Annotated in this window: 133 protein-coding genes, 4 pseudogenes and 1 riboswitch (2 of these 138 cut by a window edge); of the genes and pseudogenes, 104 read left to right on the top strand and 33 right to left on the bottom strand. The window is 35.6% G+C overall.

Going from position 1 to position 112,375, the window contains the following annotated elements; translation table 11 throughout:
* The 5 genes from metH to MHH42_RS21565 all read left to right on the top strand — a co-directional run.
* A protein-coding gene (metH, locus tag MHH42_RS21585) for a methionine synthase (RefSeq protein WP_000649705.1) crosses the window boundary here: on the top strand, positions 1–1,746 show its 3' portion. Its footprint begins 1,653 nt before the window's first position; only the last 1,746 of its 3,399 coding nucleotides appear in the window; the start codon falls outside the window, past its left edge; it ends in the stop codon at positions 1,744–1,746.
* Between the two features lie 18 nt (positions 1,747–1,764).
* Entirely contained in the window at positions 1,765–2,823 is a 1,059-nt protein-coding gene (locus MHH42_RS21580; RefSeq protein WP_000724784.1) for an undecaprenyldiphospho-muramoylpentapeptide beta-N-acetylglucosaminyltransferase, read from the top strand.
* Between the two features lie 95 nt (positions 2,824–2,918).
* Positions 2,919–3,179, top strand: coding sequence for a DUF3966 domain-containing protein (locus tag MHH42_RS21575; RefSeq protein WP_079996683.1), 261 nt, complete (start codon positions 2,919–2,921; stop codon positions 3,177–3,179).
* 95 nt (positions 3,180–3,274) lie between these two features.
* Complete coding sequence (locus tag MHH42_RS21570) at positions 3,275–3,652, top strand: nucleoside 2-deoxyribosyltransferase (protein ID WP_016109092.1); 378 nt, start codon at positions 3,275–3,277, stop codon at positions 3,650–3,652.
* A 66-nt stretch (positions 3,653–3,718) separates the two neighbouring features.
* Positions 3,719–4,207, top strand: a complete 489-nt coding sequence (locus MHH42_RS21565; protein WP_016109091.1) for a hypothetical protein — start codon at positions 3,719–3,721, stop codon at positions 4,205–4,207.
* Positions 4,208–4,241: 34 nt separating this feature from the next.
* Here MHH42_RS21565 and MHH42_RS21560 read toward each other — a convergent pair whose 3' ends face one another.
* The gene (locus MHH42_RS21560; protein WP_001092833.1) at positions 4,242–4,553 is read right to left on the bottom strand and encodes a hypothetical protein; all 312 of its coding nucleotides are present in this window, start codon (positions 4,551–4,553) and stop codon (positions 4,242–4,244) included.
* A gap of 252 nt (positions 4,554–4,805) precedes the next feature.
* Here MHH42_RS21560 and MHH42_RS21555 point away from each other — a divergent pair, with 252 nt between their 5' ends.
* On the top strand, positions 4,806–5,021 hold the full coding sequence (locus MHH42_RS21555) for a DUF3912 family protein (protein ID WP_001008324.1): 216 nt from the start codon (positions 4,806–4,808) through the stop codon (positions 5,019–5,021).
* A gap of 87 nt (positions 5,022–5,108) precedes the next feature.
* Positions 5,109–5,501: a hypothetical protein gene (locus MHH42_RS21550; RefSeq protein WP_000875408.1), complete on the top strand. Its 393-nt coding sequence runs from the start codon at positions 5,109–5,111 to the stop codon at positions 5,499–5,501.
* 62 nt (positions 5,502–5,563) lie between these two features.
* On the opposite strand, the gene MHH42_RS21545 is transcribed toward MHH42_RS21550, so the two are convergent.
* The 3 genes from MHH42_RS21545 to MHH42_RS21535 all read right to left on the bottom strand — a co-directional run bounded on the left by MHH42_RS21545 (position 5,564) and on the right by MHH42_RS21535 (position 8,128).
* Complete coding sequence (locus MHH42_RS21545) at positions 5,564–6,958, bottom strand: L-cystine transporter (protein WP_001094345.1); 1,395 nt, start codon at positions 6,956–6,958, stop codon at positions 5,564–5,566.
* 106 nt (positions 6,959–7,064) lie between these two features.
* A complete protein-coding gene (locus tag MHH42_RS21540; RefSeq protein WP_000440717.1) occupies positions 7,065–7,307 on the bottom strand; it encodes a DUF2626 domain-containing protein in 243 nt (80 codons plus the stop codon).
* A 125-nt stretch (positions 7,308–7,432) separates the two neighbouring features.
* The gene (locus tag MHH42_RS21535; RefSeq protein ID WP_000434114.1) at positions 7,433–8,128 is read right to left on the bottom strand and encodes a helix-turn-helix transcriptional regulator; all 696 of its coding nucleotides are present in this window, start codon (positions 8,126–8,128) and stop codon (positions 7,433–7,435) included.
* Between the two features lie 204 nt (positions 8,129–8,332).
* Here MHH42_RS21535 and comGA point away from each other — a divergent pair, with 204 nt between their 5' ends.
* The 10 genes from comGA (at position 8,333) to MHH42_RS21485 (ending at position 13,951) form a co-directional block, all read left to right on the top strand.
* Positions 8,333–9,376: a competence type IV pilus ATPase ComGA gene (comGA, locus tag MHH42_RS21530; RefSeq protein WP_001013172.1), complete on the top strand. Its 1,044-nt coding sequence runs from the start codon at positions 8,333–8,335 to the stop codon at positions 9,374–9,376.
* Complete coding sequence (gene comGB, locus MHH42_RS21525) at positions 9,363–10,400, top strand: competence type IV pilus assembly protein ComGB (RefSeq protein WP_016109090.1); 1,038 nt, start codon at positions 9,363–9,365, stop codon at positions 10,398–10,400. The genes comGA and comGB overlap by 14 nt, the downstream gene beginning before the upstream one ends.
* A gap of 11 nt (positions 10,401–10,411) precedes the next feature.
* Positions 10,412–10,711: a competence type IV pilus major pilin ComGC gene (gene comGC, locus MHH42_RS21520; protein WP_001178691.1), complete on the top strand. Its 300-nt coding sequence runs from the start codon at positions 10,412–10,414 to the stop codon at positions 10,709–10,711.
* Positions 10,708–11,163 (top strand): competence type IV pilus minor pilin ComGD, encoded by a 456-nt coding sequence (comGD, locus tag MHH42_RS21515; RefSeq protein WP_000810404.1) that lies wholly within the window; start codon positions 10,708–10,710, stop codon positions 11,161–11,163. The genes comGC and comGD overlap by 4 nt, the downstream gene beginning before the upstream one ends.
* On the top strand, positions 11,156–11,458 hold the full coding sequence (locus MHH42_RS21510; RefSeq protein ID WP_000829525.1) for a hypothetical protein: 303 nt from the start codon (positions 11,156–11,158) through the stop codon (positions 11,456–11,458). The genes comGD and MHH42_RS21510 overlap by 8 nt, the downstream gene beginning before the upstream one ends.
* The gene (gene comGF, locus MHH42_RS21505; protein WP_016109089.1) at positions 11,428–11,901 is read left to right on the top strand and encodes a competence type IV pilus minor pilin ComGF; all 474 of its coding nucleotides are present in this window, start codon (positions 11,428–11,430) and stop codon (positions 11,899–11,901) included. Before MHH42_RS21510 ends, comGF begins: the two co-directional genes overlap by 31 nt.
* The gene (comGG, locus tag MHH42_RS21500; protein ID WP_000743703.1) at positions 11,898–12,269 is read left to right on the top strand and encodes a competence type IV pilus minor pilin ComGG; all 372 of its coding nucleotides are present in this window, start codon (positions 11,898–11,900) and stop codon (positions 12,267–12,269) included. Before comGF ends, comGG begins: the two co-directional genes overlap by 4 nt.
* A 174-nt stretch (positions 12,270–12,443) precedes the next feature.
* Complete coding sequence (locus tag MHH42_RS21495) at positions 12,444–13,094, top strand: 2OG-Fe(II) oxygenase (protein WP_000183875.1); 651 nt, start codon at positions 12,444–12,446, stop codon at positions 13,092–13,094.
* Between the two features lie 120 nt (positions 13,095–13,214).
* Positions 13,215–13,712, top strand: a complete 498-nt coding sequence (locus MHH42_RS21490) for a shikimate kinase (protein WP_000836652.1) — start codon at positions 13,215–13,217, stop codon at positions 13,710–13,712.
* Positions 13,713–13,750: 38 nt separating this feature from the next.
* Positions 13,751–13,951: a YqzE family protein gene (locus MHH42_RS21485; RefSeq protein WP_000106086.1), complete on the top strand. Its 201-nt coding sequence runs from the start codon at positions 13,751–13,753 to the stop codon at positions 13,949–13,951.
* Positions 13,952–14,016: 65 nt separating this feature from the next.
* Here the strand turns inward: MHH42_RS21485 and MHH42_RS21480 are convergent, their stop codons facing one another.
* A complete protein-coding gene (locus MHH42_RS21480; RefSeq protein WP_001073100.1) occupies positions 14,017–14,649 on the bottom strand; it encodes a VC0807 family protein in 633 nt (210 codons plus the stop codon).
* Positions 14,650–14,789: 140 nt separating this feature from the next.
* Positions 14,790–14,906, bottom strand: coding sequence for a GTP pyrophosphokinase (locus MHH42_RS21475; RefSeq protein ID WP_073990725.1), 117 nt, complete (start codon positions 14,904–14,906; stop codon positions 14,790–14,792).
* Positions 14,907–14,978: 72 nt separating this feature from the next.
* Between MHH42_RS21475 and MHH42_RS21470 the strand changes: the two genes are divergently transcribed.
* Together MHH42_RS21470 and MHH42_RS21465 are read left to right on the top strand one after the other, a co-directional pair.
* Positions 14,979–15,206, top strand: coding sequence for a hypothetical protein (locus tag MHH42_RS21470; RefSeq protein WP_000032702.1), 228 nt, complete (start codon positions 14,979–14,981; stop codon positions 15,204–15,206).
* Between the two features lie 97 nt (positions 15,207–15,303).
* Positions 15,304–15,435 carry a hypothetical protein gene (locus tag MHH42_RS21465; RefSeq protein ID WP_000064664.1) on the top strand — a complete coding sequence of 44 codons (132 nt, stop codon included), beginning with the start codon at positions 15,304–15,306 and terminating at the stop codon, positions 15,433–15,435.
* A 50-nt stretch (positions 15,436–15,485) separates the two neighbouring features.
* Here MHH42_RS21465 and MHH42_RS21460 read toward each other — a convergent pair whose 3' ends face one another.
* The gene (locus tag MHH42_RS21460; RefSeq protein WP_001183954.1) at positions 15,486–16,280 is read right to left on the bottom strand and encodes a YqhG family protein; all 795 of its coding nucleotides are present in this window, start codon (positions 16,278–16,280) and stop codon (positions 15,486–15,488) included.
* On the bottom strand, positions 16,267–17,949 hold the full coding sequence (locus MHH42_RS21455) for a DEAD/DEAH box helicase (RefSeq protein ID WP_001100044.1): 1,683 nt from the start codon (positions 17,947–17,949) through the stop codon (positions 16,267–16,269). Before MHH42_RS21455 ends, MHH42_RS21460 begins: the two co-directional genes overlap by 14 nt.
* A gap of 390 nt (positions 17,950–18,339) precedes the next feature.
* Here MHH42_RS21455 and gcvT point away from each other — a divergent pair, with 390 nt between their 5' ends.
* The 11 genes from gcvT (at position 18,340) to MHH42_RS21400 (ending at position 26,920) form a co-directional block, all read left to right on the top strand.
* A complete protein-coding gene (gene gcvT, locus MHH42_RS21450; protein WP_000631761.1) occupies positions 18,340–19,440 on the top strand; it encodes a glycine cleavage system aminomethyltransferase GcvT in 1,101 nt (366 codons plus the stop codon).
* 20 nt (positions 19,441–19,460) lie between these two features.
* A complete protein-coding gene (gcvPA, locus tag MHH42_RS21445; protein WP_000903224.1) occupies positions 19,461–20,804 on the top strand; it encodes an aminomethyl-transferring glycine dehydrogenase subunit 1 in 1,344 nt (447 codons plus the stop codon).
* Positions 20,801–22,276: an aminomethyl-transferring glycine dehydrogenase subunit 2 gene (gene gcvPB / locus MHH42_RS21440; RefSeq protein WP_000795710.1), complete on the top strand. Its 1,476-nt coding sequence runs from the start codon at positions 20,801–20,803 to the stop codon at positions 22,274–22,276. The genes gcvPA and gcvPB overlap by 4 nt, the downstream gene beginning before the upstream one ends.
* A gap of 423 nt (positions 22,277–22,699) precedes the next feature.
* Entirely contained in the window at positions 22,700–22,924 is a 225-nt protein-coding gene (locus MHH42_RS21435; RefSeq protein ID WP_000542262.1) for a DUF3929 domain-containing protein, read from the top strand.
* Positions 22,925–22,994: 70 nt separating this feature from the next.
* Positions 22,995–23,186 (top strand): hypothetical protein, encoded by a 192-nt coding sequence (locus tag MHH42_RS21430; protein ID WP_000535934.1) that lies wholly within the window; start codon positions 22,995–22,997, stop codon positions 23,184–23,186.
* A gap of 116 nt (positions 23,187–23,302) precedes the next feature.
* Complete coding sequence (locus MHH42_RS21425; protein WP_340894069.1) at positions 23,303–23,677, top strand: GntR family transcriptional regulator; 375 nt, start codon at positions 23,303–23,305, stop codon at positions 23,675–23,677.
* Between the two features lie 3 nt (positions 23,678–23,680).
* Complete coding sequence (locus MHH42_RS21420; RefSeq protein WP_000891283.1) at positions 23,681–24,553, top strand: ABC transporter ATP-binding protein; 873 nt, start codon at positions 23,681–23,683, stop codon at positions 24,551–24,553.
* On the top strand, positions 24,534–25,202 hold the full coding sequence (locus MHH42_RS21415; protein WP_001249434.1) for an ABC-2 transporter permease: 669 nt from the start codon (positions 24,534–24,536) through the stop codon (positions 25,200–25,202). Before MHH42_RS21420 ends, MHH42_RS21415 begins: the two co-directional genes overlap by 20 nt.
* A 14-nt stretch (positions 25,203–25,216) precedes the next feature.
* Entirely contained in the window at positions 25,217–25,849 is a 633-nt protein-coding gene (locus tag MHH42_RS21410; RefSeq protein ID WP_001186576.1) for an ABC-2 transporter permease, read from the top strand.
* 32 nt (positions 25,850–25,881) lie between these two features.
* Positions 25,882–26,478 (top strand): ABC-2 transporter permease, encoded by a 597-nt coding sequence (locus MHH42_RS21405; RefSeq protein ID WP_340894773.1) that lies wholly within the window; start codon positions 25,882–25,884, stop codon positions 26,476–26,478.
* Between the two features lie 250 nt (positions 26,479–26,728).
* Complete coding sequence (locus MHH42_RS21400; protein WP_001042435.1) at positions 26,729–26,920, top strand: hypothetical protein; 192 nt, start codon at positions 26,729–26,731, stop codon at positions 26,918–26,920.
* Positions 26,921–26,930: 10 nt separating this feature from the next.
* Here the strand turns inward: MHH42_RS21400 and MHH42_RS21395 are convergent, their stop codons facing one another.
* The 5 genes from MHH42_RS21395 to MHH42_RS21375 form a co-directional block, all read right to left on the bottom strand.
* Entirely contained in the window at positions 26,931–27,188 is a 258-nt protein-coding gene (locus MHH42_RS21395) for a DUF3975 family protein (protein WP_000267969.1), read from the bottom strand.
* A 15-nt stretch (positions 27,189–27,203) separates the two neighbouring features.
* On the bottom strand, positions 27,204–27,518 hold the full coding sequence (locus tag MHH42_RS21390; protein WP_000312621.1) for a DMT family transporter: 315 nt from the start codon (positions 27,516–27,518) through the stop codon (positions 27,204–27,206).
* Position 27,519: 1 nt separating this feature from the next.
* Positions 27,520–27,852, bottom strand: a complete 333-nt coding sequence (locus MHH42_RS21385; protein ID WP_000312340.1) for a DMT family transporter — start codon at positions 27,850–27,852, stop codon at positions 27,520–27,522.
* A 71-nt stretch (positions 27,853–27,923) separates the two neighbouring features.
* Positions 27,924–28,505: a TetR/AcrR family transcriptional regulator gene (locus MHH42_RS21380; protein WP_002005730.1), complete on the bottom strand. Its 582-nt coding sequence runs from the start codon at positions 28,503–28,505 to the stop codon at positions 27,924–27,926.
* Between the two features lie 97 nt (positions 28,506–28,602).
* Positions 28,603–29,580 carry a LacI family DNA-binding transcriptional regulator gene (locus MHH42_RS21375; RefSeq protein WP_340894066.1) on the bottom strand — a complete coding sequence of 326 codons (978 nt, stop codon included), beginning with the start codon at positions 29,578–29,580 and terminating at the stop codon, positions 28,603–28,605.
* Between the two features lie 314 nt (positions 29,581–29,894).
* Between MHH42_RS21375 and MHH42_RS21370 the strand changes: the two genes are divergently transcribed.
* Entirely contained in the window at positions 29,895–30,431 is a 537-nt protein-coding gene (locus MHH42_RS21370) for a hypothetical protein (RefSeq protein ID WP_002048959.1), read from the top strand.
* 35 nt (positions 30,432–30,466) lie between these two features.
* Here the strand turns inward: MHH42_RS21370 and MHH42_RS21365 are convergent, their stop codons facing one another.
* Positions 30,467–30,850, bottom strand: coding sequence for a rhodanese-like domain-containing protein (locus tag MHH42_RS21365; RefSeq protein ID WP_000108653.1), 384 nt, complete (start codon positions 30,848–30,850; stop codon positions 30,467–30,469).
* Between the two features lie 170 nt (positions 30,851–31,020).
* Here MHH42_RS21365 and MHH42_RS21360 point away from each other — a divergent pair, with 170 nt between their 5' ends.
* Complete coding sequence (locus MHH42_RS21360) at positions 31,021–31,857, top strand: lipoate--protein ligase family protein (protein WP_000514090.1); 837 nt, start codon at positions 31,021–31,023, stop codon at positions 31,855–31,857.
* A gap of 28 nt (positions 31,858–31,885) precedes the next feature.
* Here the strand turns inward: MHH42_RS21360 and MHH42_RS21355 are convergent, their stop codons facing one another.
* From MHH42_RS21355 to MHH42_RS21345, 3 genes are all read right to left on the bottom strand, one after another.
* Positions 31,886–32,728 (bottom strand): hypothetical protein, encoded by an 843-nt coding sequence (locus MHH42_RS21355; RefSeq protein WP_000111888.1) that lies wholly within the window; start codon positions 32,726–32,728, stop codon positions 31,886–31,888.
* A gap of 200 nt (positions 32,729–32,928) precedes the next feature.
* A complete protein-coding gene (locus MHH42_RS21350; RefSeq protein WP_141498671.1) occupies positions 32,929–33,600 on the bottom strand; it encodes a DUF1129 family protein in 672 nt (223 codons plus the stop codon).
* 5 nt (positions 33,601–33,605) lie between these two features.
* Complete coding sequence (locus tag MHH42_RS21345; RefSeq protein WP_340894063.1) at positions 33,606–33,923, bottom strand: PadR family transcriptional regulator; 318 nt, start codon at positions 33,921–33,923, stop codon at positions 33,606–33,608.
* 116 nt (positions 33,924–34,039) lie between these two features.
* On the opposite strand from MHH42_RS21345, the gene splB reads away from it, so the two are divergent.
* The 3 genes from splB to MHH42_RS21330 all read left to right on the top strand — a co-directional run bounded on the left by splB (position 34,040) and on the right by MHH42_RS21330 (position 36,354).
* Positions 34,040–35,065 carry a spore photoproduct lyase gene (splB, locus tag MHH42_RS21340; RefSeq protein ID WP_000802126.1) on the top strand — a complete coding sequence of 342 codons (1,026 nt, stop codon included), beginning with the start codon at positions 34,040–34,042 and terminating at the stop codon, positions 35,063–35,065.
* A 144-nt stretch (positions 35,066–35,209) separates the two neighbouring features.
* Entirely contained in the window at positions 35,210–35,638 is a 429-nt protein-coding gene (mntR, locus tag MHH42_RS21335; protein WP_001143071.1) for a transcriptional regulator MntR, read from the top strand.
* 53 nt (positions 35,639–35,691) lie between these two features.
* Positions 35,692–36,354, top strand: coding sequence for an HAD family hydrolase (locus MHH42_RS21330; protein WP_000643926.1), 663 nt, complete (start codon positions 35,692–35,694; stop codon positions 36,352–36,354).
* Here MHH42_RS21330 and MHH42_RS21325 read toward each other — a convergent pair.
* Positions 36,351–36,752 (bottom strand): SA1362 family protein, encoded by a 402-nt coding sequence (locus MHH42_RS21325; RefSeq protein ID WP_001014465.1) that lies wholly within the window; start codon positions 36,750–36,752, stop codon positions 36,351–36,353. The two genes, MHH42_RS21330 and MHH42_RS21325, sit on opposite strands and share 4 nt — an antisense overlap.
* Before the next feature lie 79 nt (positions 36,753–36,831).
* Positions 36,832–37,752: a DUF1385 domain-containing protein gene (locus MHH42_RS21320; RefSeq protein ID WP_000797102.1), complete on the bottom strand. Its 921-nt coding sequence runs from the start codon at positions 37,750–37,752 to the stop codon at positions 36,832–36,834.
* 244 nt (positions 37,753–37,996) lie between these two features.
* Here MHH42_RS21320 and MHH42_RS21315 point away from each other — a divergent pair, with 244 nt between their 5' ends.
* Genes MHH42_RS21315 through efp form a run of 4 tightly spaced genes read left to right on the top strand, consistent with a single transcriptional unit; the run spans position 37,997 to position 40,623 of the window.
* Complete coding sequence (locus MHH42_RS21315; protein ID WP_000076902.1) at positions 37,997–38,485, top strand: YqhR family membrane protein; 489 nt, start codon at positions 37,997–37,999, stop codon at positions 38,483–38,485.
* Between the two features lie 52 nt (positions 38,486–38,537).
* Entirely contained in the window at positions 38,538–38,978 is a 441-nt protein-coding gene (gene aroQ / locus MHH42_RS21310; RefSeq protein WP_000735144.1) for a type II 3-dehydroquinate dehydratase, read from the top strand.
* A gap of 4 nt (positions 38,979–38,982) precedes the next feature.
* A complete protein-coding gene (gene pepQ, locus MHH42_RS21305) occupies positions 38,983–40,044 on the top strand; it encodes a Xaa-Pro dipeptidase (protein WP_070173768.1) in 1,062 nt (353 codons plus the stop codon).
* 21 nt (positions 40,045–40,065) lie between these two features.
* Complete coding sequence (gene efp, locus MHH42_RS21300) at positions 40,066–40,623, top strand: elongation factor P (protein ID WP_000626519.1); 558 nt, start codon at positions 40,066–40,068, stop codon at positions 40,621–40,623.
* A 34-nt stretch (positions 40,624–40,657) separates the two neighbouring features.
* Here efp and MHH42_RS21295 read toward each other — a convergent pair whose 3' ends face one another.
* Positions 40,658–40,978, bottom strand: coding sequence for a hypothetical protein (locus MHH42_RS21295; protein WP_000866179.1), 321 nt, complete (start codon positions 40,976–40,978; stop codon positions 40,658–40,660).
* Positions 40,959–41,537: a GNAT family N-acetyltransferase gene (locus MHH42_RS21290; RefSeq protein ID WP_001164998.1), complete on the bottom strand. Its 579-nt coding sequence runs from the start codon at positions 41,535–41,537 to the stop codon at positions 40,959–40,961. The genes MHH42_RS21295 and MHH42_RS21290 overlap by 20 nt, the downstream gene beginning before the upstream one ends.
* Before the next feature lie 191 nt (positions 41,538–41,728).
* Between MHH42_RS21290 and MHH42_RS21285 the strand changes: the two genes are divergently transcribed.
* Genes MHH42_RS21285 through MHH42_RS21245 form a run of 9 tightly spaced genes read left to right on the top strand, consistent with a single transcriptional unit; the run spans position 41,729 to position 47,268 of the window.
* Positions 41,729–42,010, top strand: coding sequence for a YqhV family protein (locus MHH42_RS21285; protein ID WP_000816054.1), 282 nt, complete (start codon positions 41,729–41,731; stop codon positions 42,008–42,010).
* Between the two features lie 27 nt (positions 42,011–42,037).
* Positions 42,038–42,964, top strand: a complete 927-nt coding sequence (gene spoIIIAA / locus MHH42_RS21280; protein WP_000665879.1) for a stage III sporulation protein AA — start codon at positions 42,038–42,040, stop codon at positions 42,962–42,964.
* On the top strand, positions 42,958–43,473 hold the full coding sequence (gene spoIIIAB, locus MHH42_RS21275) for a stage III sporulation protein SpoIIIAB (protein ID WP_015000953.1): 516 nt from the start codon (positions 42,958–42,960) through the stop codon (positions 43,471–43,473). The genes spoIIIAA and spoIIIAB overlap by 7 nt, the downstream gene beginning before the upstream one ends.
* Before the next feature lie 14 nt (positions 43,474–43,487).
* Positions 43,488–43,691: a stage III sporulation protein AC gene (gene spoIIIAC, locus MHH42_RS21270; RefSeq protein WP_000020914.1), complete on the top strand. Its 204-nt coding sequence runs from the start codon at positions 43,488–43,490 to the stop codon at positions 43,689–43,691.
* Between the two features lie 23 nt (positions 43,692–43,714).
* Positions 43,715–44,098 (top strand): stage III sporulation protein AD, encoded by a 384-nt coding sequence (gene spoIIIAD / locus MHH42_RS21265; RefSeq protein WP_077393170.1) that lies wholly within the window; start codon positions 43,715–43,717, stop codon positions 44,096–44,098.
* Between the two features lie 10 nt (positions 44,099–44,108).
* On the top strand, positions 44,109–45,281 hold the full coding sequence (spoIIIAE, locus tag MHH42_RS21260; protein WP_000944633.1) for a stage III sporulation protein AE: 1,173 nt from the start codon (positions 44,109–44,111) through the stop codon (positions 45,279–45,281).
* Positions 45,282–45,293: 12 nt separating this feature from the next.
* A complete protein-coding gene (spoIIIAF, locus tag MHH42_RS21255; RefSeq protein WP_001161043.1) occupies positions 45,294–45,926 on the top strand; it encodes a stage III sporulation protein AF in 633 nt (210 codons plus the stop codon).
* Positions 45,916–46,578, top strand: coding sequence for a stage III sporulation protein AG (spoIIIAG, locus tag MHH42_RS21250; protein WP_000368888.1), 663 nt, complete (start codon positions 45,916–45,918; stop codon positions 46,576–46,578). Before spoIIIAF ends, spoIIIAG begins: the two co-directional genes overlap by 11 nt.
* Before the next feature lie 15 nt (positions 46,579–46,593).
* The gene (locus tag MHH42_RS21245) at positions 46,594–47,268 is read left to right on the top strand and encodes a SpoIIIAH-like family protein (RefSeq protein ID WP_000914721.1); all 675 of its coding nucleotides are present in this window, start codon (positions 46,594–46,596) and stop codon (positions 47,266–47,268) included.
* A 125-nt stretch (positions 47,269–47,393) separates the two neighbouring features.
* On the opposite strand, the gene MHH42_RS21240 is transcribed toward MHH42_RS21245, so the two are convergent.
* Complete coding sequence (locus MHH42_RS21240) at positions 47,394–47,588, bottom strand: hypothetical protein (RefSeq protein WP_000638007.1); 195 nt, start codon at positions 47,586–47,588, stop codon at positions 47,394–47,396.
* A 470-nt stretch (positions 47,589–48,058) separates the two neighbouring features.
* On the opposite strand from MHH42_RS21240, the gene accB reads away from it, so the two are divergent.
* From accB to MHH42_RS21145, 19 genes and pseudogenes are all read left to right on the top strand, one after another.
* On the top strand, positions 48,059–48,547 hold the full coding sequence (gene accB, locus MHH42_RS21235; protein ID WP_000472855.1) for an acetyl-CoA carboxylase biotin carboxyl carrier protein: 489 nt from the start codon (positions 48,059–48,061) through the stop codon (positions 48,545–48,547).
* Positions 48,548–48,563: 16 nt separating this feature from the next.
* Complete coding sequence (accC, locus tag MHH42_RS21230) at positions 48,564–49,916, top strand: acetyl-CoA carboxylase biotin carboxylase subunit (RefSeq protein WP_000592880.1); 1,353 nt, start codon at positions 48,564–48,566, stop codon at positions 49,914–49,916.
* 22 nt (positions 49,917–49,938) lie between these two features.
* On the top strand, positions 49,939–50,331 hold the full coding sequence (locus MHH42_RS21225) for an Asp23/Gls24 family envelope stress response protein (RefSeq protein WP_000807630.1): 393 nt from the start codon (positions 49,939–49,941) through the stop codon (positions 50,329–50,331).
* Between the two features lie 347 nt (positions 50,332–50,678).
* The gene (gene nusB, locus MHH42_RS21220) at positions 50,679–51,071 is read left to right on the top strand and encodes a N utilization substance protein NusB (RefSeq protein ID WP_070173767.1); all 393 of its coding nucleotides are present in this window, start codon (positions 50,679–50,681) and stop codon (positions 51,069–51,071) included.
* 23 nt (positions 51,072–51,094) lie between these two features.
* Positions 51,095–51,955 carry a bifunctional methylenetetrahydrofolate dehydrogenase/methenyltetrahydrofolate cyclohydrolase FolD gene (gene folD, locus MHH42_RS21215; RefSeq protein WP_000226729.1) on the top strand — a complete coding sequence of 287 codons (861 nt, stop codon included), beginning with the start codon at positions 51,095–51,097 and terminating at the stop codon, positions 51,953–51,955.
* 26 nt (positions 51,956–51,981) lie between these two features.
* Positions 51,982–53,340 (top strand): exodeoxyribonuclease VII large subunit, encoded by a 1,359-nt coding sequence (xseA, locus tag MHH42_RS21210; RefSeq protein WP_016109084.1) that lies wholly within the window; start codon positions 51,982–51,984, stop codon positions 53,338–53,340.
* Complete coding sequence (gene xseB / locus MHH42_RS21205; protein WP_000428977.1) at positions 53,330–53,560, top strand: exodeoxyribonuclease VII small subunit; 231 nt, start codon at positions 53,330–53,332, stop codon at positions 53,558–53,560. The genes xseA and xseB overlap by 11 nt, the downstream gene beginning before the upstream one ends.
* Positions 53,560–54,450: a (2E,6E)-farnesyl diphosphate synthase gene (ispA, locus tag MHH42_RS21200; RefSeq protein WP_000150368.1), complete on the top strand. Its 891-nt coding sequence runs from the start codon at positions 53,560–53,562 to the stop codon at positions 54,448–54,450. Before xseB ends, ispA begins: the two co-directional genes overlap by 1 nt.
* 301 nt (positions 54,451–54,751) lie before the next feature.
* Entirely contained in the window at positions 54,752–56,644 is a 1,893-nt protein-coding gene (dxs, locus tag MHH42_RS21195) for a 1-deoxy-D-xylulose-5-phosphate synthase (protein ID WP_000366442.1), read from the top strand.
* 3 nt (positions 56,645–56,647) lie between these two features.
* A complete protein-coding gene (locus tag MHH42_RS21190) occupies positions 56,648–57,490 on the top strand; it encodes a TlyA family RNA methyltransferase (RefSeq protein ID WP_001274740.1) in 843 nt (280 codons plus the stop codon).
* Between the two features lie 142 nt (positions 57,491–57,632).
* Positions 57,633–58,082: an arginine repressor ArgR gene (gene argR, locus MHH42_RS21185; RefSeq protein ID WP_001032581.1), complete on the top strand. Its 450-nt coding sequence runs from the start codon at positions 57,633–57,635 to the stop codon at positions 58,080–58,082.
* A 261-nt stretch (positions 58,083–58,343) separates the two neighbouring features.
* A complete protein-coding gene (gene recN, locus MHH42_RS21180; RefSeq protein ID WP_000947740.1) occupies positions 58,344–60,083 on the top strand; it encodes a DNA repair protein RecN in 1,740 nt (579 codons plus the stop codon).
* A 118-nt stretch (positions 60,084–60,201) separates the two neighbouring features.
* On the top strand, positions 60,202–61,500 hold the full coding sequence (spoIVB, locus tag MHH42_RS21175) for a SpoIVB peptidase (protein WP_002048975.1): 1,299 nt from the start codon (positions 60,202–60,204) through the stop codon (positions 61,498–61,500).
* Between the two features lie 288 nt (positions 61,501–61,788).
* A complete protein-coding gene (gene spo0A, locus MHH42_RS21170; protein WP_000411416.1) occupies positions 61,789–62,583 on the top strand; it encodes a sporulation transcription factor Spo0A in 795 nt (264 codons plus the stop codon).
* Between the two features lie 166 nt (positions 62,584–62,749).
* Positions 62,750–63,723: pseudogene (locus MHH42_RS21165) on the top strand (tyrosine-type recombinase/integrase).
* A gap of 888 nt (positions 63,724–64,611) precedes the next feature.
* On the top strand, positions 64,612–65,019 hold the full coding sequence (locus MHH42_RS21160) for a GIY-YIG nuclease family protein (RefSeq protein WP_070173766.1): 408 nt from the start codon (positions 64,612–64,614) through the stop codon (positions 65,017–65,019).
* Between the two features lie 444 nt (positions 65,020–65,463).
* Positions 65,464–65,742 carry a helix-turn-helix domain-containing protein gene (locus MHH42_RS21155; protein ID WP_070173881.1) on the top strand — a complete coding sequence of 93 codons (279 nt, stop codon included), beginning with the start codon at positions 65,464–65,466 and terminating at the stop codon, positions 65,740–65,742.
* Positions 65,743–65,773: 31 nt separating this feature from the next.
* Positions 65,774–66,040: a helix-turn-helix domain-containing protein gene (locus MHH42_RS21150; protein ID WP_070173765.1), complete on the top strand. Its 267-nt coding sequence runs from the start codon at positions 65,774–65,776 to the stop codon at positions 66,038–66,040.
* Entirely contained in the window at positions 66,040–66,735 is a 696-nt protein-coding gene (locus MHH42_RS21145) for a hypothetical protein (protein ID WP_070173764.1), read from the top strand. Before MHH42_RS21150 ends, MHH42_RS21145 begins: the two co-directional genes overlap by 1 nt.
* Positions 66,736–67,047: 312 nt before the next feature.
* On the opposite strand, the pseudogene MHH42_RS21140 reads toward MHH42_RS21145, so the two are convergent.
* Positions 67,048–67,185 (bottom strand): annotated as a pseudogene (locus tag MHH42_RS21140) (recombinase family protein); the annotation flags it as partial.
* A 1,094-nt stretch (positions 67,186–68,279) separates the two neighbouring features.
* On the opposite strand from MHH42_RS21140, the gene MHH42_RS21135 reads away from it, so the two are divergent.
* Positions 68,280–68,639 (top strand): hypothetical protein, encoded by a 360-nt coding sequence (locus MHH42_RS21135; RefSeq protein ID WP_070173763.1) that lies wholly within the window; start codon positions 68,280–68,282, stop codon positions 68,637–68,639.
* Between the two features lie 315 nt (positions 68,640–68,954).
* Here the strand turns inward: MHH42_RS21135 and MHH42_RS21130 are convergent, their stop codons facing one another.
* A complete protein-coding gene (locus MHH42_RS21130; RefSeq protein WP_000734398.1) occupies positions 68,955–69,209 on the bottom strand; it encodes a hypothetical protein in 255 nt (84 codons plus the stop codon).
* The gene (locus MHH42_RS21125) at positions 69,209–70,303 is read right to left on the bottom strand and encodes a Rap family tetratricopeptide repeat protein (protein ID WP_070173762.1); all 1,095 of its coding nucleotides are present in this window, start codon (positions 70,301–70,303) and stop codon (positions 69,209–69,211) included. Before MHH42_RS21125 ends, MHH42_RS21130 begins: the two co-directional genes overlap by 1 nt.
* Positions 70,304–70,534: 231 nt before the next feature.
* On the opposite strand from MHH42_RS21125, the gene MHH42_RS21120 reads away from it, so the two are divergent.
* From MHH42_RS21120 to MHH42_RS21075, 9 genes and pseudogenes are all read left to right on the top strand, one after another.
* Complete coding sequence (locus tag MHH42_RS21120) at positions 70,535–72,196, top strand: AHH domain-containing protein (protein WP_070173761.1); 1,662 nt, start codon at positions 70,535–70,537, stop codon at positions 72,194–72,196.
* A 35-nt stretch (positions 72,197–72,231) separates the two neighbouring features.
* Positions 72,232–72,801 carry an imm11 family protein gene (locus MHH42_RS21115; RefSeq protein ID WP_070173760.1) on the top strand — a complete coding sequence of 190 codons (570 nt, stop codon included), beginning with the start codon at positions 72,232–72,234 and terminating at the stop codon, positions 72,799–72,801.
* 216 nt (positions 72,802–73,017) lie between these two features.
* Positions 73,018–73,590, top strand: a complete 573-nt coding sequence (locus tag MHH42_RS21110; protein ID WP_070173759.1) for an imm11 family protein — start codon at positions 73,018–73,020, stop codon at positions 73,588–73,590.
* Positions 73,591–73,731: 141 nt separating this feature from the next.
* Positions 73,732–74,184 carry a YrhA family protein gene (locus MHH42_RS21105; RefSeq protein WP_070173758.1) on the top strand — a complete coding sequence of 151 codons (453 nt, stop codon included), beginning with the start codon at positions 73,732–73,734 and terminating at the stop codon, positions 74,182–74,184.
* Positions 74,185–74,202: 18 nt separating this feature from the next.
* Positions 74,203–74,658 (top strand): annotated as a pseudogene (locus tag MHH42_RS21100) (SMI1/KNR4 family protein).
* 273 nt (positions 74,659–74,931) lie between these two features.
* The gene (locus MHH42_RS21095; protein ID WP_070173757.1) at positions 74,932–75,198 is read left to right on the top strand and encodes a winged helix-turn-helix domain-containing protein; all 267 of its coding nucleotides are present in this window, start codon (positions 74,932–74,934) and stop codon (positions 75,196–75,198) included.
* 302 nt (positions 75,199–75,500) lie between these two features.
* Positions 75,501–75,596, top strand: a pseudogene (locus MHH42_RS21090) (sporulation initiation factor Spo0A C-terminal domain-containing protein); the annotation flags it as partial.
* Positions 75,597–76,497: 901 nt separating this feature from the next.
* A complete protein-coding gene (wsfD, locus tag MHH42_RS21080) occupies positions 76,498–77,916 on the top strand; it encodes a glycan biosynthesis hexose transferase WsfD (protein ID WP_340894045.1) in 1,419 nt (472 codons plus the stop codon).
* A gap of 199 nt (positions 77,917–78,115) precedes the next feature.
* A complete protein-coding gene (locus MHH42_RS21075; protein WP_000395075.1) occupies positions 78,116–79,441 on the top strand; it encodes a glycosyltransferase family 2 protein in 1,326 nt (441 codons plus the stop codon).
* A 228-nt stretch (positions 79,442–79,669) separates the two neighbouring features.
* On the opposite strand, the gene MHH42_RS21070 is transcribed toward MHH42_RS21075, so the two are convergent.
* Positions 79,670–79,816: a YycC family protein gene (locus tag MHH42_RS21070; RefSeq protein ID WP_001247671.1), complete on the bottom strand. Its 147-nt coding sequence runs from the start codon at positions 79,814–79,816 to the stop codon at positions 79,670–79,672.
* A gap of 50 nt (positions 79,817–79,866) precedes the next feature.
* On the opposite strand from MHH42_RS21070, the gene MHH42_RS21065 reads away from it, so the two are divergent.
* Positions 79,867–80,595, top strand: coding sequence for a glycerophosphodiester phosphodiesterase (locus tag MHH42_RS21065; protein ID WP_340894042.1), 729 nt, complete (start codon positions 79,867–79,869; stop codon positions 80,593–80,595).
* 100 nt (positions 80,596–80,695) lie between these two features.
* Here the strand turns inward: MHH42_RS21065 and MHH42_RS21060 are convergent, their stop codons facing one another.
* A complete protein-coding gene (locus MHH42_RS21060; protein WP_340894041.1) occupies positions 80,696–80,929 on the bottom strand; it encodes a DUF2627 domain-containing protein in 234 nt (77 codons plus the stop codon).
* A gap of 137 nt (positions 80,930–81,066) precedes the next feature.
* Between MHH42_RS21060 and MHH42_RS21055 the strand changes: the two genes are divergently transcribed.
* The 19 genes from MHH42_RS21055 to MHH42_RS20965 all read left to right on the top strand — a co-directional run bounded on the left by MHH42_RS21055 (position 81,067) and on the right by MHH42_RS20965 (position 99,723).
* Entirely contained in the window at positions 81,067–83,139 is a 2,073-nt protein-coding gene (locus tag MHH42_RS21055; RefSeq protein ID WP_000811003.1) for a sigma-54 interaction domain-containing protein, read from the top strand.
* A gap of 195 nt (positions 83,140–83,334) precedes the next feature.
* Positions 83,335–84,234: a phosphate butyryltransferase gene (yqiS, locus tag MHH42_RS21050; protein ID WP_000763063.1), complete on the top strand. Its 900-nt coding sequence runs from the start codon at positions 83,335–83,337 to the stop codon at positions 84,232–84,234.
* 34 nt (positions 84,235–84,268) lie between these two features.
* Positions 84,269–85,369 (top strand): leucine dehydrogenase, encoded by a 1,101-nt coding sequence (locus MHH42_RS21045; RefSeq protein ID WP_000171363.1) that lies wholly within the window; start codon positions 84,269–84,271, stop codon positions 85,367–85,369.
* Between the two features lie 87 nt (positions 85,370–85,456).
* Positions 85,457–86,560, top strand: coding sequence for a butyrate kinase (buk, locus tag MHH42_RS21040; protein WP_000056190.1), 1,104 nt, complete (start codon positions 85,457–85,459; stop codon positions 86,558–86,560).
* A 4-nt stretch (positions 86,561–86,564) separates the two neighbouring features.
* Positions 86,565–87,986 (top strand): dihydrolipoyl dehydrogenase, encoded by a 1,422-nt coding sequence (gene lpdA / locus MHH42_RS21035; RefSeq protein ID WP_000090439.1) that lies wholly within the window; start codon positions 86,565–86,567, stop codon positions 87,984–87,986.
* 27 nt (positions 87,987–88,013) lie between these two features.
* A complete protein-coding gene (bfmBAA, locus tag MHH42_RS21030) occupies positions 88,014–89,015 on the top strand; it encodes a 3-methyl-2-oxobutanoate dehydrogenase subunit alpha (protein ID WP_000852549.1) in 1,002 nt (333 codons plus the stop codon).
* 13 nt (positions 89,016–89,028) lie between these two features.
* Positions 89,029–90,012, top strand: a complete 984-nt coding sequence (gene bfmBAB, locus MHH42_RS21025) for a 3-methyl-2-oxobutanoate dehydrogenase subunit beta (protein WP_000290072.1) — start codon at positions 89,029–89,031, stop codon at positions 90,010–90,012.
* 15 nt (positions 90,013–90,027) lie between these two features.
* Positions 90,028–91,341: a dihydrolipoamide acetyltransferase family protein gene (locus MHH42_RS21020; RefSeq protein WP_000257669.1), complete on the top strand. Its 1,314-nt coding sequence runs from the start codon at positions 90,028–90,030 to the stop codon at positions 91,339–91,341.
* 340 nt (positions 91,342–91,681) lie between these two features.
* Positions 91,682–92,860: an FtsW/RodA/SpoVE family cell cycle protein gene (locus MHH42_RS21015; RefSeq protein WP_000831187.1), complete on the top strand. Its 1,179-nt coding sequence runs from the start codon at positions 91,682–91,684 to the stop codon at positions 92,858–92,860.
* Positions 92,861–92,959: 99 nt separating this feature from the next.
* Positions 92,960–93,664: a DUF421 domain-containing protein gene (locus MHH42_RS21010; RefSeq protein ID WP_000550952.1), complete on the top strand. Its 705-nt coding sequence runs from the start codon at positions 92,960–92,962 to the stop codon at positions 93,662–93,664.
* A gap of 70 nt (positions 93,665–93,734) precedes the next feature.
* Positions 93,735–94,199 carry an NUDIX hydrolase gene (locus tag MHH42_RS21005; RefSeq protein ID WP_000542539.1) on the top strand — a complete coding sequence of 155 codons (465 nt, stop codon included), beginning with the start codon at positions 93,735–93,737 and terminating at the stop codon, positions 94,197–94,199.
* Between the two features lie 119 nt (positions 94,200–94,318).
* Positions 94,319–94,726 (top strand): YjdF family protein, encoded by a 408-nt coding sequence (locus MHH42_RS21000; protein ID WP_002044836.1) that lies wholly within the window; start codon positions 94,319–94,321, stop codon positions 94,724–94,726.
* 143 nt (positions 94,727–94,869) lie between these two features.
* Positions 94,870–95,283: a BrxA/BrxB family bacilliredoxin gene (locus tag MHH42_RS20995; RefSeq protein WP_171903030.1), complete on the top strand. Its 414-nt coding sequence runs from the start codon at positions 94,870–94,872 to the stop codon at positions 95,281–95,283.
* A 249-nt stretch (positions 95,284–95,532) separates the two neighbouring features.
* Positions 95,533–96,312 carry a transporter substrate-binding domain-containing protein gene (locus tag MHH42_RS20990; RefSeq protein ID WP_000735467.1) on the top strand — a complete coding sequence of 260 codons (780 nt, stop codon included), beginning with the start codon at positions 95,533–95,535 and terminating at the stop codon, positions 96,310–96,312.
* A gap of 36 nt (positions 96,313–96,348) precedes the next feature.
* Positions 96,349–97,008, top strand: coding sequence for an amino acid ABC transporter permease (locus tag MHH42_RS20985; RefSeq protein WP_001046918.1), 660 nt, complete (start codon positions 96,349–96,351; stop codon positions 97,006–97,008).
* Complete coding sequence (locus MHH42_RS20980) at positions 97,001–97,723, top strand: amino acid ABC transporter ATP-binding protein (protein ID WP_000590222.1); 723 nt, start codon at positions 97,001–97,003, stop codon at positions 97,721–97,723. The genes MHH42_RS20985 and MHH42_RS20980 overlap by 8 nt, the downstream gene beginning before the upstream one ends.
* Positions 97,724–97,823: 100 nt before the next feature.
* Complete coding sequence (locus tag MHH42_RS20975; RefSeq protein ID WP_000472694.1) at positions 97,824–98,792, top strand: aromatic acid exporter family protein; 969 nt, start codon at positions 97,824–97,826, stop codon at positions 98,790–98,792.
* A 16-nt stretch (positions 98,793–98,808) separates the two neighbouring features.
* The gene (locus tag MHH42_RS20970) at positions 98,809–99,369 is read left to right on the top strand and encodes a L,D-transpeptidase (protein ID WP_001146537.1); all 561 of its coding nucleotides are present in this window, start codon (positions 98,809–98,811) and stop codon (positions 99,367–99,369) included.
* Positions 99,370–99,483: 114 nt separating this feature from the next.
* Positions 99,484–99,723: a DUF3894 domain-containing protein gene (locus MHH42_RS20965; protein ID WP_000281158.1), complete on the top strand. Its 240-nt coding sequence runs from the start codon at positions 99,484–99,486 to the stop codon at positions 99,721–99,723.
* A gap of 72 nt (positions 99,724–99,795) precedes the next feature.
* Here MHH42_RS20965 and prli42 read toward each other — a convergent pair whose 3' ends face one another.
* Positions 99,796–99,888 (bottom strand): stressosome-associated protein Prli42, encoded by a 93-nt coding sequence (gene prli42, locus MHH42_RS20960; protein ID WP_000549039.1) that lies wholly within the window; start codon positions 99,886–99,888, stop codon positions 99,796–99,798.
* Positions 99,889–100,075: 187 nt separating this feature from the next.
* Here prli42 and MHH42_RS20955 point away from each other — a divergent pair, with 187 nt between their 5' ends.
* On the top strand, positions 100,076–100,621 hold the full coding sequence (locus MHH42_RS20955; protein ID WP_002044843.1) for a GNAT family N-acetyltransferase: 546 nt from the start codon (positions 100,076–100,078) through the stop codon (positions 100,619–100,621).
* 127 nt (positions 100,622–100,748) lie between these two features.
* Positions 100,749–101,867 (top strand): tripeptidase T, encoded by a 1,119-nt coding sequence (locus MHH42_RS20950; protein ID WP_000609821.1) that lies wholly within the window; start codon positions 100,749–100,751, stop codon positions 101,865–101,867.
* 46 nt (positions 101,868–101,913) lie between these two features.
* Here MHH42_RS20950 and MHH42_RS20945 read toward each other — a convergent pair whose 3' ends face one another.
* On the bottom strand, positions 101,914–102,114 hold the full coding sequence (locus tag MHH42_RS20945; RefSeq protein ID WP_002093303.1) for a hypothetical protein: 201 nt from the start codon (positions 102,112–102,114) through the stop codon (positions 101,914–101,916).
* A gap of 141 nt (positions 102,115–102,255) precedes the next feature.
* Here MHH42_RS20945 and MHH42_RS20940 point away from each other — a divergent pair, with 141 nt between their 5' ends.
* A complete protein-coding gene (locus MHH42_RS20940) occupies positions 102,256–103,494 on the top strand; it encodes a DNA polymerase IV (protein ID WP_001208869.1) in 1,239 nt (412 codons plus the stop codon).
* 41 nt (positions 103,495–103,535) lie between these two features.
* Here MHH42_RS20940 and MHH42_RS20935 read toward each other — a convergent pair whose 3' ends face one another.
* From MHH42_RS20935 to MHH42_RS20925, 3 genes are all read right to left on the bottom strand, one after another.
* A complete protein-coding gene (locus MHH42_RS20935; protein ID WP_000262352.1) occupies positions 103,536–104,237 on the bottom strand; it encodes an MgtC/SapB family protein in 702 nt (233 codons plus the stop codon).
* Between the two features lie 124 nt (positions 104,238–104,361).
* Positions 104,362–107,067, bottom strand: a complete 2,706-nt coding sequence (gene mgtA / locus MHH42_RS20930) for a magnesium-translocating P-type ATPase (RefSeq protein ID WP_070173752.1) — start codon at positions 107,065–107,067, stop codon at positions 104,362–104,364.
* Between the two features lie 332 nt (positions 107,068–107,399).
* Positions 107,400–107,567: riboswitch (M-box (ykoK) riboswitch) on the bottom strand.
* 195 nt (positions 107,568–107,762) lie between these two features.
* Positions 107,763–108,014 (bottom strand): DUF3932 family protein, encoded by a 252-nt coding sequence (locus MHH42_RS20925; RefSeq protein ID WP_000665711.1) that lies wholly within the window; start codon positions 108,012–108,014, stop codon positions 107,763–107,765.
* A 189-nt stretch (positions 108,015–108,203) separates the two neighbouring features.
* Between MHH42_RS20925 and rnz the strand changes: the two genes are divergently transcribed.
* The 4 genes from rnz (at position 108,204) to sdaAA (ending at position 111,559) form a co-directional block, all read left to right on the top strand.
* A complete protein-coding gene (gene rnz, locus MHH42_RS20920; protein WP_000397436.1) occupies positions 108,204–109,127 on the top strand; it encodes a ribonuclease Z in 924 nt (307 codons plus the stop codon).
* Positions 109,128–109,810: 683 nt separating this feature from the next.
* Complete coding sequence (locus tag MHH42_RS20915) at positions 109,811–109,954, top strand: hypothetical protein (protein WP_000867046.1); 144 nt, start codon at positions 109,811–109,813, stop codon at positions 109,952–109,954.
* Positions 109,955–110,002: 48 nt separating this feature from the next.
* Positions 110,003–110,662 (top strand): L-serine ammonia-lyase, iron-sulfur-dependent subunit beta, encoded by a 660-nt coding sequence (gene sdaAB, locus MHH42_RS20910; protein WP_000877455.1) that lies wholly within the window; start codon positions 110,003–110,005, stop codon positions 110,660–110,662.
* A gap of 18 nt (positions 110,663–110,680) precedes the next feature.
* Complete coding sequence (gene sdaAA / locus MHH42_RS20905) at positions 110,681–111,559, top strand: L-serine ammonia-lyase, iron-sulfur-dependent, subunit alpha (protein WP_000489451.1); 879 nt, start codon at positions 110,681–110,683, stop codon at positions 111,557–111,559.
* A 49-nt stretch (positions 111,560–111,608) separates the two neighbouring features.
* On the opposite strand, the gene proI is transcribed toward sdaAA, so the two are convergent.
* A protein-coding gene (gene proI / locus MHH42_RS20900; protein WP_000027276.1) for a pyrroline-5-carboxylate reductase ProI crosses the window boundary here: on the bottom strand, positions 111,609–112,375 show its 3' portion. It continues 73 nt past the right edge of the window; only the last 767 of its 840 coding nucleotides appear in the window; its start codon lies beyond the right edge, outside the window — the gene reads right to left on this strand; the stop codon is at positions 111,609–111,611.

The raw sequence follows: 112,375 nt of genomic DNA, 5'->3' as shown, positions 1-112,375 counted from the left end.
TTTTTATATCATGCAACGAAAGCAGGATTAGATTATGCGATTGTTAATACTGAGAAATTAGAGCGCTATGCGTCAATTCCAGAGGAAGAAAAACGTCTTGCAGATGCATTATTATTTGAAACGACGAAAGAGACGTTAGAAGAATTTACGAATTTTTATCGTGTTGCTAAAAAGAAAGAGGTTGTTGTTCAAGAAACATTAACGCTTGATGAGCGACTAGCCAACTATATTGTAGAAGGTACAAAGCAAGGATTACATGAAGATTTAAGTCTCGCGCTGACAGAGGGAAGAAAACCTTTGGATATTATTAATGGTCCACTTATGACAGGAATGGATGAGGTGGGACGATTATTTAATAATAATGAACTTATAGTTGCTGAAGTATTGCAAAGTGCTGAAAGTATGAAAGCTGCTGTAAGTTATTTGGAGCCGCATATGGAATCTAGCGATAGTGCGAAAAAAGGAAAAGTATTATTAGCGACCGTTAAAGGGGACGTACATGATATTGGGAAAAATCTTGTTGAAATTATTTTATCAAATAACGGATATGAGATTATTAATTTAGGAATTAATGTTCGTTCGGATCGAATCGTTCAAGAAGTGCAAGAAAAAAAACCTGATATTATAGGTCTTTCTGGCTTGCTAGTAAAATCAGCACAACAAATGGTAACAACTGCTGAGGATTTAAAAGCGGCGAATATTGATATTCCAATTGTTGTTGGTGGTGCAGCGTTAACGAGAAAGTTTACAGATAATCGTATTTCTCCATCGTATAAAGGGCTCGTATGTTATGCGAGCGATGCGATGACAGGTCTTGATATTATTAATAAGCTTCAAAAAGAAGAAGAGCGTGAGAAGATGAAACAGGATAAAAAAGAACGTCATCTTCATATCGTAAAAAAAGAAGAGAAGAAAGTGGAAATTCCAGCAGTAATTGAGCCATTACCAAAATCAGAGGTTATGGTGCCTGATTCAACAAAACGAATTGTATTACGAGATGTTCCTGTCTCACATCTTGCCCCATTTTTAAATAGACAAATGTTACTTGGACATCACCTTGGATTAAAAGGAAATGTGAAGAAGCTTTTGAAAGAGGGGGATAAAAGAGCGCACGAATTAAATGATTTAATAGACGAATTATTGGTGGAAGGACAATCTTGGTTAAAACCGAAAGCAGTGTATCAATTTTTCCCAGCGCAAAGCGATGGACAAAACATCGTAATATATGATCCAGAAGATCATACGCGCGTAATAGAGCGTTTCACATTTCCTAGACAAGGAAAAGCACCATACCGTACTTTAGGTGATTATTTGCGCCCTATTGGAGATGAGATGGACTATGTCGCTTTCTTATCTGTTACTGTTGGGGAAGGAGTTCGGGATATTGCTGAGGAGTGGAAGGCGAAGGGAGATTATTTACGCAGTCATGCAATTCAATCGTTAGCGCTTGAATTAGCAGAGGGGCTTGCTGAAAAAACACATATGCTCATTCGTGACCGCTGGGGCATTCCAGATTCACCTGAACTGACGATGGAAGAGCGTTTCCGTACGAAATATAGAGGAATACGTGTGTCATTTGGTTATCCAGCATGCCCAGAACTTGCGGATCAAGAAAAATTGTTCCGTCTAATTCATCCAGAGGAAATAGGTATTTCATTAACGGAAGGATTCATGATGGAACCAGAAGCATCAGTAACGGCTATGGTATTTTCTCACCCTGAGGCAAGGTATTTTAGTGTACTATAGTGTAGAAGGGGGAGACGTATGAAGAAAATAGTCTTTACAGGTGGCGGTTCGGCAGGGCATGTAACACCTAATTTAGCCATCATTCCATATTTACAAGAACAGCATTGGGATATCTCTTATATTGGTTCTCATCAAGGGATTGAGAAAGCGATTATAGAAAAAGAGGGCATTCCGTACTATAGTATTGCGAGTGGAAAGCTACGTCGTTATTTTGATTTGAAAAATATAAAAGATCCTTTTCTTGTAATGAAGGGGGTTATGGATGCGTATGTAAGGATTCGAAAACTAAAACCGGATGTAATTTTTTCAAAAGGTGGTTTCGTATCTGTACCAGTCGTAATTGGAGGATGGTTAAATAGAGTGCCAGTTTTATTGCATGAATCCGATATGACACCAGGACTAGCAAACAAAATTGCGCTCCGTTTTGCTTCGAAAATATTTGTTACATTTGAGGAAGCAGCGAAACATTTACCGAAAGAAAAAGTAATATATACGGGAGCTCCTGTACGTGAAGAAGTGCTAAAGGGAAATCGTGAAAAAGGTTTAGCGTTTTTAAGTTTTTCACGTAAAAAGCCGGTTATTACAATTATGGGTGGAAGTTTGGGTGCGAAGAAAATCAATGAAACAGTTCGAGAAGCGTTACCAAAACTTCTTAAAAAGTATCAAATTGTTCATCTTTGCGGAAAAGGTAATCTTGATGAAAGCTTACAAAATAAAGAAGGATATAAACAATTTGAATATATCCATGAGGAGTTACCAGACATATTAGCGGCAACAGATTTTGTTATTTCACGTGCGGGATCCAATGCAATCTTTGAGTTTTTAACATTAGAAAAGCCAATGGTTTTAATTCCCTTATCAAAATTTGCTAGTCGTGGAGATCAAATTTTAAATGCAGAATCCTTCGAAAAACAAGGTTATGCCTCAGTATTGTACGAAGAAGATGTTACTATGAATTCTCTTATAAAGCATGTCGAAGAGTTAGATCAAAATAATGAGGTGTATAAAAGGGCATTAAAGAAATACAATGGAGAAGAAGCGATTAAAACTATTATTAAACATATTTCAGAGGCATGATTATACAATCATGTCTTTTTTAATAGGATGAAAGATTCCAAGAATTGATATTTTTATGTTACAATAACAAATGGTTAGTAGGGAAATTCCAATTGATTAAGCGTGAAAATACGAATGGATTAGGAGTGACTGTGTTGGAGCTAAGTCTCTATGAAAATACTGCACTTATTATATGCTTTGTGTTGTACGTTGGTAGTGTGATTGTTTATATTTCAAGGAAATTTTCGCAAGAACGAGAGCTTGAAAAATCAGAAATAACAGCAGAACTAGAAATGTTAGCTGATGAAAGTTATAAAAAACAAAAAACAAAAGAAGACCATGAAGCAACCCATCATTTAAACGCAAATAAGTTCTAAAGATGGGGATTTTTTTTTGATGTCGTTCTTTATTATATCTATAGCAAGTAACGCTAAAAGGAGTTTCCCCATACAGATTTAAAGGATGAACATAAATGAAATTTTATATAGCATCGGGATTTCAAAATAAACACATTGTTCGTTTTGTATCAGGCCAGTTAAAAGAAGCAGGATGGCACCATACATATGATTGGACAAAAAACGAAAGAGCAGTTAACCAAGAAAAATTAAGAGAAATTGGTGAGGCGGAAAAGAATGCTATAAAGGAAGCCGATGTCTTTTTATTTATATTAGATGGTGGAAATGGAAGTCATACAGAGTTTGGAATGGCCATTGCACTAGAGAAAAAAATATATATGTATCATGAAGGAAATTCGCTGCAAACAACATTTTACCATTTGCCAGAAGTACATATTTTTGAAGGGGATGCAAAAGAGTTTGTAGCTCACGTTATGAATAATGTGGATGTTTAAAAGGTTATAAAGATAATCTTTTGGGTACAGTGATGATAAGGAAAGTATATAAAGGAGCTATATAATATGAAATTAGAAAATGGTTGGGAAACAAGTTTTTTAGAAGTGGTACAAAAGAGTGAATTTAAGAGAGATGCGCTTCTTAGTCAATTGCTTTTTGCAGATAGTGAAGAAGTAGAAGAGCTTACTGATGATTACGGATATGAAGATATTATTGAACGCGAACATGATGATGAATTAGCAGAAATTTTAGGCGAAGAACTATTCAGTGAGATGGAGCGATACGTATTCTTATCTTCACAACCAGAAGAGAAACTGATTTCATTCGTAAATGGATTAGGTTTTCATGTGTTAGATTGGATCGTGCTTCTTGAAACAGAATTTGGTGTTGATAGTGCAAACTTTACATCAGATGCTGTGAAGATGTTAGAAAAGCGTTTCAGACAGTTTCCATACATAGAGGATAAGACGATTTTTGATATGACGTTTGGAGAAGCGATGGATGTATTAGAATCCATTACAGGATTACAACTGAAGGAAAAGATGAACGTATAATGAAAAAAGAACGTGAGGATATCACGTTCTTTTTTTACATAATAATAATTTTATCATCTAGTTTTGTCTGCCCAGTAAGAAGTGCGTTTAAATATTCCACTTTTCTTATACAAGCTTGTATATGTCTTTCAACCTCTTGTAACTCTGCTTGATGATGTGTTTCAATTGGATGAATTTGTACGTTAAATTTTTCAAATTGACTACTATATGTTATTTCTGCATAGCCGCTCATAATATCCGTTTCGTTATGAAATAAAAATTGTTTCGTTTTGTCACAGAATGATACATCCTGAAAGCCATATACTTTTAATGCGTCAATTACTTTTTTTATTATTTTTGTATTCATTTTTTAACCCTCTTTACGAAGTTCTACTTTTATATTATAACATAAAAAATTACATAGAAAGCGCTTCCAAGTGTATTTTATTATAAACTTTACGTTTCAATCATAAAAATGAAACAAAGAAAAAATAATTGTAAAGAAGGAAGGACTCTTTTATTGTTTCGTCATATATATAGAGAAATAGTGCAATGAAAGGAAATTTTCCGAGGTGGAGATTGTATTTCCAATTTGAGCGCAGTAAAAGAGGTGAGAATCTTGAACTTTGATATTGTAGGGCAAAAAGCATATATAAAAGATGGACCGCATCGGAACCGAATTGGAATTGTAAAGAAAAACGAAGAACAATTAAAACCACACTTCGCTATTATAATTGGAGAACAAAGTATTGATGTCGAGCTAAAGGATATCGTGTTAGTTGGAGTGGACGTAGGACAATTTCATAAATGGTGCGAGCAGAATGGTTATTTGTGAAAAGGACGGGCTGTGAGATAATGAAATATATTTGAGAAAAGAGAATATGTTATTGTATTCTCTTTTTCTATGTGTAAGGAGACGGAAATGAAGTATAAAGAACGAGATTTTACATTGGAATTGAAAGAGAAAATTCAATGTATGGAAAAGGAGATAGAGCGAATATCACTTAAACTTTTTAGAGAGTATGCCCATTTATATATTGAGAAAAGTATGGAATTAGACATTGGATTCGAAAGAGAAAAAGAAGATCCCTTTGAAACGGGGTATTATTCATCAGTTTCTATGGCGATAGTAGATGAAGAAGGTGAGATGATTGACTTTTATATCATTCCAATTTGGAAATGCGAAAATATCTTTTTAGGAATGCTAACTCAATCAAGAATTTGGGGGAGTAAGAAAGTAGGAGAACTTGTTGATTATTCTTATTATGAGATTGAGGAGGAGTTAAAAGAGCAACTAGAAGAATGCTTGGAGTGATACTTTTCAAGATGGGATGTAAAAAAAGACGCTAACAGTTTTATGTTAGCGTCTTTTTCTTATTATGAAGCAATTTCACCAGTTTTTGTATCATCTTGATTGTACGTATCTTGATCTAATTCACCAAGCCATTTACTAGAAATAAGACCTGCTGTCATAGAACCACTTACGTTAAGAGCTGTACGGCCCATATCGATTAATGGTTCAACCGAGATAACAAGAGCGACAATGCCAATTGGTAAGTTCATTGTAGATAGTACGATTAACGCTGCGAATGTTGCACCGCCACCAACACCGGCAACACCGAATGAGCTAATAGCAACGACAGCGATTAAAGTTAAAATAAATTGTGGTTGTAACGGATCAATTCCTACAGTTGGAGCGACCATCATTGCAAGCATTGCTGGATAAATACCTGCGCAACCGTTTTGACCGATAGATACTCCGAATGAAGCAGCGAAGTTTGCAATCCCTTCGGAAATACCAAGCTTTTCTTTTTGCGCTTCAATATTTAATGGCATTGCGCCAGCACTAGAGCGAGATGTGAATGCAAATGTTAATACAGGGAATACCTTTTTCAAATATTGAATTGGATTTAAACCAGATAGAGCAATTAATAATAAGTGAATAACGAACATTACGATAAGTGCTACGTAAGACGCTAACACGAAGTTACCAAGTTTTAAAATAGCATTTATATCGCTACCAGCAACTGTTTTTGCCATAAGAGCTAATACGCCGTATGGAGTAAGGCGTAAAATTAATGTTACCATACGCATTACGATTGCATATACAGCATCAAGCATCTTCTTAAATAACTCTGCTTGTTCTGGATATTTTCGTTTTACACCTATAAAGGCAATGCCGATAAAGGCTGCAAATATTACGACAGAAATTGTTGATGTTGGACGAGCACCTGTTAAATCAAGAAATGGATTTGTAGGTAATAGCTCTAATAATTTGTCTGGAATTGTTGTCTTTTCAATAGAAGTAAATCTTTCTTCAACTAGTTTCAGACGAGCAGATTCTGCATCACCTTGTTGTAGGCCTGTTGCTGATACATCAAATCCTGCACTTGCAGCGATTCCGACAGCTGCAGCAATTCCTGTAGTAAGAATTAAAATTCCGATAATAAGGCCACTGATTTTACCAAGATTTTTCGTTAATTGTAATTTTGTAAAGGCTGAAATAATAGATACTAAAATAAGTGGCATAACGATCATTTGAAGCAATTTCACATAACCGTTACCGATTAAGCCAAACCAAGTATTTGATTCAATAATTACTTTAGAAGTAGGCTCATAAATAAATTGTAATATAAGACCAAATAAAATTCCGACTCCTAAAGCAGTAAATACACGTTTATTAAAAGATACATGCTTACGTTGCATATAATATAATACGCCGACTAAAATGAGCATGACTGCAACGTTAATTCCGACAAGCAGTGTATTCATGTTGATTCCCCCTAATTCCAATCTGTTATATAGAATATAAGGTAATAAAACCTATAAGTCAACTAGGAAATTCCGCGATTAAAAAAAGATGGCAAATTGCCATCTTTTAATGTCCAGCCCCAGGGACAAGTAAAAACGTCGTGTAGTATGTAAATCCTATGAAGAAAACAGTTAAGTAGGCCCCAAATACGTATATATACATACGCTCTGTTAATTTTAAATAACTTAAAAGTACGAAGAAACCTGTTTGTCCTAAAAATAGTAGTGCAGCCTGTTGCATATCCCCTACGTAAAACATAACCGAGAAAATTCCAGTCCAAAAGCCGAGAACGCGAAACATGCGCTCCATGCCATCTCCCTCCTTTTCTAGAAAAAGTAAACCTCTCCTCATTATAGTTTATTTTTCTTACTATTGTAAATATTCGTTCATATAAAAAGAAGCCAATTATAATTGGCTTCTTTTTATATGAGAAATTAAATTGTTAATTTATAATTACAAGATTTACATCCATCTAGTAGACTATCATTTCGTGTTAATTCCATGTTAGGGAATAGGATTTCAAAAATCCCTTTCATCATATCCCCATGCATATTACAAATTTCAGTTGGGTGATGAACAGCAACTTCTTTAAATGGACAATTGTGTACATCATAGAAAATTTTTGTTCCATCTGCACTTAATTCAAATGCAGGTGATAAACCAGCTGTTGAGAAAGCTTCTTTTGCAATTTGAACTTTTTGTTCTACTGTTAAGTCTTCTTCACTCACATTTAAGCGGTGCATATGTTGTTGCATTAATTCTGCTCCGAATTGTTTTCCTGTTTCGTATAGCGCTTTTTCACCAGCAGCTCCAAGGCTAAGAAGAGAATTGAACGCTATTTTTGCTAATAATTGATAATCACGGAATGGAAATTGCAATTGGATAACATCATCAGATAATACATATAATCTGCTTGGTCTTCCACCCTTTCCAGTTTTCTTTGTTTCAGATTTAAGCATATGAACATCTTCTAATTTAGATAAATGTAAGCGTGCTACGTTTGGATGAATGTCAAACTCATCTGCAATTTCTTGTACAGTTACGTAACTATGTTTTTGAGAAATATATTTATAAATGTAATAACGAGTTGGGTCAGATAATACACCTGTAATTTTTAAAGCTTGTTCCATTAGGATCTCCACCTTTATCACTTTATCCAAGATAATAACATTATAATACAGATAAACTTCCATATAGGTAATTTCAGACAATAATTCGGAAATTGTTCATAATTTCACAAACATAATTTTCCTTTTTATTTAGGTGAAAATACAAAAGTCCCAATTTTTATTGTGCATTTTTTTATGCTATATACATAGTGAGGAGGGAAAATGATGAATGGAATTGAAATTTTTGCGAATACAATTTTGAAAGAAGCGTGTAGGGTACAAGCATCGGACTTACATATTGTGCCCCGGCAGAAGGATGTAGCGGTTCAGCTACGTATAGGAAAAGATTTAATTACGAAACAATGTATTGAAAAGGAGTTTGGAGAAAAACTTGTTTCGCACTTTAAATTTTTGGCATCCATGGATATAGGAGAGAGGCGGAAGCCACAAAATGGTTCATTGTATTTACAAATTGATGGACAAGAAGTGTATTTACGTCTTTCAACACTTCCGACTGTATATCGAGAAAGTCTCGTGATTCGCCTTCATTTACAAGCATCTGTGCAGCCGTTATCTCATCTTTCGTTATTTCCAAGTACGGCGGAAAAACTCCTCTCTTTTTTACGTTATTCACATGGTCTACTCGTATTTACTGGACCGACTGGTTCTGGGAAGACAACGACAATGTATGCATTATTAGAGGTAATTAGAAAAAGGAAAACACGTCGAATTGTAACACTTGAAGACCCAGTTGAAAAAAGAAAAGACGATTTATTACAAATTCAAATAAATGAAAAAGCAGGTATCACATATGAGGCTGGACTAAAGGCTATTTTACGCCATGATCCAGATATTATATTAGTTGGTGAAATCCGAGATGAAGAAACAGCAAAAATAGCTGTAAGAGCAAGTTTAACTGGACATTTAGTAATGACGACCCTGCATACGAATGATGCGAAAGGAGCGATACTCAGATTTATGGATTATGGCATAACGAGGCAAGAAATTGAACAAGCTTTATTGGCTGTAGCTGCACAGCGACTTGTTGAATTAAAGTGTCCATTTTGCAGAGGAAAGTGCTCAATTTTATGTAAATCAATGCGGCAAGTAAGACAAGCAAGCGTTTACGAGTTGTTAGATGGATATGATTTGCAACAAGCGATTAAAGAAGCGAACGGAGAATGTGTTACGTACAAACATGAAACATTAGAATCTTCGATACGAAAAGGGTATGCTTTAGGATTTTTAGAAGAAGATGTTTATGTTTAAGAAAACATGGAGTTTAAGTGAGCAATTAGTATTGTTGAAACGATTAGGAGAACTATTAGAAAAAGGATACTCCCTTTTGCAGGCACTAGAATTTTTACGATTTCAATTACCCATAGAAAAGAAAGTACAATTACAGCATATGATTGAGGGATTAAAAGAGGGGAGAAGTCTACACGATTCATTTCATCAATTAATGTTTCATCAGGAGATGTTAAGTTATTTATTTTATGCTGAGAAACATGGTGATATTTCTTTTGCATTGCAACAAGGGAGCGCACTTCTTTATAAGAAGGATAAGTATAGGAAAGATATGATGAAAATAATGCAGTATCCTATGCTATTAGCATTCTTTTTAATGATTATGCTTGCTGTTTTCAATCTCATCTTATTACCGCAGGTTGAAATGGTGTATAGTTCATTTGGTTCTACAGTGCCGCTATTTACAGAACAAATTTTAAGTGCAATTAAACGAATACCTTACATTATTATTAGCGGTATTCTTATCTTTATTATTGGATGTAGCGTATATTTGTTTTATTTTCGGAAACTCCCACATATTGAACAGGTAAAAATCATGCTTCGTATTCCTCTCATAAAAGTATTTCTTATTTTAAAGCATTCGCATTATTTCTCCACTCAATTGAGTGGTTTATTGTACGGCGGACTATCGGTGCTCGAAGCACTCACAATAATGATGGAGCAAAAATATAATCGATTTTTTCAGTATGAAGCGGCCCGAATTGAACGGCAATTAATTGCAGGAGAATCGTTACAATCTATCATTGCTAAAAGTGGTTATTACGAAAAAGAACTTTCTTATATTATTAGGCATGGACAAGCAAACGGTAATTTGGCAGTTGAATTAGAGGACTATAGCGATCTTGTTATAGAAAAGATGGAACAAAAAATGAAACGTATGTTAGTTATCATTCAACCGATTTTATTTACATGCATTGGAGGAATAGTTGTTCTTATGTATTTAGCGATGATTATGCCGATGTTTCAAATGATGAATTCCATTTAGGAGGCATTTACATGCAGAATGAGGAAGGATTTACTCTGTTAGAGATGTTATTAGTTATGGTTGTTATAACTGTATTATTACTATTAATTATTCCGAATGTAGTGAAGCAGCGCTCATCAGTTCAAGGAAAAGGATGCGCAGCCTATGTGAAATCTATAGAAGCGCAAATACAGGTATATCAATTACAGCATAATAAAATTCCTTCGTTAAAAGAGCTAAGTGACGAAAAATATATTACAACTCATAAGTGTCCGAATGGTGAATCTATTCATATTTCAGATGATGGCACAGTATCAATCGGGACATTGTGAAACAAAAAGGATTTACTCTTTTAGAAATGTTGCTCGTTTTATTTGTAATTTCTGTCTTAAGTATGATTACGTATTTTAATGTTCATTCATTATATGAAAAACAAAAAGTCGAACAATTTTTGAGCCAATTTTCAAATGATATTTTGTATATGCAACAATTAGCGATAAATCGTCAGAAATACTATACGCTACGGTGGTATAAAGAGAAAAACACGTATTACATTGAGGAGTCGGGTACGAATCATTTTATTGTGTCGAGAGACTATGGTAACGATATACAAATTGATTTGCATACATTTCCAAATCCGATGACATATAATCCGAGCGGAAATATTAATAGAGGTGGTACAATTTTACTTTCGTATCGAAGTTATAAATATGAGATTGTATTTCAGCTCGGAAGAGGGAGATTTACGTATCGTGAAATATCAAAAAGGATCCATAATGGCTGAAATGCTTGTATCGTTAAGCATACTAATGATGGCGGTATCGGTACTACTGCCGCAAACAGTATTGGTCATGCAAGAAAGAAAAAATATACAACTCCGCTATAAGGCATTCGTATTATTAAAAAAAGAAGCAGCTTTATATATGTATGAGAATGAGGAAATGCGAGTAAAAGAAAAAATTATAAACGAACTTGTATATTACACATATTGGGGAGGAAGTGAAGTGTGTACTATGTGGAAAGATGTGAAGGGAAGAATGATGGAACAATGTTTTTATGTGGGAGGAAAAATAAATTAGAAGTTGGATTTACATTAATAGAAATGATCGTATGTTTGTTTCTAGTATCACTGTTCTTTTTACTTTTACCGAGTCTTCATTTTATCGGAATGGAGAATAAACACTCAAAAGGATTAAATGAGTGGGAGTGGGATGTGTTTTTAGGCCAAGTACAACTGGAGTTTCGTGAGGTATCGTTTGGGGAACATATAATGGCCCTTGAAAATAAAGGTAGTATTTTACGCTTCCGTTTGCGTAATGGGGATGAAGTGATATATGAAAAAGTGAATAATCATCTTATAAGAAAAGTGAATATGCGTGGAAGGGAAGTTATATTACAAAAGGTTGGCAATGTTTCGTACAAACTAACACCTCATGTGTTCTTTATAAATATGAAAGATACTAGTGGGAAAATACATGAAGGTGTAGTTGTAAGATATAGCGAAATGGAAATAAAGGAATGAAAAAACAAGATGGATTTACAATGCCAGCAACAATCATTTTTTTAATTTTATTAACCTCTTTTTTTGTATACGAAACGAATATGTTGCTTTCTGATAAAAAATTTTATACTGAAATAGAGCAAAAATTTTTAGTGGAAGAGTTGATTAATCGAGCTATTGCAGATATAAAAGTAGACTTACAGAAAACAGAAAGAGATGGTACCTTTTTCTTTCCATATACAAAGGGAAAAGTGAGTGGAAAGTACGAATTTGAAAATGATATGATTCTCGTTTCTTTGCAGTGCGAGACAAAACAAAGAATTTTCTATACGGTGAGCTTTCGGTATAGAAAAAATGATGAGAAAATATTTGATTGGATAGAAGGATGACAGGTAAAGTATGCTGAGTAAAACCATGAATTTCCATTGTGAAGAGCTTCAATTTCTTTTGGGAAATGGATAAATATAACGATCAAAAGTTTAAATTTTCTCAAAAAAGAGAAAGGTAGAAAGAATATGATATATTCATGCTATCCAATCATTTTTTTTAGGGAGAATAGGGAAATGACAAATAACAATCAAATAGGTGAAAATAAAGAACAAACTATTTTTGATCATAAAGGAAATACGATTATGACAGAAGATAGGGAAATACAAATTATTTCGAAATTCGAAGAACCTCTTATCGTCGTATTAGGAAATGTAATAAGTGACGAAGAATGCAACGAATTAATTGAAATGTCTAAAAATAAAATAAAACGTTCTACAATTGGTTCAGCACGTGATGTAAATGATATCCGAACAAGTAGCGGCGCATTTTTGGAAGAGAATGAACTTACTTCGAAGATTGAAAAACGTATTTCATCTATCATGAATGTTCCGGTGACGCATGGAGAAGGATTGCACATTTTAAATTATGAAGTGGATCAACAATATAAAGCGCACTATGATTATTTTGCGGAACATAGTAGATCAGCTGCTAATAATCGTATTAGCACGCTTGTAATGTACTTAAATGATGTAGAAGAAGGCGGAGAAACGTTCTTCCCGAAATTAAATCTTTCTGTACACCCTAGAAAGGGAATGGCAGTATACTTTGAGTATTTTTATCAAGATCAATCACTAAATGAGCTTACGTTACACGGAGGGGCGCCTGTAACGAAAGGCGAGAAATGGATTGCAACGCAGTGGGTGAGAAGAGGTACTTATAGGTAAAAGCGAGTATGTTACGTTTTGTTCTTCTTAGTATAAGAAGAACAAAACGTTTTTTTATTAAACAAAGTAGCATCTTTCGTTATAATAACAATTAATACATGACGATTGAGAGGACAGAAAATGAAATCTATATACATAACCGGCTATATGGGAGCTGGGAAAACAACAATTGGAAAAGCGTTAAGTAAAGAACTTCAAATGGATGTTGTAGATACAGATCAAAAAATCGAAGAGAAGCAAGAGAAGGCAATTCGAAATATTTTTGCAGAAGAAGGCGAAATAACTTTTCGAGAATATGAAAGTGAGATGTTACGTTCACTACCAGTTCATAATGCAATCATTACAACTGGTGGAGGGATTATTGAGCGAGTGGAAAATCGAAAGTGGATGAAAGAGAACGGGACTGTCGTGTATTTATATTGTGATCCGCATGTAATTGCAGAAAGGCTTCGTGAAGATACGACACGTCCACTATTTCAGAAGAAAGATATAGAGGCATTTGTAACGAAATTCGAATCGCGCCGAGCGTATTATGAAGAGGCACATATTCATATCGACACGACAAATAAGTCAGTAAAGCAAATTATGAATGAATTAAAGGAAAAGATTAATGAATAAAAAAGTGGACATACTAATCAAGTAGAGGTGATGATAATATGTCTACTAATGATTATGTTCGCTTTGTGACGCAGCAGTTTGTGTCATATATGGATGCACCAAAAGAAGATCGTAAACAAAAGAAAGAACAACGCCGCTCTGAAAAAGAGCCATTTTTAAATAAATGGTTTGGTGTTATGCCGCTTAGTGCAGCTTTATTTTATCGAAACGTAAAAAATAAAAGGAAAAAATCAAGTTAACTTTTAGTCATATGCCTAGCAAAATGAAAATCCCCTAGTAGCGTTATATACTAGGGGATTTTCATTTACTGTACAGACTCTTTTTCCTCAGTAACCGCATGTATTTTATTGTTCACCCATACGAACCCTATTCCGATGCAAATTGAAATGCCCCAGCCGACAGCAGTCATAATCGCTCTCATTTCACCGTAGCCATCTACACCGAAAACGGAGATGAAATAAATTTTTAAAAAGCTTTTTAATATAAATTGAAGCCCGAAAAATAGCGTTAAATATTGTAGTGCTGGATATATACGACTATCACGATACAGTTCACGACTTTTATCACGGTCATGCCCTTGTAGTGCTGCAATATCTGCTGCGAAATATAACATAAGTGGTTTTTTTATAAAAATTGTACATATGACGATAATACCGAGTACGATGTGATAATACGCATCGTTCCACAACATTCGTTCAGCTGATCCAGATAATAAATCTACCGTCGTATTAGAAATGAGTGTAATTAAAATAAAGAATCCTGTCACGTTAAACTGCTTTTCTTTTTTAAAGGTATACAGTGTATAAATAATCCCCGGAACAGAGGAAATTAACATCGCGTAATAAGGATCAATATAAGGTTTTGCAAATTTCCAAATGAGGAATGGGATTACGAGATAAAAGACAAGATCTAATATAGCTTTTTTATTTTGATTCATACAAATCCTCCTTAAGTCATACATATATTTTATAATATAATTTCTGAAAATTGTATAAGGTTTGATTGGAAAAGAAAAAATATATCAATTTTTGAGGGATTAGTAGATTGAAAAAATTGCCCCTAGCGTAGTAAGTTTTTTTAGTATATAATAAAGGAAACGCTTTCATTTTTGGTTTGTTCACAAAATGGACGGAAAATCACATATGTACTATCGATATGTTGCTTTATAATGAAACTAATTAAATATACGTGCATACAATATTGTGAAATAAATAACATAAATAAAATATATAAATGTAAACGTTATCAAAGAGAGAGGTGGAAACAATGAGTAAATTTTTCTTCAATCATAATCCAGCAACAGTAGAGGATGGAAGGCTTGTTAAGTATGCTGAAATTATTTATGGAGAAGGTGGCCGTTCTGTATTAGAAAATTTAATGGTGAAGGCATCTATCAGATTGCGCGATCGTTATCCGAATAAATCTGACGAACAGATCTCGAACCTCGTAAATAAAGGCATCCATGATATGTTTCAAAAATATGTGAGTGAGTAAGAGTAGCCAATGGCTGCTCTTATTTTTTTGTATAAGGATTGTAACTCTAGCTGAAAATAAACATGTGTTTTGAAAAATGTAAAAAGGAGTGGGAAAGATGAGCAATGGAATTGGACGTTCGAAAGAAAACCTTCCAACTGATGCAAATCATGTGAGCGCAAAGGATCGTGCACAGCAGAAACGTATGGCACAGAAAAAACAGCAAGAGCGTAGTGACGATAGCGAGTAGGATAGAAAATAAATAAAAAAAAGCTCCTTCTAAAAACGGAAGGAGCTTTTTTAAGATAGAAAATGATTAGCGGTAACATAAAAGAGGCCACCGTTAATAATTTGCACTGTAATACGTGGTTCATATTGTTCTTGCAAGGCTTGTTTTTCAATTTCATAGCTTTCAGGAAGTTCATCACTATCTTCATAAAAACGATTTAAAAGATCTAAATCGTGATTCCAACGTACCCTCGCTTCTTTCGCCCACGCATGATCATCTTCTGCAATTATATTTTTTAAAGCGTCCTCTATACGTTGTAAGCCGCTTTGAGGCTTAATGATAGGAGAGAGCGTAAAACAAAAGTCAGGTATTTTCGGTGTAAGTTTAATGTTAGTTAATGTTTCATGAAAATTTGCCATCATTGTTCCAGAGATGAGATGAATACCAATGGAATGAAGGATGTCTTTTTTTCGATCACATTGATAAGACACTTTTATATTTACACCGAGCCAAGGATGGAGCGGTGTATGCGTTGCCCCGTTATGCTTTATTTCCTCATATAAACGTATGTAAGAGCCTAATTCTTTCGTTGTCTGGAAAATTTGATGTAGTCGTGGTGAACCGTAGTGAATAAGTTCGCCATCGTTTTCTTCATTTTCTGGATTTGTAATAAGAGTAAGGCGCATCGGATTCGGTACGCCTCCTGTTTTTTCAAGATAGTGCCAATAGAAAGGGCGGTTCATTAATAATTTATCCATCTCAATTGTTAACTGCACATCTAATAGGTGAGGGGAACGTCCTAAAATTTCGCAGTTATTCGCCTCAAAGAAATTGTTTAAGTAATTATGGATTTCATGTTGCTGCATAGCCTTGCACCTCAGCTTCATTTCGCTTCGCAAAGTCGATAATAGATGTTAAGTTTTCCATCTTAATTCGAATTTCTCCTTCGCTTTTTGATTGCGCAAAAATTTCTTGAATATGCGCATCGATGTTTTTCATATTAATTCTTGTTAAAATTTCATCGAGTTCACCGATAACACGCTCAAATAAATTTATTTTTTCATATAACAGTTTCAAAATGTGTTCTTCAACAGTATGCTTTGTAGCTAAGTTATAAATATGAACATCATTTTTTTGACCAAGACGGTGAATACGTCCAATTCTTTGTTCAAGACGCATTGGGTTCCATGGCAAATCATAATTGATCATATGGCTACAAAACTGTAAGTTAATTCCTTCTCCGCCAGCTTCCGTTGCAATTAATACTTGCGCGTGTTTTTGGAAAAGTTCCTTCATCCAATCTTTTTTCCCGCGTTTAAATCCACCGCGGAACGGAACGGAAGAAATGCCGTGCTGCTGTAAAAACCATTGTAAGTACATTTGTGACGCTCGATATTCCGTGAAGATGACGACTTTATCGTCAATTTCTTTTATAAGCTCAAGAGCTTTATTTGCTTTTGAGTTGAATGGAATATGATTAATATTGTCCATTAGCACATCAATATATGGATCTTTTATATATTGTTCATTTTCTTTCTGACGTTTTTCTACATGCTTTTTTAATGAATAGTACACAGCTTCACGGCTACTACATGCCTCGCGCTTTAATGTTAAGGATGAGAAAGCAGATGTGAAGGCATCTCGTCCTCCCCAGTGTTCAATTGCATTATATAAAGCTTGCTCTTCTTTATTAAACTCTACAAAAATTGTACGTACATGCCTCTTCGGCCAATCAATTCCGGTATTATGACGTCTATTTCGGACCATTACTTTGTTAATGAGAGCTTTTAAGTCTTCATCTGATTCGGCTGAACGATTTTTTGAAGCGTAGTATTCTTCAAAGTTGGATTGATTGCCCAAATGTCCTGGTTTTAATAAAGAAACAAGGTTGAAAATTTCATCAATCTTGTTTTGAACAGGAGTAGCTGTTAGTAATAAACAAAACTTCTTTTTTAATCGCTGTGCAAATTCATAGTTTTTTGTTTTATTATTTTTTAGTTTATGTGCTTCATCGATAATAATAAGATCATATTCTAAGTTCAAAACGATATCGCGATGTGGTGAACGTTTTGCAGTATCAATTGATGATACGATCACGTCAGCTTGCTCCCACGAGTAGCTTTTCTTTTGAGCTACAGCTGGAATGAAAAACTTTGTATTTAGTTCGTATGCCCATTGTGACACGAGAGAGGCTGGGACGAGTATGAGTACTTTTTTCACAAGCCCACGCACCATATATTCTTTTAAAATAAGTCCAGCTTCAATTGTTTTTCCAAGCCCTACTTCGTCGGCTAGTATCGCTTTACCGTTCATTTGTTCAATAACATTTTGAGCGACTTCTAATTGATGAGGAAGCGGTGTGAAATGGGATAAGTGCTTCGGTGCTTGTAGTCCATCGAAAGTAGGAACAAGTAACGATTTTTCTGTTTCATAAGCTAAATGGTATAAATCCCAGTTTGTCCAAGGACCATCTTCTTCAATTCTATTTAAAAAATTGTTTTGCCACGTCCGATCTACGGAAATATCAACATTCATTACGACTCTCCCACCTTTTATAAGTTAAAGTAATTATTTTTTACATGTATAATGATTCGCCTTGAAAGAAGGCTTTGTTATCGTTATTAAAGGCTATATGATAGACAATAATAAGCATTAAATCTCAAAAGTTGTATTTAGTAAGATTAAGAATGAAAAATTCTAAATTATTTTTTATGCTAGAATATTGATGAAATATAGCGAATGATGTTAGGATAATGGTGTGAAATGTGTGGAATCTTTCGTATTTTATCCAAGAAAGTACTTTTTTATTTACGCTTTCATAAAAAAATATAGTGAGATTCCGTATATCCTATCTTTTCAGAATGAAAATGTTTAGATATGGGAAGCAACTTTTATTGATTTGTCAGAGCATAAGGGGGAAAGAGCATGATTACATTACAACGTACACCGTTATTTGATGTATACGCGAAGTATGGTGGGAAAACAATCGACTTTGGTGGCTGGGAATTACCAGTTCAATTTTCAAGCATTAAAGAAGAACACGAAGCTGTACGTACAGCGGCAGGTTTGTTCGATGTGTCTCATATGGGAGAAGTTGAGGTAAAAGGTGTAGATAGTTTAGCATTTTTACAACGTGTTGTTACAAATGACGTATCTACCTTAAAGGTAGGAGGCGCACAATATACAGCTATGTGCTACGAAAATGGTGGTACAGTAGATGATTTATTAATCTACAAACGTGGTGAAGAAGACTATTTATTAGTAATCAATGCATCAAATATCGAGAAAGATTACGAATGGTTAGCAAGTCATGTAATTGGCGATGCGAAAGTAGTCAATGTTTCTAGTGAAGTTGCGCAGCTTGCAATTCAAGGACCAAAAGCAGAAGGCATTTTACAAAAAGTTGTGTCAGAAGATTTGAAAGAAATTAAGTTCTTTAAATTTAAAAACGATATTCTTGTAGATGGAATTCCTGCACTTGTATCTCGTACAGGTTACACAGGTGAAGACGGATTCGAAATTTACTGTAAGAGTGAAGATGCTGCAAAACTTTGGGAGAAACTTCTTGAAGTTGGAGCAGAAGAGGGCTTAAAAGCATGTGGTTTAGGTGCTCGTGATACACTTCGCTTTGAAGCAACACTTCCGTTATACGGACAAGAATTATCAAAAGATATTACACCGATTGAAGCAGGAATTGGCTTTGCGGTAAAACCAAACAAAGAAGCAGATTTCTTTGGAAAAGAAACGTTAAAAGAGCAAAAAGAAAACGGTGCATCTCGTAAATTAGTCGGCATCGAAGTGATCGAACGCGGTATTCCTCGTACGCATTACCCTGTATTTGTAGGAGAAGAAAAAATCGGGGAAGTAACGAGTGGTACACAATCTCCAACGTTAAAGAAAAGCATTGGTTTAGCACTAATTGATGTAAAATACGCAGCAGTTGATACAGAAGTAGAAATTGAAATTCGTAATAAACGCGTCAAAGCAGTAGTTGTTCCAACACCATTTTATAAACGTTCAAAGTAACGGGGAGAGGGGTAGATTTCATGTTGCATCGTTATCTTCCAATGACAGAAGAAGACAAAAAAGAAATGTTACAAACGATCGGCGTTCAAACGATCGACGAATTATTCTCTGATATTCCAGAGAGTGTTCGTTTTAAAGGGGATTTAAAAATTAAAGAAGCAAAATCAGAGCCAGAGCTTTTAAAAGAGCTATCTCAAATGGCTGGTAAAAATGCTAATTTAAAAGAATATGCTTCTTTCTTAGGAGCAGGCGTATACGATCATTATGCTCCAGTAATTGTTGATCATGTTATTTCTCGTTCAGAGTTTTATACTGCTTACACGCCATACCAACCAGAAATTTCACAAGGGGAATTACAAGCAATCTTTGAATTCCAAACAATGATTTGTGAATTAACAGGAATGGATGTAGCAAACTCTTCTATGTATGACGGAGGTACAGCTTTAGCTGAAGCGGCAATGTTAGCGGCTGGCCATACTCGTAAAAAGAAAATTCTTGTATCTAGTGCAGTGCACCCAGAATCAAGAGCAGTACTTGAAACTTATGCAAAAGGTCAACATCTAGAAGTTGTTGAAATTAATCATAAAGATGGTGTAACAGATTTAGACGTATTACAAAGCGAAGTAGACGATACAGTTGCTTGTGTAATCGTTCAATATCCAAACTTCTTCGGACAAGTTGAAAAGTTAGCTGATATTGAAAAAATCGTTCATCAACAAAAATCATTATTTATCGTTTCTTCAAATCCGTTATCATTAGGCGCATTAACACCACCAGGGAAATTCGGTGCTGACATTGTAATCGGTGATGCACAACCATTCGGTATTCCAACACAGTTTGGTGGACCACACTGTGGTTACTTTGCAACAACGAAAGCATTTATGCGTAAAATTCCAGGACGTCTTGTCGGACAAACGGTAGATTCAGATGGTAAACGTGGATTTGTATTAACGCTACAAGCACGTGAACAGCATATTCGTCGTGACAAAGCGACATCTAACATTTGTTCAAACCAAGCGTTAAATGCATTAGCAGCTTCTGTTGCAATGACGGCACTTGGAAAACAAGGTGTGAAAGAAATGGCACGTCAAAATATTTCTAAAGCACAATATGCAAAACGTCAATTCGAAGCGAAAGGCTTCACAGCTACATTTGCTGGACCATTCTTCAATGAATTCGTTGTAGATTGCAAACGTCCAGTGAAAGAAGTAAACGACGCATTACTACAAAAGAATATTATCGGTGGTTATGATCTAGGCCGTGATTATAAAGAATTAGAAAATCATATGCTGTTAGCAGTAACTGAGCTTCGTACAAAAGAGGAAATTGACACACTTGTAAACGAAATGGGGGCTATCCAATGAAGAACCAAGACCAAGCACTTATTTTTGAAGTGACTAAAGAAGGACGCGTAGGATATAGCTTACCCAAATTAGATGTAGAAGAAGTGAAACTAGAAGATGTATTTGAGAGCGATTATATTCGAGTAGAAGATGCAGAGCTACCAGAAGTATCTGAACTTGACATTATGCGCCACTATACAGCACTTTCAAACCGTAACCACGGCGTGGATTCTGGATTCTATCCACTTGGATCTTGTACGATGAAATATAATCCGAAAATTAATGAGAATGTAGCTCGTTTTGCAGGATTTGCAAATATTCATCCACTTCAAGATGAAAAGACAGTACAAGGTGCAATGGAATTAATGTACGACTTACAAGAGCATTTAATTGAAATTACAGGTATGGATACTGTTACATTACAACCAGCAGCAGGTGCACACGGAGAATGGACAGGTTTAATGTTAATTCGTGCCTACCATGAAGCAAATGGTGACTTTAACCGTACGAAAGTAATTGTTCCTGACTCTGCTCACGGAACGAATCCAGCATCTGCAACTGTAGCTGGTTTTGAAACAATTACAGTAAAATCGAATGAACATGGTCTTGTTGACTTAGAAGATTTAAAACGTGTTGTAAACGAAGAAACAGCAGCACTTATGTTAACAAATCCAAATACATTAGGTCTATTCGAAGAAAATATTTTAGAAATGGCTGAAATCGTCCATAATGCAGGCGGTAAATTATACTATGATGGTGCAAACTTAAATGCGGTATTAAGCCAAGCGCGCCCAGGAGATATGGGATTTGACGTTGTGCATTTAAACCTTCATAAAACATTTACAGGTCCGCATGGCGGCGGTGGTCCAGGTTCTGGTCCAGTAGGTGTGAAAGCTGATTTAATTCCGTACTTACCAAAACCAATTTTAGAGAAAACGGAAAATGGCTACCACTTCAATTACGATCGTCCAGAAGCAATTGGGCGTGTGAAACCATTCTATGGTAACTTCGGTATTAACGTTCGTGCATACACATACATTCGTTCTATGGGTCCAGATGGACTACGTGCAGTAACTGAGTATGCTGTATTAAATGCGAATTATATGATGAGAAGATTAGCGCCGTTCTATGATCTTCCGTTCGATAGACATTGTAAGCATGAATTTGTATTATCAGGTCGTCGTCAAAAGAAACTTGGTGTACGTACATTAGATATTGCAAAACGTCTGCTTGATTTCGGTTACCACCCACCAACAATTTACTTCCCATTAAATGTGGAAGAATGTATTATGATTGAACCGACAGAAACAGAATCAAAAGAAACGTTAGATGGTTTCATTGATAAGATGATTCAAATCGCTAAAGAAGTAGAAGAAAATCCAGAAGTTGTACAAGAAGCACCACACACTACAGTTATTAAACGTTTAGACGAAACAATGGCTGCTCGTAAACCTGTTTTACGTTATGAAAAGCTTGCTCCTGTACAAGTTTGATTAGAATAAAAAAGAACTCGCTACATGCGGGTTCTTTTTTTGTTTGGAGAATTTGTCCTGCTATTTGTGGACAGTAAAACTCCCAACTCAAAACTTAGCTGGTGCAAAGAAGCCAGGTGGGAGATAAACTGTCCGTAAATGCCCGATTGGTGAAGGCTAATAATCAGTGGGGATGAACAAAAATCCCCACTGATTATTAGCCTTCACTTTATGCAGAAATAGTGAAGGAAATGTTAAAACTTTATATTTTTTGTTTCATAATTGTGTAAAAATGTAGTTTTATAGGTAGTTTTGTTGAAAAAGTCGGTTTGATAAAAGTATTTATTTTTGTTAGAATTTTATTGAAATTAAGAAGATGTGATGAGGCAAAAATTACTCATTTTTATGTATATGTGAAAAAACGAGCAAGGCGGGGGTGAAAGTATGGGATATCGATGTTATAGAATGGTATACCATTTAGAAAATGGAGAAACAATTAAAGATGTAAAAGAATTTTGCTATCGAGACCAAGGAAAAGTGTTAGAAAGAGTAGCACATCGTGTAATGGATAATAGAGAAGTGACGGCGATTGATAAACAAGGAACAATCATTTCAATAGCATGTGAGGACATTGTAAAGGTAGAACTTGATTACATAAAAGAAAGTTAACCTTGAGTCATATCGAATTATTCGATAAAATATACTGTTGAATGGTGCAGAGAGTAGAGAGGAGTTTATCATGGGTAGTACAAGACACTTTTATATGTTTATTTTAGCGTTTGTTCTTGTTGTGGCGTTAACGATTTATTTAATTGTTGATAGCAGCTGGTACAATACAGTTCATCCGGCATTCCTTCTGTTTATGTATGTAGGAATTGCGGTTGTTAGTTTCGGAATGAGAGACGAAATGTTAGATCGCTTTGAAAAGTGATACATATACGAAAGACCAACAGGAAAATGTTGGTCTTTTTTTCTTGCCAAAAATAGGATGGTGTGTATATACTGTATATATAAGATATATACAGTATATACACACTGGAGGAAAACATGAATATTATTATTTCGAATTCTTCCCAAGACCCTATTTATGTACAAATAAGGAAACAATTAAGCCAGCTTATTTTAAATGGTGGTTTAAAGGGGGGAGACCAACTGCCGTCTATTCGTAGCTTAGCGAAGGAATTACAAATTAGTGTAATTACAACGAAGCGTGCGTACGAGGAACTTGAAAAAGAAGGATATATAGAAACTGTTGCTGGGAAGGGGACTTATGTTTCACGTAAAAACAATGAACTATTAAAAGAAAAGCGCTTACGTTTATTGGAAAGTAAGGTTGAAGAAATTGTGAGAGAAAGTAAAGTGTTGCAGCTTTCACTTGAAGATTTACAGCAGATGATTGCGTGTTTATATGAGGGGGAATAAGGAATGTTAGAGCTAAAAAACGTTTGTAAAAGATATCAAGATTTTGCAGTGAAAAATATAAGTTTTACGCTGCCACGTGGATATATTATGGGATTTGTCGGACCGAATGGTGCTGGGAAAAGTACGACGATCAAAATGATTATGAATTTAATTAGAAAAGAGAGCGGCGATATACAAATTTTTGGCAAGGACAATAAGAAAGCAGAAAAGGAAATAAAACAAAATATCGGCTTTGTATATGATGAAAATCATTACTACGAAGATTTAACGTGTGAACAAATGAAGCGTATTATTGCACCGCTATATAAAAAGTGGGACGAATGTCAGTATCAATCGTATATGGAGAGATTACAAGTTCCAAAGTATAAAAAAATTAAAGAGTTATCTAAAGGGATGAAAATGAAATTTGCGATTGCCATCGCGCTTTCGCATCATGCAGAGTTTATTATTATGGATGAGCCAACAGCAGGATTGGACCCAGTTGTTCGAAGTGAATTGCTTGATATATTGCAAGAAATTGTAATGGAAGATGAAGTATCTGTATTATTCTCAACGCACATTACAACAGACTTAGAGCGCATCGCAGATTATATTACTTTTATCAACGATGGGGAAATTATATTTACTGGTGAGAAAGATGAATTAATGGAGAGCTACGTAATCGTAAAGGGAAGTAATGATTTATTGGATCGAGAAGGAAAAGAGCTATTTGTTGGATTACGAAAAAATAAATTTGGTTTTGAAGGTTTAGCGAAGGATAAACAAGTAATTATCGATTGGTTTGGAAATGAGGTTGTACTAGAAAAGCCTACATTAGATGATATTATCGTTTACACTGCGAAAGGGAGAGGTGCCTATGCGTCAGCTCATCTATAAAGATTTGTTCTTTTTTCGGGTAACTTGGTTAGTGAATCTTATTATGCCCCTTATGTTCTTTTTACTTGAGCCCGGGAGTGAATTGTTATTTCCGATGAGTTGTCTATTTATAACCCTTTCCTCCGTTATGACGCTAATCTATATGGATGAAAGGAATAAAAGTGACATTGTAATAAATAGTTTACCGTTAAGTCGAAAGGATATCATAATTGCTAGATATATTTCCTGTGCAATATTTATTGTAGGTGGGATAGTCTCAACTATGGTAGTTGTTTTTCTTATAAGAGGTGTCGCTGTTATTGATGATATCGGTGCATACCATCCTAATTTGTATATTGAAATTCCGTGGTATGGAGTAGTAAATGGAGCTGTTTACGCTTTGGTTTTTGTTGCAGCGTTTTTTCCTAGTTATTACGGAACCAAATCAAAGGTAGCAAGAAGTATCTTGTCAGGAGCATCGATGGCAGTAGCTGGAATTGCATGGATATTTATAGGGGATGGGCTGAACGCAACAGCACCTTCATTCATTGAGTGGATTATGAATCCATCACATCTTAGCTTATTTATAGTTGGAGGAATTATATTAGCTAGTGTATATATCGCTTCTATGTTTCTAACAATTAAAATTTATGGAGCCCGTGATTTATAGAGAGGAGAATTCATATGCAACAGTTAATTTTGAAGGAGTTTTTCTTACAGAAGAAGATGATTCCTTTCTATTTTTTAATACCCGTTTTATCGATTTTTAGGAATTCTGTAGAACCGATGGGGATTGCAATAGGATTATTTATGACATGTAGTATGATTATATATATTTCTTTTTATTATGAAGAAAAAAGTAAAACAGAAAAAGTATTAGTGAGTTTGCCTATAACGAGAAAAGAGATAGTTATAGCTAAATATATTTCAACTACATTATTTATTATAGTCGGTTTGAGTACAACTTTTATAGTCGTAATATTAGGAAATATTTTGTTGGACAGAGATATAGTTATTCCTGGATATGCAATGTTTTCAGCAATAGTAGCAACTTTGATTTATTGTGTGATAATGATACCTACTAATTACATCGGAGGAAATAAAGCTACTACTGTCTTGTATGTAATTATGATTTTTCCTTTAATGGGTATGATTGGCCTTATGTGTAATGTTTTTGGTGATAAAACAATTATGTTAAAAGTACTTCACTCTGAGGATGCTACAGTAGCGATGAGTGTTCTCGGTATCGGAGTGTTAGTAAGTATAGTCATATCAATGTTACTCTCAATGAAAATGTTTCAGGAGGCAGAGTTATAGAAGGGGCATTTTCATGTTAGGAGGTGTAATACATAATTAAGCAATTAATTTTAAAAGATTTCATCATTCAATGGAAATTTTTAATTTGGTACATACTGTATCCCATTTTCTTTTATATAGCCTTAACAGATACGAAAAATCTGTTCATAATTATGTCAGTAATTATTACAATTGGGGTAACAGTAAAAACATTTGAAGCAGATAGTAAAAATGAGAGTGAAGTTATAGTAAATAGTTTACCAATATTGAGAAAACAAATTGTGTATGCGAAATATATAGTAGCAATTATTATTCTTTTTATAAGTGTAATGGTCGGTTGTTTCACGATGGGGATGAAGAATGGGGTTAACCTATTTGAATTTATTGAAACGACAATGATTGCTAGTATTAGCTTTATTTTAATATATTTAAGCTTTGTTTTACCGATATCATTTTGGCTAGCATATAAAAAAGCTATTTTTATTACGCTTTTCATACTAATAGCACCGACAGCCATTTGTACTATGTTCTTTGAAATCAACCTGGAACAAATCCAACTATATAACGGCTTATTATTTGTTAGTTCAATATGCATGTTCATAGTATCTGCCTTCGTTTCAATGAAATTGTATGAGAAGAGAGAATTTTAAAAGGTGCCTCATAAAAGGCACCTTCTTCAATATCGACAATGTGAAAGTAATAGTTTATAAACAGAGAGGCTATTCGGTACAACATCTTTTGGAGTATGTAATATAAAGCTGAAAACGATAATGAGAATGAGAAAGAGGAAAAATAAAAATAGGATCTGTTTATGTATAGAATTTTGCATAGGATCCACTCCTTTTTTAGGTAGTATGTCCAAAAGGAAGGAGTGTATGAAAAATTTTAGGAGGGAGAATGATGAACAAAAGAAAATGGTTATATAGAATAGGAATACTTTTAGTTTCAATTGGTTGCATATTAGCAAACTTTTATTCGGATATACCAATGCTATTTCCTAGTTTGCATAAAGGAATTGGTATGAGTGTTGTCGTAGTTGGTCTGCTTTGTCTTATCACATCAAACTTCTATAGAAAGTCTGAATCTATATAAAAAAGGACAGTTACTCTTTTTCAGAGTAACTGTCCTTTTTAAATAACTTATTATATAGCTTGGCGATACTCCATATAATTACGATTGCAATGGAGGCGATAATGGACCAAACGATAGATAAAATTTCAAGTGTCATGTTCGGAAGGAATGCAAGAATGGATAATACTTTATGAAACAACCATTCTATTATATGAAAACTTACTTGCAGTAGAATGGCGATCACGAGTGTGATCCATGCTAACATTTGTTTTCCTTTTTCTCTCCACATGACATTCACCTCACGTTAGCTTAGTAGTTTTAAGCCAACAGCGCCGCATAGAATGCAGCTTAAGAAGGCAAGACGACGCCAATCCGCTGATTCTCGGAAAATAAGAATGCCTAGAAGTGCACTTCCGGCAGTTCCGATTCCAGTCCAAATCGCGTAAGCAGTTCCCATCGGTAATGTGTCCATCGCAAGGGATAAGAAGAAGAAGCTTACGCCGAAGTTAGCGATTAAAATAACTTTTGGTGCCCAGCCTTTCTTTTCAGTGGCTACTTTCATAAAGAGTACACCAATAATTTCACAAATACCAGCTAGAATTAAAAATACCCAAGCCATTTTATGCGGCCTCCTTCGTTTCTTTTTCTTCTGTTACTCGTTTTAAACCAATTACTCCGAAGAAGATTAAACCGATTAATAAAACTTTTACGATAGAGAACGGTTCTCCGAAGATGAAAATTTCTGTAAGAACGATTCCGCCCGCTCCGATTCCTGTGAAGACTGCGTATACAGTGCCGACAGGTAAATCTTTATAAGCTCTAAATAATAAGACGAAACTAATTGTAATTAATAGCGCAACACCAGCCCACTCAAGTGGTGCCTCCGCTTTTTTTAGTCCAATCACCCAAAAGATTTCAATAATACCAGCGATGATTACATAAATCCATGCCATATGTCATTTCTCCTTCCTACCAGTCGTTAGGTAAAGGGCTTAAAAACGACGCATTGCAAAGGAGCAATCCGTCAGTTTGAAAGTCCGCGCCAAAATACTTTCCAAGAAGCGTCTAAACGTGTCTCAAAACGATTTAAACCTGCGTATAGTAGTTCAACCATAAGACCGTCGAGTAAGCATAGAAAAGCCTCTAAGGCGTCTTTTACTTCAATGTTATGCAGCTCATCTTGTTCGCTTGCTCTTTTAAATACCGGGAATAAAAGTTTTCCGACGTTTTCAATGTGTACATTTGCTTTATTAATAATTTGTTCGCGAAATGCATCAGGCGGAAAATAAGAAGTTCGTAACCAAAACATTGATTCTTCACTTTCACCAAATCGTTTTGCGTAGCCTTTTAATAATTTTAATAGCAATTCTTCAGTGGACGAATTGGAAAAGCTTTCGATATCGCCTGTGAAGCTCTGCAAATCTTTTTGAAGAGCAGATTCTAAGCATATGAAATATAGCTCTTCTTTTCCTTTAAAGTGTGCGTAAATCGATGGTTTTTTAATCCCAACTTCTTGGGCAATATTTGCCAATGAAGTTCCTTCATAGCCGTAGCGTGCGAAATGAGAAAGTGCTACAGCTTTAATGCGATTTGCTGTCATTTTCATCCCCTACCTACCGTTCGTTAGGTTTATTATATGAGATAAAAAACACAAAGTCAATAGGTGAAAAGCTGAAAAAGAGTGCTATAGTTAACGCTCCTTTTCAGACTGTTTTTCGCTCAATTAAATGGAATGGAAGTTCTTCTGAGTTCCCGGTTATTTGTTCGTCCTGCATCTGTTTATGGAATAAGGTAAAAGCACGTGATCCCATCGTAAGACCAGGGTGTTCAATAGTCGAAATTTCTAACGCCTTTGAAATTTCATGGTTATCGAATCCTAAAATAGCGAGATCTTCAGGGACGCGAACACCACGTTTCTTTGCCTCTGTTAATAAACCGGCAGCTACTTGGTCATTCGCTGTGAAAATAGCAGTTGGACGATTTTTCATATGTAAAATACGGTGGAGTATTTGTGCACCGTCCTGCATTGTATAGCATTGATGAAAAATCCATTCAGGATGTAACGTTTGACCTTCGTTATGAAGTGTATCAGCAAACGCTTTTTCACGTTCCATAGAATTTACACTCGTTTTTCTTGCTAAACAAATTCCGATTTTTTCATGGCCTTTACTTAGTAAATATGCAGTACCGAGCCGGAATCCTTCATAATGATCTACGTAGACAGATGAAATGAGGGGGTGGTTCATTTTTTCACATGAAATAATAGGGGCGAATTTTGCGAAAGGTTCGATTTGTTCCCATGAACTCGTTCGAGAACAAATAATCATCCCGTCAAATTGTTTCATTTTCATCATTTCAAGAACACGAATTTCTTCAATACTATCGTAATTTGTTTGGCATAAATTAATGTGATATCCAACTGCTAACGCTTCGTTTCCGATTCCTTCAATAATGGTACTGAAGTAAGGGACATTAATGAAAGGGAGCATAACCCCGATTGTATATGTTTTCCCCTTTATTAAATGAATAGCATTTATATTTTTTGCGTAGTTTAATTCTTCAACCGCCTCTAGAACTCGTTTCCGTTTGTCTTCTTTTACGTAAGGGTGATTATTTAAGACACGGGAAACGGTTGATATAGATACACCAGCAGTTTTAGCGATTTGTTTTATATTGGCCATATGGATCACCTCTTTACTTATTATAAAGGGAAAATAAGTAGAATGAAAAAATCTTGACCTGAAAAGCTTTTCACAATCTATGTTATAAATAGGACTTCTATTATTCGCGTAACCATTTCGTTTGGGCGTAAGAATAGCGAAGTCTTTCTGTTTGTTTGAAAGCAGTTTTGTCAAAATGTGTGAGAATAACGAGGAAAGTTTTCAAAGGTGGAGTGTGGCATTCAAGCGAATATGAACAACATATAAACGCTTTGTTCGTTAAGAGGGCGGTATGAAAGGGCGGAAACAAATTGAAAAAAGGAATCATTTGTTTCGTGTTTTCTAGTGTATTACTTAGCTCATGTTCATTTCAGCAAACGATGCAAGAAGAAAAAACATTTGTGGGAACAACAGGTGGGGCTACAGATCGCGTTACGGATCCGATTCCGTTAAAAGAACTTCCAAAATATTTTCCGGCGAAATTTAAAGTTCCTACCTTTTTACCGTATGACATTACGAGTGATGTGTTGGGTGAAGTAAGAACGATTGAAAAGAAGAATGCTGTCTTAACGATTAAATATAAACAACAGGAGCAAGGTAGACATGAGTATATTGAGCTAACTGTTGCAAATTTCCCTTACAGTTTTCCGGATTTTGTAGAAGAAAAGCGATTTCAAGAACAAATGAAATTGAATAATGGAGCGTCTGCTTATTTTAAAAATAAAGATGACTTCGAGAGAGGAGAGGAATTTGCTACGCTTCTATGGAAAGAAAAGGGGATTGAATATCAGTTATTATATCGTAATGTAGAAGAGAACGATGCAGATGTAATAAAAAAGAATCTATATTACATTGCAAACAATATGAAATAAAAAACTAACTGCAGCATGCAGCTAGTTTTTGTATGTTATTTCTTTTTAATTTTACCTGTCCAAGATTTAAATCCACCTTGTAATTGGTAGAAATCTTTGTAACCTTGTTTTTTTAAGTATTGAGCTGCACGGCCTGTACGGAATCCGCTTTGGCAGTATAAGTAAACAGGTTGATCTTGGCGAAGTTCTTTATGACGAAGGCGAATTTGTGATAACGGAATGTTACGTGCACCTAAAATGTGCCCTGCGTTATATTCGTCTGCTTCGCGAATATCGATAAGCTGTGCTTTACGGTAGCCAGCGCGAAATTCTTCTTCTGTAAGAGTTTTAATTAATTTTTTCTGATAGAAATACATCCATACAGTGTAACCGATGAACGCTACGATTACGGCTAATAAAATAATCCAAGTTGTTGACACGGTTCTATCGCTCCCTTTTTTCTTATCCTACTTTCAATATTATAATGCCCATATGTATTTATGCAACAGATTCATTTGTATATAAGGAGAAATTTCGTATTCTTTCACAAATTTTGTCGAATTTGGTAGACTAGAGAATGTGAAAAATAATTGGTTATATGAGGTGTAGGATGGGAAAAGAAAAATGGTGTTATATTAACTCTGGTCAATGTTCACCAGCGTTTAATATGGCGTTAGACGAATGTTTATTAAATTGGCAAAGTGAAAAGAAGATGCAACCAACAATTCGTTTTTATGAATGGGAAGTACCAACATTAACAGTCGGGTATTTCCAGCGTGTTGAAAAAGATATAAATATGGATGTAGTTAACGAAAAGAAATATGGGTTCGTTCGTCGTCAAACAGGCGGCAGGGGTGTACTACATGACAAAGAATTAACGTACAGTGTTATTGTGTCTGAAGATCATCCAAATATGCCAAAAACAGTTACGGAAGCATACCGCGTTATTTCGCAAGGCTTATTGGACGGTTTTAAGGCATTAGGATTAGAAGCGTATTATGCAGTTCCGAAAACAGAGGCGGATCGTGAGAATTTAAAAAATCCGCGTTCAGGAGTATGTTTTGATGCGCCATCTTGGTATGAAATTGTAGTTGAAGGAAGAAAAATCGCAGGTAGTGCTCAAACACGTCAAAAAGGTGTTATTTTACAGCACGGATCGATTCCGTTAGAAATAGATTTAGACGAACTATACGACCTATTTTTATTCCCAAATGAACGTGTGAAAGAACGTATGAAAAGTATGTTTTCTTCTAAAGCGGTAGCAATTAATAAATTGACAGACCGTACATTTACGATCGAACAGTTAATTAAAGCGTTCGAGGTTGGGTTTGAAAAAGGATTGGATATAGAGCTTGTGCCATATGAATTAACAGAAGAACAGTTACATGAAGTTCAAACGTTAGCAAAAGAAAAGTATGAAAGTAAGGAATGGAATTATAAAAAATAAGAGATGGCGATTGCCATCTCTTATTTTTTTATAGTAAATTAAGTACTTTTTCTACTTTGATTCCTTTATCTTGTAAAGAACGAAGGCGATTTACAACGTCCATAATTTCTTTGTCGAATGTAACGCTAATACCTTGGCTTTGTAGTTCTTCTTTTAAGCCTTCAATAGAATCATCTATGTCGATGCCAAGCTCGTAATCTTGACAAACTTCAATTGTCTTTTTCACGAGTTTCACATAATTTTCTTGTAGTTTTGAATTTGTTTCAGTCAAAGCAGGTTGTTTCGGTTTTGCTGGAGCAACCGGTACTGTCTCTGGCTTTGTAACTGAAGTAGGGACTACTTTTTTCACAGGTGCTGGAGTAGTTAGTTCTACAGCTGCTTCTACGCTTACTGGCTTCGGCGTCGGTACCGGAGTAGGCTTAGGGGCCATAGCAGGTGTTTCTACACGCGTAATAGGTTTAGGAGCAGGTGTAACTGCTTTTGGAGCTTCTACAACTACTTCTTTTTTCGGTGTGGCTTCTACCGGTGTTTCTTCTTGACCAGCAGCCTCTTTATTTTCTTTACTCCACATAACGCGTTCTATTTCTAGAGAAACATTGTTTTTGTTCATCGCTGATAATGTAACTTTACCAACTTCAGCGTTTCCAGTGAAATCAACAATTTTATAAATAACACTCTTGTTCCAATCCACGTTTCCGCTCAAAAATAATTCTTCGTTACATTTCGGCGTTAAGCCCTCGATTTTAATTTCTGCGTTTACACCGTTTTCACTGTATACCATAATTAGCGAAGCATTTACATCTTCGTCTGCTAACATTAGTTCACGTACCATTTTGCCGGTGCGTACTTGCGTTTTCTTCTTAACTGACATCTAATTTCTCCTCTCAAAAATTCAGTAATAATAAAAAAATCGTATAACGAAAAATAATTGCTCACGAAGATTTATGATACCGATAATAAAAGCATCACGTCAACAATTAACTTTAATTATTTTGCATTTTTCTTATTTTCTTTATGAAATTTTTCAATTTGTAAAATTAGACAGAAGAAAAACAGCCTTTTGAAAGGCTGTTAAAAATTTGATTTTTTGTATAGTAATTTATATAAAATGAAAAATAAGATAGCAATTAAGGCGTTTTGCCAAAAGGTTAGGTGGTAAATGAGATAAGGTTGCTTTTTAAAATAAATATTTAAGAATACAGCTGAACAAAATGGAGTAGCAAAAGCGATACCAAATAGAATTCGTCTTTTCCAATTCATCTTTTGATTAAAGGAGTAACGCTTTAGTAAATATAAAATAAGTAGGATTCCTAGTACAATTAGTGAAACAGACAAAGTGGTTCCCAGGATACTAAAAGGTGGACTTATTATTTCGGTTTTCTTTTCAAAAAAGAAAATGAAAAGAGAAGCAATGGCGTCCATTCCAAACTGTATAGCAAGAAGTAAGCTAATAACAAAACCGATTAAAGAAGTTTTTTCTAACTTTGTTTGAGCTGGTAAAGCCGATATGAGTTCATCACAATAAGATTGTAAGTCATTGCCGAAAATATCATAAGCATTTTTATTTTCTCTTTGTGCTTCGATGAGATGATCTAATATTTCTAATAATAGTTCTTCTACTTGTTGTTCAGGTACGTTAGATAACCGAAGATATACTAGCATATCGCCATAAGAAGCTTCGTTTTCAAATGTTAGAAGTTTGCGTTTTTTGTTGTTCAATTCAATCATGTCTTGCGTATTCATCCCTATCACTCTCCCTGTAATAAGTTGTTCACCGTTGTCGAAACCATTCCCCAGCTTTGTTTAAATTCTTCAAGCTGTTCTATTCCTTTATCGGTTACATGATAATATTTTCGCTTTGGACCGAGTGAGGAAGCTTTTAATGTTCCTTCAATTAGCCTCTCTTTTTGCATACGTAACAATAACGGATATATGCTTCCTTCGCTGACAAATGTAAAGCCGTATTTATTTAATTTTGTACTCAGCTCATATCCATACACTTCTTCTTGCGAAATGATGTATAGGATGCAACCTTCGAGTACACCTTTTAACATTTTGCTATGCATGATTTCCCCACCTTTTATTCAGGTAACTTGCCTTGCAACGCAAGTTACTGAAGTGGAAAACTTTAATGCGTTTTAATTTTTCCGTGTTCTCCATACTAACGAGAGGAGGGAAGTATATGAAACCGTTTATGCCAAAACTTGTTTACTTTGAACCGAAGGCACTCGAATATCCACTTGGAAAAGAGCTGTATGAGAAGTTTACGAAGATGGGATTAGAAATTCGTGAAACGACATCCCATAATCAAATTAGAAATTTGCCAGGTGAAAATGATTTGCAAAAGTATCGCAATGCAAAGGCAACGCTTGTCGTTGGGGTGAGGAAGACATTAAAGTTTGATACGTCAAAGCCGTCAGCTGAATATGCAATTCCGCTTGCAACAGGGTGTATGGGACATTGCCATTATTGTTATTTGCAAACGACCCTTGGTAGTAAACCTTACGTTCGTGTATATGTGAATCTAGATGAAATATTTGAGAAGGCACAGCAATATATGGATGAAAGGGCACCAGAAATAACAAGATTTGAAGCGGCGTGTACATCAGATATCGTTGGAATTGATCATTTAACGCATGCTTTAAAGCGAACGATCGAATTTATGGGAGAAAGTGAGCATGGGCGTTTACGTTTCGTTACGAAATATTCGCACGTTGATCATTTATTAGATGCAAAGCATAATGGGAAAACGCGTTTTCGATTTAGCATTAATTCACGTTATGTGATTAAAAATTTTGAACCGGGGACATCGCCGTTCGAAGAGAGAATTGAGGCTGCTCGTAAAGTGGCAGGGGCTAATTATCCACTTGGCTTTATAGTTGCGCCACTTTATATGCATGAAGGATGGGAAGAGGGGTATCGTGAATTGTTTGAGAGATTATACAATGCCTTGAAAGATATGGTGATACCAAATTTAACGTTTGAATTAATTCAGCATCGCTTTACGAAGCCGGCAAAAAAGGTCATTCAAGCGCGTTATCCGAATACGAAACTTGAAATGGACGAAGAGAAGCGGAAATATAAATGGGGACGATACGGTATTGGGAAATACGTCTATAAAAAAGATGATGCAGAAGTATTGGAGGAAACGATTCGAGGATATATTCGTCACTTTTTTCCTGACGCAGAAATTCAATATTTCACATGAAAGGAACTTGTATTTGATTGCGGGTTCTTTTCTCTTTTGCAGATTTAGGCTCGTTTCTACCTTGTCACGTTATTCTTTCTGGTGTATCATTTTATTGATTGCTTCGTTCGGAATAAGCAAAATGAAATTGGATGGAGGAAACCGATGCCTACCCCTAGTATGGAAGATTATATTGAACAAATTTATTTGTTGATTGATGAAAAGGGTTATGCCCGCGTATCTGATATTGCTGAAGCGCTTAGTGTACATCCATCCTCTGTAACAAAAATGGTGCAAAAATTAGACAAAGATGAATATCTAATTTATGAAAAATATAGAGGGCTTGTATTAACATCAAAAGGTAAAAAAATCGGAGAACGTCTCGTATATCGTCATGACTTGCTAGAGCAGTTTATGCGTATTATTGGTTTGGATGAAAGCAAGATTTACAATGATGTTGAAGGGATTGAACATCATTTAAGTTGGGAAGCAATTGACCGTATCGGTGATTTAGTACAATATTTTGAACAAGATGAGGTTCGAGTAGAAACACTTCGTGGTGTTCAAAAAGCAAATGAAGAGAAAAGTAATTAAGGGGAACGGATGGCGTTTCCTTTTTTATTTCAATCGAAAAGGACGGGAGAATTATGAAAGCAATTATTTTTGATTTTGATGGATTAATTGTGGACACAGAAACAATATGGTTTCACTCTTTCAGAGATGCTGTTCGTGAGTACGGCGGAGAGTTACCTTTAGAGGAATTTGCGAAATGTATTGGAACGACAGATAATGTACTTTATGCATATTTAAAGGAACAATTAAAAGAAAAGTTTAACGAGCGTGCACTAAAAGAAAAGGTGACGACTTTACATAAAGAGAAAATGAAAATACCAGAAGCGCGTGATGGGGTAAAAGAATATTTAGAAGAAGCGAAAGAAATGGGATTGAAAATCGCATTAGCTTCTAGTTCATCTAGAGAATGGGTTGTTCGTTTTTTAGAAGATCTACAGATTCGAGATTATTTTGAAGTAATTAAAACGAGAGAAGATGTTGAGAAGGTAAAACCAGATCCAGCACTTTATCGAATTGCAATAGAGGAATTAGGAATTGAACCATCAGAAGCTGTTGTATTTGAAGACTCATTAAATGGATTGAAAGCAGCGGTTGCGGCAGGATTAAAATGCGTCGTTGTTCCAAATGATGTGACAAGAAATTTACCATTTGAAAATCATCACCTTCGAATTGAAAGTATGATAGATAAAACTTTGAAAGAAGTGCTTGAAAGTATAAAGAAAGACCGTATTTCCTAAAAGGAAGCACGGTCTTTCTTTTTGTTCTTTTTACCTTCAATGACAGTTAAATGAGATTGTTTTCTTTTTCGTTTCAACGATGGAGAATTACCCTTTTTGCCCTTGTCATCAGAAGTATTTCGTTTCAAGAATGAATTGCTTAGGGGTGCTACATTTTGTTTCCCATGTTTGCGGTTCGATTGTTTTGCAGCGCGCTTATATGAGCTTTGCGAATTTGCAGAACCACTGGAATTAGTAAACATCTTGTATAGCAAGTAAAAGATACCGACAACAAGTAACATATACCCGATATTTCTTAATACACCCATTGGATTTGTAATTACAGATGAAACAAGGCCGAATATTGCTAATCCAATTATAAGCACAAATATAGCGAAAGTAAACGAACGACCGTTCATAAGGAACACCTCCTAAAAACATATATTAAAATTAGTATATTAACGATGAGGAGAGGAGTTGAACACCATTTTTAAATAATTATTGTTTGTTTTCTAAACGTAATAATTCTTCAAACGATGCAATAGCTACTTCCACTTGATCATCTGTTGGTTCTTTCGTTGTTAATAGTTGCAGCCATAATCCGGGATATCCAAGTATGCGTAATACAGGAATGTCTCGCAATCGATTCGTAAATTGTAGTACTTCAAACGAAATGCCGAGAACGACTGGAATTAATAAAATTCGGTTTATTACTCGTGCCCAAAGTGGATCTGTAGGAACGAGGAAATAAACAAACATTCCAATAATGACTGTAAATATAATAAAGCTACTACCACATCTATAATGGAGGCGGGTTTGCTTTTGGACGTTTTCTACAGTCATAGGAAGATTATTCTCATAAGCATTAATTACTTTATGCTCTGCACCGTGATACTGAAATACCCGTTTAATAAGTGGGGTTAAAGAAATAAAGTATATATAGCTCAATAGTAGCATGAGCTTAATGACACTTTCGACAATGATTTGCCCTGTATGAGATGGGAAAATCGGTCTCGTTAATTCAGCTAATAGTGCAGGAACTGCTGTGAAAATGACTTTACCGAATATGAAAGATAAAACGCCAACTGCTGCAACTCCTAATACCATCGTTAATTTTGATTGTTCTTCTTTTTTATTTGCAATTTGTTCATCATCTTCTGGGTGGACATCAAATCGTTCTGAAGCGAAGTTTAAATGCTTTGCTCCATTCGCACTTGCGTCCACAATGGCGGCAATACCTCGTAAAAATGGAATTTTTTTTAGGATAGATAATGCTTTATTACGAACGCGTGGTAATCGATAAAATTCAATCGATTTATCTTTACGACGAACCGCTGTAACAGTATATTCTCTACCGCCAAACATAACTCCTTCTATGACTGCTTGCCCGCCATATATTTGTTTTGACTCTTCTGCCATGTTAACACCAACCTGTATTTGTTTCTCTCTTATGTAGAAAAAGAGGCAATTGTCATACTGGGTTCTGTCGTTTTGAAATAAGACAATCACCGAGTTTCCTTTATTTTATCGACAAATACAAGTATATGACAAGAGAAAATGTTACGAGAGTCGGACATTTCTTATTCTTTTTATAGACAAATTTCGCAGTATTTAAACATGCTTCAAAATAGTTTCGGGCATACTATTGAGCGGAGGTGTTGATGTGAGTCAAGAACAATTAGGAACAAGGAATTATGTGCAAATCGGTTTGTTTGGTGGAATTTTTTGGGGAGGAATATGGTATTTCCTTCATATATTTTCATTCACGGAAGCGGGACCTAATTATTTACTGTTACCATTTGCGTTTGGGAGTTGGAAAGAAGGGATATGGGGCAATCTGTCAGGAATTGTTTGCATGGGACTTCTTTCAATCTTGATTTCCTTTTTATATAAAGCGTTTTTGGCGAAATTTGAAGGAATCATTCCAGGGATTATTTATGGGCTATTTTGGTGGGCGTTACTGTTTTTCGGAATGGGTTTAATGGCACCTGTTATTAAAAGTGCGTTCAATTTGCCGAAAGAGACGATTGTGACGACAATATGTATTTTTATATTGTATGGTGTGTTTATTGCATACTCTGTTTCTTACGCAGTAAATAGTAATAAAGCGGAGCAAGAAGGAGAAGAGAAGACGAACTATTCAAATAAGTAACTCCTATGTTAAAATGTTGTATAGATATTTAATATTAAGGAGTTTTAAGAATATGAAAAAGTTACTCCTCGTAAACGGTCCTAACTTAAATCGCCTCGGTGTTCGTGAGGTAAATGTATATGGAAAGGGCACGTTAGCGACACTTGAAGCAGATATGAAGCAAGAAGCAAAAACAATGGGAGTGGAGTTAGAATGTTTCCAATCGAATCATGAAGGTGCGATTATCGATCGTCTTCATGAGGCTGAAGATATATATGAAGGGATCATTTTAAATCCTGGAGCATTTACGCATTATAGCTATGCAATTCGAGATGCAATTGCGAGCATTTCGATTCCTGTTATTGAAGTACATATCTCTAACATTCACCAGCGTGAATCGTTCCGTCACGAATCTGTGACGGCGGCTGTTTGTGCAGGACAAATTGTTGGATTTGGTTTTTATGGCTATAAGTTAGCGTTATTTGCATTAATGGAGAAATTAAGGGAGGCATAAAGTCATGGAGAAAATCGAAAGATTAAGAAGCGCATTTGCTGAGGCTGGTATCGACGGTATTTTATTAACAAATGAACATAGTCGTAGATACATGGCTAACTTCACTGGAACAGCTGGGGTTGTACTTATTTCAAAAGAGCGTGCTCAATTTATTACGGATTTTCGTTATGTAGAGCAGGCTAGTAAACAAGCTGTTGGATATGAAATCGTGCAGCATGCAGGATTAATTATTGATGAAGTTGCAAAGCAAGTGAAAGAACTTGGAATTCAAAAGCTTGGCTTTGAGCAGGATACTCTTACATATAGCTCTTACGTAACGTATAATGAGGCGATCGAAGCTGAATTTATCCCGACTTCTGGGCTTGTAGAAAAGTTACGCTTGATAAAGACTGATTCAGAGATTAAGATATTAAAGGAAGCTGCACAGATTGCAGATGCTGCCTTTGAGCATATTCTATCATTCATTCGCCCGGGAGTATCTGAAATTGAAGTGTCAAATGAACTTGAATTTTTCATGAGAAAACAAGGAGCAACATCTTCTTCGTTTGATATTATCGTTGCTTCAGGTCTTCGTTCGGCATTACCGCACGGCGTGGCATCTGAAAAAGTGATAGAAACAGGAGATTTCGTTACATTAGACTTCGGCGCTTATTACAAAGGGTATTGTTCTGATATTACTCGTACAATTGCAGTCGGTGAACCATCTGATAAATTAAAAGAAATTTATAATGTCGTTTTAGAAGCACAATTACGTGGTGTAAACGGTATTAAAGCTGGTTTAACAGGCCGCGAGGCAGATGCATTAACGCGTGATTACATAACGGAAAAAGGATATGGTGAATACTTTGGACACTCTACTGGTCATGGAATCGGCCTTGAAATCCATGAAGCGCCAGGTTTAGCGTTCCGTTCTGATACAGTACTTGAACCAGGTATGGCTGTAACAGTAGAACCAGGTATTTATATTCCAGGTATTGGCGGCGTACGTATTGAAGATGATATCATTGTAACGAGTGAAGGTAATGAAGTAATTACGAAATCACCAAAAGAACTTATTATTTTGTAATACACAGGAGGATTTTTTTACATGATTTCAGTAAACGATTTTCGTACAGGTTTAACAATTTCAGTGGACAATGCCCTTTGGCAAGTACTTGATTTCCAACACGTAAAGCCAGGTAAAGGTGCTGCATTCGTTCGTTCTAAACTACGTAACCTTCGCACAGGTTCTGTTCAAGAGAAAACATTCCGTGCAGGTGAAAAAGTAGAAAAAGCACACATCGAAAACCGTCGTATGCAATACTTATACGCGAGCGGTGAGGCTCATGTATTTATGGATAACGGAACTTATGAGCAAATCGAACTTGGTGAAAACCAAATCGAGCGCGAATTAAAATTCCTAAAAGAAAACATGGAAGTATCTATTATGACATACCAAGGTGAAGTACTTGGTGTTGAACTTCCGAACACAGTTGAATTAAAAGTTACAGAAACAGAGCCTGGTATTAAAGGTGACACAGCTTCTAACGTAACAAAACCAGCTACATTAGAAACTGGTCTTGTTGTACAAGTACCAATCTTCATTAACGAAGGCGAAATGCTTATCATCAACACTGGTGAAGGTAAATACGTTTCTCGTGCATAGTAAAAAAGCACTCGTGATTATCACGAGTGCTTTTTTATAGAAAATAGGGCATATAGTAAATTGCGGTGACAACAAAACTAACTAAAACAAGTGAAAGAGTACCCGCTATATATGGTGTGAAAATGAATTGAAATGGTTTTATTTCACCAGTCTCAACACCAGTTAATGTTTTACTTATTGCGTGATCTGTAATGTTATTTCTATGGTTACTCATAATAATTAACCACATAATTGCAAATATTGCTAGACTGCCAAGGAAAAAGGTCTCTATAAATGACCAACCGACCAATAATGAAAAAAGATAAATAAGAGCTAATTCTACTACAATTGTTAAACTAATTTTCAAAACCTTCATATTTTCCCCCCTCATTTTGTACGTCCAGCCAATTTAAAAATTTCTTACGCGATACGACATGCAGTACGCAAGGTGATTTTACTTCTTTCTCCAGTGCAGCATGTTCGCCTGGAAACTTGTTTTTCACATGCAATGAAATGTAAGGTAGTTTTTCTTGTGCTTTTAACGAGCGAATGTTAGTCGTTTTAGCACCAGTGAATACGTATGTAAGTTGTAAGTCTAAAAAAGCGATTTTAAAGATTTCTTTTTTAGCTGCCTCATTATACCCTTTACCCCAATATGGATAGCCAAGCCAACTACCAATGTGAGATTGTTTCTTCCCATAATTAATATGTTTAAGTGTGGTGAGGCCAAGTATTTCATTCTCTTCATTTACAATCATTCTCGATAAAGACTTCTTTTGGCGCTCTTCTTCTATTGCAAAAAGAAGAAATGCTTTCGTGTCTTCGACTTTTTCTACCTGTATTCCTAATGCATTTTTTACGTGTGGTTCACTTGATAGCTCAAAAAGCACATTTGCATAGCGTAAATCAAGTGGTAATAAAGTAACGTGCTGCATCGTCTATACCCCTTTTAAATTAAATATACCATAATATACCATTAAAAAACACAAATATTCAGATTTAAATAAAGGTGTTAGAGAAAAATTATGTTTTTACTTCTGAAATAGACAACCTCTGCATATGGTTGTACAAATATATTCTTTTTTGGAATGTAGAATTCGTAACCGTTACGGGAGAAGGTGGGAGAATGAAACAGTGGCTAGCGGCAATGGAAACATCCGTGCTCGTAATGGGGTTACTTCGGTTGTTTTCGGGTAGCGCGGAAATATTCGCCGCTTTGCTTATGCTTTACGTGAATGATGCGAAGAAAGCATTGTTTATAAATGGTATGTTGGCGTTTGTTGGACCGACCGTATTAATTTTAACAATGACAATAGGCATAGCGAGTGTAGCGAGCGAAATTTCTTTCTTGAAACTCTTTTTTCTGGCACTTGGAATTGGCTGCATTTTTATCGCATTGTTGAAATAGTAAGTCGAGTATAGTGGGGAGAAGCCTATGAAAGAAGTATTAGAGGTTTTACCAAAAATGATGAAACAGTTAGTTGAAAGTTGTAAGCAATACAATACTTTAGAGGAAATTCGTGTTCGAATTGGAAGACCGCTAGAGTGTATTGCGCATGGAGAGGTGTTTTTTTATGACTATATCGCTACAGCAGAAGATGCAAGTTACTTATTGAATAAGTTAAGTCAATTCTCAATTTATACGATGGAAGAGGAATTGAAACGTGGGTATGTGACACTTCGAGGAGGACATAGAATTGGCCTAGCAGGAAAAGTCATTACAGAGAAAAGTACAGTGAAAATGATTCGTGATGTCTCTTCATTTAATATTCGTATTGCTCGTCAAAAAATAGGAATAGCTGAGCCGCTTTTGCCGTATTTGTATGAATCAAGATGGTTAAACACGATGGTAATTGGCCCGCCGCAAACGGGGAAAACGACACTTTTAAGAGATGTAGCACGTTGCATGAGTCAAGGGGTTGGTACGTCGAAAATTCCTTCTTGCAAAGTGGGGATTGTTGATGAGCGGTCAGAAATTGCTGGATGTGTGAAAGGAATCCCTCAGTATGAATTTGGTACACGAGTAGATGTGTTAGACGCATGTCCAAAGGCTGAAGGAATGATGATGATGATTCGTTCTATGAGTCCAGATGTTTTGATCGTAGATGAGATTGGACGTAAAGAAGATAGTGAAGCAATTATGGAGGCGGTGCATGCAGGGGTCCAGCTTTTTATAAGTGCACACGGGTTTTCTTATGATGATGTTGTGAAACGTCCATCGCTACAGGCAGTGCTGGAGCTTGGCATATTTGATAGGTTTGTGGAGTTATCAAAAGCAAGAGGCCCAGGAACAGTTATGCAAGTGAAAGATAGATATGGAAAACCAGTACTACCGAATCGAAAGGCTGGGGGCGTATGGTGAAAATAATTGGTGCAGTGTTAATCGTTGCGGTCAGCACTTTTTTCGGGTTTTCATACGCAAAAAGATATAGTGAGAGGCCGCGGCAACTTAGACTATTAAAATCGGCACTCCAATCATTAGAGGCAGAAATTATGTATGGGCACACACCTTTATCTGAAGCCGCCGAACGATTAGTTAAACAAATGCCCAAGCCATTAAATTGGATATTTCAAAGTTTCGCCAAAAAACTAGAAAACGGGGAACAAACAGTAAGGGAAGCTTGGATAGAAAGTTTGAAAGAGAATTGGAAGTTAACAGCATTTCAACAAACCGAGTATGAAATCTTGCAGCAATTTGGTGAAACACTTGGACAACATGATCGTGAATCACAACAAAAACATATTCGATTATGTATTACACATTTAGAGAGAGAGGAAGAAGAAGCGAAAGCGTTACAACTGCAATATGAAAAAATGATTAAGAGCTTAGGGGTACTAGCGGGGCTACTTATCGTAATTTTACTGCTATAGGAGGGAGAAAGGCGATGTCCATTGATGTTGGATTAATATTTCAAATCGCCGGAATCGGCATTGTTTTAGCTTTCATTCATACCGTATTAAAAGAATTAAAACGAGAGGATATTGCAAATTGGGTTATCCTTGTCGGTTTTGTCGTCATTCTATTCCATGTTGCATTTTTAATTAATACGTTGTTCGACAAGATTAAAAGTGTCTTTCTCTTCCAGTAAAGGAGGCGGTTCGAATCGAAATTATACAAATTGTCGGATTAGGCCTCGTTGCTACGTTTTTAGCAGCTGTTTTGAATCAGCATAAATCTAGCATTACATCGTTATTTATTGTTTTTGTAGGTAGCGTAATGTTTCTTATTTTAATCGATCAAATTCACTCTATTTTACAAATGATTGAGAGAGTAGCGAGTGAAGCGAAAGTTAGCAACGTCTATGTAGAAACGTTACTGAAAATTATTGGGATTGCTTATATCGCTGAGTTTGGAGCGCAAATTACAAAAGATGCTGGGCAAGGTGCAATCGCTTCGAAAATTGAACTAGCTGGTAAAATCTTAATTCTCGTTATGGCAATTCCTATTTTGACAGTCGTAATTGAAACTATTCTCGGATTTTTACCGACGGGATAAGGGGGAGTGAATGTTGAGGAAGTTTGGAGCTAAGCTGCTATTTGCTTGCTTCCTTTTCTTTTCTTTACCGGTTGTTGTACAAGCTTCTCCTGTAGAAACAAACGTCGTTGATCAACAATTGGATAAGCTCGGAATTGAAGATGTGAAGCAATTTTGGGACGGGCTTGTTACAAAATATGGAGGTTATTTACCAGAGAGTCAAAAAGGAAGCTTTATGGAGTTTGTAAAGGGAGAAAAAGAATTCTCTATAAAAGAATGGATGCTAGGTTTATTAAAATATTTGTTTCACGAGCTTGCTGCAAATGGAAAGCTACTTGGAACACTCATTATGCTCACAATTTTTAGTGCATTGTTGCAATCACTGCAATCTGCCTTTTCAAAGAGTAGTGTAAGTAAAATTGCCGATGCAGTTGTATATATGGTGCTTATTATTTTTGCTTTAAATAGTTTTTATGTGGTTATGACATATGCAAGAGAAACGATACAAACAATGGTAGATTTCATATTAGCGCTATTACCAATCTTGCTTGCACTCATAGCAACTGGAGGCGGTGTTGTATCTGTATCGTTTTTTCATCCGATTATCATTTTCTTAATGAATACGAGTGGGCTTCTTATGAATTACATCGTTCTACCACTTTTATTACTTGCAACGATATTAAGTATTGTAAGTACGATGAGTGATCAATATAAAGTTACGAAATTGTCCAAGCTTCTGCAAAACGTTAGCGTTGGGATTATCGGGATCTTTTTAACGATTTTTTTAGGAGTATTATCTGTACAAGGAACAGCGACAGCGGTTGCTGATGGGATAGCTGTGAAAACTGCTAAATTTGTAACAGGGAACTTTATTCCTGTAGTTGGAAGGATGTTTACAGAGGCAGCGGATACTGTTATTAGTGCGTCGGGGTTATTAAAAAATACAGTCGGAATTATAGGGCTCGTTATTTTATGTTTAATTGTCGCTTTTCCAGCGATTCAAATTTTTTGTATCGCGTTTATTTATAAATTCGCAGCAGCAGTATTGCAACCAGTTGGCGGAGGAGCAATTATTCAATGTTTAGATATCATTGGACGAAGCATCATTTACGTGTTTGCTTGCTTAGCTATCGTATCATTTATGTTCTTTTTAAGTATCACAATTATTATTGCTGCGGGGAACATTACGCTTATGATGCGATAGGAGGTGAAGAGTATGCAATTTGTTACAGAGTGGATTAGAAATATTATCGTTTTTTTACTCTTAGCGACAATGCTTCATCTTATTCTTCCAAACTCGAATTTGCAAAAATACGTTAAATTCGTCGTAAGTCTACTATTAGTTGTATTAATTTTAACACCTCTTTTTAAACTGTTGCAAACAGATGTAAATGAAGTAATCGCAAATTTTAATGAAGAAAAGTATGTAGCAGAGGGATCTGTAAAAAATTCAATAGATTCGAAGAAAAAAGAAATACAAGCTCTAACACGTGCATATAGTTTAGAAGAGATGGCTACCAAAATGAAAAAAGAAGTAGGAAAAGAGTTTGAGAAAAAGTATGGTATGACAGTCTCTGAAATACAAATAGTCGCAACGGAAAGGGTAGAAGAAGTAAAGTCAGCCAAAGATATTCAATCTGTTGTTGTGACGTTGAAAGAAAAAGAACGCAGTAAAAATGACGCAATTGAAACAGTAAAGCCAATTGAAATTAATACGAATGAACCTCCAAAAAAGGTAGAAGAAACGAATGTAGAAATGAAAGATTTCTTTTCAAGCAGGTGGCAACTAGAGAATAAACAAATCCAAGTTCAAACGGAAGGGAGGACAGGTAGAGTAAATGGACAATAAAGATAAAAATTCGAAGTTCTCATTTTTTCGAAACTTATTGAATGGGGATCAAAAAGAAAGCAACGAGAAGGGGAAAAAGGTAACACCTAAGTTTTTACTTGTCCTACTCATACTTGGAATTTTGCTTATGTTTTCTAGTAGTCTCTTTTCAAGTAAAAAAGAAGAAGTACCTGTATTTAAAGAACAAAAAACTCAAAACCAAGAAAAAGACGTACCAACTTTCGGACAAAAAAGTAATGATAGTATGTCAAATGTAGAAAAATATGAAAAAGCGTATGAACAAGAATTAAAAGCTGCTTTAGAAGAAATAGCAGGAGTAAAAGACGTAACGATTAAGGTGAATTTAGATTCATCTGAAGAAAAAATTTTAGAAAAAAATACAGTGAAACGCTCACAAACAACAGGTGAAACAGATAAAACAGGCGGTAAGAGGGAAGTAGAGGACGAGTCTCTTGATGAAAAGACTGTCATTATACGTGAAGGTGATAAAGAAACTCCCGTTGTTTTACGGACAGAGAAACCGAAAGTACGAGGTGTTCTCGTCGTAGCAAAAGGAGTGGATAATATACAAGTTAAAGCAATGGTAAAAGAAGCTGTGATAAGGCTGCTAGATGTACCAGCCCATCGTGTTTCAGTTTCACCGAAAAATTGATAGGGAGGAAATAAAGTGTTAAAAAAACAAACGGTTTGGTTATTAACAATGTTAAGTTTAGTTGTTGTACTATCTGTGTATTACGTAACAACTCCTGACAAAATGAATACAGCATCGCCGGCAACAGGTGAAAAGATTGGACAAGAAAAACAAGGTACTGACAAAGCAGTAACAAACGAAACGCCAAATAAAGAAACAACAAAAGAAACTCCAAGCAAGGAAACACCAAATAAAGAGACAACAAATAAAGAGACAACAAATAAAGAGACAGATAAAAAAGAAAATGCTAAAAAAGAAACAAGTAAAAAAGAGGGGAATGTATCAGTTCAATCGAGTGATGAGAATTTCACAGCTTTACGTATGCAAATGGAAGATAAGCGTAGTGCTGAAAGAGAAAAATTACAAAATGTAATAAAGTCTTCTAACGCTACTGCTGAAGAAAGAAGTAAGGCGAAAGATGGTATGGATGCAATCGCTACAATGGAAACAAAAGAAGGTTTACTTGAAACAGTTATTAAAGCTCAAGGAGGATATAAAGATGCCCTTGTAAGAGCTGATGGAACTGACATTAGAGTAACAGTGAAGGCAGCGAAACATTCACAAAAAGAAGCGAACAAAATTATACAGCTTGTAAGAAGTGAAGGCGGTTCTAAAGATGTAGGTGTGAAATTTGATCCATCAGCAAAATAAGTAGAATTTTAATCCGTGGGGGATTTCCCCCACGGATTATTAATTTTTACTAATCGCATTGTTTGTAAATAAGAACATAGAGTACTTCAAAATAATTAGATAAAAATAATAATAGAAAAAAGCTATCACTTTCGATAGTTTTTTTCTATTTCGTCTTTGTATGTGTTTTTACTATGTTCAACTCGGAATGGAGAAATACGTTGTGAATAAAAAATTAGCGGTTCATGGTGATGATGATTACTTTTTCCAGATTTGACGTGGATGAAGAGAACGAATGCCCAAACCATTACGGCAGGTAAGAAGAGCATGAGCCATATCATATGTCCACACCTCGATACAATATATTTTCTACACTTTGAACATACTATTCTTATATGAAGGAATGATGAACGGCGTGTAAACAAAAAAATAATATTTGGTAAAAATATGTTATGAACCGTAGATGTGGTGAAGAGTGGAGCGGCAATTAGATGTTTACTGTGTAGCATTTTGAAAAGGTAAGGAATGTTTTTTAGGAAGTGGTCTTGCCAATTTCGTGTGAAACTTGGTATTATTACTAGGTAATAAATTTTTTATTGGAATAATATTTTTACAGGAGTTTCGATTTATTATAAAGAAATATAAATTGGAATGTTTAAAAAATTTATCGTAAGATGGAAATAGTAAATATTTCTATTAGTAAATAAAATAAATTTTCTAATAGAATACATCGTATTTTTACAGTCAATCTAGTGTTAGTGATGAGAATCTGTAAAAACGGGACAAACAAGAGTATGGGAGTGGATTTTACATGTTTAAAATTCAAGAAGTTCGTGAATTAATTAAATTAATTGATAGCTCTAATATTGATGAATTTGAATACAAAAAAGACGGTACAACAATCAAAATGAAAAAGCGTGGTAATGAAGTTGTTGCGATGCAAGCACCTGTAGCGAAACAAGCTATGCAACCAGTAGCATCTGTTGAAGTTGAAACAGCAGTAGCGGCAGCGCAAGTAGAAGCACCAAAACAAGAAGAGAAGAAAGCTGTTCAAGATGAAAACCTACATAAGATTACCTCACCAATGGTAGGTACATTCTATTCTTCATCTTCACCTGATACACCTCCATATGTAAGTGTTGGAGACAGGGTATCGAAAGATTCTATCGTATGTATTGTCGAGGCTATGAAGTTATTTAACGAAATTGACGCTGATGTAGAGGGCGAAATTGTTGAGGTTCTTGTTAATAACGGACAGCTTGTTGAGTATGGACAACCGCTATTTCTTGTGAAAGCGTAATAAGGGAGTCTTTGTGATGATAAAAAAAGTATTAATAGCCAATCGTGGGGAAATTGCTGTACGAATTATTCGTGCTTGTAAAGAAATGGATATTGAAACAGTTGCGATTTATTCAGAAGCAGATAAAGAGTCACTTCACGTACAAATTGCAGATGAGGCGTATTGTGTAGGACCAACAGTTTCAAAAGAAAGTTATTTAAATTTGACGAACATTATTAGCGTTGCGAAGTTAACGGGCTGCGATGCTATCCATCCGGGATACGGATTTTTAGCAGAGAATGCAGATTTCGCAGAGTTATGCCGTGAATGTAACTTAATTTTTATCGGTCCAAGTCCAGAAGCTATTTCAAAGATGGGCACAAAAGACGTTGCTCGTGATACAATGGAAAAAGCAGGGGTTCCGATTGTACCAGGTTCACAAGGGATTATAAAAAATACCGAGGAAGCGATCGAGCTTGCAAATCAAATTGGATATCCAGTTATTATTAAAGCGACTGCAGGTGGCGGCGGAAAAGGTATTCGTGTTGCACGTCATGAAGAAGAGCTTGTAAAAGGAATTCAAATTACACAGCAAGAAGCTAGTACCGCTTTTGGGAACCCTGGTGTATACTTAGAAAAGTACGTTGAAGATTTCCGCCATGTTGAGATTCAAATAATGGCAGATACACACGGAAATGCCATTCATTTAGGAGAGCGTGATTGTACAATTCAGCGCCGTTTGCAGAAACTATTAGAAGAAAGTCCATCACCTGCACTTGATGAAAATGTTCGCAAGCAGATGGGTGAAGCGGCAGTTAAAGCGGCGGTAGCGGTTGATTATACAGGTGCTGGTACGGTTGAGTTTATTTATGAATATAAAACGAAAAGCTTTTATTTCATGGAGATGAATACGAGAATTCAAGTTGAGCATCCGGTTACTGAAATGGTGACAGGAATGGACTTAATTAAAGAGCAAATTCTTGTTGCTTCTGGAGAAAAGTTATCGTTACAGCAAGAAGAAGTACAATTTAATGGTTGGGCAATTGAATGCCGAATTAATGCGGAAAACCCTGCCAAAAAATTTATGCCATCTCCAGGTAAAGTAGAAATGTACTTACCACCAGGCGGATTTGGTATTCGCGTCGATTCAGCTGTATATCCGGGATATTCAATCCCACCTTTCTATGATTCGATGGTTGCTAAATTAATTGTTCACGGAAAAACACGTGAAGAGGCAATTGCAAAAATGAAGCGTGCACTCAGTGAGTTTGTCATTGAAGGCGTACATACAACAATCCCGTTCCATTTGCAATTGTTAGATCATCCTGATTTTGTAAAAGGTGAGTTTAATACGAAGTTTTTGGAAGAGCATGAACTTGTGACGCAGTGATACATTAAAGGAGGTTTTTTTCATGGCTGAACATATGTTAGATATGGGTCAAGATACAACTCTTGGTAAAGTAGAAATTGCACCAGAAGTAATTGAAGTAATTGCAGGTATTGCAGCTGCTGAGGTAGAAGGTGTGGCGGCAATGCGTGGTAATTTTGCTACAGATGTTGTTGAGAAGTTAGGTAAGAAAAATCATGGTAAAGGTGTAAAGGTTGAATTAGCAAACGAAGATATTATCGTTGACCTTTATGTTGTAATGTATTTTGGTGTAGCAATTCCGGTTGTTGCACAAAAGATTCAAGACAATATTCGCCAAGCACTCTTTACAATGACAGGACTTGAGCCAAAAGAAGTGAATGTTCACATCGTTGGCGTAACATTCGAAACACAAAAAACAGAAATTGAACCAGTGTAAGAATGAAAAAGGTGCCTAGTAACATAGGCATCTTTTTTATCGTTTCATTTCTTCACAAATTACAACCCTCTAATTGTTATACTATTTCAAAAAATAAGAAATGAAAAAGAAAATGTTTCGTTTTTCCAAAAAACGTACATTGTGATAAGATATGGAACTTGAAGTTAATCTTTTTATTATTTTTCAGCCTTGTAACCCGTGTGTGAAACGATAAATTGTGTTATTATCATTGTATTATAAGGTTGGAAAATCAATGAAAACTGTAAGAGTAAGTGAATTGACGGCTTATAAATTATAATAATATAACAAAGCATAAGGAAAGACTTGAAGCATAAAGGAGAGTTACAATGAAACGTAGGACGGCTAGAGAAAGAGCTATGCAAGCATTATACCAAATGGATATTACAGGTGAATTAGAACCGAAGGTAGCGGTGGAAAATACGCTAGATGAAGGTGAAGGAACAAATGAGTTTTTAGAATCACTTGTTGTAGGATTTGTAGACAATAAAGAAGAGATTGACGCAGCAATTCGTCAAAACTTAAAAAAGTGGAAGCTTGAGCGTATTAGTATTGTTGATCGCAGTATTTTACGTGTAGCTGTGTATGAAATGAAGTACATGGAAGAAATTCCACACAACGTAACAATTAACGAGGCAATTGAAATTGCTAAAACATTTGGGGATGAGGAATCTCGTCGTTTTATTAACGGCGTTTTATCTAATATAAAAGATACACTGTAATTTCTTTAAGGGGGAATCTTAAAATGGTAGCAGTAATCATCAAAGGAAATGAAGTTGCGGAGAAAAAACGAGCACAATTAACAGAAGAAGTTGTGAAGTTGAAAGAGCAAGGGATTGTACCAGGATTAGCAGTGATTTTAGTGGGAGAAGATCCAGCATCTCGTTCTTACGTAAAAGGAAAAGAAAAAGGCTGTGAACAAGTAGGAATTTATTCTGAGCTAATTGAACTTCCTGAAACGATTACTGAGGAACGTTTGCTTGCTGAAATCGATCGCTTAAATGGCGATGACCGCATTAATGGCATATTAGTGCAATTACCTTTACCAAAACATATTGAAGAAAAAGCTATCATTGAAAGAATTTCACCAGAAAAGGATGTAGATGGATTTCACCCAATCAGCGTGGGACGTATGATGACGGGACAAGATACATTCCTTCCATGTACACCGCATGGTATTGTAGAATTAGTAAAAGAAACGAATCTTGATATTTCGGGAAAACATGTTGTAATAATTGGAAGAAGTAATATTGTCGGCAAACCAGTGGGGCAATTGTTCTTAAATGAAAATGCAACTGTCACATATTGTCATTCTAAGACGCAAAATATTAAAGAATTATCGAAGTTAGCTGATATTTTAATCGTAGCTGTTGGACGACCTAAAATGGTAACAGCTGATTATATGAAAGAAGGCGCGGTTGTAATTGACGTTGGTGTGAATCGATTAGAAACAGGCAAGCTTTGTGGTGATGTTGACTTTGACAACGTGTTAGACGTTGCGGGTTACATTACGCCTGTGCCAAAGGGTGTTGGTCCAATGACGATTACAATGCTTCTTCATAATACTGTTGAATCTGCCAAACGCGCAGGTGTCGTTTGTAAATAATTTGAGTCGGCTATGAGGAGAGAGAAATGGAGAAACAATATTTAACCGTTACAGCATTAACACGCTATATAAAAACAAAAATAGAATATGACCCGCATTTACAGTCTGTTTGGTTAAAAGGTGAAATTTCCAACTTTAAAAATCATAGTCGTGGTCACATGTATTTTACATTGAAAGACGAAAATGCCAGAATCGCAGCGGTTATGTTTGCGGGTCATAATCGTAATATTAAATTCAGACCTGAAAATGGGATGAAGGTACTTGTAAAAGGGAAAATCTCTGTTTACGAGGCGAGTGGTTCTTATCAAATTTATATTCAAGACATGCAACCTGACGGAGTCGGAAATTTGCATTTGGCTTACGAACAATTAAAAGTTCGTTTAGAGGAAGAAGGATTGTTTTCTCAAGTTTATAAAAAAATAATCCCTCCTTATGCTAAAACAATAGGGGTAATTACGTCGCCAACAGGAGCTGCGATTCGTGATATCATAACAACGATTAAACGTCGTTATCCAATTGGGAAGGTTATTGTATTTCCAGTACTTGTACAGGGGGAGTCAGCAGCTCCCTCGATTGTACAAGCGATTCGTACAGCGAATGAAATGGGAGATATAGATGTATTAATTGTTGGGCGCGGGGGAGGTTCTATTGAGGAATTATGGGCTTTCAATGAGGAAGTGGTTGCAAGAGCAATCTTTAAGAGCGAAATTCCTATTATTTCAGCAGTAGGGCATGAAACAGATTTTACAATCGCAGATTTTGTTGCCGATTTACGTGCACCAACACCGACTGCAGCAGCTGAACTAGCAGCACCGAACGTTATAGAGTTACAAGAAAAGGTATTACAAAGAACTCTAAGATTGCAAAGAGCAATGAGAGAGTTAGTACATAAAAAAGAAGAAAAATTACAAGTATTGCAAAAATCTTATGCATTCCGTTATCCAAGACAAGTATATGAACAAAAGGAAGAGCAATTAGATAGAGCGTTAGAACAGCTTGTTTTAGCGAAAGAGCGCTACATTGATAAAAAGGTGAATCAGTTAAAACAGCTTTCATTTTATTTAGAGAAGCACCACCCGTCTCAAAAAATTATACAAACAAAGGTAGCGATTGAAACGTTGCAAAAGCAATTACAACGTGAAATGCAAACATTATTTCAAACGAAAGAATTTGCCTTTGTAAGAGCTGCTCAAAAACTTGAAGCATTAAGTCCGCTTAAAGTAATGATGAGAGGGTACGGGCTTGTATATGATGAAGAGAAGCAAGTGTTAAAAAGTGTGAAAGATGTCAGCCTTGGAGATGCTGTTTCAGTTCAATTACAAGATGGAATACTAGATTGTAGCGTATCAGGCATAGAGGAGCGTGAATTGAATAATGGAAAATAAAGTGAGTTTTGAAGAGGCAATTTCGCAACTTGAGCATCTCGTATCTAAGCTAGAGCAAGGTGATGTACCTTTAGAAGAAGCGATTTCTTATTTTAAAGAGGGTATGGAATTATCTAAGCTTTGCGATGAGAAGTTGAAGAACGTACAAGAACAAATGGCAGTTATTCTTGGAGAAGATGGAGAGCTTGAACCGTTTACTGCTTTAGGAGATGAAGCATAGTGACAATCGCTTTTGATACTTTTTTGAAAGAAAGTAAAACTTTCGTAGAAGAGAAGCTTGTAAGCTATGCAAATGAATTACAATGTCCAAATGTACTTCGGGAAGCGATGGCATATTCTTTGGAAGCGGGTGGAAAACGTCTCCGCCCGTTACTTTTATTTGCAACATTACAAGCGTTTGGGAAAGAAAGAAATCTTGGAGTAGGTGCAGCTTGTGCTCTTGAAATGATACATACATACTCGTTAGTTCATGATGATTTACCTTGTATGGATGATGATGATTTAAGAAGAGGAAAGCCCACGAATCATAAAGTATTTGGTGAAGCAATGGCAGTTTTAGCAGGAGATGGTTTGTTGACGTATGCTTTTCAAATTGTTATGGCATATGAGCAAAAAGAAATCTCTGCTGAAAAAAAAGTAAGACTTGTACTTGAGCTTGCAAAAGCAGCTGGGCCGGAAGGAATGGTTGGCGGACAAGTGGCGGATATGGAAGCTGAAGGGAAACAACTTACGATTGATGAGTTAGAGTATATTCATAAGCATAAGACCGGGAAACTACTTGAATTCGCTGTACTTGCAGGAGCGATACTTTCTAATGCTACAAAAGAGCAGGAAGAAAAGTTACTTGAGTTTGCAAAAAATATTGGCCTAGCTTTCCAAATTCGAGATGATATTTTAGATGTAGAAGGAACCGAAGAAGAGATTGGAAAACCGATTGGTAGTGATGTTTCCAACGAAAAGAGCACATATACGACGTTATTTACTGTAGATAGAGCAAAGAATATTTTAGAAGAAACAATTGCAAAAGCAAAAGATGCGATTAGCTCCTTGCAATTACAAGATGAATATTTACTATCTATTTGCGATTTGATTGCAAAACGTAATAACTAATATAACAGCGTTTTCATTTGTTGAGTCATTCATCATTTTATGATATAAATGTAGGAAAAGGTTTTTCTTTTCTTGTTATTGGCAAAAATATATGTAGATTACATTGCCGTTATCACTTCGTGTTAGCGGCTATTTTTTTCAACGCATAAAGAAATATGGTTTATAATAGGATTAGGGCACAATAGACTAGTTGATAGCAGGGTAAGATAAAGGATAGAAAAGAAAATTTCTTGTGTTGTGTAAATGTTTTTTATAATATTTGACATGTTGACAGATTATGAAATGAAAGTGAGTGATCCATGTGGATCTAACGCAAATTCAAAACCCTAGTTTTTTGAAAGATATGTCTATCAGTGAACTAGAGGGATTGAGTGAGGATATTCGTAAATTTTTAATTGAAGAGCTCTCTCAAACAGGTGGACATATTGCACCTAACTTAGGTGTAGTAGAACTCACAATTGCTCTGCATAAATTATTTGATAGTCCGAAAGATAAATTTTTATGGGATGTAGGACATCAATCCTATGTACATAAAATTTTAACAGGACGTGCGAAGGAATTCGGTACATTAAGGCAATATCAAGGTCTATGTGGTTTTCCAAAACGTTGTGAGAGTGAGCACGATGTATGGGAAACAGGTCATAGCTCGACATCACTATCTGCTGCAATGGGAATGGCTTTAGCACGTGATTTAAAGAAAACGAAAGAATATGTTATACCAATCATTGGAGATGGTGCTTTAACAGGTGGAATGGCCTTAGAGGCATTGAACCATATTGGGCATGAAAAAACAGACATGATTGTTATTTTGAATGACAATGAAATGTCAATTGCACCAAACGTTGGTGCGCTTCATAATGTACTTGGTCGTTTACGTACCGCAGGAAAATACCATTGGGTAAAAGATGAACTAGAGTATATATTGAAAAAAATCCCAGCAGTCGGTGGAAAAGTGGCTGCAACAGCAGAGAAAATAAAAGATAGTCTTAAATATTTACTAGTATCAGGCGTCTTTTTCGAAGAGTTAGGCTTTACATATTTAGGTCCAGTCGATGGGCACGATTATGAAAAGTTATTCGAAACGTTGCAATATGCAAAGAAAACAAAAGGTCCAGTACTTGTTCATGTGATTACGAAAAAAGGAAAAGGTTATAAACCAGCTGAGAGTGACGTAATTGGAACTTGGCATGGAACAGGCCCGTATAAAATTGAGTCAGGTGACTTCGTTAAACCGAAGGAAGTTGCACCAGCATGGAGTGCTGTTGTTAGTGAAACAGTACTTAAGTTGGCGAGAGAAGATGAGCGTATTGTTGCAATTACGCCTGCAATGCCTGTTGGATCGAAACTTGAGAAATTCCAAAAGGAATTCCCGAATCGTATGATCGATGTAGGTATTGCAGAACAGCATGCTACAACAATGGCAGCAGGTATGGCAACGCAAGGGATGAAACCATTCTTAGCAATTTATTCAACGTTTTTACAAAGAGCATATGACCAAGTTGTTCATGATATATGTCGTCAAAATTTAAATGTTTTCATCGGAATAGATCGCTCTGGATTAGTAGGAGCAGACGGTGAAACACATCAAGGTGTATTTGATATCTCGTTTTTACGTCATTTACCGAATATGGTAATAATGATGCCAAAAGATGAAAATGAAGGGCAACATTTAGTGTATACGGCGATGCAATATGAAGATGGACCAATCGCTTTACGTTATGCACGTGGTAATGGTCTTGGCGTTCATATGGACGAAGAATTAAAGGCAATTCCAATCGGCACATGGGAAACGTTAAAAGAAGGTACGCAGGCAGCTATTTTAACATTTGGTACGACAATTCCAATGGCAATGGAAGCAGCAGAGCGTCTTGAAAAGGCTGGAGTTTCAGTGAAAGTAGTGAACGCTCGCTTTATTAAACCAATGGATGAAGCGTATTTACATGATCTCTTAGGAAAAAATATACCGATTTTAACGATTGAAGAAGCTTGTTTAATCGGTGGTTTTGGAACTGGAGTAGTTGAATTTGCATCTGAGAACGGATACCATAGTGCATTAATTGAAAGAATGGGTATTCCAGATCGTTTCATAGAGCACGGTAGTGTAACAAAATTATTAGAAGAAATTGGTTTAACGACAGATGCTGTTGTAGACCGTATTCATACAATGATTCCATCAAAACAAAAAAGGGCGTAACAAATGAGTGCAAAAAAAGAAAGAGTAGATGTACTATTAGTAGAGCGAGGGCTTATAGAAACACGTGAGAAAGCGAAACGTGCTATTATGGCTGGACTCGTATATGCGAATGAGATGAGACTCGATAAGCCAGGAGAGAAGATCCCACAAGATACAGAGATTACGGTAAAGGGACAAGTTATGCCGTATGTAAGCCGTGGTGGTTATAAACTTGAAAAGGCACTGGAGACATTTCATCTAGATTTACAAGATAAAGTTATGATAGATATTGGTTCATCAACTGGTGGCTTTACAGATTGTGCGCTTCAAAATGGAGCGAAACTATCTTATGCATTAGATGTAGGATATAATCAATTGGCGTGGAAATTGCGTCAAGATGAGCGTGTTGTCGTAATGGAACGTACAAATTTCCGTTACGTGACACCAGCAGACTTAGAGCGTGGTTTACCACAATTTGCTAGTATAGATGTTTCATTTATATCATTAAAACTAATACTGCCAGTTTTAAAAACAATGCTTATGCTTAACGGTGATGTAGCAGCGTTAATTAAACCGCAGTTTGAAGCTGGAAGAGAGCAAGTTGGGAAAAAAGGCATTGTTCGTGATAGAAAAGTGCATGAAGCTGTCGTGGAAATGATTGTCGATTTTGCTTTAAAAGAAGGCTATGATGTAGAAGGTTTAACATTCTCACCGATTACGGGTGGAGATGGTAATATTGAATTCTTAATTCATTTAAAATGGCATGGTGAACGTGATGAGAGTGGCAAAAATCATTCTCCAATTTCTATTGAGCAAGTTGTTACAGAAGCGCATGACGTTCTAAAACAAAAAGGAAAAGGGGAATAACATATGTTGTTCCTCTTTTTGCTGTAATTGTATAATGATTGTAAAAACAATTGTGTACAAGTAACGAATTATAAGTTAACATAAATAAGTGAAGTATACCAATGTTTAAACTATGGTAAGAGATAGTGTGAGGTGCAAATGTATGAATAAAGGTCAGCGCCATATTAAAATCAGGGAAATTATTGCGAACAAAGAAATCGAAACACAAGATGAATTAGTTGATATTTTACGTAATGAGGGATTTAATGTAACGCAAGCAACAGTATCGCGCGATATTAAAGAACTGCACTTAGTGAAGGTGCCATTACATGATGGTCGCTATAAATATAGCTTGCCAGCAGATCAACGGTTTAACCCGTTACAAAAATTAAAACGAAATCTAGTGGATTCATTTGTAAAATTAGACACGGCAGGACATATGCTTGTGCTAAAAACATTGCCTGGTAACGCTCATTCACTTGGAGCACTTATTGATCATTTAGAGTGGGATGAGATCATCGGAACCATCTGTGGTGATGATACTTGCTTAATTATTTGCCGTACACCTGAGGATACAGGTGTTGTCTCTGATCGTTTCTTAAATATGTTGTAACAAAAAAATCTTGTTTGCTTTCCTCTGTAAAGTGGAAAGTGAACAGGATTTTTTTAGCGGTTAAAAATGTGAATTTTTAATTGTAATATAATATTTTGTTTGAATAAAATTAGAAAATAGGTGGATTGACCCGTAAAACGAATGTTTGGTACAATGGAGCGGGTTAGAAGAGTACATACAAACATATAGTATGACTATTTGAATAAAGAACTGAGAAAAGCCCTTAGTAGGGGATTAGTTTATAACGAGGTGAATGGGGCATTGTTATCGGAATTATCGATTAGAAACTTTGCTATTATTGAGGCATTAAATATTTCTTTTCAAAAAGGTTTAACAGTTTTAAGCGGTGAAACAGGAGCTGGAAAATCGATTATTATTGATGCGATTAGTTTACTTGTAGGTGGCCGTGGTTCAGCGGAATTTGTTCGATACGGAACAGAAAAAGCTGAGATAGAAGGGTTATTTTATGTGGAAGACGACAAGCATCCATGTATTGAAAAGGCAGAAGAGTTAGATATAGAAATAGAAGACGGCATGATTATTTTGAAGCGTGATATTGCTGCAAACGGAAAAAGTGTATGTCGTGTAAATGGGAAACTTGTTACCCTTAGTATATTAAAAGAGATTGGCAAAACGCTTGTTGATATTCATGGACAGCACGAAACGCAAGACTTAATGAATGAAGAGCGACATCTGTTTATGCTCGATCATTTTGATGGGGAGCGTATTGTTAAACAGTTGGATATATATCAAACTGTTTACGCTGACTATGAGAAATTAAAAAAACAATTGAAATCGTTAAGTGAAAATGAACAACAAATGGCACATCGCTTAGATTTAATTCAATTTCAGCATGAAGAAATCCGTAAGGCTGATTTAAAGATGGATGAAGAAAATGAATTAACTGAGGAACGATTGCAAATTTCTAATTTTGAAAAGATTTATAAAGCGTTAGGCGATGCATATCGTTCGTTAAGTGCTGACGGACAAGGATTAGATAATGTAAGAAGTGCAATGGGACAAATGGAGAGTATTACACATTTAGATGAAGTATATCAAGAAAATCATGATTCAATTGCAAATAGCTATTACTTATTAGAAGAAGTTGCGTATCAACTTAGAGAAAATCTCGATATGATGGAATATGATCCGAATCGTCTAGATGAAATTGAAACACGTTTAAATGAAATTCGTATGCTAAAGAGAAAATATGGAAATAATGTAGAAGAGATTTTAGCGTATGCTGATAAAATTGAGCAAGAAATTTTTACGATTGAAAATAAAGACGTTCATATTGAAGCGACGAAGAAGCAGTTAAAGGAATTAGAAAGTGTTATTCTGAAAGAAGCAACGTTGTTAAGTAATATGCGTCATGAACTTGCAGAGCATCTTACAAATGCTATTCATCAAGAATTAAAAGAACTATATATGGAAAAAACGAAATTTGAAGTGAGAATCATGAAGAGAGAAGGAAATGCAGAAGAACCTCTTGTGGAAGGCGCACCGGTGCACCTTACGGCGGACGGCTATGATCACGTGGAGTTTTATATTTCAACGAATCCCGGTGAACCGTTAAAACCACTTTCAAAGGTCGCTTCTGGTGGAGAGTTATCTCGTATTATTTTAGCTTTAAAAAGTATTTTTTCTAAACATCAAGGTATTGCATCTGTTATTTTTGATGAAGTGGATACTGGTGTGAGTGGTCGAGTTGCACAGGCTATTGCGGAAAAAATTTATCGTGTATCAGTAAACTCACAAGTGCTTTGTATTACGCACTTACCTCAAGTAGCTTCAATGGCGGATTCGCATTTATTTATTCGAAAACAGGTAGCGAATGATCGGACAATTACATCAGTTACCGTTTTAACTATGGAGGATAAAGTAACAGAAATAGCTCGAATGATTTCTGGTGTGGAAATTACAGATTTAACGACAGAACATGCGAAAGAGTTACTTACGCAAGCGCATCATTTTAAACAGACAGCAGAGGCTATCCAGTAATGGATAGCTTTTTTTCTCAAATGAAGATTTCTTAATTCTTCCGGTTATAAATAAAGCACTGCAAGGAGAGATTAAAAAGTGAAGCCAAGAGGCTGAATGTGGGGTAGGAGCGAGGAGAGTGAACAAATTGAAATTAGAAAGATTTCGAAAAATAATAGGTCTTTGTCTCCTTGTTTCTTTAGTTTTTATTGGATGTTTTAAGCCGCTTCGGACGTTTATTTCATCCCCGAAGCAACTTGTTGTTTTTGAAGGACAACAATCAGAAATAGCTTCATTACCAGTTTTTAAAGCTTCATCTACAAATAGCCATGTATTTACAGTGAGTTCGAATGAACAAAAACAAGGACTTATGGTAAATTCTCATCAAAATGGTGAAGCGGACATGGTGTTCCAAATCGCTGGTTTTCCAGTAAAAAAAGTAAATGTGAAAGTATTAAAAGATTTTAAAGTTATTCCAGGTGGACAATCAATTGGTGTGAAATTAAACACAAAAGGTGTACTTGTTGTAGGCCATCATTTAATTCAAACTGAAAAAGGTAAAATATCTCCTGGTGAAACAGCTGGTGTGCAAATTGGAGATATGATTACTGAAATTAATGGTAAAACAATTGAAAGAATGAGTGATGTCGCACCATTTATTCATAGTAGTGGTGAAACAGGTGAACCACTTAACCTTGTTTTGTTAAGAGATGGAAAATACATTCGCACGAAATTAACACCACAAAAAGACAGTGGGGAATCGTCTTATCGTATTGGCTTATATATTCGTGATTCGGCAGCTGGAATCGGAACAATGACATTTGTTCATCCAGATTCTATGAAATACGGAGCACTGGGTCATGTCATTTCTGATAATGATACGAAAAAGCCGATTCAAGTTGAAGATGGACAAATTATGCGTTCGACAGTTACATCGATTGAAAGAGGTAGTCATGGGAATCCAGGAGAGAAGTTAGCAAGGTTCTCACCAGATCGTGAAGTGATTGGCAATATTACAATAAATAGTCCGTATGGTATTTTTGGAAAATTAAATACAAATATGACAAACGGCGTAATGGATAAAGCAATGCCTATCGCATTATCTCATCAAGTAAAAGAAGGACCGGCAAAAATATTAACAGTTATTGATCAAGATAAAGTAGAAGCATTTGATATTGAAGTTGTTAGTACGGTACCGCAAAAATTTCCAGCTACAAAAGGTATGGTAATAAAAGTAACAGATAAGCGTTTATTAGCAAAAACAGGTGGTATCGTACAAGGGATGAGTGGAAGTCCAATTGTACAAAACGGGAAAGTAATCGGAGCCGTTACACATGTATTTGTCAATGATCCAACATCAGGGTACGGTGTTCATATTGAATGGATGTTACATGAGGCTGGAATTAATATTTATGATCAAGAAAAAAAAGCGAGCTAATTTATTCATTAGCTCGCTTTTCTATTGAAAAATTCGTTGAAATTTTGTAAAAGCTCCGCAAGAGATGTTTTTTGTTGTAAAATATAAGCAAAGGGTTGAACGTTTCGTTGTATTTCTATGATGGAATGTGTTGCGAAAGGGAATAAATGAACGATAAACATATTTTTTTGTGATTTTATCGGAAAGTAACAAACTTTAAAAGGGAATTTTCACACAATTGTCGAACAATTCATGTAGCCTAGAAGGATACACATGTCGGAGAATCGATTCGGTAAGGGAGGAAAAGCTGTGGAGAAAATTAAAGTATGTCTTGTGGATGATAATAAAGAATTAGTATCAATGCTAGAGAGTTATGTAGCTGCTCAAGATGATATGGAAGTAATCGGTACTGCTTATAATGGTCAAGAGTGTTTAAACTTATTAACAGATAAGCAGCCTGATGTACTCGTTTTAGACATTATTATGCCACATTTAGATGGTTTAGCTGTACTAGAGAAAATGCGACATATTGAAAGGTTAAGACAGCCTAGCGTAATTATGTTAACAGCATTTGGACAAGAAGATGTGACGAAAAAAGCAGTTGACCTAGGTGCTTCATATTTCATATTAAAACCATTTGATATGGAGAATTTAACTAGTCATATTCGTCAAGTGAGTGGCAAGGCAAATGCTACTATTAAACGTCCATTACCATCTTTCCGATCAGCAACAACAATAGATGGAAAACCGAAAAACTTAGATGCAAGTATTACGAGTATTATTCATGAAATTGGTGTACCTGCTCATATTAAAGGGTACATGTACTTACGAGAAGCGATTTCTATGGTGTACAATGATATCGAATTACTAGGGTCTATTACGAAAGTATTATATCCAGATATTGCAAAGAAATATAATACAACAGCGAGCCGTGTCGAGCGTGCAATCCGTCACGCGATTGAAGTAGCGTGGAGCCGTGGAAATATTGATTCTATTTCGTCCTTATTTGGTTATACAGTATCCATGTCAAAAGCAAAACCTACGAATTCTGAGTTTATCGCAATGGTTGCGGATAAGTTGAGACTTGAACATAAGGCTTCGTAAACGCTGTATTATCAAGATGTTAAGCGTATTTCATAACAACATTTAATAACCAACGAATTACGTATGTAAGCAATAAAGTACATAGGTAATTGGCGGTTAATTTAAAAACCTTCTATTTATTGGATTGAAATTTTGATTCCAATAGTTAGGAGGTTTTTTTTGTTGTATGAATAACTTTCAGATGAATGTTGAGAACTTTTTACTTCATTGCGATTCAAAGCATCTAAGTAGGAAAACAATTCGGTCATATGACCAAACATTGAAGTTATTTGCTTCATATTTAGAAAGAGAATTAAAGATTACAGATGTTGATAAGGTAAAACCCCTTCATATTCGGACGTATATTAAATATTTAAGGGAACGTGGTAAATACACATTTACATCTAATACAGCTAGTGAACAAATTAATTATCCAACACGTAGAACTGATTATGGAAAGACCATTAGTGAAACAACGATTGCTAATTATCTTCGCAATATTAAGGTGTTTTTCAACTTTTTAGAAGCTGAAGAGGATATTGCTAAGAATCCAATATCCAATATTGAATCGATTAAGCCGCAACGGAAACAAAAGATATTGTTATCAGTAGATGAAATAAAGAAAGTGTGTTGTATTCAATTGATATAAGTACATTCCATGGGTTTAGAAGTTACGTCATGATTAAACTTATTTTAGATACAGGTATACGTGCAGGAGAATGTTGCAATATGCAAGCCGAAGACCTGGATATAAAAAATAAAAGTGTTCTAATTACGAATCCGAAAAATAAGAAACAACGATATGTTTATTTTTCTAATATCATGGCTAACGATTTAAAGCGTTGGTTGAAGTATAGGGATAGATTTAGTGATGCAGAGTATTTGTTCCCTACGATAAGAGGAACAATGTTAAACGTTAATAATTTTGAAGCGAGTATTAGAAGTATTGGTAAAAAGGTAAGAGTACATTTCACACCTCACCAATTAAGAAATAACTTTGCAAAGTATTACATTCTTAATGGTGGTGATTGGTTTAGCTTGTCTAGGGTATTAGGTCATTCATCGGTAGAAGTAACGCAAAGGGCGTATTTAGATTTTACTGATGATGAGATTAAAAATAAATATCAACGTCATTCACCTCTAGCAAGTATGAAATTTTAAGTAAAAGAAAAAGTCTCCAGTTGCCGCTGGAGACTCAAAATTAAAAATCATGTTTTAAAACTAAATAACGGATATTCCGTACATTCAGCACTTGTATTATACCATTTTTCAAAAATGGATAGCAAGGGGTGTGGTTTCTTATTGCCTTTTTTAGACGATTAGTGGCGTTGGTGTGCGGTAATTCCGAACGTGGAATTGCCTGATACCACGTATATAAAAACTGATAAGCCGTAATTCCGTACTGCCATACATTTAGCGGGAACTTTTTATGGCGTGGCTAGCTGTTAGTCGTGCAGGGGGTACAGAGTATACGCTTACAAAAACAGCACCCCTCACTGGATTCCTGTTCATCTGGTGAGGGTGGGTGAGAACTTGCCCAAGGACGATTCTCTAAAAGGTTCGGGTGGTTATCGTTAGCATTACAGTGCTAGGGAATGCATTCAGTTTGTCGTGTAGGGACGATATTACAAGGACAAGCATAGAAAAAGGGTGTATGCGGTGAAAATCGCTGAGTGAACGGGGTCTATACATACGGATACTTTATAAGTGACCGCATGGCGAAAACAAAGACGCTTATCCATCTATTTTGATTGATTATTTTTTTGTAGCCTTTCAAAGTAGCGGATAAATCTGCCTTCCAGCCGTGTTCCATAATCGTTCCCACATGATAAAAACCCTCAAGACATTCAGTCAATATCACCATTAAAGAAAAGTGCTAGTTTATAGCGTTTTCCACTAATTAAGTTAAAATAAATTAACCAAATGAAGTGTAGAAACAATCTAAAGAATTAAGCACTATATAAAGAGTAGAGTATACGAGATAATGATATTTAAGACGCAAAGTAACGAATGGTTTTAAATATAGGAAATATGAATAGGAGAAAGAATATGAGGGATAAACTAGAACAGCTTTTAGTATCTGAGGAGATTTTACCATTAAGTTCTTCTAAATGGTCAGTGTTTCAGGTGGATTTTAAGAAGGAATGTAAGGAAGTAACACATAAAATAATAAATGACAATGTACCTAGTAATGTTATTGGAGTGTATGTAATTCAAAATGGTAATGGAGAAGTATTGTATGTGGGACAAGGGAAAGTAAAAGCAAGAATTAAGCGACATTATAAAAAGCTATTTGCTTCTATCCCTAGTTATAGGCAACAATTCTTCCAAGAAAAAGAGGGGACGATGAATATATATTGGGCGGCATTTGAAAGGGATAGGCTTGTAGTAGAAACCTTGTTGCAGCTTGTCTTAAATCCTGCATTTGAAGCATATAAAAATGAGAGAAAAAATTAAAAGTATAATAAGACTGTGGGACTGGTTCTATATAGTTCGTTCAAAGAAAAATAGAGACATACAAGGCAAAAGCATGAAATGATGAGTAATTGCCTAGATAAGCACGTTAGAATATACAGCGATGTGTTAGGCGGAAATTTCTAGTACGTTTAAAATACACTTGACGAAGAGGGAAACATAAATCCTTGTCATACATAGTGTGAAATGAAAAATGATTCTAAAGTATACCTGTAAATGACATGTTTGTCACACACATTGATATAGGGGGATTTATGATATACCGCATACTTTATTGTGTGTGGTTTTTTGTTTCTTCTTAAACTCATTCCCCTTTAAGTTGTGCTTTTGGTAAGTAGCCCCTATGTCATGTGGTGTAGGGGTTATTTTTCGTATTAGCAGAAGGGGAAGGAACTAATGAAACTACCTACAAAGGGGGATTTAATAATGATTGGAAATGAATATAAAAACTTAAAATATAAGCCAGAGATAAAGCCCCATATGTTAAAGTGGGTTCGTTTGAGTAGGAACCTGACTCAATCTGATGTAGCTGCAAAGTTATCTGTAAGTCAAAAAATGGTTAGTGACTACGAGAACGGCAAAGTCACAGATTTTAGTCCACTGGTTTATTCAAAAGTATGTGAATTACTGAGGGCATATAGAGTCGATAGATTTGAGATTGATTCATACAGGAAACTTATGGAAATTAAACAACGTAGAAATTAACGAGTGTAATTATGAAAGGGGCATTAAATAAATGATTGGGATTGATATAAATAGCCTTCCATATGTTCCAACGGTAACGCCAGCTATGTTGCCATATATTCGTACACGTATAGGACTAACACGGCAAGAACTAGCGGCACGCATAGGAATTAACTTAGATGAGTTTTACGAGTATGAGAAGGGCAGTAAACTATTTTCACCTAATGTTCATTCAAGGCTTTTAACCGTGCTAAGTGAAAAGGGCGTAAGTCAAATTGAAATGGATGTGTATAAGAAACTAACAGGGGGAATTAACTAATGGAAAAACTGAAGGACACAAGTAAATTATTCACGGTAAATAAAGAAGCGTTTGAAGAAATAGCAGCGGAATTAAAGTTCTTTAAAAATAGCGAAAAGGTTTACAAAAACTATGAAAAAGAAGTTGCTAAAATTGAAGAACAGAAGGCACAGCTTGAAACTGAATTAACACAATTAATGACTGAACAGGTAAAGCTTGTTAAGGAATTAGAATTATTTAAAGGTGATGTTTCACAAGTCGTGTACCTACGTAGGGAAATGAAAAATACTGTGGAAGAAATTGAAATTGTACAGCAAGTTCTAAAAGAAGTAGAGGAACGCTTTTCTGAATTGAAAGTAAAATACTTCCCTGAATTTGAAGAAGCTATGAAAAAAGATAATGCTGAAATACAGAAGATTGATTTTACACCCTTTGTCAATAATGTGCTTTGCGAAATGCTAGAAAGCGTGTCAATTGTAGGGAAAGAATTTGCTAAACAAAAAGTAGAAGCAGATAAGTTTAGACAAGCTACATGGGACGAAGCTGTAAATCGAAAATATATCAACCGTCCTAATATGATTAACAGCACATATAATTACACTTCTATGCGTTACGATTTTCCTTCTTATCCATCTCAAGTTTTAGCTAATGATACGCTTAGAGAATTAGAAAGATTAACTTCTGGTATGTCAACATTCATAAACAAAGATAATTAGTATAAAGTACTGTAATCTCACTTTAATTAGAAGGGATTGCAGTATTTTTTATATAGATTTGTAATATTAGCCCGTTAGAAGGCATTTGACAGAACTTCTGAGATTAGGTTAACAAGTAGGTGAAATAGCACAGCTTGCCTGTGTGATAAATTGTGAATGCTGAAAATCTTTTTTTGAGGTGGTGATAGCTGTCCAGCCCTTGTTACATATACGTTTGTGGGTATTTTTTGTCCCGTATGGCTTAGTAGGAAACCACAAGTATTATCCCTTGTAGTTCCTGAAGAGAATTTAAAGACCAGTTATGAAATAGAACTAGGAAACTCCTTTTTGCTCTCTGTATTCTTTTAGTCGTCTTTTAAATGTGGCTAAACTACACCCCGCAAATTCCGCCCCTTCAGGCTGGGCCATTTTCCCCTTTTCTACTTGGTGGATAGCATGTAATAAAGCACCCTAACACCCCCACGCAGTTGCTAAATAAATAATCTGCATAATTACCTTGTACTATACCGCCGTTTGTGTAGTAGGTATGTACAAAGGTGTACCTTATATACCAAGCCCACCTAAAGTACCATCTAGCACAGCAGCAGTACCACACTATTCCCAGTCACTATACTGCAATCACACTATGTAGGGGACAAGGGCATAGCGAGGATAATGGGCAAGGCAGGTGTGCAGTACGCATAGGTATAGTTACACAGTAATACATACAAATACATACATAGTACAAGACAATATACAAACATGTAATAAGTAAATATGAAGTCAGACCGAAGCCGCTATTTGAAGGTGTTAGTTGGGTTAGAGTGAACGGTAGGTAATTCATATATTCTTTATTTTGAAGGAAGGGGTGCAAGGGGGAAGTCACCTTAATATATACCTCATCTGATGTCTGAAACAAATATGCACCATTTTTCTAAACTTGGGTAAGGGTATAACAAGAATTTCATCTTTGTAAATAGCTATTCTCTTTAAAAAAATTTTGCGACGGGACTAAAAACCTCGGACTGGTAAGCGGTTTATATATTGGATATAATAAAATTATTACTACTTCTTTTAGTGGGGGCATTTGTCACCTCCTACCGCTAAATATAACAAGTGCTAGCGGTATAGTAGATGGAAAGACGTATAGCAAAGGTCAAATTGCTGTACGTCTCTTTTTATGTCGTCTTAGCAATCTTTTCTAAATTATTAACAGTTGCTAGTAGAGATTAATAAAGATTGATAGTAATGAGAAAGGTTGGTTCAAGTTTTTTGTATTTCGCTTTTGATGATTCTTTTGAAAAATTACACAATATTTTTATTAACTCTAAATGGTTGAGGTTTTGGGAAAGTAATTACTTCTTTAGCTAGGAGATTTTCATCTTACTACCATTGAATTAAAAACAGCACTAGGAGTATAATGAACGGAAAGTTGTAAGGAAAAAGCATATGCCTTTTTATAGCATATTGAAAAATTGAATAAAGCATTAGAAAAAAGTAAATGAGTTTAAAAGAAAAATATATAAAGGGATAATTATGTGAAATGGAAGGTGGGGGTTATAACAATGATAAATAAAATTATAGTTACTTTAATACAGGAAAGGGTAGCTGACACATTCGGCTACCCAGTATACAGGCTTGATAATGCAGAACTGTTAAATAAGGAAGTATTCACGGAACTACTATATGAAATGGAATACAAAGACCATTCCTTTTTTATGGACGATATAATAGTAGAAGCAGCAAAGGTAGGTATGACGGCTGAAGAAGTCCTATATACACTTACAGAAGTGTGTAATGCTTATAAGGATATAATAGACATGCTTGAACATGCCCCTGAGCTACATAAGCAAAAGTTAATAGATACGTTCTATAGTTATATTAATGACGGGCTACAAGCGGAAACGAAGGCACTTATAAATTAAGGGCACCTTAACGGGTGTCTTTTTATTATTACTTAAACTGGCCGTTTCTTTAAATAAGTTTAATATACTTCAATTATCTTTATTAAACTTTAATTGCCTTTCCTTGTTGTATAAGTGAAATGCGTAACCTACTTTATTTGTATTTAATTTTAAAGCGGGTGCTTTATTAAGCTTTATTTATGAAGTGCAGTTATGTAGTGAAAATAAAGTGATTTAAAGAAATTTAAACCTATATAAAGTTAATTAAATTGAAATATAGAATATGGAACAATAAAAAAAAGCCATACAAGTAGTATGACTTTCTTTATGAAACAGTTAAGCTTTTGGTGCAGGTGTGTCACCTTTATTATAAGTTGGCGAACCAGTATTACCATCAGCTATACCCCAAGGTTCTCCGTGTGTGTAAGATGGAGACCAACCTTCTCCATGTGTATATTCAGGAGAACCACCAGTATGACCGTGACTATACGATAAGTCAGGTCTTTGTGGTGCAGGTGTGTCACCCTCAGCCATTGCTAAGAAACTAAATGCCGTAACCGATAATAGTAGTACTGTTTTAAGCTTTTTCATTATACTAACGCCCCTTTTTCTTCATATTTCTTTCTTGCTTCATTACTCATGTAAAAATACCTACTTGCCTTCTTTTCGTTTGCTTCCTTATAAAACATAGTTGCTAATATTTCCGTGTATTCTTGTACGCAACGTGTTAAATTTTCTGCTTCGAAGTAGGAAATTCCTTCTAAAACAACACTTTCCAACGTTAGAGAATCAGAACCATTATTCATTTCCTTCAAGATATTAAAGCGATGTACGTATTCCTTATTTTCTATCTTAGTACAAGCTGCAAGCCCTTTTTCAATGAGTGTATCAACCTTGTTGTGTTCACCCAATTTATAATATTCCCTAGCCTGTAAGAATATAGCTTTATAATGGTTTGGAAGGTGTTCTGTAACTTCTGATAAATGACGGATAGCTAAATCTGAAAGGTTTTGATTTGCGTATAACCAGCCTAAATTATTTCTAATACGTAACAGTAGTTCCGTGTTATTAATCTTTTTAACAATATCAATAGCTTTATTTAAGTGTTCTTCTGCTTGTTCAAATTGTCTTATCTGTATACATGCTAAGCCTAGGACGTTTTCACATAAAGCAATGTTAATGTTATAACAGTTAGTTTTGCTGAAAAAGTCTTTTGCTTTGTTAGCATATGAAATAGATGGTAGGGGTTTATAAGTTTGGTAATAGAAAGATGCCAACCTATAATTAAATTCTGCTTCTTCTACTTCATTCAGTGTGTACATTAAAAGTTTCTCTGCTTTTCCGAAGTATTCATTTGCTTCATTATAGTCTGCAAGAATTGTGCTGTGAATAGCTTTGAAGAAGTGATAATAATAGGATAAAAAACTGTTATCAGGTATATCAAAGGAGTTAATTTCATTAAAGCTATCTTTTGTAATGTTAAGTCCATCGGTTAGTACTTTATATCTAAAGTCTAATAATGAATAGTATAATAATAAATTTTTATCTTCTTTTATACTGGAAAGCTTATCTTCAACTTCTTGTTTTAAGTTTGTTGCTTGTATATTTTGGTATTGTAGTATAGCTTGATACCAGTCATTAAGTAACTTTGTAACTTGTTCATTCCCCTTCACTGGAACGTGCATGTAATCCCTTCCTTTTCTGAATAGTCTTACATTAAATGATAACAAGAATAGAATATAATGGAAATTGAATTTCGATATTTCTCAACATTTGTTTAACAATTTTATTTTCAATTATATAACTAATCGTATTAATTCTACCTGTTTAGTAAATTCAAATACTTGGTACAGTGAAAAAATTCTACATGGTATAATTTTCTTGTGAAATACTGTATAAAGAAGGAAGGGCAAGGCATGAGTTTAAACATGTATTTAGGAGAAGTACAACGCCAAACTCAAAGTATGAATGCTGTATGCAACGCTACCATTCAAGGTATGGAACAAGTCATTCAGTCGATTGACACCTTTGCAATTGATACTGTTCTACAAGGACAAACTTATAGCAGTGCAAAATCATTTTTTGTACAAACCTTTCGTCCTTTAGCACAAGGAATCATTTATCTGTGTGAAGAGTTAATTCGTCAGAATGATGCTTTTCCAAGTCAATTTCAATCACAAGTCGCTTCCACAGATGTAATCGAACAAGAAATATTAGAACAAATTCGAGAAATTGACCGAATGAAAGCAAGTATGGAAGCCATCAGTCAAACTATGCCAATCCCAGGTATGGACGCTATGGCGAATCTTTTTACTGTCATGAGGAAAAAACTGCAAGAAAAATTAGAACATCTATATGAATTTAATTATACTTCTAGTAATAATTATGATACTGCACTCCAACTAGCCGCGAGCATTGCGACAGGTTTAGCAGAGGTACAAAGTGGAAAAGGCTTTAGTCCTGCGAGTGGTACATTTAGTACACAAGGGTTGAATATGGAGTGGACAACTGCTATTCAAGCGATTGGAGAAGATAGGGCACGCCAAGCTAGCAATCTTCTAAATGACAATTTATCAGATGATAATATCGAAGAAGAGGCAATGTATGATGATACCTCCCTTGAAAAATCTATGCTTAGAAAAGTTTGGGACGGTATATACGTTGGTTCTGGGCAAGTTATCGGAGAGATTGTAGAAGGATTCAATTCACTAGACGATACAGTAACAAAAGAAAATATCAAGTATGCTATAGGTCACCCTCTAGAGACGGCATATACTATGTGTAATACTTTTTCGGATTCATTTATGAATGATGTTTGGCATGGTGATGCGGAAAGTCGTACAAAATGGGGAACAAGTATTTTTATGGAATTTGGGTTAGGATGGATTGGGGATAAAGGGATAAGCAATGTAGGGAAAGTAACTACACTCGGTGAAGGTGTAAATCTAGCAAAGTTTTCTACAGGAATCTCTTCTGCTCCGAATAAATTACCGTTGACAGAACGCTTTGCATTCGCAGGTGCTAGTGGCTTTGGAAGTGCAAAGAGAAAAGCTTCTGAAATGTTACAAGAAGCCCGTGATACATTTATGTTTTCCAAAACTGGTGGAAGAAGTAGGGTCAAAGATGTTCAAGAAGTAATAAAGGAATATGCAGATAAAGTTCTTGATAGAGTAGATGTGAAAAATGATTATCCCGATTCGTATACAGCATCTCAAAAATTGCGTGCAGAACTTAAAGAAGCAGGGATTGAACCACCACCGTATCCTAATGCGGCACATCATATTGTACCTTGGAATGATGGTAGGGCTGTGGAAGTACAGGAATTATTAAAAGAGATTGGAATACACCATGATGCTGCTGTCAATGGGGTATTTTTACCGTATAAAGTGAATGATTATGTGACCACTGAAGTACTGCATATAGGTAGCCATTCTAAAGAGTATATAAGAGAAGTAACAGAACGACTAAATAGTGTTGTGGAAATGGGTGGTACTCAAGCTGATGTAGCTGAAGTTTTACACAAAATAAGACAAGATTTATTAGAAGGTAAGATAAGATTAAATGAACCAAAGAAATAACTATATGTCAATAAATGGTGAAGGAGAATATACATATGAAGATTTGGCAATTAAAAAGTTCAACTAGTGATTATCAAACTTTTCAATTATTAAATTATGAAGAGGACAAAAAATATTTTAAAAATGATTTTAACTCTACAGTGAGTTTGTCAGATTCATGGACAGTTAAATTTATTGAGATTATAGATGAAGGGTATCAAAGTGATTGTCCTATTTTTTGGGGGAAATCTGGTGTACAAATAATTAGTGAGAAAGCTAAAGGAGTATTAGAACCCTTAGTAGGCAATAATGTTGAATTTTTACCATTAATTCATAAAACAACAAACGAAAAATACTATGCTATTCACGTTTTATGTGTGTTAGATGCACTTGATATTAATAATACAATATTTGAAAAATTAAGTTCAGGTTTAATAATAGGCTGTGAAAAATTTGTATTTATTCCTAGTGTTGTTCAAAATGAAATGTTTTTTAAATTGTATATAAATGGAAAGATTCACCCGAACTATATTTTGGTAGCAGATGAATTTAGAAATGCAGTTTTAGAAAGTGATTTAAAAGGTTTTGAATTTGTAGAGATATGGGATTCAGAAGCAAATATGTAGTTAAATTGACTTTCAAAAGCTGACAGACATTATAAAAAAGCAGAACCTCAGCTTTCATCAGGTTCTGCTTTTTTGCTACCTACTACCTCACATATACATAGGCTTCATTTGCTGTTACATAGTATGTTTTGCCATTGTAAATGGTAAATTAAAATTAAATAAACCGAAGAAGGAATAATTTTATTTATGCTAGAAAAATAGTAAAGGAGAAAAAAGATGAAAATTTGGCAATTAAAAAGTTTATTTGATAACTATAAATCTTTTCAACTATTAAATTTGAAAGAAGACCGTAAAAAATATTTCGATGAAAAAATTGATTTGGCAATAAAGCTATCTGATTCATGGGGAGAAATTCTTGTTGAATGTGTAGAAGGAGATAACCATAGTGATTGTCCTATGTTCTGGGGGGAACTTGGCACGCCGATGGTTAGTAGAAAAGCAAAAGAGGTATTAGAACCTCTAATTTGTAATAATGTTGAGTTCCTTCCGCTAACCCATGATGTTACAGGTGAAGTTTATTACCTAATAAACGTTTTAAATACAATTGATGCAATTGACTACAATAAAGCAGTTTTTGAAAAACTAAGTACAAGATTAATAATAGGTTTCGAAAAATACGCATTTTTGCCTAATATAGTTGAAGGGCAGATAATATTTAAAACCTATTTAAATCAAAGATTACACTCCTCTACTGTTTTAGTGTCTGACGAATTTAGAAATGCAGTTTTAGAGAGTGATTTAAAAGGCTTTGAATTTGTAGAGGTATGGGATTCAAAAGCGGACATGTAAAAGAAAGTCCTTAAAATAACTGATAGGAGTTAACAGCATGGACACAAAAGTTTCAGAAATCCTAAGAATGTTAGACAATTATGAGGGAAATGAGAAAGGAATTTTTGAACAGATTCAAGCTGAAGCAATGGTGAAATTTATATGTGGAAAAATCTGATTTTAGAAATTGAAAAAATAGAGAAAAGTTTTAATGATAAACTAAGTACACCAGCAACAGATAGCGAAGTTCAGAAATTAAGAGAACATGCAAAAGAGAAATTTAATGTTGATTTACCAAGTGCATACGAAGAGTTTCTTAAAATTATAAATGGTTTAGATTTTAATGGGCTGGTACTTTACGGAGTTGATTCTCCTTTACTAGAAACAGAAAAAGATGAACAAATTTGCGGCTTTATAGACACGAATGAGATTTGGTATGAAAATGAGTTTCAAAAAGAGTATCTTTTCTTTGGGGATTCAAATATTGCGTGGTTTTGCAAAAACTTATCAGACAGTACTTATCTAGAACTCGATAAACCATCTGGCACAGTGATGAACACATATAATGATTTCAATACAATGCTTGGGGAAGCATTGAAAACAGCCCTTCTGTAATAAGGAGGTAATTAAAACATGTTTAATTTTTTGAAAAAACACATTGTAGCAGACGAGAGTATTAAATCTAATCAAACACCTATTTTTTATCCTTTACCAAAAGAAGAGATAGCAGAAGCAGAAGATTTGTTGAAAATGCAATTCCAAAAAGAATTAAAACGTTTCTATGAGGAAATTGGCTATGGATTTTTAAAGATTAATAAGACTCTTATTAACAGATTCATGGACCCATCTTCTGTTGCAGATTTTCGTTTAAGACAAGATATTTATGAATATAATCCTAATTTCGACGATTTCGATGATGAAGAATCACTAGTATTTTTTGAAGTATCAGAGATTAGCTTTTTAACAATTAAATTTAAGCAGGAAAATGAATTAGGTCAATGACCTATATATTATGGTTCAACGAAAATAGAGGATTCTTTAGAAGAATTTTTAATAAAAATGGAAGAAAATCCTGATTATTATATTTAATAGATATCAATTCTATTTTGTAGAGTCGGGCATTATTGGTTCATCATTTTAAGAATTGTTTTCTAGCTTATGTGATTGCGAAGACAAATAATAATTAATTATGAGTAACAAAAGTAAGACTTATGCGTAATTCACATAAGTCTTTTTAATATTACCCCACAGTTAAGAGGAAGTTTTTATTGTTTTTGTAGTAATTAATTTGTGCTATATAGAAGGCTAGGTGTCATTATTGTAAGTACTAAAACATATAATAAGGAAGAAAGGTGTCTATTATTGGCACTATTCAAACGTACTAACTTAGATAAAACCGAACTATTGTTACTATACATTATGAAAGACTTAGAAGCTGATAAAGTACCAGTGAAGTTATCATATAATCAGTTGCAGGACTATTTACGTGCTAACCGTAATACAACGTCAAAGGCAATAAAGGGACTGAAAGAAAAAGGTTTACTATCTGTTACAGTAGGACAAGGGAAAGCTTCTAACACTTACTACCTTACATTAGAAACGGTGTATAAGGATAACTCATGTATTTGAATAGAGTTTATTTTTGATTTAATAAAATTATAGAATAAAGCAAAAAAATTCTTGTAGGAAATTGTAAGTGATTAACTATTATTCAGCTGCGAGGAAGTTGGATTCATCCTATGTTGTAATAGATTACTAATAAGTTATATATAAGTATTCAACAGGCTAAAAAATAATGTCTGAATATAATTGAAGGTACTTCAAATAGGGGTACAATTAAATTTAGATAAGCAATAGATTGTACACTTCTAGCCAATAAATAGAGGTTTTTAATAATTGTTATGAAATACAAAACGCCTTGATATAGCGATGGTTATACAGTATCCATGTCAAAAGCAAAACCTACGAATTCTGAGTTTATCGCAATGGTTGCGGATAAGTTGAGACTTGAACATAAGGCTAGCTGAGAGTATAAATAGCAAAGCTGACGATGAAATCTAGAAACAATACTAATTTTAAAAAATAAAAGTTTCATTCAAAGGCAAATGAATTTTATGATTCATTTGCCTTTTTATTTTGTAGAGAAGTAAAATTTTTTTGTAAATTAAAGGCTCATTCAACTCCCTAGGATATAAAGTCTATATTTAGAAGGATTACTTATAAGGGCACGGTCTTTTATATAATATTTTGCGAGAGGTTTTAATAAATACAGATGGGGGGACGAGAGCGGAAAAATAAAATATTAACTTGGCTAGGGATAGTAGTGGTTATAGGGGCTTGTGGTGGTGGCGACCTTTTGGATATTAAAACTTGCAGATTATCCAGTAGATAAACAAGCAAGTGCTGAAATAGATAAAAAGGAGAATCGCTGGTAGTAGGTAGTAGGTAGTAGGTAGTAGGTAGTAGGTAGAGGGGGATCTATATGTTACTGGAAATTCTACTGAAAGCGAAGCAACTACAGCGATGCAAAACAAGTGTAATAAAGTGAAACTATAAGTAGTGGAGGTATCCATCCCTCGCCTCTTATTAGTGCGAACGACGTCCTAATAAGAGGCCAATTGAATTTTTTATTGCTGAAAGAAGCTAATATTTAAATTAATAAATAAAATATTATGTTGAAAGATCAGATTAACAATTGACAGTTTAAGGTAGATGATGTAAAATTTTGTTGATTTTTATATTGTGAAAGCTATAGTAAATAAAGAGGTATATTTACTATAAGCTTTCGTATTTCTAGATTCTTTTTTTAAAAATATGACAAAATAGGTTGTAATTTACACTTAAAAAGAGCTGGAAGGATAATGCTAGTTGCATGTTTGTCTGGCAAAAAACGATGACGTAATGGCATGCATATAAAGGAGATAAAAAATGCAGACAAAGTGGTTAAAATGGGAAGTTATAGCAGTTGTTGTTGCGGCAATAGTAATGATTGGTTTATTACTTATTAAGCCTATTGTTGGTCTCGCTGACAATGGTGACTTTGAACGTATTATGATTCAAATTGGATTGGCTTATCCAGATCCAAATGAAGCGAGGGTAGATAAATACTTTTCATTTATCCATCATTTATATGCTTATGTGAATCCAGCTGCAGGTGATTATGTTTCTTCGCAGTTGTTTCTCATGGTTCCAGCTTTATGGATTGGTAAAATATTACCAGGACCTTGGTTTGATATACGAGTTCTAGCGGTCGAATATATTATGATTTTTCTTCTAGCACTATATCTAATTGTCAAACTGAATAAAACGAATAATAAAATCGTGAATGGTTTTCTTGTAACGTTAACAATTGTTGTTTTTGCAGATATTGGATACATACTATATTTTAATTCTATGTATGGTGAAGCTGTAACGTATGTGTTTCTATTTTTAACAATTGCATTAGGAATACAACTTGCGCGTCAGAAACATCCGTCTATTTGGTTAGTTATTTTGTTTTATATATCAGCAATAATGCTAGCTTGTTCTAAAACGCAGTATACACCAGCAGGATTTATAGCAGCATTACTTACTATTAGACTATGGTTTATACGCAAGGATAAAGTATGGAGAAGTGTAATTGTATCAATGGCGGCATTACTTTTAATTTTATCTTTCATTTGTTATAAAAGCTCACCTGCCTGGATTGATAAAATTAATATATATCAAACAGTATTTTATGGGGTTCTTAAAGATTCTCCAAACCCAGAACAAGATTTACGTGATCTTGGAGTTGATCCAGAACTTGCTGTAAATGCAGGAACTCATTTTTGGTCTAATGCAGCGATACCACAGGAAGACCCGAGATTGCACAAAGAATTATATAATAAAATAAAATTCCCTGATATCGCCAAATTTTATTTGACGCATCCACAAAGATTTTGGAGTAAACTAGAGGCAACAGCTGAATATGCTTGGACTATCCGACCGTCCGTTGATGGGGTTGCTTTTCTTGGTAATTATGAGAAAAAAGATAATCCAGTTCCCGCTACTCAAGTGGAGACATTTTCTTTATGGAGTCATGTGAAAGAGCAATATCATCCAAATGGATTCATATGGATTGTTCTTTTATACGTTTTATATGGACTAGGAATTTTGCTAGAATACAGAAGAGCTAAGACGCATAGTGAGCGGCTTATTCCTGACATATTTACAGCGGTAGCTATAATTGGCATGATTTCTTATGTGGTCCCATTTGTTGGAAGTGGAGAAGGGGATTTCGCTAAACATTTATTTTTATTTACAGTTTGCTTAGACGTAATGTTAGTAAGTGGGATTTGGTGGTTAGCGAAAGGTAGATTACAATAAAAGCTTAATTAATAGAGGATAATAGTCAGTGGAGATAGATAAAAAAAGCTGACTAAAATTCCACTGTATTTTATGATTATTTACGATACTAATCTTCATCGTTATGTAAGAAAAACTATTTGAAATACGAAACGAACTAGATTATTATTATTTAAGAGTCTATAATGGTGTATATTGGAAAGATTTTAGGAGGATGGACATGGAATTTTTGAGCGGAAAAGTAGTTACCGTGTTATTAGCATTGTTTTTTATCATTACAGTATATGTTAATATTAATACGGTATACTATGTAATCATTTCCTTTTTTGGATTTGGTAAAGCGAAACGTGATTATGAAATAATTGAAGATAAGACAAAGTTTTTAATATTAGTTGCAGCACATAATGAAGAGAAAGTAATTGGTTCAACTATTGATAATTTAAGAAAAATTCAATACCGAGATGATTTGTATGATATTTATGTTGTAAATGATAATAGTACGGATAGAACAGGTGCTATTTGTGAAGAAAAGGGAATGAAATATGTTAATACAAGTGAACAGCTATTTCCTCGTGAAGGCGTAGGGAAACCAGCAGGTTTACAATATGCGTTACGTCATTTAGGATTTGATAAACTGACTGAAAAATATGACTGTTTAATGATTTTAGATGCTGATAATCATGTCGATTCGAATGTTTTACAAGAGTTAAATTCACAGTACATTGCTAAAGATAAGCCAGAAGCGATTCAAATTTATTTAGATTCAAAAAACTCAGCGACTAATTTATCGCTTGGTTATGCTATGAGCTATTACTTAACAAATCGTTTCTTCCAGCTGGCAAAATATCGTCTGGGATTACCGAATGCTATTGGTGGAACTGGGTTCATTGTTAAAATGGAGTACTTAATGAAACATGGTGGTTTCCGTTTTGATTCGCTAACAGAGGATTTAGAATTAGAGATGGAAATTGTTAAAGATAATGGAAGAGTATTATGGAATCACTTTGTTCGAGTATACGATGAAAAACCAGATAACTTTAAAATTAGTATTAAACAACGTACGCGTTGGTCTCAAGGGCATTGGTATGTTGCATTTACAAACTTTAAACCTATGGTAAAAAAACTGTTTACTGAAAAAGGGAAAATAAGAATTATTGACCAGTTGTTTTATCTATTCGGAATGACTCGTGCAGTTCAAATGACAATAACCTTGATAGGTATTTTAATTGCTTTAGGATATGTTGTTGCGACGCAATCATATCAAGATATCCCTGCAATAGGGAAACGTTTAGTTGCGATGATTTTAGGTGCGAGTATTCTTTCTTTAATATTATTCCTGTATCAATTTGTTGTTTGTATGTATTATGCAGTTAAGGTAGATACAAATAGAAAGTATAAACTTATCCAAATGAGTTTTTCTATCTTTTATTACGCATATACGTTTGTTTATGCTCAAATTGTTGGTCTAATTAAATGGAAGCAACAACATACATGGGTGAAAACAGAGCATAATAAGACAACGATAAATCATAAAGTGGATAAATGATAAAGGTTTAATATATTTCCAATAGAGAAATGAAAGAGCGGTGCCATGAGGCAACGCTCTTTCATTTTTTTGTTCAAAGAATGCTTGTAAGAAAGCGATTAGTTGTGGGATCAGTAGGAGAATAAGACAAGATAACTTATCTGGTGGAAGTTTCACTGTATGGAAGATGTACTTGTGATAGTATATGTAGTAAGGATAAATTAAAAAGTCCTGCAAAACAGGACCATATTATTCTTCGTCTTTATTTTGTTTTTCTAATTCAACTAGCTTTTGAATTAAAATGTGTTGTGGCATATGCATGAGCTGTTCGAGCGGCACACCTAATGCTTTTGATAAGCGAACTGCAGTGTCTGGAGAAATTTGTAATGGTCTCATAGAAGTACCTCCTTTTTCGTATAGTATAGCATAAGATTGGGGGAGTGAGGATGACTCTTATATTTGCACATCGTGGTGCAGCGGGAACGTATCCGGAAAATACAATGGTTTCATTTGAATCGGCGGAGGCTTTTAGAGCGGACGGAATTGAGCTTGATGTTCAACTAACGAAAGATGGAAAGGTTGTCGTCATTCATGATGAAACAGTGGATCGGACAACAAATGGAAAAGGTGCGGTTCGAAATTATTTATATGAGGATTTATGTAAGTTGGATGCGAGTTATAAATTCGGTGATAAAGTAGGTTTTTGTAAAATACCTCTTCTAGAAGAAGTATTAGAATGGCTCGCCAAAACGAAATTGCTACTCAATATTGAATTTAAAAATAATAAAATCCCATACAGAGGTTTAGAAGAAGAGGTTATAACACTTGTACGTAAGTTTAGTCTAGAAGATCGTGTTGTATTTTCTTCGTTTAATCACTACAGTATGAAAAAATGTCATATGATGGCTCCGGATATTCAAACAGCTATTTTATATCGTGAAGGTTTGCATAGTCCGTGGGCATATGCAAAAAAAATGGGCGCAACAGCAGTACATCCTAATTATCGTTACCTTCAAGATGCCATAGCTATACTAACAATGGAAAGTGGTGTAGAGGTTCGCCCCTATACAATAAATGAAGAAACTCTTATGCGTAAATATTTTGATATGAATATTTCGGCGATTATTACCGATTATCCTGAAACAGCAAGAACTTTATTGCCGATAAAAAAATGAGACCTAATATAAAGGTCTCATTTTTTATTTATCAAGCTCTTTGTTGTAGGACTCATCATCAGTTAGAAATGGACAAAACCCTAGTGATTAAAGTTTTACTTTATCTTCTAAAGCGAGCTTGAACTTTATTGCGTTTACGGTCTCGGTGTAAGACGAAGCCACCAAAGATGTAAAACCCGAGTGCGAAGCAGAGAGCGCCAATAAAAAACTGTAACCATAGTATAGAAATTGGGGGGAATGAAATCCCAAACACAGTATCTCTCATTAACTTAATGCCGAATACAGCTAATGAAATAGGGATGAGTGCTAATAATAGAGCAAGGTAACGCTGCATACATAACGCTCCTTTTCAGATTATTTAGTATATTCCAATGATGTTATATGAGAAGGGGGTTTGTCAAGAGGGGGCTGAGCGAGTAAGATAAAGGTGTGAAAAATTTTGCAGAGATACTTCGAGAGGAAGTGTAATGTATGAAACAAAAGGTTTTAATTGTTGGTGCAGGTGAAGGTGGAAGTACACTGCTGAATCTGTTACAAAGTTCGAATATATTTCAAATTATAGGAGTTATTGATATAAATCCGACTGCGCAAGGATTACAAATTGCTAAGGAAAATGGGATTGTGATTGGAGAGAGTGTAACTCCGTTTCTTTCTATGCATATCGATGTCATATTTGATATGACAGGTGACGATGGTTTACATAAAGTTTTACTAGAGAAAAAGCATAAAGATACTCTTCTCATTCCAGGTGATATTGCGAAAATTGTTACAAAATTAGCGCATGAGAAGGAAGGTTTAATTGGACAGTTAGAGGAACAGACGCAACAAGGAGAATTAATTTTAAATTCTACACATGACGGTATGATTGTAATTGATAAAGAGGGACAAGTCCGTCTTTTTAATAAAAGTGCAGAGCGTATTATCGGATATAAAAAAGAAGACGCGATAGGGAAATATATTTTAGAAGTTATTCCAACTAGTAAGCTACTTCGCATTATACGTACGAAACAAATAGAAGTAAATTATGAACTGACGTTAGAAAATGAAAAGAAAATTATTACAACACGTATTCCAATATTAAAAGAAGGAGGAGAGGTTCAAGGGGCATTTGCGATTTTTAAAGATATTACAGAAGTTGTAGATTTAGCGGAAGAAGTTACAGATTTAAAAGAAATTCAAACGTTACTCGAGGCAATTATCAACTCATCTGAAGAAGCAATTTCGGTTGTCGATGAGAAAGGAAGAGGATTAGTTATAAACCCTGCTTATACGAAGTTAACGGGTTTAACAGAAGAAGATATTCTTGGACAACCGGCTACAACTGATATTGTAGAAGGTGAAAGTATGCATATGAAAGTACTTCGAACGCGTAGGGCGGTACGCGGAATACATATGAAGATTGGGCAAAAGAAGCGCGATGTAATTGTAAACGTAGCACCCGTTATTGTTGATGGGATATTAAAAGGAAGCGTCGGTGTAATTCGTGACGTATCAGAAATTCAAAAGTTAACAAATGAGTTGAATAGAGCGAGACAGATTATTCGTACATTAGAAGCAAAATATTCATTTGATGATATTGTCGGAAATTCAGATGAAACAACTGCAGCTATCGAGCAGGCGAAACTTGGGGCGAATACACCGGCAACAGTATTGTTACGCGGAGAATCTGGGACGGGTAAAGAATTATTTGCACATGCGATCCATAATGGAAGTAATCGAAAATATAATAAATTCGTCCGTGTAAACTGTGCGGCGATTTCGGAGACGTTGTTAGAAAGTGAATTATTCGGTTATGAGGAGGGTGCGTTTTCTGGAGCGAAAAGAGGGGGGAAACGCGGATTCTTTGAGGAAGCGAATAACGGTAGTATCTTTTTAGATGAAATAGGTGAGTTGTCTGCAAATACGCAAGCGAAACTCCTTCGCGTGTTGCAAGAAAAAGAAATTGTAAAAGTTGGTGGAACGAAAGCGATACCCATTAATGTTCGGGTAATTGCAGCGACACATGTGAATTTAGAAAAGGCTATTCTAGAAGGAGAGTTTAGAGAGGATTTATATTATCGATTAAATAAAATTCCAATTCAAATTCCGTCTCTTCGTCAGCGAAAAGGAGATATACCGGCAATTGCTGAACGATTGATACAAAAAATAAACCAAGATTATGGTCGGAATGTAGAGGGGCTCACTGATTCGGCTATTTCCTATCTACAATCATATGAATGGCCAGGGAATGTAAGGGAACTTGAAAATATTTTAGGACGAGCGATTATCTTTATGAATTATAACGAGATATATATTGATGTACAGCATTTACCCCCTTTGCATAAAGAAGAGCAGGCGGAGTTAGCTCAAAATAACTTATTACCTGAATTAGAAGAAAAGCCACTTGAACATTTAGTGACAGAGTTTGAAGGGAATATTATTCGTGGATATCTAGAGAAATTTGATGGGAATAAAACGAAAACTGCAAAAGCATTAGGAATTTCAGTTCGAAATCTATATTACAAGCTAGAAAAGTGTGAGTGTGCAAAAAATAGCATGCAATAAATTGCGTACCGTGCAATTTATTGCGTGGTATATAAAAAGCGACAAATTAAGACAGAATGTTTCGTTATTTTGCAAAGTATTGATTTTACTGCATTTTGAATGCGTTTTCATTATTGGTAAGACCACTTTAAAAAGTTGGCACGGTATTTGCTTTATAAATAAACGAGGGACGACGGAAAGGGTTGATTACAAAATATGAAGTTAGAACACTTAATTGATCAAGCAGCAGGACAGCCTAAAAAAACTGTAGCTGTAGCAGTAGCTGAAGATCATGAAGTAATTGAAGCTGTAGCGAAAGCGATTAAATTACAGCTAGCTCAATTTCGTCTATATGGAAATCAAGAAAAAATAATGGGGATGCTACAAGAACATGGTTTACAAACTTCAGACCACATTGAAGTGATTGCAGCAGCGTCAAGTGCTGAGGCTGCAGAGCTTTCTGTTAAATCTGTGAGAAACGGTGAAGCAGATGTGCTTATGAAGGGCAACATCCCAACAGCGAATATTTTAAAGGCTGTGTTAAATAAAGAGTGGGGGTTACGTAAAGGTAGCGTGCTTTCACATGTAGCAGCATTTGAAGTTCCAAATTACGATCGTCTTATTTTCGTTACAGATGCAGCGATGAACATCGCACCTGATGTAACACAAAAAACTGCTATTATACAAAATACTGTAGAAGTTGCCCGGGCAATAGGAATCGAGTTGCCAAAAGTGGCACCAATTGCAGCAGTAGAGGTTGTGAATCCAGCGATGCAGGCGACAATTGATGCAGCGATGTTAACACAAATGAATCGCCGCGGACAAATTAAAAATTGTATCGTTGATGGACCACTTGCTTTAGATAATGCAGTATCACAAATCGCAGCAGAGCATAAAGGCATAGTAAGTGATGTAGCAGGTAAGGCAGACATTTTACTCGTCCCAACGATTGAAGCTGGAAATGTGCTCTATAAATCACTCGTTTACTTTGCAGATGCAAAAGTAGGAGCGATGATTGCTGGCGCAAAAGCACCGATAGTTTTAACATCTCGTGCTGATTCAGCAGAAACAAAAGTATATTCATTAGCATTGGCAGTTACGACTGCTTCAAAATAAACCAAAAAGGGTAAAACATTAGGGGGAAACGACAATGACATTAGAAATCTTCGAATACTTAGAAAAATATGATTATGAGCAAGTAGTATTTTGTCAAGATAAAGAATCAGGTTTAAAAGCAATTATTGCAATTCATGATACAACACTTGGACCGGCTCTTGGTGGAACAAGAATGTGGACATATGATTCTGAAGAAGCGGCGATTGAAGATGCATTGCGTCTTGCAAAAGGGATGACATACAAAAACGCAGCAGCTGGTTTAAACCTAGGTGGAGCGAAAACAGTAATTATCGGTGACCCACGTAAAGATAAGAGTGAAGCGATGTTCCGTGCATTAGGACGCTATATTCAAGGATTAAACGGACGTTACATTACAGCTGAAGATGTTGGTACTACAGTAGATGATATGGATATTATCCATGAAGAAACTGACTTTGTAACAGGTATTTCACCTTCATTCGGTTCTTCTGGAAACCCATCTCCAGTAACTGCATATGGTGTATACCGTGGTATGAAAGCAGCTGCGAAAGAAGCGTTCGGTACAGATAATCTAGAAGGAAAAGTAATTTCTGTTCAAGGTGTTGGTAACGTAGCATATCATCTATGCAAACATTTACACGCTGAAGGAGCAAAATTAATTGTTACAGATATTAATAAAGAAGCTGTACAACGTGCAGTAGAAGAATTCGGTGCAACAGCAGTTGAGCCAAATGAAATTTACGGTGTTGAATGTGATATTTACGCACCATGTGCATTAGGCGCAACAGTTAATGATGAAACTATTCCACAACTTAAAGCAAAAGTAATCGCGGGTTCTGCAAATAACCAATTAAAAGAAGATCGTCACGGCGACATCATTCATGAAATGGGTATTGTATACGCACCAGACTATGTAATTAATGCAGGTGGCGTAATTAACGTAGCAGACGAATTATATGGATATAATAGAGAACGTGCGCTAAAACGTGTTGAGTCAATTTATGACACAATTGCAAAAGTAATCGAAATTTCAAAACGCGATGGCATAGCAACTTATGTAGCAGCAGATCGTTTAGCTGAAGAGCGCATTGCAAGCTTGAAAAACTCTCGTAGCACATACTTACGCAACGGTCACGACATTATTAGCCGTCGCTAATCATTCATATATAACTTTTACAAAAGGTGTGGTTACCTCTTATGAGGTTTCCACGTCCTTTTGAATTTATTAGTGGAGGTAGCAACATTGTCCTTAAATCGAATTCTTGTTATTAACCCGGGTAGTACATCCACAAAAATTGGTGTTTTTGATAATGAAAGACCTGTTTTAGAAGAAACAATTCGTCATGATGAAGAAAAGATTGGGAAATATAAACGAATTATCGACCAATATGAGTTTCGAAAAGAAACAATATTAGAAGTTTTACATTCTCACGGTATTAACATTTCAAAATTGAACGCTGTTTGTGGGCGTGGTGGATTACTTCGTCCAATAGAAGGCGGAACATACACAGTAAACGATGCAATGTTAGAAGATTTGAAAAATGGATTTAGCGGTCATCACGCTTCAAATCTTGGAGGCATTTTAGCATATGAAATCGCTTCTGGATTAAATATTCCAGCATTCATTGTGGATCCTGTCGTTGTAGATGAAATGGAACCGATTGCTCGTATAAGCGGTATTGCTGGTATGGAACGTAAAAGTATTTTCCATGCATTAAACCAAAAAGCAGTTGCTCGTAAAGTGGCTGTAGAATTAAACCACAAATACGAGGATTTAAATTTATTAGTTACACATATGGGCGGCGGTATTACAGTTGGTGCTCATAAAAAAGGAAAAGTTATCGATGTTAATAATGGCTTAAACGGAGAAGGACCATTTAGTCCAGAGCGTGCTGGTACAGTACCAGTAGGACAATTAGTTGAGATGTGTTTCTCTGGTGAGTATTACCGAGACGAAATGGTTAAAAAACTTGTCGGACAAGGTGGACTTGTAAGTCTTATCGGTACAAATGATGCAATTAAAGTAGAACAAATGGTTGAAAAAGGCGATCCTGAAGCAACTCTTATTTATAAAGCAATGGCATATCAAGTTGCGAAAGAGATTGGCGGAGCTAGTGCTGTACTTCACGGAAAAATCGATGCAATCGTATTAACTGGTGGACTTGCATACAGTAAAATACTTGTTGATGAAATAAAAGAACGAGTGGATTGGATTGCAGATGTTATCGTACATCCAGGGGAAGATGAGTTAGAAGCGTTAGCAGAAGGAGCACTTCGTGTATTACGTGAAGAAGAAGCGCCGAAAGAGTATGTGGTAAGAGAAAAACAAACAGTAGCTAGGGGTTGAGATAATGGCAAGAGAATATGATTTAGTCATCGTTGGCGGCGGTACAGGTGGATATGTTGCTGCAATTCGCGCATCACAACTAGGATTAAAAACAGCACTTGTTGAAAAAGAAAATCTTGGTGGCACTTGTTTGCATAAAGGATGTATTCCTAGTAAAGCTCTTTTACGTAGTGCGGAAGTATACGCAACTGCTAAAAAAAGCGAAGAGTTCGGAGTTATTGCAAGTAATGTAGAACTAAACTTTGCAAAAGTACAAGAGCGTAAAGAGAAGATTGTAACGCAGCTTCATAAAGGTGTTCAACATTTAATGAAACAAGGTAAAATTGATGTGTTTGAAGGTATTGGCCGTATTCTTGGCCCGTCTATTTTTTCTCCGATGCCAGGGACAATTTCAGTTGAACTTGCAAGTGGAGAAGAGAATGAAATGTTAATTCCAAAAAATGTACTTGTTGCAACGGGTTCTCGTCCAAATTCATTACCAGGTTTAGAGTTAGACGGAGAGTATGTAATGTCTTCAGATCATGCCCTAAAAATGGAAACGCTTCCTAGTTCGATCATTATCGTTGGTGGCGGTGTAATTGGTATTGAGTGGGCATCTATGCTTGCTGACTTCGGTGTAGAAGTTACAGTGTTAGAGTATGCGAAAACGATTTTACCACTAGAAGATCAGGACGTTTCAAAAGAAATGCAACGTCTGTTCAAGAAAAAAGGTATTAAAGTGGTGACTGGTGCAAAAGTATTACCAGAAACATTGGTAAAAGATAATGGAGTAACAATTCAAGCTGAACATAACGGTGAGAATAAAGAATTTAAAGCAGAAAAAATGCTTGTATCTGTAGGAAGACAAGCCAATACGCAAAATATTGGTTTAGAGAATACGGATATCGTTGTGGAAAAAGGATACATTCAAACAAATGAGTTTTATCAAACGAAAGAATCTCATATTTACGCAATTGGAGATGTAATCGGTGGCTTACAACTTGCTCACGTTGCTTCTCACGAAGGAATTGTTGCAGTAGAACATATTGCAGGGAAAGAAGTTACGCCAATTGATTACTCTATGGTATCAAAATGCGTATATAGCAGTCCAGAAGTTGCTTCTGTCGGTTTAACAGAACAAGAAGCGAAAGAAAAAGGCTATAAGTTAAAAGTAGGTAAGTTCTCATTCCGCGCAATCGGAAAAGCGCTTGTATACGGAGAATCTGATGGTTTTGTAAAGCTTGTAGTTGATGAAGAAACAAATGACATTCTTGGTGTTCATATGATTGGACCACACGTAACAGATATGATTTCTGAAGCTGGTCTTGCAAGAGTACTTGATGCAACACCTTGGGAAGTAGCACATACAATTCATCCGCATCCATCATTATCTGAGGCGATTGGTGAAGCAGCACTTGCTGTAGATGGAAGAGCGTTACACGCATAAAAATGTGGATTTAGGAGGTTATGAAAAATGGCAGAAGTAAAAGAAAAGCGCCATGAAGAGCTTGGCTTAAGTGATGAGCAAGTATTAGAAATGTTCCGTACGATGTTACTTGCACGTAAAATTGACGAACGTATGTGGTTATTAAACCGTGCAGGTAAAATTCCATTCGTAATTTCTTGTCAAGGACAAGAGGCTGCACAAGTTGGAGCAGCGTTCGCTCTTGATAGAGAGAAAGATTATGCATTACCATACTACCGTGATATGGGTGTTGTACTAGCGTTTGGTATGACAGCTAAAGAGCTTATGTTGTCAGCTTTCGCGAAAGCTGGAGATCCAAACTCTGGTGGTCGTCAAATGCCTGGTCACTTCGGTCAAAAGAAAAATCGTATTGTGACAGGTTCATCTCCAGTAACAACACAAGTACCACATGCAGTTGGTATTGCGTTAGCTGGAAAAATGGAGAAGAAAGATTTAGTAACGTTCGTTACATTTGGAGAAGGTTCTTCAAACCAAGGTGACTTCCATGAAGGGGCAAACTTTGCTGGTGTACACAAACTACCTGTTATTTTCATGTGTGAAAATAACAAATATGCAATCTCTATTCCGGTTGAAAAACAATTAGCATGTAAAAACGTATCAGATCGTGCAATTGGTTACGGTATGCCTGGATATACAATAGACGGAAACGATCCGCTTGCAGTATATAAAGCTGTAAAAGAAGCAGCAGACCGCGGTCGACGTGGTGAAGGTCCAACTTTAATTGAAACAGTATCATATCGTTTAACAGCACATTCTAGTGACGATGATGATCGTGTTTATCGTGATAAAGAAGAAGTAGAAGAAGCAAAGAAAAAAGATTCAATTATAACATTTGCAGCTTATTTAAAAGAAGCTGGCGTGTTAACTGAGGAATTTGAAAAACAAATGTTAGACGAAATTATGCATATCGTAAATGAAGCAACAGAATATGCAGAAAATGCTCCGTATGCAGCACCTGAAGATGCATTGAAGCACGTATACGCAGAATAGGGGGGAACGTTTCATGGCTGTAATGTCTTATATTGATGCTATTACATTAGCAATGCGCGAAGAAATGGAACGCGATGAGAAAGTATTCGTTTTAGGAGAAGATGTTGGTAAAAAAGGTGGCGTGTTTAAAGCGACACACGGTTTATACGATCAATTTGGTGAAGATCGTGCACTTGATGCACCGCTTGCAGAATCTGCAATTGCTGGGGTAGCAATTGGTGCGGCAATGTATGGTATGCGCCCAATCGCTGAAATGCAGTTTGCTGATTTCATCATGCCAGCAGTAAACCAAATTGTTTCTGAGGCAGCAAAAATTCGTTATCGTTCTAACAACGATTGGACTTGTCCAGTTACAATTCGTGCGCCATTTGGCGGGGGGGTTCACGGTGCATTGTATCATTCACAATCTGTAGAAGCGATGTTTGCAAACCAACCAGGTTTAAAAATTGTTATCCCTTCTACACCATATGATGCAAAAGGCTTATTAAAAGCTGCAATTCGTGATGAAGATCCGGTACTATTCTTTGAGCATAAGCGTGCCTATCGCTTAATTAAAGGTGAAGTGCCAGAAGATGACTACGTATTACCAATCGGAAAAGCAGATGTAAAACGTGAAGGTGATGATATTACTGTTATCACTTACGGATTATGTGTTCACTTTGCTCTTCAAGCAGCTGAGAAGTTAGCGCAAGATGGCATTTCTGCACACATTCTTGATTTACGTACTGTGTATCCATTAGATAAAGAAGCAATCATAGAAGCTGCTTCTAAAACAGGTAAAGTTCTTCTTGTAACAGAAGATAATAAAGAAGGAAGCATTATGAGTGAAGTGGCGGCAATTATCGCTGAAAATTGTCTGTTTGATTTAGATGCACCAGTTGCACGTCTTGCAGGCCCAGATGTTCCAGCAATGCCATATGCACCAACAATGGAAAAATTCTTTATGGTAAATCCAGATAAAGTTGAAAAAGCAATGCGTGAACTTGCGGAATTTTAATCGGGGGGACTATACATGGCTGTAGAAAATATTACAATGCCTCAGCTCGGGGAGAGCGTTACAGAGGGCACAATTAGTAAATGGCTCGTTAATGTTGGCGATCACGTAAATAAGTATGATCCGCTTGCAGAAGTAATGACTGACAAAGTAAATGCAGAAGTACCATCTTCTTTCACTGGTATTGTGAAAGAGTTAATCGCTGGTGAAGGTGATACGTTAGCTGTAGGTGAAGTAGTTTGTGTCATTCAAGTAGAAGGCGCGGATGAAGTAGCAGCAACAGCTGTAGAAGAAAAAACAAAAGAAGAACCAAAGGCAGAAGTAACTACGCCTGAAAAAGCGCCGAAAGTAAAACAACCAACTGATGGAAAACCACGTTTTTCACCAGCGGTATTAAAACTTGCGGGCGAGCATAACGTTGATTTAGATTTAGTAGAAGGTACGGGAGCAAATGGTCGTATCACTCGTAAAGATATTTTAAAACTAGTGGAATCTGGAAACATTCCGCAAGTAGGTGCGAAAAAAGAGGAAGCTGTAGCAGTAGTAGAAGCGCGCCCAGAAGCATCAAAAGCAGCGCCAGTAGCGCAAAAAGTAGAAGCTGCGAAACCAGTTTCTGTACCGACAATGCCTGGCGATATCGAAATTCCAGTAACAGGTGTGCGTAAAGCAATTGCAGCGAATATGTTACGTAGTAAACATGAGGCGCCACACGCTTGGATGATGATTGAAGTAGATGTGACAAACCTTGTGTCATACCGTAATTCAATTAAAGGTGACTTTAAGAAGCGCGAAGGCTTTAACTTAACGTTCTTTGCTTTCTTCGTAAAAGCAGTAGCACAAGCGTTAAAAGAGTATCCTCAAATCAATTCTATGTGGGCTGGCGATAAAATCGTTCAGAAGAAAGATATTAACCTTTCTATCGCTGTTGCAACAGAGGAAGAACTATTTGTACCAGTAATTAAACACGCGGATGAGAAGACGATTAAAGGTATCGCTCGTGAAATTACAGAGCTTGCAGGAAAAGTACGTACGAAATCGTTAAAAGCGGACGAAATGCAAGGTGGAACATTTACAATTAATAACACAGGATCATTTGGTTCTGTTCAATCTATGGGTATTATTAATTACCCTCAAGCGGCTATTTTACAAGTTGAATCAATTGTAAAACGCCCAGTAATTATGGATAACGGTATGTTCGGTGCTCGTGACATGGTTAACTTATGTTTATCACTTGATCACCGTGTACTAGATGGCTTAATTTGTGGTAAGTTCTTAGGACGTGTAAAAGAAATTTTAGAAAATACGTCAGAAAATAATACATCTGTATATTAATAAAAAGCTCGCTTATGCGAGCTTTTTATCATCTTATTTCTTCATCTACAACCTACTATATGTATAATATCTTTCCCAGTAATCTTACAATGAACGATTATGTATTAGGAATTTATGAAAATACATTGCTGATATATGGTATATGGATATAAAATAAGAAAAGAATAATTTTTTTGGCAAATCTTACTGACGAAACTGTAGTATAATATATTGTATTGTATGAAAAAGAGAGTTATTCTATATAAGTGTTTTATAGATAATGTGTAATCAGTCGTCAAAACATGAAGAATGTTGACTCCTGGTTTTTTATTTTGCTGTAACAATGTTTCAGGAGGATGTCATGAAAAGAAGTACCGAGTTTCTAAAAAGTTTAGATGTAAAATTAATTTTAATTTTGTGTGCACTATGTGTTACGAGTATAGCTGCTATATATAGCAGTCAGCAAACTGGCCAATATGGAGAGGCAAACTTTGCGATGAAACAGGGTTTGAACTACATAATTGGGGTTGTATTGTTATTGCTTGTTGCAAGCATTGACCTAGATCAATTACAAAAATTGTCTTGGCCACTTTATATCGTTGGATTTGCTTCACTTATTCTTTTGAAAATACTACCAGTTTCCACTTTCACACCTGAAAAATTAGGTGCAAAAAGATGGTTTGTATTTCCGCTAGTTGGACAAATTCAGCCGTCTGAGTTTTTCAAAATTTCATTGCTTCTCGTAGTAGCAAGTATAGCAGTGAAACATAATGCACAGTATATGGCAAGGACATTCCAAACGGACTTAAAATTAGTAGGTAAAATTGTGCTAGTATCCCTCCCGCCTATGGCTGTTGTATATAGCCAACCGGATACAGGGATGGTGTTCTTATATGCTGCTGCCATTGCATGTATTTTATTTATGTCAGGTATTCAGAAGAAATTGATAGCGTTATGTACAGTTATTCCAGTCACCATATTAACTACGTTAATATTTATTTACGTAAGGTATGAGGATTTCTTCTTTAATAAGTTAGTTACTTTACTAAAACCTCACCAACAATCACGTATTTTAGGTTGGTTAGATCCATTTGAACATACAGATCAAGGTTATCAAACGCAGCAATCGATTTTAGCTGTAGGTAGTGGCGGTATGGAAGGGAAAGGATTTGGCGAAGGGAACGTCTATATCCCTGAGAAGCATACTGACTTTATTTTCGCTACAATTGCCGAAGAAGGTGGATTTATCGTAGCAGCGTTAGTTGTGTTCTTGTTCCTATTACTACTATATAGAACAATTATTATTGGTTATTCTGCTGATAATTTATTCGGTACATTATTATGTGCTGGATCAATTGGGATATTAACGGTTCAAATATTCCAAAACATCGGTATGATCGTTGGATTAATGCCTGTAAAAGGGATTGCATTGCCTTTCTTATCGTATGGGGGAAGTTCCTTGTTCTCGAATATGATTATGATGGGTCTCATATTATCGGTACGGAAAACGTATAAAAAATATATGTTTTCAGTTAAGTAAAAAAGCTAGTTCGTGTAAAAACGAACTAGCTTTTTTACATATATGCTCTTAAACGTTGCAAACTAAAACAGACTAGCAGTTTGAGATGGGGTGCGAATGATGCATATGCATATTTTTGAAGGGGCACGGCACCTTTCAAATATGGAATGGGTTGTACGGGCTATAATAGCATACGTATTTTTAATATTAGTTACGAAAGCGATGGGGCAAAGATCTATCGCACAACTTCGTTTTTTAGATGTTGTATTAGTGCTATTGCTTGGTGGGAATATTTCTAACGCATTGTCTGATGAAAAAGTAGGGTTACTCGGTTCGATGATTACAACGTTCATACTCGTTGTACTTCATATTATAAGCTCAGTTTTAATGCTGAAATGGGATAGATGGAGACGTTTTTTAGAGCCAGCACCTATCATTCTTATACACAATGGTTCCATTGATTTTAGCAATTTGAAAAAAGCGAGAATTACCGTGGAATATTTATTTTCGGAACTTCGTATGCGAAATGTGAGCGATATTCAAACAATCAAATTAGCATTATGGGAAGCGAACGGTGTCGTTTCTATATTTAGATATCCAGAATATGAAGCAGTTTCGCGACTTGATCTTAAAGTGGCGGGAAAAAAATCTCCAGTTTCTTTTGTATTAGTAAAGGATGGGAGGATTCAGAAAGATGTTCTTGCTTTATTAGGAAAAACAGAAGCGTGGGCGAGAGAATTTCTAGAGGAGAGTACAGAAGTCGAATCTATTATGTTAGCTACAGTAGATGAAGCACATAAAATAAATATTTTGTTAAAAAAATGAAAAATATACGCATTTTGTCGTTTCATACATATGATACAATAGTGTGGACAACGAAAAAGGAGGCGATACGATGGGATATGTAGAAGAATTACGAAAAATAGTTGGTCATCGCCCTTTAATTTTAGTTGGTGCTGTTGTACTCGTTATAAATGAACATGGAGATGTATTATTGCAACAACGAACAGAACCGTATGGAAAATGGGGGCTGCCTGGCGGGCTCATGGAGCTTGGTGAATCACCAGAAGAAACAGCTTACCGTGAAGTATATGAAGAGACAGGTATAGAAGTAAAGAACTTACGATTAATCAATGTGTTTTCTGGAGCGAACTACTTTACAAAATTAGCAAACGGTGATGAATTTCAATCTGTAACGACAGCCTATTATACGGATGAATACGAAGGACATTTTGTTATGAATAAAGAAGAGGCGGTTCAGCTTAAATTCTTTCCAGTAACGGAGCTACCTGACTATATTGTTGGATCGCATAAAAAAATGATTGTTGAATATATGAAAATTATGGAAATGAATATATAATAATGAAAGAAATATAAAAACACAGCTCTGGTCGGTAGTCCAGACGCATGATTTCATGTCAGTAACCTTCCCCTCCGGGATGTCCAATATTTCTAATTTTATTAAAGGAGGGGCTGTCAATGGATTTGACAGTATATCACGACGGTCAATTTTTTGTAGGAATTATTACGCATAAAGAAAAAGGGAAATTGTATGGAGCGAGGTATATTTTTGGAATGGAACCTTCAGACGAGGAAGTACTTATATTTGTGAATGGTCCAATGTTAGCATATTTCCAGCACGTTGCAAAATGTGGTGTGGACGTTAAAGAAAAACAGCGTCCAAAAAATATAAAACGTATCATACGAGAAGCGGCAAAAGAAGTAAATGTAAAACGTTTTACAAAGGCACAAGAAGCAATTAGTTTATCTTATGAACTGCATAAACAAGAACAGAAAGTGCAATCTAAAGAGAAACGGGAAGCTGAAAAGCAGAGAAAACGTTTTATAAAAGTACAAAAAGCAAAGCAAAAACATCGTGGTCATTGAGAAAAGGTGTTAGAGCAAGAGCTCTAACACCTTTTCTATGCTTAAATACAAGTAAACTTACTTGTATTTCATAAACATTAACTGGTAAGATACAAATAGGTAGATTTAGAGGAGGGAAAAGATTGATTAATTTTAACTTTTTTATGAATGATGTTGTTCGTCAAGCGCGTGAAGAGATCGTTTCTGCTGGATATACAGAATTAACGACACCAGAAGCAGTTGAAGAAGCGTTTAAAAGAAATGGTACAACACTTGTAATGGTAAACTCTGTATGTGGTTGTGCAGGTGGTATTGCTCGCCCTGCTGCTGCGCATTCCGTACATTATGATAAACGTCCTAACCATCTTGTAACGGTGTTTGCAGGTCAAGATAAAGAAGCAACAGCAAGAGCTCGTGAATATTTTGAAGGGTATCCACCTTCTTCTCCATCATTTGCTTTATTAAAAGATGGAAAAATTGTAACGATGGTAGAACGTCATGAAATTGAAGGTCATGAACCGATGCAAGTTATTGCGAAATTACAATCGTATTTTGAAAAGAATTGTGAAGAACTATAAATAAGTGAAAAGGCGGTACGCCCACGATTAAGTGGGTGTACCGCTTTTTTTATTAATTATACAAAACGATGGAATATACATCATCTTGTTTTGTTATGCAGTTTTTTATGCATTGAGAATGCGTTATTTAATGTTATTTTATTTATTTTTATTTTATATATTGCATAAAAATAAAACTGCTGATACAATACAAATATCGAATAAATATTCTATTAAACTTTTAAATATACATTATTAGGGGGAAGAAAGATGAAGAAGTTATTATCGATATCGTTTGCACTTATTTTAATTGTAAGTATGTTTAGTGCGTGTAGTAATGGGGACGTAAAAGAAGAAAACGGAAATAAGAAAGTACTTGTAATGGGAACTTCAGCAGACTATAAACCTTATGAATATGTAGAAGCTTCAAAGAGTGATGAAATTATTGGCTTTGACATTGATATTGCAAAGTATATCGGAAAAGAACTTGGGTATGAAGTGAAAGTGAAAGATATGGATTTTGGTGGTTTATTAGCGTCTCTTAGCTCAGGAAAAGTTGATTTTGTAATGGCAGGTATGACGCCAACGGCAGAGCGTAAAAATAATGTAGATTTTACAGATATATATTTTGTTGCGAAAAACATGATTGTTTCTAAAAAGGATTCTAACATTAAATCAGTAGAAGATTTAAAAGGGAAAAAAGTAGGGGTACAAACAGGATCTATTCAAGAAGAGAAGGCGGCGGAATTTAAAAAACAAGTTGATTTCAAAGCTGAGGGACGTGACCGTATACCAGAAATTGTACAAGAAATTAAAGCGGGTCGTTTTGATGCGGCGATTTTAGAAGATACAGTAGCGAAAAATTATTTAGAGAAAATGAAAGATTTACAAGGAATTGAAATTAAAGAAGCGCCAGAAGAAGTAGGAGCAGCAATTGCCCTTCCGAAAAACAGTGATAAAACAGCTGAATTTAATAAAGTGATTAAAAAAATGCAAGAAAACGGAGAAATGGATAAATTAGTGAAGAAGTGGTTTGGCAGCGGAAAATAAGCTGCCTTTCACTTTTCTGTGAAGGGAATGAAAAGAATGAACTTGGATTTTTCGGCGATTACGCCTTCGATACCGTATATATTAAAAGGGCTAGAAGTTACTTTGAAAATTGTAGCAGTATCAGCTTTAGCAGGATTTATTTTAGGAACGTTATTAGCACTTTGTAAGATTGCTAGAATACGAGCATTAAATATAGCGGCAGATCTTTATACATCAATTTTCCGTGGTACACCACTTGTATTGCAATTAATGATTATTTATTTTGGTGTCCCGCAAATAATTGGTTATGAGATACCGGCCTTTTTAGCGGCTGTACTAGCATTTAGTTTGAATTCAGGTGCATATATGTCAGAAGTCATCCGTGCCGGCATTCAAGCGGTTGATAAAGGACAAACTGAAGCAGCGATGGCTTTAGGAATTCCATATGGAAAAATGATGCGAAATATTATTTTTCCCCAAGCTTTAAAAAATATATTACCGGCACTTGTAAACGAGTTTGCGACGCTTACGAAAGAGTCGGCTGTAGTCACAGTAATAGGTGCGACGGATTTAATGCGCCGCGCTTACATTGTAGGCGGTGAAACGTTTAAATATCTTGAGCCGCTACTATTTGTTGGTCTGATCTACTATACGCTAGTCATTATTCTTACATTAGTCGGGAAGGCAATTGAAGGGAGAATGAAAAAAAGTGATTAAAATTGAAAACCTTCATAAATCATTCGGGAAAAACGAAGTATTAAAAGGCATTACAACAACGATTGAAAAAGGGGAAGTAGTTGCAATTATCGGACCGTCCGGATCAGGGAAATCAACATTTTTACGCTGTATGAATGTGTTAGAAGCACCGACAAATGGTCGCATTTGGATTGGAACGGAAGAAGTAACGAATCCGAAAACGAATATAATGCACGTTCGTGAAAATGTAGGAATGGTATTTCAGCATTTTCACCTATTCCCTCATATGACTGTATTAGAAAATATTACGTATGCTCCTATCAATGTAAAAGGAGTAACGAAACAAGAGGCTGAAAAGAAAGCCGAGAAACTTTTAGAAAAAGTAGGCTTGTTAAATAAAAAAGATACGTATCCGAATCGCCTTTCAGGGGGACAAAAGCAACGTGTAGCGATAGCGAGAGCTTTAGCGATGGAACCGGAAGTTATGCTGTTCGATGAACCAACATCAGCGCTAGACCCAGAGATGGTGAAAGAAGTGCTAGAAGTTATGAAATCATTGGTAACGACAGGAATGACGATGGCGATTGTTACGCATGAAATGGGATTTGCAAAAGAGGTGGCAGATCGCGTTCTTTTCTTAGACGGAGGAAACCTTGTAGAAGACAGTCCGCCAGCACAATTTTTTGCAGCACCAAAAAGTGAACGTGCGCAACAATTTTTACAAAAAATATTGTAATATGAAAAGGTTATGTGAATAATAAGTAGAAAAGGATGACATTGTGTCATCCTTTTTTTATACTAACTGTAAATACGTTTATACATATAGGAGTAATGATATGTTTAAAATTGGATACCGTACAGTAAAAACAGCAATAGGGACAGGAGCGGCAGTTTTTATTGCTCAGTTATTAGGGTTAGAATTTTATAGTTCAGCAGGTATTTTAGTTATATTATGTGTACAAAATACGAAGCGTAAATCACTTCAAGTATCGGTACATCGATTTTTAGCTTGTGTATTATCAATGGTATTCGCATTTTGCATTTTTGAAACAATTGGCTATACCCCACTTGCAATTAGCGTATTATTACTTACATTTATTCCGACTGCAGTTATGTTGAAAATTCAAGAAGGCATCGTCACGAGTTCAGTTATTGTTATGCATCTATATTCATTGAAACACATTACATGGCTTATAGTTGGAAATGAAATTGCTATATTAACGATAGGAATTAGTGTGGCGTTATTAGTGAACATGTATATGCCAAGTAGTGAAAATAAGCTAAGAGAGTATCGGAATAAAATAGAAAGTAATTTTAAAACGATATTGTTTGAAATGGTTGTGTATTTACGAAATCGAGAAAGTAGTTGGAGCGGGGCAGAACTCATTGAAACCGAGAATATGCTAAATGAAGCAAGAGATTTATCTTTTAAGAAGCTTGAGAATGCATTTATGCGCGAAGATGATTATTACTATCGTTACTTTAATATGCGCATGCAACAATTCGAAATTTTAGAGCGAATGATACCATTGGCAGCCTCTTTATCGTGGACATATGAACAAGCTGATATGATTGCCGATGTTGTTGAAAATATTGGGAATGCAATTAGCCCTGAAAGTACAGGTGTTATTTCCTTAAGGCAGCTTCAAGAAATGAGAGAATTGTTTAGAGAAATGCCGTTACCAGTCACACGTGAAGAATTTGAAATACGTGCAAAACTTGTTCAACTTGTATATGAAATGGAGCAATATTTACTCATTAAAAGTCGCTTTAAGGGAAAGGATAATATAAAAGAACTTATATAGAAGGTAGGAATTATTTATGCCGTATCTTCTCTCTTTCATATTATGTCTTTCTTTATCGCCGATTTGGCCTCTTGGTGATAATCCACGTGCCGGAGATCCTTTCATTATTGTAAATAAAGCGACGAATAAACTAGCTTACATTGACGATGGGAAAATTCAAAAGATTTTTCCCGTAGCGACAGGAAAAACGAATGAATTAACCCCAGAAGGAACTTTTGATATTGTAATGAAAGCGAAGGATCCGTACTATATTGCAAAAGATATTCCAGGTGGTTCACCAAAAAATCCACTTGGATCAAGGTGGATTGGGTTTAATGCAAGAGGAACTGATGGGAGTAAATATGGAATACATGGAACAAACCAACCAAGTTCAATTGGAAAGTATATTTCACAAGGATGTATAAGAATGAAGAAAAACGATGTGGAATATTTATTTGATCGCATTCCAATTGGAACAAAAGTGTGGATTGTGAAGTCGAAAAAAACATTTCAGCAATTGGCAAAAGAAAAAGGTGCCATTGCATATGAAAAAGCCAACGCAAAGGTTGGCTTTTTCTTTTATCATAAGTTGTCTTGACATGTGTACATAACCATGCGTTAATGAAAATATAGAAAGATAAAGTGAAACTTTAATCAGTGCGAGGTTATTCCCCGTTAATGCGGGATAAAAATAGGTAAAGGGGTTGCTCATATGTACTTGAATCCAAAAATTTCGTATATGCAGTTTTTTATTGGCTTTCTATTTGTGATTACATTCATATTGGCAACTTTTAATATATGCTCTTACGTTGTAGCGATTGTATTGATGGCATTACTTAATCTTACTTTTGTTATTGGGGCGTTTCAACACAAACAGTACACGAGTTTTGTGATAGCGTTAGTAATGGCATTTTCCTTTAGTATTGTAGCGGTTGTGCTTTATATAAAATAAACCATCTCGATGTCGAGATGGTTTATTTTATTATGTGTAAAACGTAAAAAAAGGACGAACACATCGCCCTTTTTACCAAAACATACTTGCGCCAGCAAGTAATGTTGTTACAAGCATAGAAATTAGCATGATATAAACCATAACTTTTTGAGCTTTTTTATGCATCGTTAAACCTCCTTGCAAATCAGTACACCTTCATTGTAACGAGAAATGAAACTGTGGACAAGGGGAGAGAAAGGACAAATTTCGGGAAGGGGTTGCAAAATATAACAGGAAATTTAAGTATGCATAGAGAATATATTAAAAGATAGATTGTGAGTTTTTGTTTTGCAAGCTGAGGAATGGAGATACGATGATGAAAATATATGAGACAGGCCGCTTACATTTAAGGGAAATCGATGAGTCGTATGCTGAAAAAATTCTTCAATATTACGACAGAAATCGTGAATTTTTAAAAGCTTGGGAAGAGTATAGACCGGAGGATTTTTTTACGTTAGATTATCAAAAGAAAAAGCTACAAAAGGATAGAAAAGAGTTTACAGAAGGTAAGATCATTAGGCTATGGATTTTTAAAAAAGGTGATGACACGAAAATAATTGGCTGTATTTCATTTAATTTAATCGTTCGTGGTATTTATCAATCTTGTGTACTCAGTTATAAATTAGATAAGGAAGAGTTAAATAAAGGTTATACGACAGAAGCGCTTAGAAAAGCAATTGCAGTTGCTTTTGAGGAATTTCATTTACATCGTATAGAAGCACCAATTATGCCGCGTAATTTAGCATCTATACAAGTAGTGACGAAAATAGGCTTCCAGTATGAGGGTGTATCTAGGAAGATGTTAATGGTAAATGGAGTGTGGGAAGATCATATGCGCTGGGTATTGTTAAATGAGTAATCGAAAGCAGATGGTTATCTAGACATATAAACCGTCTGTTTTTTGTCTTGTATTTCGAAACTTTTGCGAAATTCTGTTATAATTAGTAGTGTTACATACATAATGGTAGTGCAGGAGGCGCAGTCTTATGATTAATCAAGAACGTTTAGTAAATGAATTTATGGAATTAGTACAAGTAGATTCTGAAACGAAATTTGAAGCAGAAATCTGCAAAGTATTAACAAAGAAATTTACGGATTTAGGTGTAGAAGTATTTGAAGATGACACAATGTCTGTAACTGGTCATGGTGCAGGTAACTTAATTTGTACTTTACCAGCAACAAAAGATGGCGTGGATACAATTTACTTTACTTCTCATATGGATACAGTAGTTCCTGGTAATGGAATTAAGCCTTCTATTAAAGATGGATATATCGTATCAGATGGTACTACAATTTTAGGTGCGGATGATAAAGCAGGATTAGCGTCAATGTTTGAAGCAATTCGTGTGTTAAAAGAGAAAAATATTCCTCATGGTAAAATTGAATTTATTATTACAGTTGGAGAAGAATCTGGACTTGTTGGTGCAAAAGCATTAGACCGTGAGCGCATTACAGCGAAATATGGTTACGCATTAGATAGCGATGGAAAAGTTGGTGAAATCGTTGTTGCAGCTCCAACACAAGCGAAAGTGAACGCAATTATTCGCGGGAAAACAGCTCATGCTGGTGTAGCACCAGAAAAAGGTGTATCTGCAATTACGATCGCAGCGAAAGCAATTGCGAAGATGCCACTTGGTCGTATTGATTCTGAAACGACTGCAAATATTGGACGTTTTGAAGGTGGTACACAAACAAATATCGTTTGTGATCATGTACAAATCTTTGCAGAGGCTCGTTCTTTAATCAACGAGAAAATGGAAGAACAAGTTGCGAAAATGAAAGAAGCATTTGAAACAACTGCAAAAGATATGGGTGGTCAAGCAGACGTTGAAATAAACGTTATGTACCCAGGATTTAAATTTGCTGATGGCGACCACGTTGTAGAAGTTGCAAAACGTGCAGCTGAAAAAATTGGTCGCACACCTTCTCTTCACCAAAGTGGTGGCGGAAGTGATGCAAACGTAATTGCAGGACACGGTATTCCAACAGTTAACTTAGCGGTTGGTTATGAAGAAATTCATACAACAAACGAGAAGATTCCTGTTGAAGAATTAGTGAAAACAGCAGAATTAGTTGTTGCAATTATTGAAGAAGTAGCGAAGTAATAAAATAAAAAAGACGTGTGAACCAATTATGGTTTACACGTCTTTTTTATTTTGATTCAACTGCTTTCACTAGGCGGATAAACCAATATAAGAAAATCCATGGCAGTATATAAGTTGTTACGATACTTAGTAAACGAGGGAGGAGTCCAGCTGTATTAATATTAAAAATGGGGAGTAGTAAGTAATTAATTAAGAGGATTAATATAATAATGAGAAAGGTAGAGTTAAGTTTACTATTAGATTTCATAATAAGTCACTCATTTTACAATAATATCCATATTTCGTATTAAGTATAGCAAAAATAAGGATAAAAAGAATAAGTAATTATTATATTGTACATGAATTTGGTATAATGAAGGAACGAATGTTCTTTTGAGGGGGGAGTACTATGCGAGAAATGTATCCGAAAAATGGCCGTGTTATTTTACATGTGGATATGAATTGTTTTTTCGCATCTGTTGAAATTGCTCATGATTCATCATTACAAGGAAAGCCATTAGCGGTTGCTGGAAATGAAAAAGAGAGAAAAGGAATTATTATAACGTGTAGTTATGAGGCGAGAGAATATGGAATACGTACGACGATGCCTCTTTGGGAAGCGAAAAGGTTATGCCCACAATTAGTTGTAAGGCATCCAAATTTTACATTATATCGTGAAGCTTCATTTCAAATGTTTCAAATCCTTTCCCGTTTTACAGAAAAGATACAACCAGTCTCTATAGATGAAGGATATTTAGATATTACAGATTGCTATGCACTCGGTTCGCCTCTTGAAATAGCAAAGATGATTCAACAAGCGTTGTTAACAGAGTTACAGCTTCCGTGTAGTATTGGAATTGCTCCAAATCTTTTTCTAGCAAAGACCGCTTCAGATATGAAAAAGCCACTTGGTATTACTGTACTTCGAAAACGTGATATTCCAGAATTGATTTGGCCACTTCCAGTTGGAGCCATGCATGGAATTGGTGAGAAAACAGCTGAAAAATTAAATGATATTCATATACAGACAATTGAACAATTGGCAAAGGGAGACGAGCATATCATTCGCGCTAAAATTGGAAAGCACGGTGTTGATTTACAAAGGCGTGCAAAAGGTATGGATGATAGAGAAGTTGATCCGAGTCAAATGGGACAGCATAAAAGTGTCGGTAATTCGACGACCTTTTCAAAGGATATGGATGAAGAGAAAGAGTTACTTGATATGTTAGAACGTTTATCAAAATCAGTGAGTAAAAGATTACAAAAGCGAACTCTTGTCAGCTATAATATTCAAATTATGATTAAATACCATGATAGGCGAACGGTAACACGGAGTAAGCAATTGAAAAATGCAATTTGGGAAGAACGCGATATTTTTCAAGCAGCATCCCGTTTATGGAAGCAACATTGGGACGGTGATTCCGTTCGTTTATTAGGTGTTACAGCTACTGAAATAGAGTGGAAGACAGAATCGGTGAAACAATTAGATTTGTTTTCATTTGAAGAGGATGCGAAAAAAGAACCGCTACTTGCTGTCATTGATCAAATTAATGATAAGTATGGAACACCGCTTTTACAACGAGGTAGTCAACTACTACGTAAGCAAGAGAAGTCGTTTCAACAAAAGTTAGAAAATAAGTTTATGTAGAAGGTGTCATGAAGTAGTAAATAGCATGACACCTTTCATATTTAACTTGCTTCTAAATCTAAAGAAGTCCTCCACCCAGCAGCAGTAACGCCAGATTCTAATAACATTCTACTTACTATTTTTTCAATTAAGATAGCCGCATTTGTCTTGCAATGTAATGTAGCCTGTATACAGACTTTTTGCTTAGAATCTACATCTTCACTATATAACTCTTTTAAACCGAGACCTTCTGTACTTACCATGTGCATGAGTAAAAAACGAATATGTGCTTCATTTTCTTCGGAACAAGTAAGAGAAAGGAAGTAGTTTGTTTGTTCAGGTGATTCTTCTTTTGATTTTTTATTCATAAAGAGAGCGATCGGGCGAAGTAGTATATTTGCTAGTAAAACGCCGGCTGCACCTAATATAGCTGCAAGGAGAAAACCAGCGCCTGTAAGAGTACCGACAGCAGCAGCACACCATAAAGTAGCCGCAGTATTTAATCCTCTAATACTAAAACCGTCACGGATAATCACACCGCCTCCTAAAAAGCCAATCCCACTAACAACTTGAGCAGCAATACGTGAGGGGCTAGCATCATGATCAAGCATGACGGATAATAAAACAAATATACAGGCACCAAGTGATACGAGAGCATTTGTCCGTAAACCGGCCATCCGGTGTCTCCATTGCCTTTCCATTCCGATGCAAGCACCTATAATAATTGCGATAAATAATCTTAATACAATGTCATACCATACCATCATGGTCACCTCCATACATATAAGTACGTGTGATGTTTTTAAGAATGAGTGGGGAGTACCACTCATTCTCGTTTTTATCCCGCTATTTGCGGGCAGTAAGACCCCCACTGATTAAAGTTTCACTTTATAACCAGCTATGAAACTTTTTAATATAAACTTTTTTCAGGAATTGTGTTAAGAAAGCATAGCCTAATAGTATTCCTACTAGCCAAGGGAAATAGCTAAGTGGTAATGCTTGTAAACCAACGGCCGCACCAAGTGGTGAGAATGGAATATAAATTCCGATTGCCATAATACAAGCGGTTAATAACAGTACCGGTGCTGATGCAGTACTTTGAATGAATGGAATCTTCTGTGTTCTTATCATGTGAACGATTAAAGTTTGTGTGAGCAGTCCAACGACAAACCAACCAGATTGGAATAATGATTGTTCGCTAGGTGTATTTGCACCGAAGACATTCCACATGACTACGTATGTGATAATATCAAATATGGAACTAATTGGGCCGATACAAATAATGAAGTTCCGTAAGTTTGCAGTATCCCATTTTCTCGGTTTTTCTAAAAACTCTTTATCCATTTTGTCCCATGGAATAGACAGCTGTGAAATATCGTAAAGCAAGTTTTGAATTAAAAGGTGAATGGCAAGCATCGGTAAAAAGGGAATGAAAGCACTGGCCACTAACACACTAAATACATTTCCAAAGTTAGAGCTAGCCGTCATTTTAATATATTTTAAAATATTTCCGAACGTAGTGCGTCCTTCTAAAATACCCGCTTCTAATATAGTTAAACTTTTTTCAAGTAGAATAATATCGGAAGACTCTTTTGCGATATCAGTTGCAGTATCAACAGATATTCCAACGTCAGCATCACGTAATGCTACGGCATCGTTAATACCATCCCCCATATAACCTACTGTATGACCGTTCCCTTGTAAGGCACGAATAATGCGAGATTTTTGCATTGGATTTAGTTTTGCGAACACTGTTGTTTCTTCGGCTAGTTTTGCTAATGCTTTATCTGGTAAAGAATCGATCTCGTAGCCAAGGATAGGCTCACCAATATCCAATCCAACTTCTTTACAAACTTTTTTTGTAACAATTTCATTATCACCAGTTAAAATTTTTACTTGTACACCATGTTTCTGTAATGCTTGAATAGCAACAGCTGCAGATGGTTTCGGTGGATCTAAAAAGCCAATATATCCAGCGAGAATCATATTAGTTTCATCTTTTACCGCGTACTCTTTATCATTTATTTTTCTATTTTTTTTATAAGCTACAGCAATTACACGCATACCTTCGCCATTCAATGTCTCACTTAGTTGTTTGACATTTGAGCGCATTTCCTCGGTAAGTTGAACAATCTTTCCGTTTGATTCAGTGTAGTTACAAATGGATAAAATTTCTTCCACGGCACCTTTACAAACCATTGTATGTTCACCTGAGATGTCTTTGACGATGACGGACATGCGACGGCGGGCAAAATCAAATGGAATTTCATCTAGTTTTTGAAACGTTGAAGGGTCGAACGTTTGTTTTTCTTCTGTATGCTCAATAACAGCTTTATCTATTAAATTTTTCAATCCAGTTTGATAGAAGCTATTTAAATATGCAAACTGTAATACACGATTGCATGGATTACCAGTAGGATCTAAATGTCTAACAAGAACAACTTTATCCTCTGTCAATGTCCCAGTTTTATCTGTACAAAGAATGTTCATCGCGCCTAAGTTTTGAATAGAATTTAGCTGTTTTACAATAACTTTTTGCTTAGACATGTTCACAGCACCTTTAGCTAAATTAGCAGTTACAATCATTGGTAACATTTCAGGTGTAAGACCAACTGCAATAGCGATAGCGAAGAAGAAAGCTTCTTGCCAATCACCTTTTGTGAATCCATTAATGAGAAGGACAATGGGCGCCATAATAAGCATGAATGTAATTAAGAGCCAGCTTACTTTGTTTACACCTTTATCAAAGCTTGTTTCTGCGCGCTTCCCGATTACTTTATTCGCTAAAGAGCCGAAATACGTATCGGTACTTGTTGAAACGACAACCGCTTTTGCGCTACCACTTACAATATTCGTACCCATAAAGCAAAGGTTTTCCATATCGAGTGGATTGAAATTTTTTTTCATATTTTTTGGTAAGATATTCTTGTTTTCTGTATGGTAGCAGTTTTCGTATTTTTCTACAGGAAGTGCTTCCCCGGTTAATGAAGACTGATTAACAAATAAATCTTTAGCCGATAAAATACGCACATCAGCTGGAACGATGTCACCGGCTGAAAGTGAAATAATATCGCCAGGTACAAGTTCTTCAATTGGAATTTCTATTGTATAATTTCGATTTAAATTCGTTACGTTTTTTGTTTCGTGTACAAATCCATCTATTCTAAAGGCGCTCGCGGTTGTTCGAACCATAGCCTTTAATTTATCCGCGGCTTTTTGAGAGCGGAATTCTTGTAAAAAGCGAATCGTTGAACTTAGAAGTACCATTACAGATACGACAATTGTTCCTTGCATGTCATCTGTGAAAAAAGAGAGCGCTCCAAGAGCTAATAAAACAAAAATAAATGGATTTTTAAATGCCAGCAGAAATTGAATGTACCACGGCAATGTTTTATTATGAGCAATTTCGTTCGGACCATATAAAGAAAGTCTACGGGACGCTTCTTGTTTAGAGAGTCCATTTTCTGTAGTTTCTAGAAGTTTTAATGCAGAGTTTATATCTTGTGTTGCAACTTCCACTAATACTTTGTTATTTGTTTGCATGCTATCTTGATCGTAAGCATGCTTTGCTTCTTGTCTTTGTAAATTTAACATCGGTAGTTCCTCCTTTGTCATGAAGGAGGAAACAATCTGTTACTCGACTATTTAAAATTAGGAGGAACAGCTTCTTTCCTACCTACATGATGAAATATGAACGTAAAACATATGGGTATCTGGGCCGAATCATCACTTGCCACTGTTCCTCACCTCCGTCCAATTTAATAGTTTCTGAATATGCTATGTTTGTTTCATAGTCAGGTGCATAAAGACATAAAAAAGACCTTTACTCACAACGAGTAAAGGTCTGAATTCACAGTTAAAAAACGTCCACACGAAAGCCTGTTAGTAAACATAGCTAAAAACAGTTTTTGTGTATGACAAAATACATGCACCTCTCCCTCGTTGAGTTTTAGCACTGTATAGCATAGGTACTGAAACCAGCTACGTTAAAAAAGGCCTTCATTCCGACCTTTCCTGTTGACCCATTGGCGTCTCTCGACATTTTTGGGCAGCAGCGTTTCTCTATACAGGAGCCTCACCTAACAGAGACCATATTCAATTACATGTTGAATGTTAGCACTGTAAAATCGTAGTGTCAATATCTTTTTAATCTGTTTTTTTGAAAAATCAAATAGATTTATGAAGGGTATATAGTATGAAATAAGTTGTATTTTTTGAGAATAAGTTGGAAAAATAAAAAATAATGAACATAAATAAAAAGCACTCATTACAGTGCTTTTTATAATAGATTATGAGATTGTAGGATTTTCAAAAATAACAATTTCTGAGTTATTTGTTGTTGAAACGCGTTGTGCGTAATATGTTAAAGCTGAAGAAATATATGTTGGTAATGTCTCATTTGTATGTGATGTTGTATATTCATGGATTAATTCTTTTAAAGTCGTCCATTCTAATTGTGCTGGGTGATCAGACACGAAAGAACTTACCCAGCGATCAAATGAAGATGAAAAATCAGTTTGTAAACGAAATACTTCTTTCATAATAAAACGCTCCCTTAAAATGTAGTACAATCATTTTACCACAAAACACGAACGATAGCTAAATTTTTTGAGTATAACGTTCGTGTTATATAGTTGTCTAGATGATTGGTTATGTAAATTCAATTTGCCATTTGAAATAACATTCCGTAAGATGAAAGATAGATTATATAAAGAGCTGGAGGAAAGAAAGTGGAATTTGTATTTTTAGGAACTGGTGCAGGTGTTCCTTCAAAAGGAAGGAATGTTTCAGCAATTGCTTTGCAGTTGTTAGAAGAACGAGGACAGACTTGGTTATTTGACTGTGGCGAGGCGACGCAACATCAAATACTACATACGTCTGTACGTCCACGCCGCATTGAAAAAATATTTATTACGCATTTACATGGCGATCATATTTTTGGATTGCCGGGTTTATTGGGTAGCCGTTCGTTTCAAGGTGGAACAACAAAATTAACAGTGTACGGACCAAAAGGAATTAAACAATTTATTGAAGTGGCATTATCAGTAAGTACGACACATGTGAAATATCCACTTGAAATCGTTGAGATAACAGAAGAAGGTACTGTGTTTGAAGATAATGAGTTTTATGTAGAAACGAAAAAATTGTCACATGGCATTGAATGTTTTGGATATCGTATTGTAGAGAAAGATATACAAGGTGTTCTTTTAGTCGATAAATTGCTCGAAATGGGAGTGAAACCAGGGCCAATCTTTAAGCGTTTAAAAGATGGAGAAGTAGTTGAATTAGAGAATGGTACGATACTAAATGGAAAAGATTTTATCGGTCCGCCTCAAAAGGGAAGAATTATTACCATTTTAGGTGATACACGATATTGCGAAGCGAGTAGAGAGCTAGCACAAAATGCTGATGTACTTGTTCATGAAGCAACTTTTGCGGCAGACGATGAACAACAAGCGCATGATTATTTTCATTCCACATCTAAGCAAGCTGCGAGCATTGCACTTCATGCAAATGCGAAACGATTAATATTAACTCACATTAGTTCTCGTTATCAAGGAGATACATATAAGGAATTATTGAAAGAGGCACGAGAGTTATTTCCTAATACAGAAATAGCGACAGATTTAAAATCATTTCCAGTAGAAAAATAATGATTTTTGGAAAAATGGTAACATTAGGTTACCATTTTTTTATGTCTAAAAAATTTTAAAAATAAAACTGTTATTATTTTATACTTAAACTTGGATGATACAGAAACTTAGAATGGTTTGAATATATAGGATAAAAATACGTAATAATGATTATTTAGAAAAACTGTTATATAAGTCAGATGACATACAAGTAATACAAATAGCAGAAAGGGACTTTTATTCAGAACTTTTAAAATTCAACAAAAGTAAGCGTTTTATAAAAAACAAGCTATAATGAGGGCAGATTACAATTTATTATAAGTCACATGCATATTAGTCATTGTCGTAACAAGTGAAGTTGACTAAAACATGAGAGAGTAATATGGAGATTATAATAGGAAAGATATCATTATTTGTACTAAGTCTTTTTTACTTTTTAGCTAAACGGTATGATTAGCTAGTGTAGCTGTTGCAAGTGCTTTAGTAGAAGCTTTTTTAATAATAAGTTGGTGGGGATTTAATTGGTATACCACTCTTTAAAAGAGTTCAGAACATCAGCAGGTAGTCTAGGTTGAGTAGCGGGTGCAAATTTAGTTGTATTAACAATGGTTATATCACCTGTTTATGCTATGCTTGCAATGGCTTCTGTGTTAAACTTTGGATTGCTACCAGGATTTATTGCTGGTTATCTTATATCGTTTTAAATGAAAGTAATGCTATATTTCTTATGTATTATGGTATCTGGTATTATTTCAGGATATTGGTTCATTTTATTCAAAAACTATCCAATTCGTACAGCGGAACAAATTCGTGGTAGAACTGGAACAGCAACAAATGTGGCAGCTTAATAAAATAGTAGAATAAATTTTTTTCATAGAGGTTTAGGGGGAGTTATGATGAAGTACCGCTCAGTGTTTGATATTATTGGTCCGGTTATGATTGGTCCATCAAGTTCACATACAGCAGGCGCGGCAAGAATGGGGCAAGTTGCTCGTCAGCTGTTTCGTCATGAGCCAGAGAGAGTTAGCATTTCATTATATGGTTCATTTGCAAAAACATACCGTGGTCACGGTACGGATGTAGCGCTAATCGGTGGAATACTTGGATTTGAAACAGATGATTTACGTATTCCAAGTGCGTTAGATATTGCAAAAGAACGCGGGATTGAAGTGGAATTCATTGAAGAAGATGCAAATGCTCCGCATCCAAATACAGCGAAAATTCGTCTGTATAAAGGTGAAGAGGAAATTGAAGTTGTTGCTTGCTCAATTGGTGGCGGTAAAATTGAAGTTGTAGAATTAAACGGATTCGATCTTCAATTAACAGGCACGAGTCCAGCACTACTTATTGTAAATAACGATCGCTTTGGTGCTATCGCAGCTGTAGCTTCCATTCTTGCGAAACACGAGATTAACATTAGTACAATGAGCGTTTCTCGTAAAGAAAAAGGAAGAAGAGCGCTTATGGTCATTGAAACAGATGAATTGTTAGCAGATGAAGTGATTGAAGAAATAAAAGGGCAACAAAATATTTGTCAAGTAACTATTATGGATTAATTGCAGGGGGGACACACCATGTTTCGGAACGCAGCGGAACTAGTGGCGCAAGCTAAAGAACAAAATGTAAAAATCGCAGAAATTATGATTCAATGTGAAATGGAAACAAGACATATTTCACGTGAAGAAGTAATTGCTGGTATGGAAAAGAACTTAGTCGTGATGGAACAAGCAGTAGAACGTGGTATTCGCGGCGTGAAATCACCAACTGGTTTAACTGGCGGTGATGCTGTAAAAGTTCAAGCGTATATGAAGAGCGGAAAAGGCTTATCTGGAGATACGATTTTGGACGCAGTGAGTAAAGCTGTTGCAACAAATGAAGTAAACGCGGCGATGGGGATTATTTGTGCAACACCAACAGCAGGTTCTGCTGGAACAGTGCCAGGTGTACTGTTTGCACTGAAAGAAAAATTACAACCTACACGTGAAGAAATGATTGAATTTTTATTTACAGCAGGAGCTTTCGGTATGGTAGTTGCGAATAATGCTTGTATTTCTGGTGCGGCAGGAGGATGCCAAGCAGAAGTTGGTTCAGCAAGTGGAATGGCAGCGGCAGCAGCAGTTGAGATGGCTGGTGGAACACCAGATCAAGCAGCTACAGCGATGGCAATTTCATTAAAGAATATGCTTGGTTTAGTGTGCGATCCTGTTGCAGGACTTGTAGAAGTACCTTGTGTAAAGCGTAATGCAGCGGGTGCTTCAAATGCGATGATTTCAGCGGATTTATCATTAGCTGGTGTAACGAGTACAATTCCATGTGATGAAGTGATTGAGGCAATGTTTAGAATCGGACAAACGATGCCAGTAGCACTTCGTGAAACAGCTGAAGGCGGGCTTGCAGCAACACCGACAGGTCGTCGTCTACAAGAAGAGATTTTTGGAAAGAGTAATAACTAAAAGTATATGATGATAAAAAATGGAGCTCAAGTAAGATTGAGCTCCATTTTTATTTTTCTTTTGTGAGTTGTTCCAATGTTTTTCCAAGATCATGTGATCGTTTCGTTGCCTGTGTAATACAAGAAACGAGTGCTTGTTGAAATTTATTTTCCTGTAATACTTCAATGCCTGCTTCGGTAGTTCCGCCAGGAGATGTAATTTCCTTTCGCAAAATAGAAGGGTGTTTTTCGCTTGCTTTTAGCATTTCAGCAGCACCAATCATCGTCTGAAGAATAAGCGATTTTGCAACATCTTCTTTTAAACCAATTTTTTTTGCGGCATCTTCCATCGCCTCTACTACGTAATAAATATAAGCTGGTCCACTTCCAGACAATGCAGTGACAGCATGCATATCTTCTTCCTCTACAACAGAGACGAGACCGACCGTTTCAAATAAAGATTTTGCAGTTTGAATATGTTCCGCTGTTGTATGTTTTGAAGGCGAAATAGCGGTAGCTGATTTTAAAATAGCGGCAGATGTATTTGGCATTGCACGAATGATCGGAACGTTTTTTTGAAGTAGGTTTCTAATCGAGTGAGTAGAAACACCTGCTAATAACGAAATAATAAGCAAATCCTTATTTATATATTCTTTAAGAGGGGTAAGCGCTTCTGCAACATCCTTTGGTTTCATTGCTAGAAAAAGAATATTTGTATTAGCAAGTAGTTCTTTTTTGTTATGCGTACCTTTGACACCATATTTTGTATGTAGCTCTTGTAACCTTGTCTCGTTAGAACGATTACTTACGGTAATTTGTTCTCCTTTAACTACATTTG

The sequence above is a fragment of the Bacillus sp. FSL L8-0099 genome (assembly GCF_038006385.1).
In the GTDB taxonomy this organism is placed as follows: Bacteria; Bacillota; Bacilli; order Bacillales; family Bacillaceae_G; genus Bacillus_A; species Bacillus_A toyonensis.
Note: the sequence above shows the minus strand (reverse complement) of the source record. Positions and strands in the feature narration are given on the sequence as shown.

What these genes read in the sequence shown, in the direction of transcription:
- MHH42_RS21580 (WP_000724784.1), top strand. Translation starts at nt 1,765, where the DNA reads ATGAAGAAAATAGTCTTTACAGGTGGCGGTTCGGCAGGGCATGTAACA.
- MHH42_RS21570 (WP_016109092.1), top strand. Translation starts at nt 3,275, where the DNA reads ATGAAATTTTATATAGCATCGGGATTTCAAAATAAACACATTGTTCGT.
- MHH42_RS21565 (WP_016109091.1), top strand. Translation starts at nt 3,719, where the DNA reads ATGAAATTAGAAAATGGTTGGGAAACAAGTTTTTTAGAAGTGGTACAA.
- MHH42_RS21560 (WP_001092833.1), bottom strand. Translation starts at nt 4,553, where the DNA reads ATGAATACAAAAATAATAAAAAAAGTAATTGACGCATTAAAAGTATAT.
- MHH42_RS21550 (WP_000875408.1), top strand. Translation starts at nt 5,109, where the DNA reads ATGAAGTATAAAGAACGAGATTTTACATTGGAATTGAAAGAGAAAATT.
- MHH42_RS21545 (WP_001094345.1), bottom strand. Translation starts at nt 6,958, where the DNA reads ATGAATACACTGCTTGTCGGAATTAACGTTGCAGTCATGCTCATTTTA.
- MHH42_RS21540 (WP_000440717.1), bottom strand. Translation starts at nt 7,307, where the DNA reads ATGGAGCGCATGTTTCGCGTTCTCGGCTTTTGGACTGGAATTTTCTCG.
- MHH42_RS21535 (WP_000434114.1), bottom strand. Translation starts at nt 8,128, where the DNA reads ATGGAACAAGCTTTAAAAATTACAGGTGTATTATCTGACCCAACTCGT.
- comGA (WP_001013172.1), top strand. Translation starts at nt 8,333, where the DNA reads ATGAATGGAATTGAAATTTTTGCGAATACAATTTTGAAAGAAGCGTGT.
- comGB (WP_016109090.1), top strand. Translation starts at nt 9,363, where the DNA reads ATGTTTATGTTTAAGAAAACATGGAGTTTAAGTGAGCAATTAGTATTG.
- comGC (WP_001178691.1), top strand. Translation starts at nt 10,412, where the DNA reads ATGCAGAATGAGGAAGGATTTACTCTGTTAGAGATGTTATTAGTTATG.
- MHH42_RS21510 (WP_000829525.1), top strand. Translation starts at nt 11,156, where the DNA reads ATGGCTGAAATGCTTGTATCGTTAAGCATACTAATGATGGCGGTATCG.
- comGF (WP_016109089.1), top strand. Translation starts at nt 11,428, where the DNA reads ATGTTTTTATGTGGGAGGAAAAATAAATTAGAAGTTGGATTTACATTA.
- comGG (WP_000743703.1), top strand. Translation starts at nt 11,898, where the DNA reads ATGAAAAAACAAGATGGATTTACAATGCCAGCAACAATCATTTTTTTA.
- MHH42_RS21495 (WP_000183875.1), top strand. Translation starts at nt 12,444, where the DNA reads ATGACAAATAACAATCAAATAGGTGAAAATAAAGAACAAACTATTTTT.
- MHH42_RS21490 (WP_000836652.1), top strand. Translation starts at nt 13,215, where the DNA reads ATGAAATCTATATACATAACCGGCTATATGGGAGCTGGGAAAACAACA.
- MHH42_RS21485 (WP_000106086.1), top strand. Translation starts at nt 13,751, where the DNA reads ATGTCTACTAATGATTATGTTCGCTTTGTGACGCAGCAGTTTGTGTCA.
- MHH42_RS21480 (WP_001073100.1), bottom strand. Translation starts at nt 14,649, where the DNA reads ATGAATCAAAATAAAAAAGCTATATTAGATCTTGTCTTTTATCTCGTA.
- MHH42_RS21475 (WP_073990725.1), bottom strand. Translation starts at nt 14,906, where the DNA reads ATGCACGTATATTTAATTAGTTTCATTATAAAGCAACATATCGATAGT.
- MHH42_RS21470 (WP_000032702.1), top strand. Translation starts at nt 14,979, where the DNA reads ATGAGTAAATTTTTCTTCAATCATAATCCAGCAACAGTAGAGGATGGA.
- MHH42_RS21465 (WP_000064664.1), top strand. Translation starts at nt 15,304, where the DNA reads ATGAGCAATGGAATTGGACGTTCGAAAGAAAACCTTCCAACTGATGCA.
- MHH42_RS21460 (WP_001183954.1), bottom strand. Translation starts at nt 16,280, where the DNA reads ATGCAGCAACATGAAATCCATAATTACTTAAACAATTTCTTTGAGGCG.
- MHH42_RS21455 (WP_001100044.1), bottom strand. Translation starts at nt 17,949, where the DNA reads ATGAATGTTGATATTTCCGTAGATCGGACGTGGCAAAACAATTTTTTA.
- gcvT (WP_000631761.1), top strand. Translation starts at nt 18,340, where the DNA reads ATGATTACATTACAACGTACACCGTTATTTGATGTATACGCGAAGTAT.
- gcvPA (WP_000903224.1), top strand. Translation starts at nt 19,461, where the DNA reads ATGTTGCATCGTTATCTTCCAATGACAGAAGAAGACAAAAAAGAAATG.
- gcvPB (WP_000795710.1), top strand. Translation starts at nt 20,801, where the DNA reads ATGAAGAACCAAGACCAAGCACTTATTTTTGAAGTGACTAAAGAAGGA.
- MHH42_RS21435 (WP_000542262.1), top strand. Translation starts at nt 22,700, where the DNA reads ATGGGATATCGATGTTATAGAATGGTATACCATTTAGAAAATGGAGAA.
- MHH42_RS21430 (WP_000535934.1), top strand. Translation starts at nt 22,995, where the DNA reads ATGGGTAGTACAAGACACTTTTATATGTTTATTTTAGCGTTTGTTCTT.
- MHH42_RS21425 (WP_340894069.1), top strand. Translation starts at nt 23,303, where the DNA reads ATGAATATTATTATTTCGAATTCTTCCCAAGACCCTATTTATGTACAA.
- MHH42_RS21420 (WP_000891283.1), top strand. Translation starts at nt 23,681, where the DNA reads ATGTTAGAGCTAAAAAACGTTTGTAAAAGATATCAAGATTTTGCAGTG.
- MHH42_RS21415 (WP_001249434.1), top strand. Translation starts at nt 24,534, where the DNA reads ATGCGTCAGCTCATCTATAAAGATTTGTTCTTTTTTCGGGTAACTTGG.
- MHH42_RS21410 (WP_001186576.1), top strand. Translation starts at nt 25,217, where the DNA reads ATGCAACAGTTAATTTTGAAGGAGTTTTTCTTACAGAAGAAGATGATT.
- MHH42_RS21400 (WP_001042435.1), top strand. Translation starts at nt 26,729, where the DNA reads ATGAACAAAAGAAAATGGTTATATAGAATAGGAATACTTTTAGTTTCA.
- MHH42_RS21395 (WP_000267969.1), bottom strand. Translation starts at nt 27,188, where the DNA reads ATGTGGAGAGAAAAAGGAAAACAAATGTTAGCATGGATCACACTCGTG.
- MHH42_RS21390 (WP_000312621.1), bottom strand. Translation starts at nt 27,518, where the DNA reads ATGGCTTGGGTATTTTTAATTCTAGCTGGTATTTGTGAAATTATTGGT.
- MHH42_RS21385 (WP_000312340.1), bottom strand. Translation starts at nt 27,852, where the DNA reads ATGGCATGGATTTATGTAATCATCGCTGGTATTATTGAAATCTTTTGG.
- MHH42_RS21380 (WP_002005730.1), bottom strand. Translation starts at nt 28,505, where the DNA reads ATGAAAATGACAGCAAATCGCATTAAAGCTGTAGCACTTTCTCATTTC.
- MHH42_RS21375 (WP_340894066.1), bottom strand. Translation starts at nt 29,580, where the DNA reads ATGGCCAATATAAAACAAATCGCTAAAACTGCTGGTGTATCTATATCA.
- MHH42_RS21360 (WP_000514090.1), top strand. Translation starts at nt 31,021, where the DNA reads ATGGGAAAAGAAAAATGGTGTTATATTAACTCTGGTCAATGTTCACCA.
- MHH42_RS21355 (WP_000111888.1), bottom strand. Translation starts at nt 32,728, where the DNA reads ATGTCAGTTAAGAAGAAAACGCAAGTACGCACCGGCAAAATGGTACGT.
- MHH42_RS21350 (WP_141498671.1), bottom strand. Translation starts at nt 33,600, where the DNA reads ATGAATACGCAAGACATGATTGAATTGAACAACAAAAAACGCAAACTT.
- MHH42_RS21345 (WP_340894063.1), bottom strand. Translation starts at nt 33,923, where the DNA reads ATGCATAGCAAAATGTTAAAAGGTGTACTCGAAGGTTGCATCCTATAC.
- splB (WP_000802126.1), top strand. Translation starts at nt 34,040, where the DNA reads ATGAAACCGTTTATGCCAAAACTTGTTTACTTTGAACCGAAGGCACTC.
- mntR (WP_001143071.1), top strand. Translation starts at nt 35,210, where the DNA reads ATGCCTACCCCTAGTATGGAAGATTATATTGAACAAATTTATTTGTTG.
- MHH42_RS21330 (WP_000643926.1), top strand. Translation starts at nt 35,692, where the DNA reads ATGAAAGCAATTATTTTTGATTTTGATGGATTAATTGTGGACACAGAA.
- MHH42_RS21325 (WP_001014465.1), bottom strand. Translation starts at nt 36,752, where the DNA reads ATGAACGGTCGTTCGTTTACTTTCGCTATATTTGTGCTTATAATTGGA.
- MHH42_RS21320 (WP_000797102.1), bottom strand. Translation starts at nt 37,752, where the DNA reads ATGGCAGAAGAGTCAAAACAAATATATGGCGGGCAAGCAGTCATAGAA.
- aroQ (WP_000735144.1), top strand. Translation starts at nt 38,538, where the DNA reads ATGAAAAAGTTACTCCTCGTAAACGGTCCTAACTTAAATCGCCTCGGT.
- pepQ (WP_070173768.1), top strand. Translation starts at nt 38,983, where the DNA reads ATGGAGAAAATCGAAAGATTAAGAAGCGCATTTGCTGAGGCTGGTATC.
- efp (WP_000626519.1), top strand. Translation starts at nt 40,066, where the DNA reads ATGATTTCAGTAAACGATTTTCGTACAGGTTTAACAATTTCAGTGGAC.
- MHH42_RS21295 (WP_000866179.1), bottom strand. Translation starts at nt 40,978, where the DNA reads ATGAAGGTTTTGAAAATTAGTTTAACAATTGTAGTAGAATTAGCTCTT.
- MHH42_RS21290 (WP_001164998.1), bottom strand. Translation starts at nt 41,537, where the DNA reads ATGCAGCACGTTACTTTATTACCACTTGATTTACGCTATGCAAATGTG.
- MHH42_RS21285 (WP_000816054.1), top strand. Translation starts at nt 41,729, where the DNA reads ATGAAACAGTGGCTAGCGGCAATGGAAACATCCGTGCTCGTAATGGGG.
- spoIIIAA (WP_000665879.1), top strand. Translation starts at nt 42,038, where the DNA reads ATGAAAGAAGTATTAGAGGTTTTACCAAAAATGATGAAACAGTTAGTT.
- spoIIIAB (WP_015000953.1), top strand. Translation starts at nt 42,958, where the DNA reads ATGGTGAAAATAATTGGTGCAGTGTTAATCGTTGCGGTCAGCACTTTT.
- spoIIIAC (WP_000020914.1), top strand. Translation starts at nt 43,488, where the DNA reads ATGTCCATTGATGTTGGATTAATATTTCAAATCGCCGGAATCGGCATT.
- spoIIIAE (WP_000944633.1), top strand. Translation starts at nt 44,109, where the DNA reads ATGTTGAGGAAGTTTGGAGCTAAGCTGCTATTTGCTTGCTTCCTTTTC.
- spoIIIAF (WP_001161043.1), top strand. Translation starts at nt 45,294, where the DNA reads ATGCAATTTGTTACAGAGTGGATTAGAAATATTATCGTTTTTTTACTC.
- spoIIIAG (WP_000368888.1), top strand. Translation starts at nt 45,916, where the DNA reads ATGGACAATAAAGATAAAAATTCGAAGTTCTCATTTTTTCGAAACTTA.
- MHH42_RS21240 (WP_000638007.1), bottom strand. Translation starts at nt 47,588, where the DNA reads ATGATATGGCTCATGCTCTTCTTACCTGCCGTAATGGTTTGGGCATTC.
- accB (WP_000472855.1), top strand. Translation starts at nt 48,059, where the DNA reads ATGTTTAAAATTCAAGAAGTTCGTGAATTAATTAAATTAATTGATAGC.
- accC (WP_000592880.1), top strand. Translation starts at nt 48,564, where the DNA reads ATGATAAAAAAAGTATTAATAGCCAATCGTGGGGAAATTGCTGTACGA.
- MHH42_RS21225 (WP_000807630.1), top strand. Translation starts at nt 49,939, where the DNA reads ATGGCTGAACATATGTTAGATATGGGTCAAGATACAACTCTTGGTAAA.
- nusB (WP_070173767.1), top strand. Translation starts at nt 50,679, where the DNA reads ATGAAACGTAGGACGGCTAGAGAAAGAGCTATGCAAGCATTATACCAA.
- folD (WP_000226729.1), top strand. Translation starts at nt 51,095, where the DNA reads ATGGTAGCAGTAATCATCAAAGGAAATGAAGTTGCGGAGAAAAAACGA.
- xseA (WP_016109084.1), top strand. Translation starts at nt 51,982, where the DNA reads ATGGAGAAACAATATTTAACCGTTACAGCATTAACACGCTATATAAAA.
- xseB (WP_000428977.1), top strand. Translation starts at nt 53,330, where the DNA reads ATGGAAAATAAAGTGAGTTTTGAAGAGGCAATTTCGCAACTTGAGCAT.
- MHH42_RS21190 (WP_001274740.1), top strand. Translation starts at nt 56,648, where the DNA reads ATGAGTGCAAAAAAAGAAAGAGTAGATGTACTATTAGTAGAGCGAGGG.
- argR (WP_001032581.1), top strand. Translation starts at nt 57,633, where the DNA reads ATGAATAAAGGTCAGCGCCATATTAAAATCAGGGAAATTATTGCGAAC.
- MHH42_RS21160 (WP_070173766.1), top strand. Translation starts at nt 64,612, where the DNA reads ATGAGGGATAAACTAGAACAGCTTTTAGTATCTGAGGAGATTTTACCA.
- MHH42_RS21155 (WP_070173881.1), top strand. Translation starts at nt 65,464, where the DNA reads ATGATTGGAAATGAATATAAAAACTTAAAATATAAGCCAGAGATAAAG.
- MHH42_RS21150 (WP_070173765.1), top strand. Translation starts at nt 65,774, where the DNA reads ATGATTGGGATTGATATAAATAGCCTTCCATATGTTCCAACGGTAACG.
- MHH42_RS21145 (WP_070173764.1), top strand. Translation starts at nt 66,040, where the DNA reads ATGGAAAAACTGAAGGACACAAGTAAATTATTCACGGTAAATAAAGAA.
- MHH42_RS21135 (WP_070173763.1), top strand. Translation starts at nt 68,280, where the DNA reads ATGATAAATAAAATTATAGTTACTTTAATACAGGAAAGGGTAGCTGAC.
- MHH42_RS21130 (WP_000734398.1), bottom strand. Translation starts at nt 69,209, where the DNA reads ATGAAAAAGCTTAAAACAGTACTACTATTATCGGTTACGGCATTTAGT.
- MHH42_RS21125 (WP_070173762.1), bottom strand. Translation starts at nt 70,303, where the DNA reads ATGCACGTTCCAGTGAAGGGGAATGAACAAGTTACAAAGTTACTTAAT.
- MHH42_RS21120 (WP_070173761.1), top strand. Translation starts at nt 70,535, where the DNA reads ATGAGTTTAAACATGTATTTAGGAGAAGTACAACGCCAAACTCAAAGT.
- MHH42_RS21115 (WP_070173760.1), top strand. Translation starts at nt 72,232, where the DNA reads ATGAAGATTTGGCAATTAAAAAGTTCAACTAGTGATTATCAAACTTTT.
- MHH42_RS21110 (WP_070173759.1), top strand. Translation starts at nt 73,018, where the DNA reads ATGAAAATTTGGCAATTAAAAAGTTTATTTGATAACTATAAATCTTTT.
- MHH42_RS21105 (WP_070173758.1), top strand. Translation starts at nt 73,732, where the DNA reads ATGTGGAAAAATCTGATTTTAGAAATTGAAAAAATAGAGAAAAGTTTT.
- wsfD (WP_340894045.1), top strand. Translation starts at nt 76,498, where the DNA reads ATGCAGACAAAGTGGTTAAAATGGGAAGTTATAGCAGTTGTTGTTGCG.
- MHH42_RS21075 (WP_000395075.1), top strand. Translation starts at nt 78,116, where the DNA reads ATGGAATTTTTGAGCGGAAAAGTAGTTACCGTGTTATTAGCATTGTTT.
- MHH42_RS21070 (WP_001247671.1), bottom strand. Translation starts at nt 79,816, where the DNA reads ATGAGACCATTACAAATTTCTCCAGACACTGCAGTTCGCTTATCAAAA.
- MHH42_RS21065 (WP_340894042.1), top strand. Translation starts at nt 79,867, where the DNA reads ATGACTCTTATATTTGCACATCGTGGTGCAGCGGGAACGTATCCGGAA.
- MHH42_RS21060 (WP_340894041.1), bottom strand. Translation starts at nt 80,929, where the DNA reads ATGCAGCGTTACCTTGCTCTATTATTAGCACTCATCCCTATTTCATTA.
- MHH42_RS21055 (WP_000811003.1), top strand. Translation starts at nt 81,067, where the DNA reads ATGAAACAAAAGGTTTTAATTGTTGGTGCAGGTGAAGGTGGAAGTACA.
- yqiS (WP_000763063.1), top strand. Translation starts at nt 83,335, where the DNA reads ATGAAGTTAGAACACTTAATTGATCAAGCAGCAGGACAGCCTAAAAAA.
- MHH42_RS21045 (WP_000171363.1), top strand. Translation starts at nt 84,269, where the DNA reads ATGACATTAGAAATCTTCGAATACTTAGAAAAATATGATTATGAGCAA.
- lpdA (WP_000090439.1), top strand. Translation starts at nt 86,565, where the DNA reads ATGGCAAGAGAATATGATTTAGTCATCGTTGGCGGCGGTACAGGTGGA.
- bfmBAA (WP_000852549.1), top strand. Translation starts at nt 88,014, where the DNA reads ATGGCAGAAGTAAAAGAAAAGCGCCATGAAGAGCTTGGCTTAAGTGAT.
- bfmBAB (WP_000290072.1), top strand. Translation starts at nt 89,029, where the DNA reads ATGGCTGTAATGTCTTATATTGATGCTATTACATTAGCAATGCGCGAA.
- MHH42_RS21020 (WP_000257669.1), top strand. Translation starts at nt 90,028, where the DNA reads ATGGCTGTAGAAAATATTACAATGCCTCAGCTCGGGGAGAGCGTTACA.
- MHH42_RS21015 (WP_000831187.1), top strand. Translation starts at nt 91,682, where the DNA reads ATGAAAAGAAGTACCGAGTTTCTAAAAAGTTTAGATGTAAAATTAATT.
- MHH42_RS21010 (WP_000550952.1), top strand. Translation starts at nt 92,960, where the DNA reads ATGCATATGCATATTTTTGAAGGGGCACGGCACCTTTCAAATATGGAA.
- MHH42_RS21005 (WP_000542539.1), top strand. Translation starts at nt 93,735, where the DNA reads ATGGGATATGTAGAAGAATTACGAAAAATAGTTGGTCATCGCCCTTTA.
- MHH42_RS21000 (WP_002044836.1), top strand. Translation starts at nt 94,319, where the DNA reads ATGGATTTGACAGTATATCACGACGGTCAATTTTTTGTAGGAATTATT.
- MHH42_RS20995 (WP_171903030.1), top strand. Translation starts at nt 94,870, where the DNA reads ATGAATGATGTTGTTCGTCAAGCGCGTGAAGAGATCGTTTCTGCTGGA.
- MHH42_RS20990 (WP_000735467.1), top strand. Translation starts at nt 95,533, where the DNA reads ATGAAGAAGTTATTATCGATATCGTTTGCACTTATTTTAATTGTAAGT.
- MHH42_RS20985 (WP_001046918.1), top strand. Translation starts at nt 96,349, where the DNA reads ATGAACTTGGATTTTTCGGCGATTACGCCTTCGATACCGTATATATTA.
- MHH42_RS20975 (WP_000472694.1), top strand. Translation starts at nt 97,824, where the DNA reads ATGTTTAAAATTGGATACCGTACAGTAAAAACAGCAATAGGGACAGGA.
- MHH42_RS20970 (WP_001146537.1), top strand. Translation starts at nt 98,809, where the DNA reads ATGCCGTATCTTCTCTCTTTCATATTATGTCTTTCTTTATCGCCGATT.
- MHH42_RS20965 (WP_000281158.1), top strand. Translation starts at nt 99,484, where the DNA reads ATGTACTTGAATCCAAAAATTTCGTATATGCAGTTTTTTATTGGCTTT.
- prli42 (WP_000549039.1), bottom strand. Translation starts at nt 99,888, where the DNA reads ATGCATAAAAAAGCTCAAAAAGTTATGGTTTATATCATGCTAATTTCT.
- MHH42_RS20955 (WP_002044843.1), top strand. Translation starts at nt 100,076, where the DNA reads ATGATGAAAATATATGAGACAGGCCGCTTACATTTAAGGGAAATCGAT.
- MHH42_RS20950 (WP_000609821.1), top strand. Translation starts at nt 100,749, where the DNA reads ATGATTAATCAAGAACGTTTAGTAAATGAATTTATGGAATTAGTACAA.
- MHH42_RS20945 (WP_002093303.1), bottom strand. Translation starts at nt 102,114, where the DNA reads ATGAAATCTAATAGTAAACTTAACTCTACCTTTCTCATTATTATATTA.
- MHH42_RS20940 (WP_001208869.1), top strand. Translation starts at nt 102,256, where the DNA reads ATGCGAGAAATGTATCCGAAAAATGGCCGTGTTATTTTACATGTGGAT.
- MHH42_RS20935 (WP_000262352.1), bottom strand. Translation starts at nt 104,237, where the DNA reads ATGGTATGGTATGACATTGTATTAAGATTATTTATCGCAATTATTATA.
- mgtA (WP_070173752.1), bottom strand. Translation starts at nt 107,067, where the DNA reads ATGTTAAATTTACAAAGACAAGAAGCAAAGCATGCTTACGATCAAGAT.
- MHH42_RS20925 (WP_000665711.1), bottom strand. Translation starts at nt 108,014, where the DNA reads ATGAAAGAAGTATTTCGTTTACAAACTGATTTTTCATCTTCATTTGAT.
- MHH42_RS20915 (WP_000867046.1), top strand. Translation starts at nt 109,811, where the DNA reads ATGAAAGTAATGCTATATTTCTTATGTATTATGGTATCTGGTATTATT.
- sdaAB (WP_000877455.1), top strand. Translation starts at nt 110,003, where the DNA reads ATGAAGTACCGCTCAGTGTTTGATATTATTGGTCCGGTTATGATTGGT.
- sdaAA (WP_000489451.1), top strand. Translation starts at nt 110,681, where the DNA reads ATGTTTCGGAACGCAGCGGAACTAGTGGCGCAAGCTAAAGAACAAAAT.